This window comes from Nodularia sp. LEGE 04288 (assembly GCF_963896525.1).
Taxonomy (GTDB): domain Bacteria; phylum Cyanobacteriota; class Cyanobacteriia; order Cyanobacteriales; family Nostocaceae; genus Nodularia.
Genome location: NZ_CAWQOY010000149.1, coordinates 1 through 115,343, shown reverse-complemented (window position 1 = coordinate 115,343; position 115,343 = coordinate 1). Strand labels below are relative to the sequence as shown.

Annotated in this window: 95 protein-coding genes, 4 tRNA genes, 1 CRISPR repeat array and 1 other annotated feature (1 of these 101 running past the window's edge); of the genes, 56 read left to right on the top strand and 43 right to left on the bottom strand. The window is 42.4% G+C overall.

All coding sequences use genetic code 11. From position 1 onward, the window contains the following. A protein-coding gene (locus tag AACX33_RS21720; RefSeq protein WP_193997267.1) for an aminopeptidase P family protein crosses the window boundary here: on the top strand, positions 1-1,068 show its 3' portion. The gene continues 300 nt to the left of window position 1, outside the view; 1,068 of the gene's 1,368 nt are visible here — the last part of the coding sequence; the start codon falls outside the window, past its left edge; the stop codon is at positions 1,066-1,068. 54 nt (positions 1,069-1,122) lie between these two features. Here the strand turns inward: AACX33_RS21720 and AACX33_RS21715 are convergent, their stop codons facing one another. Beyond that, positions 1,123-1,554, bottom strand: a complete 432-nt coding sequence (locus AACX33_RS21715; protein ID WP_193997268.1) for a putative toxin-antitoxin system toxin component, PIN family — start codon at positions 1,552-1,554, stop codon at positions 1,123-1,125. Beyond that, on the bottom strand, positions 1,551-1,772 hold the full coding sequence (locus tag AACX33_RS21710; RefSeq protein WP_193997269.1) for an AbrB/MazE/SpoVT family DNA-binding domain-containing protein: 222 nt from the start codon (positions 1,770-1,772) through the stop codon (positions 1,551-1,553). The genes AACX33_RS21715 and AACX33_RS21710 overlap by 4 nt, the downstream gene beginning before the upstream one ends. A 303-nt stretch (positions 1,773-2,075) precedes the next feature. Here AACX33_RS21710 and AACX33_RS21705 point away from each other — a divergent pair, with 303 nt between their 5' ends. Continuing rightward, positions 2,076-2,543 carry a GNAT family N-acetyltransferase gene (locus AACX33_RS21705; protein ID WP_193997270.1) on the top strand — a complete coding sequence of 156 codons (468 nt, stop codon included), beginning with the start codon at positions 2,076-2,078 and terminating at the stop codon, positions 2,541-2,543. 57 nt (positions 2,544-2,600) lie between these two features. Here AACX33_RS21705 and AACX33_RS21700 read toward each other — a convergent pair whose 3' ends face one another. Next, entirely contained in the window at positions 2,601-3,578 is a 978-nt protein-coding gene (locus AACX33_RS21700) for an NAD-dependent epimerase/dehydratase family protein (protein WP_193997271.1), read from the bottom strand. 210 nt (positions 3,579-3,788) lie between these two features. Next, entirely contained in the window at positions 3,789-4,391 is a 603-nt protein-coding gene (locus tag AACX33_RS21695) for a TetR/AcrR family transcriptional regulator (protein ID WP_193997272.1), read from the bottom strand. A gap of 255 nt (positions 4,392-4,646) precedes the next feature. Here AACX33_RS21695 and ffh point away from each other — a divergent pair, with 255 nt between their 5' ends. The 10 genes from ffh to AACX33_RS21645 all read left to right on the top strand — a co-directional run bounded on the left by ffh (position 4,647) and on the right by AACX33_RS21645 (position 13,909). Beyond that, positions 4,647-6,113: a signal recognition particle protein gene (gene ffh / locus AACX33_RS21690; protein WP_193997273.1), complete on the top strand. Its 1,467-nt coding sequence runs from the start codon at positions 4,647-4,649 to the stop codon at positions 6,111-6,113. A 102-nt stretch (positions 6,114-6,215) separates the two neighbouring features. Next, positions 6,216-6,476 (top strand): 30S ribosomal protein S16, encoded by a 261-nt coding sequence (gene rpsP / locus AACX33_RS21685; RefSeq protein WP_063872779.1) that lies wholly within the window; start codon positions 6,216-6,218, stop codon positions 6,474-6,476. Beyond that, positions 6,439-6,897 carry a KH domain-containing protein gene (locus AACX33_RS21680; RefSeq protein WP_193997274.1) on the top strand — a complete coding sequence of 153 codons (459 nt, stop codon included), beginning with the start codon at positions 6,439-6,441 and terminating at the stop codon, positions 6,895-6,897. Before rpsP ends, AACX33_RS21680 begins: the two co-directional genes overlap by 38 nt. 238 nt (positions 6,898-7,135) lie before the next feature. Next, complete coding sequence (locus AACX33_RS21675; RefSeq protein ID WP_193997275.1) at positions 7,136-8,089, top strand: PhoH family protein; 954 nt, start codon at positions 7,136-7,138, stop codon at positions 8,087-8,089. A gap of 112 nt (positions 8,090-8,201) precedes the next feature. Next, positions 8,202-8,609 carry a ChuX/HutX family heme-like substrate-binding protein gene (locus AACX33_RS21670; RefSeq protein ID WP_193997276.1) on the top strand — a complete coding sequence of 136 codons (408 nt, stop codon included), beginning with the start codon at positions 8,202-8,204 and terminating at the stop codon, positions 8,607-8,609. A gap of 356 nt (positions 8,610-8,965) precedes the next feature. Then, a complete protein-coding gene (locus AACX33_RS21665) occupies positions 8,966-9,742 on the top strand; it encodes a DUF6816 family protein (RefSeq protein WP_228048604.1) in 777 nt (258 codons plus the stop codon). Between the two features lie 86 nt (positions 9,743-9,828). Next, positions 9,829-11,649, top strand: coding sequence for an ABC transporter ATP-binding protein (locus tag AACX33_RS21660; RefSeq protein ID WP_193997277.1), 1,821 nt, complete (start codon positions 9,829-9,831; stop codon positions 11,647-11,649). A 178-nt stretch (positions 11,650-11,827) separates the two neighbouring features. Next, positions 11,828-11,913 (top strand) — tRNA-Tyr (locus tag AACX33_RS21655). Positions 11,914-12,000: 87 nt separating this feature from the next. Next, a tRNA-Thr gene (locus AACX33_RS21650) sits at positions 12,001-12,072 on the top strand. A 736-nt stretch (positions 12,073-12,808) separates the two neighbouring features. Continuing rightward, the gene (locus AACX33_RS21645) at positions 12,809-13,909 is read left to right on the top strand and encodes a hypothetical protein (protein WP_193997278.1); all 1,101 of its coding nucleotides are present in this window, start codon (positions 12,809-12,811) and stop codon (positions 13,907-13,909) included. Between the two features lie 171 nt (positions 13,910-14,080). Here AACX33_RS21645 and AACX33_RS21640 read toward each other — a convergent pair. Further along, a tRNA-Arg gene (locus AACX33_RS21640) sits at positions 14,081-14,153 on the bottom strand. 362 nt (positions 14,154-14,515) lie between these two features. On the opposite strand from AACX33_RS21640, the gene AACX33_RS21635 reads away from it, so the two are divergent. The 4 genes from AACX33_RS21635 to cutA all read left to right on the top strand — a co-directional run bounded on the left by AACX33_RS21635 (position 14,516) and on the right by cutA (position 17,519). Then, positions 14,516-15,175: an Npun_F0813 family protein gene (locus AACX33_RS21635; protein ID WP_193997279.1), complete on the top strand. Its 660-nt coding sequence runs from the start codon at positions 14,516-14,518 to the stop codon at positions 15,173-15,175. A 138-nt stretch (positions 15,176-15,313) separates the two neighbouring features. After that, positions 15,314-16,165 carry a hypothetical protein gene (locus AACX33_RS21630; protein WP_193997280.1) on the top strand — a complete coding sequence of 284 codons (852 nt, stop codon included), beginning with the start codon at positions 15,314-15,316 and terminating at the stop codon, positions 16,163-16,165. 17 nt (positions 16,166-16,182) lie between these two features. Continuing rightward, positions 16,183-17,187 (top strand): transposase, encoded by a 1,005-nt coding sequence (locus AACX33_RS21625; RefSeq protein WP_193997536.1) that lies wholly within the window; start codon positions 16,183-16,185, stop codon positions 17,185-17,187. Positions 17,188-17,192: 5 nt separating this feature from the next. After that, positions 17,193-17,519, top strand: coding sequence for a divalent-cation tolerance protein CutA (gene cutA, locus AACX33_RS21620; protein ID WP_193997281.1), 327 nt, complete (start codon positions 17,193-17,195; stop codon positions 17,517-17,519). Between the two features lie 230 nt (positions 17,520-17,749). On the opposite strand, the gene AACX33_RS21615 is transcribed toward cutA, so the two are convergent. Then, entirely contained in the window at positions 17,750-18,697 is a 948-nt protein-coding gene (locus tag AACX33_RS21615; protein ID WP_193997282.1) for an ADP-ribosylglycohydrolase family protein, read from the bottom strand. Between the two features lie 482 nt (positions 18,698-19,179). Between AACX33_RS21615 and AACX33_RS21610 the strand changes: the two genes are divergently transcribed. The 4 genes from AACX33_RS21610 (at position 19,180) to AACX33_RS21595 (ending at position 24,090) form a co-directional block, all read left to right on the top strand. Then, on the top strand, positions 19,180-19,716 hold the full coding sequence (locus tag AACX33_RS21610; protein ID WP_193997283.1) for a hypothetical protein: 537 nt from the start codon (positions 19,180-19,182) through the stop codon (positions 19,714-19,716). Between the two features lie 538 nt (positions 19,717-20,254). Beyond that, entirely contained in the window at positions 20,255-22,174 is a 1,920-nt protein-coding gene (gene sir, locus AACX33_RS21605) for a sulfite reductase, ferredoxin dependent (protein ID WP_193997284.1), read from the top strand. A 110-nt stretch (positions 22,175-22,284) separates the two neighbouring features. After that, positions 22,285-23,376, top strand: coding sequence for a TIGR00341 family protein (locus AACX33_RS21600; RefSeq protein WP_227788810.1), 1,092 nt, complete (start codon positions 22,285-22,287; stop codon positions 23,374-23,376). A gap of 6 nt (positions 23,377-23,382) precedes the next feature. Then, positions 23,383-24,090, top strand: a complete 708-nt coding sequence (locus AACX33_RS21595; protein ID WP_193997285.1) for a 16S rRNA (uracil(1498)-N(3))-methyltransferase — start codon at positions 23,383-23,385, stop codon at positions 24,088-24,090. A gap of 15 nt (positions 24,091-24,105) precedes the next feature. On the opposite strand, the gene AACX33_RS21590 is transcribed toward AACX33_RS21595, so the two are convergent. After that, positions 24,106-25,407: an RNA-guided endonuclease InsQ/TnpB family protein gene (locus tag AACX33_RS21590; RefSeq protein WP_193997538.1), complete on the bottom strand. Its 1,302-nt coding sequence runs from the start codon at positions 25,405-25,407 to the stop codon at positions 24,106-24,108. Positions 25,408-25,485: 78 nt separating this feature from the next. Between AACX33_RS21590 and AACX33_RS21585 the strand changes: the two genes are divergently transcribed. Together AACX33_RS21585 and AACX33_RS21580 are read left to right on the top strand one after the other, a co-directional pair. After that, on the top strand, positions 25,486-25,668 hold the full coding sequence (locus tag AACX33_RS21585) for a hypothetical protein (protein ID WP_193997286.1): 183 nt from the start codon (positions 25,486-25,488) through the stop codon (positions 25,666-25,668). Positions 25,669-25,735: 67 nt separating this feature from the next. Beyond that, positions 25,736-26,830 carry a tetratricopeptide repeat protein gene (locus tag AACX33_RS21580; RefSeq protein WP_193997287.1) on the top strand — a complete coding sequence of 365 codons (1,095 nt, stop codon included), beginning with the start codon at positions 25,736-25,738 and terminating at the stop codon, positions 26,828-26,830. 253 nt (positions 26,831-27,083) lie between these two features. Here AACX33_RS21580 and AACX33_RS21575 read toward each other — a convergent pair whose 3' ends face one another. Then, positions 27,084-27,566 carry a hypothetical protein gene (locus tag AACX33_RS21575; RefSeq protein WP_193997288.1) on the bottom strand — a complete coding sequence of 161 codons (483 nt, stop codon included), beginning with the start codon at positions 27,564-27,566 and terminating at the stop codon, positions 27,084-27,086. 483 nt (positions 27,567-28,049) lie between these two features. Between AACX33_RS21575 and AACX33_RS21570 the strand changes: the two genes are divergently transcribed. After that, entirely contained in the window at positions 28,050-28,718 is a 669-nt protein-coding gene (locus AACX33_RS21570; protein WP_193997289.1) for an esterase/lipase family protein, read from the top strand. Here AACX33_RS21570 and AACX33_RS21565 read toward each other — a convergent pair. Next, positions 28,648-29,079 (bottom strand): VOC family protein, encoded by a 432-nt coding sequence (locus tag AACX33_RS21565; RefSeq protein WP_193997290.1) that lies wholly within the window; start codon positions 29,077-29,079, stop codon positions 28,648-28,650. The genes AACX33_RS21570 and AACX33_RS21565 overlap by 71 nt on opposite strands. Before the next feature lie 508 nt (positions 29,080-29,587). On the opposite strand from AACX33_RS21565, the gene AACX33_RS21560 reads away from it, so the two are divergent. The 4 genes from AACX33_RS21560 (at position 29,588) to AACX33_RS21545 (ending at position 36,197) form a co-directional block, all read left to right on the top strand. Next, positions 29,588-30,418, top strand: a complete 831-nt coding sequence (locus tag AACX33_RS21560; RefSeq protein WP_193997291.1) for a TIGR00297 family protein — start codon at positions 29,588-29,590, stop codon at positions 30,416-30,418. 160 nt (positions 30,419-30,578) lie between these two features. Beyond that, the gene (locus AACX33_RS21555) at positions 30,579-31,337 is read left to right on the top strand and encodes a peptidylprolyl isomerase (RefSeq protein ID WP_193997292.1); all 759 of its coding nucleotides are present in this window, start codon (positions 30,579-30,581) and stop codon (positions 31,335-31,337) included. Beyond that, positions 31,286-33,943: a peptidase domain-containing ABC transporter gene (locus tag AACX33_RS21550; protein ID WP_193997293.1), complete on the top strand. Its 2,658-nt coding sequence runs from the start codon at positions 31,286-31,288 to the stop codon at positions 33,941-33,943. The genes AACX33_RS21555 and AACX33_RS21550 overlap by 52 nt, the downstream gene beginning before the upstream one ends. Before the next feature lie 787 nt (positions 33,944-34,730). Further along, complete coding sequence (locus tag AACX33_RS21545; RefSeq protein ID WP_193997294.1) at positions 34,731-36,197, top strand: S8 family peptidase; 1,467 nt, start codon at positions 34,731-34,733, stop codon at positions 36,195-36,197. A gap of 37 nt (positions 36,198-36,234) precedes the next feature. On the opposite strand, the gene AACX33_RS21540 is transcribed toward AACX33_RS21545, so the two are convergent. From AACX33_RS21540 to xth, 3 genes are all read right to left on the bottom strand, one after another. Further along, positions 36,235-37,731 carry an HlyD family efflux transporter periplasmic adaptor subunit gene (locus AACX33_RS21540; protein WP_193997295.1) on the bottom strand — a complete coding sequence of 499 codons (1,497 nt, stop codon included), beginning with the start codon at positions 37,729-37,731 and terminating at the stop codon, positions 36,235-36,237. Between the two features lie 128 nt (positions 37,732-37,859). Beyond that, entirely contained in the window at positions 37,860-38,735 is an 876-nt protein-coding gene (locus tag AACX33_RS21535; protein ID WP_193997296.1) for an SDR family oxidoreductase, read from the bottom strand. 37 nt (positions 38,736-38,772) lie between these two features. Next, positions 38,773-39,555: an exodeoxyribonuclease III gene (gene xth / locus AACX33_RS21530; protein WP_193997297.1), complete on the bottom strand. Its 783-nt coding sequence runs from the start codon at positions 39,553-39,555 to the stop codon at positions 38,773-38,775. A gap of 443 nt (positions 39,556-39,998) precedes the next feature. Between xth and AACX33_RS21525 the strand changes: the two genes are divergently transcribed. The 3 genes from AACX33_RS21525 (at position 39,999) to AACX33_RS21515 (ending at position 42,407) form a co-directional block, all read left to right on the top strand. Further along, complete coding sequence (locus tag AACX33_RS21525; protein WP_193997298.1) at positions 39,999-41,066, top strand: glycosyltransferase family 4 protein; 1,068 nt, start codon at positions 39,999-40,001, stop codon at positions 41,064-41,066. A gap of 54 nt (positions 41,067-41,120) precedes the next feature. After that, positions 41,121-41,312 (top strand): hypothetical protein, encoded by a 192-nt coding sequence (locus AACX33_RS21520; RefSeq protein ID WP_193997299.1) that lies wholly within the window; start codon positions 41,121-41,123, stop codon positions 41,310-41,312. A 72-nt stretch (positions 41,313-41,384) separates the two neighbouring features. Continuing rightward, a complete protein-coding gene (locus AACX33_RS21515) occupies positions 41,385-42,407 on the top strand; it encodes an alcohol dehydrogenase catalytic domain-containing protein (protein ID WP_193997300.1) in 1,023 nt (340 codons plus the stop codon). Here AACX33_RS21515 and AACX33_RS21510 read toward each other — a convergent pair. The 4 genes from AACX33_RS21510 to AACX33_RS21495 form a co-directional block, all read right to left on the bottom strand. Continuing rightward, complete coding sequence (locus AACX33_RS21510; RefSeq protein WP_193997301.1) at positions 42,404-42,838, bottom strand: hypothetical protein; 435 nt, start codon at positions 42,836-42,838, stop codon at positions 42,404-42,406. The two genes, AACX33_RS21515 and AACX33_RS21510, sit on opposite strands and share 4 nt — an antisense overlap. After that, on the bottom strand, positions 42,822-43,187 hold the full coding sequence (locus AACX33_RS21505; protein WP_322744514.1) for a Panacea domain-containing protein: 366 nt from the start codon (positions 43,185-43,187) through the stop codon (positions 42,822-42,824). The genes AACX33_RS21510 and AACX33_RS21505 overlap by 17 nt, the downstream gene beginning before the upstream one ends. A 244-nt stretch (positions 43,188-43,431) precedes the next feature. After that, positions 43,432-43,713, bottom strand: coding sequence for a hypothetical protein (locus AACX33_RS21500; RefSeq protein WP_193997303.1), 282 nt, complete (start codon positions 43,711-43,713; stop codon positions 43,432-43,434). A gap of 171 nt (positions 43,714-43,884) precedes the next feature. Next, complete coding sequence (locus tag AACX33_RS21495) at positions 43,885-44,892, bottom strand: class I SAM-dependent methyltransferase (RefSeq protein WP_193997304.1); 1,008 nt, start codon at positions 44,890-44,892, stop codon at positions 43,885-43,887. 386 nt (positions 44,893-45,278) lie between these two features. Here AACX33_RS21495 and AACX33_RS21490 point away from each other — a divergent pair, with 386 nt between their 5' ends. Beyond that, on the top strand, positions 45,279-45,890 hold the full coding sequence (locus AACX33_RS21490) for a hypothetical protein (RefSeq protein WP_193997305.1): 612 nt from the start codon (positions 45,279-45,281) through the stop codon (positions 45,888-45,890). A 52-nt stretch (positions 45,891-45,942) separates the two neighbouring features. Here AACX33_RS21490 and AACX33_RS21485 read toward each other — a convergent pair whose 3' ends face one another. From AACX33_RS21485 to AACX33_RS21450, 8 genes are all read right to left on the bottom strand, one after another. Further along, a complete protein-coding gene (locus AACX33_RS21485; RefSeq protein ID WP_193997306.1) occupies positions 45,943-46,311 on the bottom strand; it encodes a Dethiobiotin synthetase in 369 nt (122 codons plus the stop codon). 359 nt (positions 46,312-46,670) lie between these two features. Then, on the bottom strand, positions 46,671-48,197 hold the full coding sequence (crtD, locus tag AACX33_RS21480) for a C-3',4' desaturase CrtD (RefSeq protein ID WP_193997307.1): 1,527 nt from the start codon (positions 48,195-48,197) through the stop codon (positions 46,671-46,673). Positions 48,198-48,257: 60 nt separating this feature from the next. Further along, on the bottom strand, positions 48,258-48,998 hold the full coding sequence (locus AACX33_RS21475; RefSeq protein ID WP_193997308.1) for a class I SAM-dependent methyltransferase: 741 nt from the start codon (positions 48,996-48,998) through the stop codon (positions 48,258-48,260). Between the two features lie 13 nt (positions 48,999-49,011). Further along, complete coding sequence (locus AACX33_RS21470) at positions 49,012-49,848, bottom strand: class I SAM-dependent methyltransferase (protein ID WP_193997309.1); 837 nt, start codon at positions 49,846-49,848, stop codon at positions 49,012-49,014. Between the two features lie 36 nt (positions 49,849-49,884). Then, positions 49,885-51,171 (bottom strand): glycosyltransferase family 2 protein, encoded by a 1,287-nt coding sequence (locus AACX33_RS21465; protein WP_193997310.1) that lies wholly within the window; start codon positions 51,169-51,171, stop codon positions 49,885-49,887. 8 nt (positions 51,172-51,179) lie between these two features. Further along, a complete protein-coding gene (locus tag AACX33_RS21460; protein WP_193997311.1) occupies positions 51,180-52,391 on the bottom strand; it encodes a glycosyltransferase family 2 protein in 1,212 nt (403 codons plus the stop codon). A 6-nt stretch (positions 52,392-52,397) separates the two neighbouring features. After that, positions 52,398-54,203, bottom strand: a complete 1,806-nt coding sequence (locus AACX33_RS21455; protein WP_193997312.1) for an ABC transporter ATP-binding protein — start codon at positions 54,201-54,203, stop codon at positions 52,398-52,400. Positions 54,204-54,279: 76 nt separating this feature from the next. Further along, on the bottom strand, positions 54,280-55,344 hold the full coding sequence (locus tag AACX33_RS21450) for a glycosyltransferase family 2 protein (RefSeq protein ID WP_193997313.1): 1,065 nt from the start codon (positions 55,342-55,344) through the stop codon (positions 54,280-54,282). Positions 55,345-55,875: 531 nt separating this feature from the next. Between AACX33_RS21450 and AACX33_RS21445 the strand changes: the two genes are divergently transcribed. Continuing rightward, positions 55,876-57,147, top strand: coding sequence for a M16 family metallopeptidase (locus tag AACX33_RS21445; RefSeq protein ID WP_193997314.1), 1,272 nt, complete (start codon positions 55,876-55,878; stop codon positions 57,145-57,147). A gap of 75 nt (positions 57,148-57,222) precedes the next feature. Continuing rightward, positions 57,223-58,086 carry a fructosamine kinase family protein gene (locus AACX33_RS21440; protein WP_193997315.1) on the top strand — a complete coding sequence of 288 codons (864 nt, stop codon included), beginning with the start codon at positions 57,223-57,225 and terminating at the stop codon, positions 58,084-58,086. Between the two features lie 34 nt (positions 58,087-58,120). On the opposite strand, the gene AACX33_RS21435 is transcribed toward AACX33_RS21440, so the two are convergent. Beyond that, the gene (locus AACX33_RS21435; RefSeq protein WP_193997316.1) at positions 58,121-58,987 is read right to left on the bottom strand and encodes a WYL domain-containing protein; all 867 of its coding nucleotides are present in this window, start codon (positions 58,985-58,987) and stop codon (positions 58,121-58,123) included. 96 nt (positions 58,988-59,083) lie between these two features. Between AACX33_RS21435 and cas3 the strand changes: the two genes are divergently transcribed. From cas3 to cas2, 11 genes are all read left to right on the top strand, one after another. Then, entirely contained in the window at positions 59,084-61,261 is a 2,178-nt protein-coding gene (gene cas3, locus AACX33_RS21430; RefSeq protein WP_193997317.1) for a type I-D CRISPR-associated helicase Cas3', read from the top strand. 606 nt (positions 61,262-61,867) lie between these two features. Further along, positions 61,868-62,320, top strand: coding sequence for a type VII toxin-antitoxin system MntA family adenylyltransferase antitoxin (gene mntA / locus AACX33_RS21425; protein WP_193997318.1), 453 nt, complete (start codon positions 61,868-61,870; stop codon positions 62,318-62,320). Beyond that, a complete protein-coding gene (gene hepT / locus AACX33_RS21420) occupies positions 62,317-62,760 on the top strand; it encodes a type VII toxin-antitoxin system HepT family RNase toxin (protein ID WP_193997319.1) in 444 nt (147 codons plus the stop codon). Before mntA ends, hepT begins: the two co-directional genes overlap by 4 nt. Next, positions 62,753-66,082 carry a type I-D CRISPR-associated protein Cas10d/Csc3 gene (cas10d, locus tag AACX33_RS21415; RefSeq protein ID WP_193997320.1) on the top strand — a complete coding sequence of 1,110 codons (3,330 nt, stop codon included), beginning with the start codon at positions 62,753-62,755 and terminating at the stop codon, positions 66,080-66,082. Before hepT ends, cas10d begins: the two co-directional genes overlap by 8 nt. A gap of 48 nt (positions 66,083-66,130) precedes the next feature. Then, entirely contained in the window at positions 66,131-67,141 is a 1,011-nt protein-coding gene (cas7d, locus tag AACX33_RS21410; RefSeq protein WP_193997321.1) for a type I-D CRISPR-associated protein Cas7/Csc2, read from the top strand. Between the two features lie 5 nt (positions 67,142-67,146). After that, the gene (gene cas5d / locus AACX33_RS21405) at positions 67,147-67,854 is read left to right on the top strand and encodes a type I-D CRISPR-associated protein Cas5/Csc1 (protein WP_193997322.1); all 708 of its coding nucleotides are present in this window, start codon (positions 67,147-67,149) and stop codon (positions 67,852-67,854) included. A gap of 276 nt (positions 67,855-68,130) precedes the next feature. Then, a complete protein-coding gene (locus tag AACX33_RS21400; RefSeq protein WP_193997323.1) occupies positions 68,131-68,742 on the top strand; it encodes a 2OG-Fe(II) oxygenase in 612 nt (203 codons plus the stop codon). A 73-nt stretch (positions 68,743-68,815) separates the two neighbouring features. After that, the gene (gene cas6, locus AACX33_RS21395) at positions 68,816-69,646 is read left to right on the top strand and encodes a CRISPR-associated endoribonuclease Cas6 (RefSeq protein ID WP_193997324.1); all 831 of its coding nucleotides are present in this window, start codon (positions 68,816-68,818) and stop codon (positions 69,644-69,646) included. A 33-nt stretch (positions 69,647-69,679) separates the two neighbouring features. Continuing rightward, entirely contained in the window at positions 69,680-70,270 is a 591-nt protein-coding gene (cas4, locus tag AACX33_RS21390) for a CRISPR-associated protein Cas4 (RefSeq protein WP_193997325.1), read from the top strand. A gap of 131 nt (positions 70,271-70,401) precedes the next feature. After that, entirely contained in the window at positions 70,402-71,403 is a 1,002-nt protein-coding gene (cas1d, locus tag AACX33_RS21385) for a type I-D CRISPR-associated endonuclease Cas1d (RefSeq protein WP_193997326.1), read from the top strand. 11 nt (positions 71,404-71,414) lie between these two features. After that, positions 71,415-71,687: a CRISPR-associated endonuclease Cas2 gene (gene cas2, locus AACX33_RS21380; protein ID WP_193997327.1), complete on the top strand. Its 273-nt coding sequence runs from the start codon at positions 71,415-71,417 to the stop codon at positions 71,685-71,687. 254 nt (positions 71,688-71,941) lie between these two features. Continuing rightward, positions 71,942-72,623: a CRISPR direct-repeat array (repeat unit 37 nt; unit sequence GTTCCAATTACTAATAATCCCTATCAGGGATTGAAAC). 267 nt (positions 72,624-72,890) lie between these two features. Here the strand turns inward: cas2 and AACX33_RS21375 are convergent. Beyond that, a complete protein-coding gene (locus AACX33_RS21375; RefSeq protein ID WP_193997328.1) occupies positions 72,891-74,957 on the bottom strand; it encodes a chromosome segregation ATPase in 2,067 nt (688 codons plus the stop codon). Between the two features lie 154 nt (positions 74,958-75,111). Next, positions 75,112-76,017: an Hsp33 family molecular chaperone HslO gene (hslO, locus tag AACX33_RS21370; RefSeq protein WP_193997329.1), complete on the bottom strand. Its 906-nt coding sequence runs from the start codon at positions 76,015-76,017 to the stop codon at positions 75,112-75,114. Positions 76,018-76,167: 150 nt separating this feature from the next. Between hslO and AACX33_RS21365 the strand changes: the two genes are divergently transcribed. Then, positions 76,168-76,551, top strand: a complete 384-nt coding sequence (locus AACX33_RS21365) for a hypothetical protein (RefSeq protein ID WP_193997330.1) — start codon at positions 76,168-76,170, stop codon at positions 76,549-76,551. Between the two features lie 42 nt (positions 76,552-76,593). On the opposite strand, the gene AACX33_RS21360 is transcribed toward AACX33_RS21365, so the two are convergent. Continuing rightward, positions 76,594-77,019: a universal stress protein gene (locus tag AACX33_RS21360; RefSeq protein ID WP_193997331.1), complete on the bottom strand. Its 426-nt coding sequence runs from the start codon at positions 77,017-77,019 to the stop codon at positions 76,594-76,596. A gap of 185 nt (positions 77,020-77,204) precedes the next feature. Further along, positions 77,205-78,506, bottom strand: a complete 1,302-nt coding sequence (gene hisD, locus AACX33_RS21355; RefSeq protein ID WP_193997332.1) for a histidinol dehydrogenase — start codon at positions 78,504-78,506, stop codon at positions 77,205-77,207. 720 nt (positions 78,507-79,226) lie between these two features. Between hisD and rpsT the strand changes: the two genes are divergently transcribed. From rpsT to AACX33_RS21320, 7 genes are all read left to right on the top strand, one after another. After that, positions 79,227-79,526, top strand: coding sequence for a 30S ribosomal protein S20 (gene rpsT / locus AACX33_RS21350; RefSeq protein WP_193997333.1), 300 nt, complete (start codon positions 79,227-79,229; stop codon positions 79,524-79,526). Positions 79,527-79,655: 129 nt separating this feature from the next. Continuing rightward, positions 79,656-80,441 (top strand): TatD family hydrolase, encoded by a 786-nt coding sequence (locus tag AACX33_RS21345; protein WP_193997334.1) that lies wholly within the window; start codon positions 79,656-79,658, stop codon positions 80,439-80,441. A 758-nt stretch (positions 80,442-81,199) separates the two neighbouring features. Beyond that, positions 81,200-84,502, top strand: a complete 3,303-nt coding sequence (rpoB, locus tag AACX33_RS21340) for a DNA-directed RNA polymerase subunit beta (RefSeq protein ID WP_193997335.1) — start codon at positions 81,200-81,202, stop codon at positions 84,500-84,502. Between the two features lie 162 nt (positions 84,503-84,664). Next, positions 84,665-86,542, top strand: coding sequence for a DNA-directed RNA polymerase subunit gamma (locus AACX33_RS21335; protein WP_193997336.1), 1,878 nt, complete (start codon positions 84,665-84,667; stop codon positions 86,540-86,542). Positions 86,543-86,640: 98 nt separating this feature from the next. After that, on the top strand, positions 86,641-90,747 hold the full coding sequence (locus tag AACX33_RS21330; protein WP_193997337.1) for a DNA-directed RNA polymerase subunit beta'': 4,107 nt from the start codon (positions 86,641-86,643) through the stop codon (positions 90,745-90,747). A 372-nt stretch (positions 90,748-91,119) separates the two neighbouring features. Next, a complete protein-coding gene (locus AACX33_RS21325; protein WP_193997338.1) occupies positions 91,120-91,443 on the top strand; it encodes a hypothetical protein in 324 nt (107 codons plus the stop codon). A 47-nt stretch (positions 91,444-91,490) separates the two neighbouring features. Then, on the top strand, positions 91,491-92,036 hold the full coding sequence (locus AACX33_RS21320) for a GIY-YIG nuclease family protein (RefSeq protein ID WP_193997339.1): 546 nt from the start codon (positions 91,491-91,493) through the stop codon (positions 92,034-92,036). A 133-nt stretch (positions 92,037-92,169) separates the two neighbouring features. Here the strand turns inward: AACX33_RS21320 and AACX33_RS21315 are convergent, their stop codons facing one another. Then, positions 92,170-93,414 (bottom strand): RNA-guided endonuclease InsQ/TnpB family protein, encoded by a 1,245-nt coding sequence (locus AACX33_RS21315; RefSeq protein ID WP_193997340.1) that lies wholly within the window; start codon positions 93,412-93,414, stop codon positions 92,170-92,172. A gap of 159 nt (positions 93,415-93,573) precedes the next feature. Between AACX33_RS21315 and AACX33_RS21310 the strand changes: the two genes are divergently transcribed. Further along, the gene (locus tag AACX33_RS21310; protein WP_193997341.1) at positions 93,574-94,980 is read left to right on the top strand and encodes a protein kinase domain-containing protein; all 1,407 of its coding nucleotides are present in this window, start codon (positions 93,574-93,576) and stop codon (positions 94,978-94,980) included. Between the two features lie 214 nt (positions 94,981-95,194). After that, a complete protein-coding gene (locus tag AACX33_RS21305; protein ID WP_193997342.1) occupies positions 95,195-97,003 on the top strand; it encodes a serine/threonine-protein kinase in 1,809 nt (602 codons plus the stop codon). A 69-nt stretch (positions 97,004-97,072) separates the two neighbouring features. On the opposite strand, the gene rplL is transcribed toward AACX33_RS21305, so the two are convergent. The 8 genes from rplL to rplS all read right to left on the bottom strand — a co-directional run bounded on the left by rplL (position 97,073) and on the right by rplS (position 101,572). Next, a complete protein-coding gene (gene rplL, locus AACX33_RS21300; RefSeq protein WP_193997343.1) occupies positions 97,073-97,462 on the bottom strand; it encodes a 50S ribosomal protein L7/L12 in 390 nt (129 codons plus the stop codon). Between the two features lie 98 nt (positions 97,463-97,560). Continuing rightward, on the bottom strand, positions 97,561-98,139 hold the full coding sequence (gene rplJ, locus AACX33_RS21295) for a 50S ribosomal protein L10 (RefSeq protein WP_193997344.1): 579 nt from the start codon (positions 98,137-98,139) through the stop codon (positions 97,561-97,563). Between the two features lie 182 nt (positions 98,140-98,321). Beyond that, positions 98,322-98,493, bottom strand: a sequence feature (ribosomal protein L10 leader region). Between the two features lie 96 nt (positions 98,494-98,589). Further along, positions 98,590-99,306, bottom strand: a complete 717-nt coding sequence (gene rplA / locus AACX33_RS21290) for a 50S ribosomal protein L1 (protein ID WP_193997345.1) — start codon at positions 99,304-99,306, stop codon at positions 98,590-98,592. Positions 99,307-99,510: 204 nt separating this feature from the next. Continuing rightward, positions 99,511-99,936 carry a 50S ribosomal protein L11 gene (gene rplK / locus AACX33_RS21285; protein ID WP_193997346.1) on the bottom strand — a complete coding sequence of 142 codons (426 nt, stop codon included), beginning with the start codon at positions 99,934-99,936 and terminating at the stop codon, positions 99,511-99,513. Between the two features lie 4 nt (positions 99,937-99,940). Beyond that, complete coding sequence (nusG, locus tag AACX33_RS21280) at positions 99,941-100,573, bottom strand: transcription termination/antitermination protein NusG (protein WP_193997347.1); 633 nt, start codon at positions 100,571-100,573, stop codon at positions 99,941-99,943. Then, positions 100,573-100,794 (bottom strand): preprotein translocase subunit SecE, encoded by a 222-nt coding sequence (gene secE / locus AACX33_RS21275; RefSeq protein WP_089093961.1) that lies wholly within the window; start codon positions 100,792-100,794, stop codon positions 100,573-100,575. Before secE ends, nusG begins: the two co-directional genes overlap by 1 nt. Positions 100,795-100,988: 194 nt before the next feature. Next, positions 100,989-101,061: transfer RNA gene (locus AACX33_RS21270), tRNA-Trp, on the bottom strand. 148 nt (positions 101,062-101,209) lie between these two features. Continuing rightward, entirely contained in the window at positions 101,210-101,572 is a 363-nt protein-coding gene (rplS, locus tag AACX33_RS21265) for a 50S ribosomal protein L19 (RefSeq protein ID WP_193997348.1), read from the bottom strand. A gap of 563 nt (positions 101,573-102,135) precedes the next feature. Here rplS and AACX33_RS21260 point away from each other — a divergent pair. Then, on the top strand, positions 102,136-102,891 hold the full coding sequence (locus tag AACX33_RS21260; RefSeq protein WP_193997349.1) for an FkbM family methyltransferase: 756 nt from the start codon (positions 102,136-102,138) through the stop codon (positions 102,889-102,891). A gap of 193 nt (positions 102,892-103,084) precedes the next feature. Here AACX33_RS21260 and AACX33_RS21255 read toward each other — a convergent pair whose 3' ends face one another. The 3 genes from AACX33_RS21255 to AACX33_RS21245 all read right to left on the bottom strand — a co-directional run bounded on the left by AACX33_RS21255 (position 103,085) and on the right by AACX33_RS21245 (position 110,165). Beyond that, complete coding sequence (locus AACX33_RS21255; protein WP_193997350.1) at positions 103,085-105,205, bottom strand: ATP-binding protein; 2,121 nt, start codon at positions 105,203-105,205, stop codon at positions 103,085-103,087. A 222-nt stretch (positions 105,206-105,427) separates the two neighbouring features. Then, on the bottom strand, positions 105,428-108,673 hold the full coding sequence (locus AACX33_RS21250; protein ID WP_193997351.1) for an efflux RND transporter permease subunit: 3,246 nt from the start codon (positions 108,671-108,673) through the stop codon (positions 105,428-105,430). Between the two features lie 61 nt (positions 108,674-108,734). Beyond that, positions 108,735-110,165, bottom strand: coding sequence for an efflux RND transporter periplasmic adaptor subunit (locus AACX33_RS21245; protein WP_193997352.1), 1,431 nt, complete (start codon positions 110,163-110,165; stop codon positions 108,735-108,737). A gap of 524 nt (positions 110,166-110,689) precedes the next feature. On the opposite strand from AACX33_RS21245, the gene AACX33_RS21240 reads away from it, so the two are divergent. Further along, positions 110,690-111,232, top strand: a complete 543-nt coding sequence (locus tag AACX33_RS21240) for a phycobiliprotein lyase (protein ID WP_193997353.1) — start codon at positions 110,690-110,692, stop codon at positions 111,230-111,232. Between the two features lie 228 nt (positions 111,233-111,460). On the opposite strand, the gene AACX33_RS21235 is transcribed toward AACX33_RS21240, so the two are convergent. Further along, complete coding sequence (locus tag AACX33_RS21235) at positions 111,461-113,068, bottom strand: choice-of-anchor I family protein (RefSeq protein WP_227788807.1); 1,608 nt, start codon at positions 113,066-113,068, stop codon at positions 111,461-111,463. A 467-nt stretch (positions 113,069-113,535) separates the two neighbouring features. Further along, positions 113,536-115,248, bottom strand: coding sequence for a diflavin flavoprotein (locus AACX33_RS21230; RefSeq protein WP_193997355.1), 1,713 nt, complete (start codon positions 115,246-115,248; stop codon positions 113,536-113,538). Positions 115,249-115,343 lie beyond the last annotated feature (95 nt).

The following is a 115,343-nucleotide window of genomic DNA, read 5'->3' as shown; positions in this document are numbered from 1 at the left end:
CCAATGGCAGAATTAGAATCATGTCTAGAAAATGCAGCCACAATTCCCGTACAGAATGCAGCTACTTGGACACAGCAAACACAGTTATTAAATAGATGGGTATTACCACAACAACCGCCCCAAGGAATTGACTTAGAATTAGCCAAAGCGATAATTTCCCTCCGCCTCACCCATGACGCAGACGCATTAATTGAATTGCGAAAAGCAGCTGCTGTAACTGTTGCAGCACACAAAGCCGGGATAGCCGCGACATCAACAGCCAAACGAGAAGCCGAAGTCCGGGCGGCGATGGAAGCGGTGATTATCGGTGAGAATATGACCACTTCTTACAACAGTATTGTCACCGTCCACGGCGAAGTTTTGCATAATGAACATTATCACCATCCACTGCAACCAGGTGATTTAATTCTGGCTGATGTGGGTGCAGAAACCGCAATGGGTTGGGCTGCTGATGTCACCCGGACTTGGCCTGTGTCTGGTAAGTTTTCATCTACCCAAAGAGATATTTATGATGTAGTGTTGGCGGCTCATGATGCTTGCATTGCCAAAATTAGCCCTGGTGTGGAGTATGGAGACATTCATTTATTAGCCGCTACAGTCATCGCTGAAGGTTTGGTTAATTTAGGCATTTTACAAGGAAATCCCCCAGATTTAGTTGAAATGGATGCCCATGCGTTGTTTTTCCCTCATGGAATTGGTCATCTATTGGGTTTAGATGTCCATGATATGGAAGATTTAGGCGATTTAGCTGGATATGAAGAAGGAAGAAATAGAAGCGATCGCTTTGGCTTGGGCTACCTGCGGTTAAATCGTCCTTTACGCCCAGGAATGTTAGTCACAATTGAACCAGGATTTTATCAAGTCCCAGCAATTTTAAATGATCATAACCTGCGCTCAAAATATGAAAATGTCGTGAATTGGCAGCGTTTAGCTGAATTTGCCGATGTGCGGGGAATACGGATAGAAGATGATGTTTTAGTTACAGAATCAGGCAGCGAAGTTTTGACAGATGCTTTACCAAATCAGGCGATCGCCATTGAAGATTTACAGCACCTTGCAAGTAAATAATCCAAACCATCAACACCCAAATCAAAAAACTCAAATAACTCCGCACCGAAAAAATTAGGATGACCGACCATCAATAACATTTAAAAAATCTTCAGCAGTGATAATCGGCCTAGAAAAATTATCTTTTAGGCTGAGTAAATCGCGATCGCCTGTCACCAGATAATCCGCCTCACCGACAACAGCCAGAAGTAAAAAAGGCACATCAAACGGGTCACGACATTCAGGAATTATAGGCAACACATTAGGTATCGCCACAGCCTCACAAAACAGTATGTAATCTGATAGTAAATCTTCTTGCTCAATTGGCGTGAGCTGAAACTTTGGATAAGCCAGCACTCGGATTAACTCAGTTGTTGTCGCTTTAGAAACCAGAGGAGTGAAGCGATTATCCTGCCATGCGAAACGAATCCTAGATATTCTGCCCCCAAAAATCAGCGCAGAGACTATGATATTTGTATCAATTACAACCCGTAAACCAACCCTCATGAATGACGCGCCCAAGCCACTGCATCAGCCACATCCTGCTCACTCACCCCCAAATCCGCCAGTTTCGCCCGCACCGCATCCGCCCGTTGAATTTTTACAGGAGTCAGAATAATTTGCCCATTCTCCACCTTTACCTCAAAATACTCAGCCTCCCCGATTTCACGGGTAATACTTTTAGGCAACGTTAGTTGATTCTTAGAAGTTAACTTGGCGAGCATGAAAAGCCTCCTAGCCTTTGCCAGACAATGTAAGGATTCCTTACTTTATTATATACGTCTTCCCTGACAAACAATGAGCGAACTGCACCTGCAAGATAAGTTTCTCATCCCATTTTTTCGCCAAGAATTAGACTCCCAAGAAGTCAAAGCCAACACCATACTCTACAAGAGGTTTCTATCCATGCTGAGGAGGTCTTTTTTTGTTGCTGTGTTAGCTTTAATCGATAGGTGTCAATCTGGAAGAAATTCGCAAAATCACTGTATGAGAGTGAGTTTAAATTTCACGCATGGAGAATAAAGCTGATGCTGATCCGCTCTGCCATCCTAGATGATGTCCCCGCAGTTTTAGTCATGTTAGCCAAAACTTGTGCTTTACATGAGACTTGGGATGCTGCTAAATATGGTTTGCGATCGCATCCAGAACAGTATTATGAAAAATGGTTAACCCGTCTACTGCATAAAGAGCGCAGCGTATTTTTGGTAGCTGAAGATGAAGACAAGCTGGTAGCATTTTTAGTAGCAACAGTAGAACCAGAAATATCAATTTACAGTTTACAAGAATTTGCCTTTATTCATGACCTCTGGGTGGAACCTGAATATCGAAGAAAAGGGATTGCACCACAGATAATCAAGCTGACTGTTGAACGCTTCCAACAAATGGGAGTTAAGCAAATTCGATTAGATACAGTAGCCGCTAATGACAGCGCAAGAGAGTTATTTAAATCCTGTGGTTTTCGGGTAAGCACTATAGAGATGCTCAGGGAAATATAAAACTGTGCTTTATCTCCCCTCTCCTTACTAAGGTTGGGGGTGAGGTGACAATATGTATTAAAAAGTGCGACTATGGCTGAGTTCTGTTAACCCTTGTTCACGAGTGATAATTGGTACATAGCCCAACTGATCACGGGCTTTGCGATCGCTAAAAGTAAAACCTCTCCCAATTAACCTCACCATACTTTGAGTTATCGGTGGGACATCACGCCGTTTTTGAATTTTCCAAATAAATTCCAGCAAACCTGCAACACTCCAAGCAAAGATATAAGGAATACTGCTATTTCGCGGATTTACCCCTTCTATTTGCAATAACGTTGTTACCCAATCACGAAACGTCACAACTCCATCATCTCCCAGGAAGTAAGCTTCACCTCCCGGACTGTGCTGGGCTGCTAAAATAGTTCCGTGACAAACGTTAGTTACATGAGTTGTCACATAAAGATAATTACCGTGATTAATCCACAGAAATTGATTTTGGCGCACTGCTTTGACAATATTGGGAATTGCATGATCACCTTGACCCCAAATCCATGAAGGACGAATTACTGATGTCGTAAATCCTGGTGCATTGGCTGCAATCACTCGCTGCTCTGCAAGACTTTTAGTAGCTATATAAGGTGAAAAGGATGGTGTTTGTAAAGGTAAAGTTTCATCAGCATCAAAAATTGGCTGTTTATTCATGACAACGGCTGAAGCACCTACCTGAACAAAGCGCGAAACACCCGCCGCTTTAGCCGCAGAGAGCGATCGCTCAGTACCAATCACATTCGCTTCATAAAATGCTGCATATCTCCCCCAGTCGCTGAGATACCCCGCAACGTGAAACACCACCTCACACCCCTGCATTCCCCGCATCATCGCTGACTCGTTGAGTAAATCACCTTCAACAACTTTTGCTCCTAATGCTGCTACTTGCTGGGCGGCTCGTGGCGATCGCGCCAGTGCTTTCACTTCATAGCCTCGCTCTTGCAGTAACCTAATCAGATGTCCACCCACAAACCCAGAACCACCAGTCACAAATGCTTGGGTCATAATTCTTGTAACAACTTACAAAAAATGAAATTAGTCATTGAATAACTAAATGAATCCTATCTCACATCAGTCATAATGACAATTTACAATATTTGAAATTTGTTATCGTATAGAAAATTTATTTTGTTAACTTGAACAACATCTAGTTTGCATATTTAAATTAAATTAAACTCTTGTGGGGTGGGCATCTTGCCCGCTCATGTGATCTGTCTATACGCATCCAGCAGCGAAGGAAGTTGTTAAAAGTTTAACCACTGTACCTATCTGCTCTTCTGTATTTTCATGTAGATATTCCTTGACCATTAGCGGGTGATGGAACTTGAGAGTTGCCGCAGTAACAGCCACAGTTGCTTGCTCAATATTTGTAATTTTGAATTCTCCGCGCTGCACTCCGCCCATCAAAATTTCTTGGAGAAGAGAATTTAATATATACGTATGCCGTTCTACTACTTGCCGATCTGCCTTCGCAACAGCAATGAGAGCCTCAAACAGTTCCAGATCATTTGAGAGTTTTTCACGTTTGATCCGATGTAGTTCCAGAACATAAGTATAGAGTTGTTCAGATGCCGAATTTTGCTGATTGGCGATCGCCTCTAAAGCCTGTTCAATTCCAGTCAGCCATCGGGAAATCACAGCATCAATAATCTCAGCTTTATTACCGAAAAAGCGATACACGTTAGCGTGAGACATTTTGCAACTGCGGGCAATTTCGCTGACAGTAGTTCGTGCATAGCCATAACGCCGCAAATGTGCTTCTGCGGTTGCCAAAATTAATTCACGAGTTTCTGGGGCTGGATGCTCGGCTTGCGCCATCGTTATTTGTCTAACTTAGTAGATATAACAATTAACATATTTTTGAGACTTGTCAGCCATAAAAGTCAGTATTAATCAACAAAAGACCGCTTACCACCTGAATAAAGGTCGGTATCTGCTTACTCAAATCGCCATGAAAACTACTAAGCTGGTAAATAGCACCGGAAAACTTTACCGAAATTTCTGAATCGCCCCAGAAACTTTTAACCTGAGCGGTTCAGGCTGACTTATTGGCGAACTACCTGTAATTACATTATGTTTGATGCTTTATCTGATCGTTTAGAAAGTGCCTGGAAGAAACTACGGGGACAGGACAAAATATCTCCATCCAATATTCAAGACGCTTTGCGGGAAGTGCGCCGCGCCTTATTGGAAGCCGATGTCAATCTCCAGGTAGTTAAAGATTTTATTAGCGAAGTCGAAACCAAAGCACAAGGAGCCGATGTGGTTGCTGGTGTGCGACCTGACCAACAGTTCATCAAAATTGTTCACGATGAATTGGTGCGGGTGATGGGGGCGGAAAATATTCCCTTGGCGGAAGCAGAGGAACAGCCCACAATCGTCTTAATGGCTGGGTTGCAAGGTACTGGTAAAACCACAGCCACAGCGAAATTAGCCTTACATTTACGGAAATTAGACCGTAGCTGTTTGTTAGTCGCGACAGACGTATATCGCCCAGCCGCTATTGACCAACTGGTAACGTTAGGTAAGCAAATCAACGTGCCAGTTTTTGACCTGGGAAGCGATGCCGACCCTGTAGAAATTGCCCGCCAAGGTGTAGAACGAGCCAAAGCAGAAGGTTTTAATACGGTAATTATCGACACAGCTGGTCGTCTGCAAATTGACGAAGACATGATGGGGGAATTAGCCCGGATTAAAGCTACTGTCCAACCTCATGAAACCTTGCTAGTCGTGGACTCGATGACTGGTCAAGAGGCAGCAAATCTGACTCGCACCTTTCACGAAAAAATCGGGATTACTGGGGCGATTCTGACCAAATTAGATGGTGATAGCCGTGGTGGTGCGGCGCTGTCAGTCAGACAGATTTCGGGAGCGCCAATTAAGTTTGTGGGTGTAGGCGAGAAAGTCGAGGCACTGCAACCTTTTTATCCCGACCGCATGGCATCCCGGATTCTGGGAATGGGTGATGTTCTGTCCCTGGTAGAAAAAGCTCAGGAAGAATTTGATCTGGCAGATGCTGAGAAAATGCAGGATAAAATCCTGTCAGCCAAGTTTGACTTTAATGATTTTGTCAAACAACTGCGGATGCTGAAAAATATGGGTTCACTGGGAGGCATCATGAAGATGATTCCCGGAATGAACAAGATTTCCGATGAGCAATTGAAGCAGGGAGAAACTCAGCTCAAGCGCTGCGAGTCCATGATTAACTCCATGACTCGCCTAGAACGCCAAGACCCCGATTTATTGGCCAGTTCTCCCAGTCGGCGGCGGCGAATTGCTAAGGGTTCTGGTTACAGAGAGCCGGATGTGAGTAAGCTAGTTGCTGATTTCCAAAAAATGCGAACTCTCATGCAGCAAATGGGTCAAGGTCAAATGCCGGCGGGAATGCCCGGAATGTTTGGCGGCGGCGGTATGGGTAATCCTTTTGGCGGGGATAGTAATCGTCCCTCTGCCCCTGGATGGCGGGGTTATAATAGCGGTGCTACCGCCAAAAAGAAAAAGACCAAAGAGAAAAAGAAGAAGGGCTTCGGCAATCTGTAGAGTTTGTTAACTGTTAACTGTTAATGATTCATAGCAGCTAATGCTAGCAAGTGCTAAAATTGTCATTTCAGTACCAACAAATCGGAGAATCAGTCCTCAACCATGATTAAATTGCGCTTGAAGCGATTTGGCAAAAAACGGGAACCAAGTTACCGCATTATCGCCATTAATAGCCTTGCTCGCCGAGATGGCCGTCCCCTGGAAGAACTGGGATTCTACAACCCCAGAACTGATGAAGTGCGACTAGATGTTCCCGGTATCGTCAAGCGACTACAACAAGGCGCTCAACCGACTGAGACCGTCCGTAGCATTTTAGTAAAAGCCAATGTTTTTGAACAGGTCAGTGCCACAACCGCATCTTAATACCGCCATCGTATCCCCAAAAGCTAGTCCCAATTATGTTGGGCTAGTTAAGTTTTTGATGCAGCCATTTTTAGAATCACCAGAGACTTTAAGTATCGATTGTGAAATTTCTCACACGCTTAAAAGAGTTTGGATTCGCATCGCCTTTGAAAGCAAAGATAAGGGGAAAGTGTTTGGTCGAGGGGGACGCAATATTCAGGCCATTAGAACGGTAATTGCCGCCGCCGCAGAAGTTGCCGGACAAACAGTATACCTGGATATGTACGGTAGCAATGCTTTGGGAAAAGAGGGAATATCTTCTGACGACGATCAGCAAGAGCGATCGCCTTCAGCAATGAGCAAAGCGCCATCGCCAGAACCCAAAACGCGAGACAGAACTGCAAATATACCCAGACCTGTTGTCAAACCTCGAACTAGCTAGTCAACCAAGAGAAAGTCTGAGCGGTGGATACTGATCTACGCCGAAGTGCTGTGGTTACTTCCGCTCAGATATTTCAGTCAAACAATTTTAGATTTTAGATTTTAGATTTTGGATTGACTCCAAAGATAAATCTGGGGGACTGTACCATTAAGGAACTATCGGTCAGTTGTGAAAACTTAAACATCGGATAAATTTTGTTGTCAAAAACTGCACTTGAAAAATTAAACAATAAATACTTATGGCAGATGCCTTGATCATTCAGCTGCCTAATATTCCCAGTGCGATCGCTCTCGCCGGTGATAGAGAAGAAAATCTCAAACTCTTATCCCGACAAACAGGAGCTACCTTGGTGTTGCGCGGTCAAGAACTACACATTGGTGGTACAGAAGCGCAAATAGACCTGGCGGCTCAATTAGTGCGATCGCTAGAAGCCATCTGGATGAAAGGCAACACTCTCTCCAGTGCCGACATTTTAACAGCCCGCCAAGCCCTGGATAGCGATCGCCAAGACGAACTTCAGGAATTACAGCGAGATGTCTTGGCGAAAACCCGTCGCGGGGAAGAAATTCGTGCCAAAACTTTTCGGCAAAAAGAATACATTAAGGATATCCGTAGGCGTGACCTCACATTCTGCATTGGGCCAGCGGGAACAGGTAAAACATATCTCGCCGTTGTCGTCGCTGTGCAAGCACTCCTGAATAACCAAGTAGAAAAGCTGATTTTAACCCGTCCAGCTGTAGAAGCTGGGGAAAAACTGGGCTTTCTACCCGGAGATTTACAGCAGAAAATTAATCCCTATCTCCGTCCACTTTACGATGCTATCTATGAATTTATTGACCCAGAAAAAGTCCCCAGTTTAATGGAGCGTGGTGTAATTGAAGTGGCTCCACTTGCCTATATGCGAGGACGCACCCTCAATCATGCTTTTGTGATTGTTGATGAAGCCCAAAATACTACACCCGCCCAGATGAAAATGGTCTTGACTCGTTTGGGTTTTCGTTCTCGGATGGTAATTACAGGAGACACCACACAAACAGATTTACCCCTGAGCCAAAAATCAGGACTAGCAGTAGCCTTACAAGTTCTCCAGAATGTTGAAGGCATTGGTTTTTGCGAATTTACGCAAAAAGATGTTGTGCGCCATGCTCTAGTTCAGCGCATTGTCGCCGCTTACGAAAGATATGAAAGATAATTAAATAGTCCTTTGTTGTTCTATTCGGGACTTGAAGAAACAAGGAAGCACAAATAAACACTGATAAATCGGTACTATATCAGTCTTATAAATAAACAAAGGAAAAATAATTATGAATAAAAATTTGAGAACCTTTTTAGAAGCTTGTGAAAACTTAGGAACTTTACGCATTATTGTTACCAGCAGCGCTGCTGTATTAGAAGCTCGCGGCAAAATAGAAAAGCTATTTTATGCCGAATTGCTCAAAGGTAAATATGCAAATATGCACACTGAAGGCTTTGAGTTTCACTTTAATATGGATAAAATTACTCAAGTAAAATTTGAAACAGGTGAAGCAAAACGAGGTAACTTTACCACCTATGCAATTCGGTTTTTAGACGAACAAGAAGAAGTGGCTTTAAGCTTATTTTTGCAATGGGGTAAACCGGGAGAATATGAACCCGGACAAGTAGAAGCTTGGCAAAGTTTACAGCAACAATATGGGTCAGTTTGGCAACCCGTACCCATTGAAACCCTATAAAGAAATTATAGGACTCCTATCTGATTTTTGCACAATCTCGGCATAACACAAAAAGGTTATTCCCCACTCCCTACTCCCCAGCTATAAAAGGCGATTAGCTGACACTTCTTATGTCTTGACTAATGACTACTTAATCAAACAAGTCAATATCTTGATTTATCGACGGTTAATTATTCTTACCTGAACTATAGGACTACTATTTGATATTTGAACAGACACGTAGGGTGTGTTAGCGGTAGCGTAACGCACCAAAACCTTAATAATGGTGCGTTACGGACTTCATCCTAACGCACCCTACAATACTTAATTGTTTCATAAATCAAACCGGATTCCTATATATTGATTTAATCCTAATTATGAAGTTGATTTGGAGTTTTTGCTTAATTATTTTCTGCTTACTGGAATGGAGTGGGACAGCAATAGCCGGAGAATTAGCAGAACGCCTAGCAAATTTTCCCCAGTGGGAACAACTCACTTCAGTGCAACGGGCTGAGGGCGACTTGGTTTATCCTGACTGGTTTGCTGGTTCATGGGAGGTTACAAGTACATTAGTAGATTTAGTTGCGCCTTTAGCACCGGATATCGTCACCCCTGGATTTGAATCGAATCGCCAACAACTGAATCAGCCTGTGAGTTTTTTAGTGCGTTTTATTCAAAAAAAGCCCCCGATTACTGGCTTAAAACTCATCCCCAAAATAGATAAATCATCAATTTTAGTAGCAGATAGAGTTTTTAATAGCTTGAATTTAGCCAGAGCTTATTTAGGTGATGAAGCTGTATTATCAATCAAACTAGATCCAGATTCACCTAATCGGCAAATTACCCTTTTGCGTGGCGAACGTCAATTAGTTTCTATCATCACTGGACGCGCTACTGAAACTACTTCAAATAACACATTTATCACTTCAGAGGTATTTCAACAACTATTTAAAGGTGCTTCCCGTCCCTATTTAAATGCAGTAGAATCTACTACCGCATACCATAAACTTTCTACATCTAATCCGGCAATTGAGGCAGATCAAGTAACTGCTGTTTATCTTTCACCTCAAGATCCAGATTACTTTGACGCAGCTTCTCGTCCAGTAGCCCTTTATCGTTATCGCTTGGAGTTTTCACCTAGTCCTAAAGACTGATTTAGTTGGCAGGACTTGACTAGTTTGTAGTATAAATGTAACATAAATATTCCAAGTTAAGTTTACGCTCTTGGATAGTGTGCATCATGGCCAAATTTCGAGATATTATCCATTACTTTCATTCAGACTGGAAACTGAGTGTTTTAACTATTGCCGCATCCAGCGTTTACGAAATTATTGATTTGGTTGTTCCTTATGCGATTGGGCAGATTTTAAATGTTTTGTCTAATCAACCTTTGGATAGACCATTACAAAGTGCGATCGCCAATATTGCCGAATTTATCAATTACCCAGTTAATCAAACACTATCTTTGGCTGTATTACTGGGGTTAATTTTTTTAGTCACCGTAGTCAAAGCGCCCACACAGCCTTGGCTTACCGTTTGGTTCCACTGGGATATACCCTTAAGGGCGCGTCGCCATCAGACTGAAACAGCCATAGCCAAAATTCTGACTCTCCCATTGGAGTTTTATGATGAAAATAACCCCGGACGCATATCTGGGCGAGTAGCTAGAGGGCTGGCTAACCATACTTGGACATATCCTGAAATTGCTGGACAGTTAATTCCTAAACTGTTTCGTGTGCTGGGAATTTTTGGATTTATCTTATTGATTGAATGGCGAATTGCGGTTTTATATTTAATTTCCTTTGTATTTATCCTCACCTTTAGTTTAAAGGCTTTGCGACGACTAATTGGGCATGAAAGTCGCCTCGATAAATATATGGAAGGTACGGAAAGCCGCACGTCCGAATTGATTACTAATATCAAAACAGTCAAAGCATTTGCCACAGAATCCCAGGAATTAAAGCGACAAAAGCAACGTTTGGATCGTGAATTAACGGTTGTCGATCATCGTATCCATAAAGGTTATGTCAGGCTGCTGACTTTGCAAAAGGCTGTAATTCAGTTTTGCGTGTTCGTAATTTTAGGTTTAACCTTAGCCGCAACAGTAGATGGGAGAATTACGCTCGGTCACTTTGTCATGACTTTAACTCTTTCTAGCATGGCTTATGCTGAATTGGAACCTATTAGCACACTGGCAGAACTTTTCGCGCGTCGCTATTCTTCGATGTTACGCTTTCACGAGTTTTTGCAAGCACCAATGGCATCTGATTCAGTTGGTCTTTTAGAAGAGAGAAACCAAGGCGGAACACCTTATAAATTCACGGGAAAAATTGAGCTCTCGCACATTACTTTTGGATATGATCACAGCCGTCAAGTTTTGCAAGATATCAACTTGTTGATTGAACCATATCAAACAGTGGCGTTAGTTGGGCGTTCTGGTTCTGGTAAGTCTACTTTAGTGAAACTGCTGCTGCGGTATTTTGAACCTCAAGAAGGTGAAATTTCCATTGATGGTCAAGATATTCGCACCTTGGATGTAGGTAAGTATAGGCGCAGGCTAGCGATCGTTCACCAAGAAGTGGACGTTTTCAACGGTACTATCTTGGATAATCTCACCTACGGCAGACCAAATGCGACTCTGGCAGAGGTCAAGGAAGCCTGTAGAATTGCCAGAGTTGATGAAGTGATGGAACACCTTCCCCAGGGTTATTACACCGTTGTGGGGGAACGTGGTGTCAGGTTATCTGGAGGACAAAGACAGCGCTTAGGAATTGCTAGGGCGTTGCTAGTGGAACCAGATGTGCTGATTTTTGACGAAGCCACCTCTAGCTTAGATTACGAGTCTGAGCGTTCGATTCAATTAGCCATGCGTTCCATTCAGGGGACTTGCACCACAATTGTGATTGCCCACCGTCTGAGTACAGTCCGGGAAGCCGATAAAATAGTGGTTCTAGATCAAGGGAAGATTGCCGAAGTAGGTAGCCATGATGAATTGTTGCGTCACGAGGGTATTTACCGCCGCTTGCACTCCCTGCAAGAAACCGGAGAATTGCTCAGTTAGTGGTCAAAGAAGACGAAAAGGGTTTAAGCAGAATGAATAAGTGCAAACTAGTTTCAAACCTCCCGCCTCCCCTGCTTTTTTCCGTCAGGTGGTGAAATAAATCGGTTCTAAAATCTTTTTGAGAAAACCCTTGCAATTTCTAAAACTTGGTGATACTGTTAGTAATCGTGAGACGAATGGGTCGGTGTCCGAGTGGTTAATGGAGACGGACTGTAAATCCGTTGGCTAGCGCCTACGCTGGTTCAAATCCAGCCCGGCCCACCACTTTTAAAGTAATGAGCTATAATTGCTAAGTGATTGGTAAATTCACAGCTTTATAGCTCATCACTCAAAAACTCAAGTTTCTTTTTCGCCCGTGTGGCTCAGTGGTAGAGCACACCCTTGGTAAGGGTGAGGTCACGAGTTCAATCCTCGTCACGGGCTTATTTATTTGAAACCTTGCAAATAACAATTTACAGGTGATGCCATCAAAGGTAAATAATGATGTTGCATCTGGTTAACTTTGCAAATATAAAATTTTTCTACCTTTGAGTGATTTTTAAAGGATTAGCAAATTTTTGCTTTACTAGAATTTATTTGCAATAACTTTTACATAAATAATTGCTGAAACGTTTATGAAGTAATAATATTAGTCTTTGCGATGCGAACAAATGGCGCATAATTTCTTGAGAATGGGCGAAAATATTCTTGGGTAGTGCTGCACAACAGCTTTAATTATGAAACTCTAACCATCAAAGACTTTTAAGCCTGTTTCCTGCTAGAGAATTTTGCATTTTTTCATTATCCTAAGTTAGTACTATAGCTGCTAATGCTCTCACCTTTATTGAGATGCGTTCCCCCCTAGCTACATTGCGGGACATACTGTTGCAAAGTATCGTTAATTAATGTTTGGTAATCTTGCCACAAGAATTAACTTATTTAAATATTGATCAAGAAGATTTAAGTATTTCTTGAAGCATATTCTATCAATGCTTTAATATTGATACAGCAAATTTTATCTAAATGAGGTACACCCGTAGCGGGCAAGATACGCGCACCACAAGAGTTTTATTATTTATGTCTGTACTCTGTATAAGCGCAATCTGCTGTATCAATTTTCAAATGTAATCAATTAATAGTTTACTCTACATACAATTAATCATAATCAGGAGTATTTTTTATGATGTCACTTGTTTTAGGCACTGTTGCTCTAATTAGTGCTTCTTTAGGCTCACTTGCTGGTGCTATATCAATTAGCAATATATATGAAATAAAATATAGCACTAAAATCATGCTAAATATTTATGAACAAGCGTTAATAAATTTTCAAAATGATTTGATTTTTACTCAAAATGAAGCCAAAAAATATAGCATTCTTCAAGAGGAAATAGTTCCTAAAATTAACAATTTTATGGAAATAATTGCACAGGATGAAAATCAAGAGCAAAAATCTTTAGAGGAAATACAAGAATTATCACCAATAGATAAAAATGATAATTTGGAAATCTTAAAAAACCATCATAGCATTGGTGATATTGCTGATATTGCACAAAAAATAGTGAATAATATCTTGTCTGAAGATTTAGAGATTCAAGAAAATGTCAATAGATTAAGTAAATGGTTGCCGATAATTGGTAGTTCTAATATTATTATTGCTTCTCTCATGGTGATGGGCAATATTATACTTAGTCCTGTCATACTAATTAGTGGTTTAATTATTTATTATCAAGTTAATAAAGCTTTAACAAAATTTAAAGCATGGGAATCAGAAATGGGGACTGCAATTGCGAAAATTAATTTAGAGAAAGGTTTAATGCAAGAAAGAAGAAAAGAAATTTCTGAATTAATTCGACAACTAAATGATTTCAAAAAATTCCTCAATAACTTTGAATCTAAATATAAAGCTGCTAAAGTTGCTGGACAAGTAGTAAGTGGTGTAGATATTGCATTTCGTATAATGAACATTTTTAATAAGGAAATTAATAATTTTAAACCAATCATACGTATAGTAAAATTATTAATTTCAAAAACTTTAAATCCAGACAATATAGCAAATAATTTGCGCGAAAATATTACAAAACAATATAATAATATTTTTGTTTTGCAATTAGACAAAATTGCTGAAATTAAGTTTGAGCGACAATTATTATATAAATCTTCTTTGGAATTGGGTTTAAAATTTGATATTTTATTGACTGTATCTTCAACAATTCGTCAATTACGACAAGTGTTAGAAAATAAAAATATGTTGTTTCTAAAGTTACTGAGAAAATCTCAGTAATATGATTATGAGAGTATGGTTGAAAATTTATGATGAATTGATCCAACATTTTTACCCTTCCTGAACCCTATCGTGGTAAAGGGGAGGGAACTAGATTTTCTTGTGATCATCAAACAAATTCCGGGGAATTTTGTAATTTCCGAATCAAAAACTATATTTAAAGATTTCAAACGGGTGCGGCAGGGATCGAACCTGCGACCAACGGATTAGAAATCCGTGGCTCTATCCACTGAGCTACGCACCCAAGTTAATATTCTGGCTCTCAACGGAGTCATCTAATCGATTATATCGTTATCTTGTACGAATAAGCAAATAAAAATTGCAGATTGCCCACTACCAAGGCTATGATTCAAGTCGCTAGTTAATTAATTTACAGTAAAAACGCAGTAAATGGTCTATTGATTAGATATATTGTGTTGTCAATAGGTTATTTGTGTCTTGATGTAGATGCCCTCTGGGCGGCTTACTGTAGGGTAGCTTCTGGCGATCGCGAGGCTCAACCCCATGGCACGCTAGGTAAACTCACTCTTGGTGATGTTACCAAATTACGACTATAGAAGATCGCATTATCCACGAAGCCCCTGTGAGGAGTTATTTGCTAGTGCCATGTTTATTCTCAATCGGCAGGATGTTGAAATATCGAGTATTCAGCACCCAAAACGGGATCAGCAAGTGCCGATCCTCAATTATCAGGGGCAAACCTTTCGCTTGATTAGCGTCTTCAAAGCTAGCCAAGAAGAAGAAGCTAAAACCTTGTGGAGAGAATTGACTGATAATCGGGGTAAAGCCTGTGTCTTGCTAGAGGAACCGGATCGCTTTAGCGTTTGGGGCAAAGTCCGCTTAGATCAATTAGATAATGACACAGGTAGCCATAGCCAGAGAGAAATTTACGTTCAAGGCAGTCTTTTTCTGCTGCAAGCAGTTTATCTGGATATTGAGGAGTTATTAGGGACTCGGCAAGCGGCACTCTTTGAGAAAGATATTGCTGAATTGTTACAAAAGCAACATTTTCCTGGGACAGCTTCCCTAGAAGCCGTCAAAAATTTGGTAACCACAAACCCCCTAGATTTAGCCAAACTTCCTCCCTGGAAAGAAAATCATCTGATTAGTTTATTGGAAGAACTGCATAAACTCGGAAAAACATATTTTGGTAATACTAATTTTGCCCATCAAGTCCCTGATACGTTACAAGATATGCCAGAAGCAGAGCGATCGCTATTTATCAGCTGGCTAAATCAATCATCACTGAGTAAACTGTGGCAATAGCATGACAAGTGTGGGAAAAACTGCGGCTACTGAAAGTGATGCTAGTGATTCACTGGTGTATCACTGGATAGATAGACCGTTTCCTACACAGTCCTGCACACCAAAATACTGTTGAGTGCATTTACGTAGCCAATTTCTATGAGTAGCTCTTACGACAAATCCTACCGTTCTCAATCCATTTTCACCAATCGCAACCTGATATTGGCTGGCATTGGCTGGGCTGTGCTGGCACTGTTATACTTTCTATTATTTAGTGCCAAAGTCCCAGGAGCAGATGGTATAGAAACTCGTGCCGATTGGTATGTAATTGGTACAAATATTTTTGAAGGTTTGGCTTACTTGGGTGCCAGTGTTTTATGCTTGAGGAATTGGCGTAGCCCGCAAATTGTCAGTAGCCGAAATATTTGGCTCGCAATTGCTATCGGTATGTTTTCTTATTTCCTGGGAGGGCTATTTTTCGGTTACACAGAAATAATTTTAGACGAAGAACCAGATGTGTCTATTGGCGATATCTTTTTTGTACTGAGTTATGTTTCCCTTGGCGTAGGCATGATTTTAGCTGTAGCTTCCAGACGACTCAATTTAGAAAAATGGCAATTACTGATTGTGTCGGCAATTGCCGTGTTTGGTAGTCTGTTGGCATGGTGGATTTCTATGCAACAGACAGCATCCTCAGAGTTGCTAGTTGTGATCTTGAATTGGTTTTACGTAGTTAGTGATGTAGTTTTGTTAATTATTGCTACCACTCTGCTACTAGCCTTTTGGGGGGGAAGAGTCGCCCAGTCTTGGAGAATGATTGCAGCGGCCGCGTTTTCGCTCTACATTGCAGATATGTGGTTTAAATACGCTCAAGGGCCAAACTATCAAAGTGGGGAGATACTAGAAGTGTTTTGGGTATTTAGTGGAGTTTTATTTGGTATGGGCGCTGTCCTAGAACATGAGGCATCATTGAGCCGAACTCGGCGGGAGCGCGGGCGCAAACGAGCTTAGAAAATTTGGTGTCTACCGTGAGAAAATTAACAGATCCTGACAAACAAGAAATTCTCAAGTTATATCGAGAAACTGCCGAAACAACCTCAACTTTGGCAGAACGCTATGGTGTGAGTAACTCGACAATTAGTCGCCTGCTCAAAAGCACCTTACCAGAAGATGAATACGAATATCTCGTTTCTCTCAAACGTGCTGCCAGGACTCCTGAAGGCAGGGCGCAGGTAAGTTACGAGCAGTTGCCTTTGTTAAGTCAACCAGAAAAAGAGCCAGAAAAGGAGCTGCCAAGCCAGGAAAAAGCAACTCCTCGCTTGAAGTTACCAGAGATTTCGCCGCCGAAGCCAGTTGAAGAAGAACGCCACCTAGATGAAGATGAAGAGGAGGATTTCACCCCTTCTATGAGAAGAGTCCGGCGGCGTTCCTCAGCAGAAGAAAAACCCAAGTTACGCGCTGCAAAGCGATTAGAAATAGTCGAACCCAAGCCGCCGGAAATCGCCAGTATCCCTAGTCCCATCTTGAAGGACGAACATCCTGAAGCCACCGTCATCGCCCAAATGCTGGGAGAAGACTTGCTCGACGAGTCAGAAGATTTGTCAGATTTAGAGGATGATTTGGACGAGGACGATTACGAGGATGATTACGAGGACGAGGAAGAGGACTTAGAGGATTCGACACCTTTAGTTACAAGACGAAGGGCAAGTGAAGCACCAGTTCAAGTCTTGCCATTCTCAGCAGCACAGTTGCCAAAAAGTTGCTATTTGGTAATCGATAGGTCTTCTGAGTTAATTACCCGGCCACTCAAAGATTTTGGTGACTTGGGACAAATTCCTAACCTAGAAACCTTGCAAAAAACTTTGCCAGTGTTTGATAACCATAGAGTTGCCAAGCGCTTCTCTACCAAGCGCGATCGCGTGATTAAAGTTCCCGACAGTAAAGTCCTGCATAAGGCTAGTACTCATCTGCAAGCCAAAGGCATTACGCGACTGTTAATTGACGGTCAGGTCTACTCTCTATCTATGGTCTAAAAGTTATGGAGATCCCTGCTGGTTATGGTGTAGTACTGGTGACAACTGCCAACAAGCAGGAAGCAGAAACAATCGCAAATGCCCTTGTGGAGGCTCAACTAGCTGCTTGTGTGAGTTTGTTGCCCATCCATTCAATTTACGCTTGGCAAGGAGAAATATACAAAGAGTATGAGTGGCAGTTGCTGATTAAAACTGATTTGGCTCTATTTTCTACTTTGGAAGCCAAAATTCGGGAACTCCACTCTTACGAAGTCTCGGAAATCATTGCTTTACCGATTGTTGCGGGTTCGCAAGCCTACTTGCAATGGATTTCTGAACACGTTAAACATTAGCAGTGGTGTGATCCGGTAATTACCTCAGCACCCCTTTTTCTCCCCTCCTCGCTGGCGCTACGGTGTACACACAAGTGATCGAATCGCCCCCTAACCCCCAATTATGGGGGAACAAGAATTTTCCAAGTCCCCCAAATTTGGGGGATTTAGGGGGCAAAACAGGCTCAAACGCAGACAGGCAGGACTTGTGTGAAGACGATAGCCTCGCTTCCGGGGAGGGGTGATTGTCTCTACATCTGAGCGTCCATAGCTTCTGCAAAACGCTCCGCCAAGTTAATAATGTCCTGTTTGCGGGCAATTTTATTCATCCATTCTTGGGGAATATTTTCCACACCGTAGTAAATGCCTGCTAACCCCCCAGTGACGGCAGCAGTAGTATCTGCATCCCCACCCAAGTTGACAGCTTTCAGCACCGTCTCCGAGTAAGACGAGCTATTTAACAAACACCACAGGGATGATTCCAGGGTATCAATCACATAGCCACCAGAATTAATCTCTTCAACTGGTATCTGAGCGATTTCACCACTGAATATTCTGCGAAAATGCGGCTTTTCTAAAATATATTCTCGCTCAGAGTAAACTGATTGGATTCTTTCTAATCCTTGTAAATAAGCTGTTTGCAGGTTAGCGCCTTCTAGTAAGGCGATCGCAATACTAATATAAATACCGCAGGCCATTTGCGATCGCAGATGAGCATGAGTAATGGCAGAAACATCATGCACCCGTGCCATCAATTCCGCGAAAGTTATGCTTTGATGACAATAAGCCATCGGCAAAATTCTCATCAAAGAACCATTACCGTTACTATTTTCTACCTTACCTCCTGCCTGATGAGGTACGATACCCTGCTTCAGGCGCATAATCGCTTCATGGGTATTTTGACCAATATCAAACAAATCGCCACGGGGAGTCCAGTACGCTTGCTTATACCAGCGCCAGAAGGAATTGGCGATCGCTTCCAAGGAATATCCTCTACACAGGCTTTCTGCCAAGCAAAATGTCAAAGAACTGTCATCTGACCAAGTTCCCGGTGGTTGATTCCATGTCCCATAACCGAGCATCATTGTCACCGGAGATTTCACTCTTTCTGCACGGCTAGTAAACTCAACTGGCACACCCAACGCATCACCGACACATAAACCCATCAAACCAGACAATGTTTTTGTAGCGGTTAGCATTATTCACTCTCCATGAGAATTACCAAATCTTAACTTTATAGATTCCCTCTCAAGCTTGTTGCCATAGCTGCTACAGCCTATTATTTTATCCTATGTGAAAAGCCAGAATAACGAGTATTAATTAACTATTTTATCTACCATATATTCTGGAAAATTTATTTTTGTGCTTGTGCCAGTTGATCAAGTGCCTACTCTGAGCAAAAATACCGGAGTGGGAAAAACCAGAGAGAAAATATGAAATTTTTCCTGGGTAAATTTCAGCCAAAAGCTCAATATATAGAGGGTAAACGTCCTAACACGCCATAGGCTTGAGAGATTTATGTCATGGGAAGCTTCTTCTAGATTTACACCGCAGAAGCCTTGAAATGTTTTGCATCAATGGTCACAAGGATTTTCAAATATTTTAAAAATTATCTGGAACATTTTTATACTGTTTTCGACCTTGAATATATAAGCAAAACCTACAAAGTTTTTTCCAGATTATGAAAAATATACTCAAGTCTTTTGTGGCAATCTCTGCATTATCTTCTTTGGTAGTTGCCCCTCTTATTATTAATGCGGGTCAAGCTTCGGCTCTACCAACAAAGGGTACAGATGCCAGTTATGTTGGTGTTGGTCTTACAGGTGGTCTGACTAATGGTGGAGACGAAAACAATGCGGCTGAGTTTGGTGGTAATATCACCGGTCGTGTGAAATTGGGAAATACCCCAGTGTCGGCACGCGGTAATGTGATTTGGAATAATGAGACGACTGCTATTATCCCAGAACTTTCCGTAGACGTGCCAATTGCTAGAGGCACCAACGCCTTTGCCACTGCCGGTTATTCTTTTATAGAAAATAATGGCGTAGCTACTCCCATAGGCAACAAAGATGCTGTAGTGGTGGGTGCTGGGGTAGAATCGGAAGTTGCTAAGAACTTCCTGGTTTATACCAATGCCAAAGTCGGACTCCGCTCCTACGAAAATAGCGGTGGTTCTGCTGTCACCGTTAATGGCGGTGTGGGCTATCGCTTTAAGTAGAAAGGGGTAGAAAGAGGCAGAGGAGCAGGGGGCAGGGTGCAGGGGGGAATAAATTGGACTTGTCGCAAAATCCTCATCCCTTTCTCCTCGCTCCCGTTCTTTCCCTTTTCTCCCTACGGTGTACACACAAGTTATCGAATTTAGCCAAGCCCTTACCCAATCGCCTCCTAGCCCCCAATGATGGTGGAACAAGAATTTTCAAAGTCCCCCAGATTTGGGGGATTTAGGGGGCAAAATAGACTTAAACGCAGACAGATAGGACTTGTATGTACACGCTAGCTTTTCTTCTGAGAACTGGGAATTGGGGAATTAACTACTCAGCACTCAGTATTTCTTTGTAGACTCGATCAATCGCGTCTCGACAAACAACTATATGAAGCCGATTTTTGGAAGTGTTAAATCACGGATAAAGTCGGCTTTTTGCCGTGTTAAAATTAAATGATTCCTCTTATCTCCGACCGGATTACCGGGAATCACGCAGCCGAAAAAATGCTTCGGCGTTGACCGATGCCTTATTGAGAATACTATAACAATTCTGATGGTTAAATCTGCTCCTGCCCCCATTGCCAATCGTAATCAGCCTTCTAAAGTAGAAGGTATCAAGGAAAGAAGTAATTTTTTACGCGAACCTGTAGCTACTCAAATCCTTGAAGATACAACTCATTTTACCGAAGAAGCTGTACAACTTCTCAAATTTCATGGTTCCTACCAGCAAGATAACCGCGATAATCGTGTCAAGGGACAGGAGAAAGATTATCAGTTTATGCTGCGGACAAGAAATCCTGGGGGGTTTGTGCCGCCGCAGTTGTATCTGGCTTTAGATAATTTGTCTGATGAACACGGAAACCACACATTACGAGTGACTACACGTCAAGGCTTTCAGCTGCATGGGATTTTAAAAAAGAATCTCAAGGCGGCGATCGCTACTATAGTACAAAATATGGGTTCCACCTTGGGTGCTTGCGGTGACCTCAACCGTAACGTCATGGCTCCACCCGCCCCCTTTAAGAATCGCCCAGATTACCAGTACGCTTGGGAATATGCCAATAAAATCGCTGATTTGCTGACACCGCAAACCGGGGCATATTACGAAATTTGGTTAGATGGGGAAAAAATAATTAGTGCGGAAGAAAGCGCAGAAGTCAAAGCAGCACGACAGCGTAATGGCACTGGTACTATTATCCATGACAACGAAGAACCGATTTATGGGACTCACTATATGCCCCGTAAATTCAAAATTTGCGTGACTGTACCTGGTGATAATTCCGTAGATTTATATTCCCAAGATTTGACTTTAGTCGTCATTACCAATCCGCAGGGAGAACTAGAAGGATTCAATATTTTTGCCGGTGGCGGTTTTGGCAGGACACATAATAAAGAAGAAACCTTTGCCAGAATTGCAGATGAGATTTGCTATGTGGACAAAGATGATGTCTACGATTTAGTCAAAGCGATTGTCGCCACCCAAAGAGATTATGGCGATCGCACTGACCGTCGTCATGCCAGATTAAAATATTTAATTAACGAATGGGGTGTAGATAAGTTTCGCACCCAAGTTGAGGATTATTTCGGTAAACCAGTCGCACCCTTCAAACCATTACCAGAGTTTAAATATTACGATTTCCTCGGTTGGAATGAACAAGGTGATGGCAAGCTATTTTTAGGCATTTCCGTTGATAATGGTCGAGTGAAAGATGAAGGTTCCTTTCAACTGAAAACTGCCTTGCGGAAAGTTGTCGAGCAATTTAACTTACCCATGCGCTTGACACCCCACCACAACATCATTTTTTACGACATTGCGCCAGAAAATAAGTCAGCTATTCAAGAGATTTTGCATGATTGCGGGATCGTTTCTGATCCCAACACCATCGAGCCTCTAGTCCGTTATGCAATGGCTTGTCCGGCTTTACCCACCTGCGGCTTGGCTATCACCGAATCAGAACGGGCAATTCCTGGAATTTTAGAACGGATTCGCAGCTTATTGGATAAACTAGGTTTACAAAAAGAACATTTTGTGGTAAGGATGACAGGTTGCCCCAACGGCTGCGCTCGTCCCTACATGGCAGAATTAGGTTTTGTGGGTAGCGCTCCCGAATCTTACCAAGTTTGGCTGGGAGGTTCACCGGCTCAGACACGATTGGCTCAACCTTTCATAGAAAAGCTGCATCATAACGACATAGAAAGCTTTTTAGAGCCGATTTTCGTTTACTTCAAGAATTTCCGCGAATATGAGGAAAGCTTTGGGGATTTTTGCGATCGCCTGGGTTTTGATGCCCTACGTGAATTTGCTGCCACTTACCAACCCCAAACTACCACGGCTGCCAGTAAATCTCGTCATCGCATCAGTATTAAGGATGAAGTATATAACCAGCTGAAGGAAGCAGCTAATAGCCAAGATAGACCCATGACGGAGTTAGTCAACGAAGCCCTAGAAGCTTACTTTCAAAATCTGCCGTAAATCAGCACTTTGTACTTAATTACCAACCTACTCTTCATTACTTTTAATAGAGGGTAGGTTGTATTTTATGCTGTTTATTTGAAAATCACAATCGCTGCACTATAGTACAGTTGAAGCTTTTTCTGAATCATCCGGCAATTATCGGTGAGCAAATGTGGTTAATTCATAAAGTTAGTGGTTGGGGTAAACAACGACTCACAGAAATCAAGCAGAGTAACAGTGGCGAATGGCATTGGTTAGCGGAAAAGCCCATGCCCATAGCTGCACTTAACCGCAGCCTGTGGCGGGGAGCCATTTCTTCTAAAAACTTTTACATCCTCTTGTTTTTATCTGGGATTATCTCGACTGTGGGACTGCTGGCAAACAGTGCCGCTACGATTATTGGGGCGATGATAGTTGCGCCTTTGATGGGGCCGATAATTGCGATCGCCTATAGTATGGCAGTCGGAAATCAGCGTTTGTTAAAGCGTTCTAGCTTTACCCTGTTCACTGGAATTGTGTTGACTGTTGTTACCTCAATGATCATTGCCAGAATTGTGGGGATAAAAACTTTTGGCCCAGAAATTTGGGGACGAGTCAGTCCGACTTTACTAGATTTGGCTGTAGCCCTAGCCGCAGGTGCAGCTGGCGCTTATGCTAAATCACGTCGTCATGTTGCTGATGCTTTGCCTGGAGTGGCGATCGCTGTGGCTCTGGTTCCACCTTTGAGCGTGATCGGGATTGGCATTGCTATAGGTTCGCCGTCGGTCACTAATGGTGCTTCTTTACTGTTTTTGACGAATTTAATCGGAATTATTTTTAGCGGCGCACTGGTCTTTCTAGCACAGCGCTACGGTTCCTTAGAAAGAGCGCGTCAAGGTTTAATTTTATCAATTGGGGCGATATTTATTCTGGGATTACCCTTGGGATTCTCTTTAGAAAACTTGCTTCTCAAAGAACGCACACGTCGCAGTATTGAGTATTTGCTCTACCGCAGAACTCTGACATTTTCTAGTCAAGACATTCGCCGGATTCAAGTAGAACGACAGGCAGATTATTCCCTGGTTGTGGAACTAGAAGTTGCGGCTCCCATCGGTTCAATTTCGGAAAACCAGGTAAATATGGTCAGGGATTTTGTGCAGGAAAGCTTAAAACAACCGTTAACTTTAAATGTCCGGGTAATTCCCGTCCAGGAATTTACCGCCCCGGCTCCCAGTAATTAAATTAGTATGGCGCAACTACAACGAATTGCGATCGCACCGTTTCAAATTCAAGCAACTCTGATTACTCTGACAAAAGAGCAACAACATTATCTCGTCCGAGTGTTGCGGTTACGTCCAGGCGATCGCTTCATTGCGATGAATGGTCAAGGAAAATGGTGGTTAGCTCAGTTAGCAGGAGAACAAGCCCAGGTTTTAGAAACACTCACTGTAGAAACAGAATTATCTATAGCCATCACCCTCATGGTAGCCTTACCCAAAGGTAATGGATTTGATGAAATAGTCCGTTATTGTACAGAATTGGGTGTAACTTGTATTGCTCCGGTATTGAGCGATCGCACCTTACTAAATCCCAGTCCGCAAAAACTCGAACGTTGGCGACGCATAGCCACAGAAGCCGCCGAACAATCAGAACGCGCTTTTGTACCCACAATATTAGAACCTGTAGCTTTTAGTGCGGCTATGACTGCGAGTCCAGCAACTCACCGTTATATTTGTGAAGGGCGTGGAGATTATCCGCATTTAAACAACGTCATTAAAACTGATACACCTGAAATCATTATTGCTACTGGCCCGGAAGGGGGATGGACAGACAAAGAAATTGAGAGTGCGATCGCATCAGGATTTCAACCAGTATCCCTTGGTCGTCGGATCTTGCGCGCAGTTACAGCACCAGTAGTAGCATTAACCTTAATTTCCGCAAGTTGTGAAGTATAATTGACACTCTCAGGTTTAAAGACACTGAGATTCTGCGGACATAGTAGATTTAGGTAGTACCCAAAGTCTAACTCTCGCTACGGTCGTCAAACACCGTCTACCCAGTAGGCCCAAGTCTATGCTTAGATTGCTGGCTACTTTTCTGAGAATATTTGCTGCTCCGTTCAAATCAGCATTTACAACTGACCCATTATCTGACCGATACAATCCACGTTCAACACGCTTCCCAGATGCTTTCCACCCGTCAGGTTTAGAACCATATACTGGTAGGGAGTCTCCATCTAAATAGCTTGCTTTTGAGGTGTAAGATTCTTCGGTTTCCTGAAATCTGATTCCGTGCAAATCACACAGTTGTTTTAATCGGTCTTTAAGCTTACCTAAAGGCATCTGAACAAACTTTTGATTGTTTACTCTGCCTATATTGGCATTGGATTTAAAGCCTTCATTCCATCCAATTACTAATGTTCCAAGTCCGGATTTTAAGCAATGGTCAATTATTAGCTTTGCTGATTTATTTATACCATCTTTCATTTGATGGTTACGCTTACGAGTTACTCTATCCAGCCAATTATCCCAGTAACCTTCTGGTTTATTTTCTTTACGGGTCGATACTTTTTTATTCCAGAGTTGATTCATTGCTTTCATCGCACGAGCATCAATCAATAAGGAATTACCGAGAGTATCAACACAAGCAGCTAGGTTATCAGCAGTTCCAAGGTCTATCGATAGAGCCTGATTAATATCTAAATCATGTGTTTGCTTCTCAACTTTGTAAGACATCTCCAGATAGAAAGCACCATTTTTAGGAAGAATTGTCAACTCTTTAACTTGGGAATAATCAATATTTGAAGGCATTGGTAGGAAAAACTCGGAAACACCAAACCATCTTTTAACTGTTAGTCCTAAAGAAAATCTAAGTTGACTTTCGACAAGTGTTGGCTTTTGTCCTCCTGAGTTGGGATAAGCTACTTTGAATAGTTTTGAGCCTGTCAAGTAATTAGGTACTTTAGGCTGGAAATGCAATTGACCTTTGAGAAACAAAGACTTCAGTTCTTTAAAAGACTTAAAACCCTCGGTTACGGACATTAAAGTTTGCTGCATCGGAGTTGATGGCATTGATTGAGCAACCAGTGATTTACTAATAGATTCTTCGTAAATCAAATCAAACTTACTGGTCAGCAATTTTCCAGTTTTAAAAAATGTTTGCCTAGCGAAGTAAACGCCGTTATTGTAAAGTTTCCCTGACTGTTGACAGAGATACTCTAAGATTGATTTTGTTTCGTCGCTAGGCGATAGCAAGACTTGTTGGACTCCCATTGACTTCTTTGCTTTAGACATTGTTTCGACCTGCAATGTGATAATAAGTTAGTATATCAACATATATAGTAAATACAAATGCCATTTCAGAAACATAACAAATTAGGTTTCACGAGTAAGCAACCATTCGATAAAGATCCTGTGTGCTTCAAAGTTTTACCAGGAGTCAAGGCTAAGTTAAAAGCCGTCCCAAACTGGCAAGAACGGTTGCGAGAATTCACTGATAAACTTATAGAAGAAATAAAGGTTGAAGGCGACTAAAGTCGCCCGTTTCGCTTCCCTCTCAGGGAGCCAAGCCACGCTCGTTTCCCGCATACCGTGTATTCCTATGATTAAACAAGTTGCTACAGCCTTTGAGCGTAAAGATTATCACACAGCAGCCAAACTACTCAAACAGCTGTTAAAAGAAGAACCTGAAAATCCTTGGGTGCAATTTTATCTAGGACAGCTGCATGAAGTATCTGGAAAGCGCCAAGAAGCCGAAAAAATTTATCGCCAACTGCTCAGGAATACAACTAATACCAAAATAGTCAACCAAGCCCGCCAAGGTTTGCAGCGACTCCAAGAAATAGTCCAAGAAGAAAGACAACGCGCCATATCCAAAGCCACATCTGAACCCAGTCACGCTGAACCAGGCGTATTAGTCTTAGAACCTTTAGTCACAGAACTGAAAACTATAGCCGCGCCAAAATTTGCTGAAATTATGCAACTAGACTCTTACAGCGCCAGGCTAGTGCTACCGAGTCGCGCCTGGAGATTATATCGGACTGGACAAATAGGAGAACTCAAATATTATGGTCAACAGCTACAGCAAGCTGGAATTCCTTGCTTCTGGAAAACCATAGCCGCAATACAGCAAATTCAAGTTTTTCAGATCCAATATTTTTCCGAATCTGACCCCAAACCTACTGTTGTTTGCCGCAGTCACGAAAATCAACTTGGTTCCCTGACATTTGACTGGTCAGAAGTCACAGCCAAAGTAGTCGGACTATTACCCATTTTTGAGCAAGTTATAGACGTAGACAGCCGCCGCCAATTAGAATGGAAAACCCAAACCCAAGACTATGCCGAATTTTGCGATTTACACATACCTAGTAGAAATTGCATTCTCCGGCTTTATGATCATGGCTATGAATTCCTCAAAGGTGTAGAAATTGCTGATCAAGCGAGCCAAAATACAATCACCATTAATTGGAATAGCTTACTGCAATGGATTTCGCCACATATCCCACAAGTGAAAACTTGGTCAAATTTCACACCCTTCGCAGAAACAGCATTAGATCAAATAGAAATGCTGGGCAACATTCAGTCTCACATTCACCTATTTCGTAGGGAAAAGACCAATTGGGACCCAGCGTTTCATTTATATAGTAGCTTGGTATTTTTGAACGGACTTCAAGATGGTAGGGGAAGTGAAGAATAATATCTCATACCCGAATAGCACTAAGATAACGGCAAATCTATTATTTACAAGGCTTTTGGGTGTGGGGTGTCGGGTGTCGGGTGTCGGGTGTGGGGTGTGGGGAATTAAGAAGATGTTGAACTCTAGAATGTACTAAGATTCAATTTTCTTGAACACTACACCCAACACCCTATCCCCTACCCCCTGCCTTGACGAGGTTTCGGCTTATCTTCGTGCCATTCTCTAATACCCTATTCCCCATACTTTCGCCAACTTAGTTAGAAGTTTTCATTTTACTAGCCATATCTAGGTAAGAACTCATGTTCGCACCTGGACGACGACGACCATTAGAGCTAGAAGCTGAAGGAGCAAGATATTTGGGTGCAAATGTAGTTTCAGCCGGAGGTGTTTTTGTGCCGTTGGATGTTGCTGCTGGGGCTGTAGCGGGTTCAGCTTGAGGAGCTTTGCCATTTTTTGATGACTTTACTTGAGGCGTTTTTTTAGCCGTAGGTGCATTGCTCTTCGCCGCCAGGGCATCTCCTGGAGAATTTACGGCTACTGATGCCGCAGGTTTTGTACCATTAGCTGTTGCGGCTGGGGACACCTCTTTCTGTTTAGGTGTAGCTGCTGGTGCTTTCTCAGATGCAGTTTCATCTAACTGCAAGTAGTAGCCATTGCTTTTTCCTTTTTTACCAGGTAACAACCCAGTGATGAAACCCAGAATACCTGTGATTAACTTTTTGATAAAACCGAACATGAAAATTTCTCCTGTCTTTATATATCTGTAAACTTGACCGTGGTTTAAAAAAGCCGCAGAATATTACATTTTTTTGCGCCAACTATGCCATTAGAGTGACAAAGCTTATAATTATCTACTTAATTAACATTGTAGTAAAACTACAGAGCAAACAGTCTTAACTCTTTAGTGCAAGCACTCGCAACTTGTAGACATCAACGATTAATTATTAAATTTTCCGGTAGCTAAGAGCAAGATTCTGAAAGAATGCTTAATCAAACTTAACATTTTTTGGTTTAGCTCACACAGATTTATTCAAAAAATTAGACAATAGAATTGTTTGGCGATCGCGAAACGCAGCACAGTTACTCAGCAAAACAATCTTGCATACCATTGAATTTCCCCATTTTCCAACCAGTGGGAGAAGTGTCATAACTTATTGACAGCCCATGAAAGTAATCAGTTAAATTTGCTACAGAGTTTTGATACAGGCAAACTAGGGAAATGAACACCAAAAACCAACAGCGTAACTCGGTGTTATTGATACATGGTATTGATGACACGGGAGCCGTTTTTAATAAAATGGTGGATTACTTAAGACAATTGGGTTGGTCTGTGTATACCCTGAATCTCATTCCTAATAATGGTGAAGTTGGACTTGATATTTTGGCACAGCAGATAGCTGACTATGTTGTCAATACCTTTGCTCCAGAAGAATCAATCGATTTAATCGGCTTCAGCATGGGAGGAATTGTCAGCCGTTACTATGTTCAACGGCTAGGAGGAATTAACCGTGTACAGAGGTTTATCACTATTTCCTCACCTCATCATGGAACTGTGACGGCTTATGCTTCTCAACGTCACGGCTGCTTGCAAATGCGCCGCAATAGTGAATTTATCCAGGATTTAAATGCTGATGCTGTGATGTTAGGGCAGCTCAATTTTACATCGATTTGGACACCCTATGATTTGATGATCGTTCCGGCAAAGAGTTCACAAATGCCATTAGGAAAAGAAGTAGTAGTACCAGTTGTACTGCACTCTTGGATGTTGACAGATTATCGGAGTTTGGCAGCCGTAGCATCTGCTTTGTCAGAGCCAATTAAGTCCGGTCACCAATTTGGCTACACTGGGAACTTCCAAAAATCGCCTCTGGGTGGCGGTAATATTTAAATTCCATCAAATTGTAAAAGGGATCTTCTAAAAAGAAGGTGCGATGTTCTAAGGGAGAATCAACAAAGCGACTTTTAGGTGATTCCCGAAAGATTAGATTTTGCTTTTGTGCTTTTTCTAGTAATTCCTCCCAGTCATGTTCCTGAATAAAAATTAGTCCAAAGTGTCTGGGGTATATAGTCCTTTGGGGTGATGGAGTTTCCTTGGTGACGTGCGCTACCAATTGATGACCATAGAGATTCAGAATCAGCGCTTGGGGACTTTCACGCCCTGGGATGCAGCCGAGGGCATCGACATAATATGCTTTAGTTTGGGCAATGTCAGTCACCGGAAAAGCTAGATGAAATAAAGTTTGGCTCATAGCTATTGTTATCCAGACAAATAGTTGGTGCTATATACAAATTTATGCCGTCAAATCCTGATTGTGGTCAAACAATTTTGGATTTTAAATTTGCGATCTTCGTAATGTACGCAGCGAGTGCGAGTATTTTAGATTGATTAGCAGGCAAAGGGGCGGGACTTGAAGCAAAATCCCAAATCCCAAATCCCAAATCCCAAATCCCAAATCTAAAATCTAAAATCTAAAATCTAAAATTGCTACGGTCAATTTGCACACAGTTTTAAATAATTTCAACTTATATCCTTATTAACGATGTTTGCGTGGAGTGGGGTAGAGATGCGGTTAATTGCGTCTGTACAAGTAGGGAAAGATTTTTTGGTTGTTTTCCCTGTTTCTGCTCTCCTTGACCTGTAAGAGGAATAAAACCTCGGCATTGTTTCCATGAGGTAGTGGCAGAAATTCAACATCCCAGTTCTAAAATTGGTTATTCTGTTGATATTCTGGCAAAACTACTCATGATTTATTGCTGATGTTATCTTTTATTGACTCTGCAAATCCCTGGTTAGTAGCAATAGGATTGAACACAATTTTATTGGGTTTAGTATGGATTGCTCCCAAACAGCTACTGACTCCAGCAGGAATATTTCACGCCTGGTTACTGGGAGTCCTCATTTGGGTAACTCTCGGTTGGCAAGGATATCTAGTGGTAGGGTTCTATTTTTTAGTTGGTTCTGGTGTAACACGTATTGGCATGGCACAAAAAGAAGCAGCAGGAATAGCGGAAAAGCGTTCTGGCGCTAGAGGCCCGGAAAATGTCTGGGGTTCTGCTCTGACTGGAGCTTTGTGTGCATTGGGAGTAGGGATTCTCAATTCAGGTTTAGTCCCCAGTACCCAGTCCCTTGTCCCGTTCGGCTTCGCTCACGGCCAGCCTAGTCCCCAGATCCTACTGTTGTTAGGCTATGTGGCGAGTTTTAGTACTAAGCTTTCGGATACCACTGCGAGCGAAGTTGGTAAAGCCTACGGTAAACGCACCTTTTTGATTACTACACTCCAACCCGTATCTCGTGGTACAGAGGGAGCAGTGAGTTTAGAGGGGACTGTAGCCGGGGTGGTGGCTTCGATCGCGATCGCCTGCGTCGGTTGGGCTGTTGGTTTGATAGATTTATTCGGGATAGCTTGGTGCATATTGGCTGCATTTATCGCTACCAATTTAGAAAGTGTCATTGGCGCAACATTGCAATCTAAATATGACTGGCTCACCAATGAAGTAGTAAATATCTTCAATACATTAATCGGTGCGATCGCCGCCATGCTGATCGCCTTATTCTGGACAATGATTATTTCTTCATTCCCTGCCTAATTCTTTTCAAAAAAATCACAAGTAAATTTACATAACACTCTTCGGGTGTAATTTCCGTGTATCTATACGACGGTTTAAATTGGGCATTTTTGGGTTTTCAGGTGGCTAATATATATTTTGTAGAATATAAGACTTTCGCTGTTCTTTATCGGTTTAGTTCATGGAATCTTCATCATTTTTGCTAGTAGATGACCAGCCCATTTTTATAAATCAAGCAGTAAAATATCTGCAAGCCTCTGGAAAATTAGCGCATTTCATTGGCGACATTCTCCGCCAGTATGTAATCGAACAAGAAATCCAAACGCGAGATGACATCCAAATCAACCCCGTTTTAACAGAACAAACAATCATTGATTTCCGCCTCAAAAATCAACTAAATGACCCCCAAACTTTTCAAGAATGGTTACAGACAAATGTTACAGATTACGCTACCTTTTACGAATCAATTGCCTTGGGTTTTAAATTAGAAAAACTAAAAGTTTTGATTACAGAAGCAAAAATCTCAGAATACTTTATTGAACGCAAAATTTTTCTGGATCGAGTGATAGTTTCCCGGATTGTTGTTGACAATCAAGAAATAGCTGAAGAGCTAAAAACCCAAATTGAAGAAGGAGGTAGTTTTGAGCAACTAGCAAGAGAATATTCCTTGTCAGAAGATCGAATGGTCAACGGCATGATGGGGCCAGTCAGCCGAGGCACAATGCCAGATCAATTGAGAGCAGTTATTGATATAGCTAGTCCTGGACAAGTTGTGGGACCAATAGAAATCGAGGGACGTTATGGCTTATTTCGCTTAGAACAATTTTTGCCAGCGTCTTTAGAAGATATGCAACTCCAACAAGCACTACAAAATGAATTATTTGAGAAATGGCTAGTCGAGAAAATTCAAAAGCTGACGGTCAAACTACAAATGAGCTAAAAGTTCTGAATAATCAATCTCTACAAGTAAACGCCCTAGCTTCTATACCTTGGAATCAACCGCCTTTTTCTTGGCTGACTTCTGAACAACAATCCCAATTGCAAAATCAGGCGGAAATCCGTCAGTATCGTCTAGGAGAAAAAATTTGGTCAACCGCAGCAGGTGGTGATCAGTTTTGGATTTTTACTGGTAAAGTCCGCTTGCGGTCAGAAGGAGAGGGTAAGCCATTGTTAGCCCTTCAAGCAGGGGATTGGTTTGGCGATTTATATCAGCTGGCTGTGGATTGTAAAGCCGTAGCTGCGAGCAAAGAAGTGGTAGTTGTGTGTTGGAATACAGCGCTGTGGGCAGAGTTTTCCACTCCCCAAATTGACGAGTTTTGGCTAACTGCGGAGGAAAATCAGGAAACGGGGGAGATTAAAGAAATCAAGCCAGAAATCAAGCAGATACACCAACTCATCCCATCCTCGACAGTAATTACATCTGGTTATCCCTTCGTTTCTAATTGGAATACAGGTGCGGCTTGTTTAACAATGGTGGCGCAACACTTAGAACATCCTGTGAAATTGGAATGGGTGCAGCGCCAACTCCGGGGACAAAGCCCGAAACATCTGGTGGAAGCAGGGGAAAATTTAGGGTTAGTGTTGCGGAGGTTGCAAGTTAATTGGGCTGATTTGCGGCAGTTAACGTTTCCACTGCTACTACAATGGCAATTAGATTCGTCACCACCAGCTTCCTGGGTAGTAGCCTATGGAATGCAAGGATCTAACCTGATTATTGCTAATCCGCTAAATGATGATTATGCTTGCGAGAGTTTACCGCAGTCAGTGGTTGAGTCTGCCTGGGATGGTAGACTCTGGCAAGTTGAACTGGTATCAAATCAAGAAAAATTCAACCTTGGTTGGTTCACTCCAGCAGTTTGGAAATATCGGAAACTGTTAGGAGAAGTATTGCTAGCGTCTTTTACGTTGCAGCTTCTGGGTTTGGGGACACCACTGATTACCCAAGTTGTGATTGACAAGGTGATGGTGCAGCAAAGTTTGCCCACTCTTGATGTTATGGCGATCGCACTCTTAATGATCGCCTTATTTGAATCCATACTGGGTATACTGCGGCTATTTATCTTTACTCATACCGCCAGGCGTTTAGATTTGAGCTTATCGGCGCAACTATTCCGCCATCTCATGCGTTTGCCTTTAGCTTACTTCGAGTCGCGGCGTGTGGGAGACACCATAGCCAGAGTTCAAGAACTAGAACAAATCCGCCAATTTCTCACCGGGACAGCATTAACTGTCATTCTAGACAGTATTTTTGCTGTGGTGTACTTGGTATTGATGTTTTACTACAACGTCCAACTCACCTTTGTGGCCTTGGCGGTGTTGCCGTTATTTGCAGCTTTGACAATTATTTCCACACCAATTCTGCGTAAATGGCTGAATGAAACCTTTAATCGCAGTGCCGACAGTCAATCATTTCTGGTAGAGACAGTTTCAGGGATACACTCAGTTAAAGCCCATGCAGCCGAACCAGTAGCACGCGATCGCTGGGAAGGATTATTTGCCCGTTTTGTCCGTACAGGTTTTAAAGCTTCCACTACTTCTAATATTAGCAGTAATATTGGTAACTTTCTCACCAATTTTTCCTCCTTACTGATTCTCTGGTTTGGAGCCAAATTAGTCATCGAGCAGAACTTAACCATTGGGCAACTTGTCGCCTTTCAAATGCTGTCAGGAAGAGTTACCGGGCCACTCTTGCGTCTAGTGCAACTATGGCAAAATCTGCAACAAGTCCTACTTTCTGTAGACCGGATTGGTGATATTCTCAACATCGCCCCAGAAGCAGAATTAGGCACAGGTTTAGTTTTACCACCCCTAAAAGGTCAAGTCACCTTCGAGCAAATCTTTTTCCGCTACCAACCACATATTGAACCCGTTCTCAAAGGCATCTCCTTTAACGTCGAACCAGGGCAATTTGTGGGGATTGTCGGCCGCAGTGGTTCTGGTAAAAGTACCCTTTCCAAGCTATTACAACGCCTCTATCAAATTGAATCAGGAAGGATTTTGATTGATGGCTTTGATATTAAAAGTGCCGATTTAGCCTCATTGCGGCAACAAATTAGCGTAGTTCTCCAAGAAGACTTTTTATTTAATGGTACTGTCTTGGAAAATATCACTCTCGGTAATCCTGATATTGGTGCAGAAGAAGTAGTAGAAGCTGCCAGACTAGCTGTAGCACATGATTTTATTAGTCAATTACCCTACGGTTACGAAACCAACGTGGGAGAAAGAGGCACAGCTTTATCTGGTGGACAAAGACAACGCATCGCCTTAGCCAGATTATTTCTTTCTCAATCACCAATTTTAGTTTTAGATGAAGCTACCAGCGCTTTGGATAGTGAAACTGAACAGCAAGTTTTGCAAAACTTACAAAAGGTTTCGGCTCACCGAACTGTGTTTTTAATTGCTCACCGTTTCGCTCCTCTCAAACGTGCTGATTTGATTTTAGTCTTAGAACGAGGGGTAATTGCTGAACGCGGTACTCACTTAGATTTGTTACAACAAAAAGGTTTGTACTGGTCATTATATCAACGCCAACAAGCAAATATTTAGATCGGCGTAAATAAAGTTAACTAGCTAGGGTCGTCATTGGTCATTAGCCCTTCGGCTACGCTCAGGGTAAATCATTGGTCATTAGTAAGGGTTTCAGTCCTGTTTACGGGTCTTAACATACTTTGGTTTATTCAGCAAACCCTACTTATTTAACAATACGGTTCAGTTAAGGCTAAAACTCTTGGTCAAGGTCAATCTTTTGAACGAACCACAAAGTACGCAAAGGACACAAAGAGAAGAAAGAAAGAAAGAAAGAAAGGCTTAACTGAACTGTATTGACTTATTTAATCCTTTTGGTGTCTACTGTTCTGCTACCCTAGTTAAGTAGGTCAACATAATTCAACATAAAACCTTGAGGATATAGATCCCCGACTTCTTCGAGAAGTCGGGGATCTGGGTATTACATTTTTTAAGTTTGAGCTACTTATCATGTTAATTTGTTTTTGCACCACTAAGGCATAAAGTAGGGTGTGTTATACATTAGGCTAATGCACCTTGAATTATTTACACTGAGCGCAGCCGAAGTATTAACGGTGCGTTGCGCTGCGCGACAACACTACAATAAAATTATTTATTCCTTGGAAGTTTTGTAAATTCAATAGAAATCACAATAATTTTTAGGAAGATTACACTTTTAACTCTGACTTTTAGTCAAAAAAGTGTCATTTTACTATTTGATTTCATAGTAGTTTTCGTGATGGGGGATAAAGTCACCCTTTAAAACCTTAGCGACAGGTTTTAACAGTTAGTGTTGCCAAAAAATACTCTGTTTGAGGAGAAAATATATATGCCCCTTGATGATATTAATCACAATTTGTTTCTTCATAACGGGCTAAACTCTAACGCTATCTCCTCACTAGATACTTTTCCCACCCAAAATGACTATAGTTTAAGCCTCAGTGGTCGTAGTAGCTTTAATTCCGCAAATGAGATTACTGCAACTTCTGTTCGGACTGCTAACTATAATTTCTCTTCTGGCTATGGCTTGATTAACGCCGCCGCCGCAGTCGCTAGAGCTGCTGGTCAGAATACTTTTGGGAATGTGCCTCGTCTTGGTGGTAATAATTGGGGCGCTGATTTAGTTCAAGCGCCAGCCGCCTGGGCGCAGGGCTACACAGGTAGAGGTATTGTGATTGCTGTGTTAGATACTGGGGTTGACTACAACCACGCAGATTTGAAGAATAATATCTGGACTAATCCCGGAGAAATTCCTGGTAATCGTATAGATGATGATGGTAATGGCTATATTGATGATGCCCAAGGCTGGAGTTTTGCTGACAATAGCAACAATGTTATAGACGTAAATGGTCACGGTAGTCATGTAGCGGGAAGCATTGCTGGGGGGAATAATGGCTTTGGGGTGACGGGTATTGCCTATGATGCCAAAATTATGCCCGTTAAAGTGCTGAATGACGAAGGAGCAGGTAGTACTAATTCTGTCGCCGATGGCATTTACTATGCTGTGAATAATGGCGCTAATGTGATTAATCTCAGTCTGGGTGGTAATTTTCCTAACAGCACGCTGGAAGCTGCAATTCAATACGCTAGTAGTAAAGGTGCTGTGGTGGTGATGGCAGCAGGTAATAATGGTTACCCATTTACCAACTATCCGGCGCGCTATGCCAATAACTGGGGATTGGCAGTGGGGGCAGTTGATAGCAACAATAAGATGGCTAACTTCTCTAACCAAGCGGGGATGAATGCGTTTCCCTATGTGACTGCGCCAGGAGTCGGTATTTATTCGTCGGTTCCGGGGAATCAGTATGCTACATATAGTGGCACATCTATGGCTACTCCCCACGTTGCTGGTGTCGTGGCTTTGATGCTGGGTGCTAATCCCAGTTTGACTGATGCTCAAATTCGGCAAATCATCATCGAAACATCAGGAAATAGTACCCCAGCCGCAACTTCTAATTCTTTCAATATCAGCTCTGGAATTTCTCAGCCGATTGCAGAGATGGTAGGCAATAGTACATCAGCTACTACCATTAATTTTGAATTACAGGTGACAATTTTAACTGACGGTCATACAGCAGTTTCTAATTTGCCTCCCACGTCTTCATTTGTCAGCAGAGGCTCATCTATGAATCTAGGGAACCTGACCTGGTATGACGATCGCACTCTCAACCCTATGAGCAGTATCAATGGCGATGATGATGACCAAAATAACGATGATATGACAGATATCGCCAAAATCCTGAATCAATTGCAGCAACAGCTAGAAGAATTTAGAAGGTTTTTCCCTGGCTTCTGATTTGACAGGGGAGTTCCAAATCCCCCTGCTTCTTCAGTTACCTGACTGAAAAGGCTTCGCTAAATCTACGGGTTACAGGCTCGATGATGAAGGTTAAAACTGACTTTTGACGCGTGACAATTTCACCGTTGGCTGACATTCCGGGAGTAAATTCTACTTCTTCTCCCCGGACATTTACTGAGTGTTGACTTAGCTGTATTCTGGTGGGGAACACTAAACCCAAGTCTTTATCGACTACTGCATTCGGACTAATTTGCACTACTTTACCGTCAATTGTGCCAAATTCTTGAAAGGGAAAGGTGGCCATTTTGACTTTTGCTGTCATCCCTGGACGAATAAATCCAATATCGCGGTTGAGGACTTTCACTTCTAATAAGATTTCTTCCCCTGCTGGCAAAATTGAGAGCAATTCTTCACCGGCTTGTACGGGTCCTTGGGTGGCTTTAATTTTGTAAATTGTCCCTGCAACTGGGGCTTTGATTGTTTCCCCGGCTTGTTGTTTTCTGGCTTGTTCTAGTTGACCGTTAATATTGGTGAGTTCTTCTTGGCGCTGTTTAATCTGGTTTAAAATTTCGCTTTGGCGCTCAGATATTAAACGCTGCGCTTGCTGGCGCACTCCTTGATAGGCTTGTTCGGCTTGGCGAATTTCTTGGGTTTGGGCGGCAATCTCTCTTGTTAAGGATGCTATTTTGTCTTGAGACTCTGTGACTCGATTCTTGGCGTTGATTATTTCATCTTTGGCTCTGGTCATTTCTGTGTTGGCGCGGTTTAATCTTTCTTGCGCTTCTAGGTAATCAATTCTCGGTAATGCACCAGGCGCTATCAAAGTCCGGAGATTTTCTTCTCTTTGTTGCGCGATCGCAATATTTTTTTCAACTTCAACCAGGACACTTTCTGCGTTGACTACATTCGCTTGGGCATTTTTAAAGCTGGTTTGAGCATTGACGAGGTTTTCTTGCAATCGTTGCTGGCGTTGTTTTACCTGAGCAATAATTGCTAGTTGGCGATTGGCTTCGGCTTCCGTTGCGGCTTGACGTGCTTGGTAATCAGAAAGACGCGATGCTAAAAGTTCATCTTGTAGTTTTGTCCCAGCCGTTGTCGTCCCAATGCGTTCTGCTTGCAAACGCCGGAGGTCTTCGCTGATTAATTTGGCAGATTGGGCGAGGCGGGTAACATCTGTTTGTTTCAAATCTGGGTCGCGTTGAATTAAAACTTGGTCTTTCGTGACATGATCGCCTTCTTCTACATTCACCTTCAAAATAGAACCACCGCCCAAGGATGTCACTGGTCGCACTTGTGTAGAGGCGATTAATTCCCCTGGTGCGATCGCAACTTCATCTATTTGAGAGAAATTCGCCCAGGCGATCGCCCCAAATACCACTAAGCTCAGTGTTCCTGCTAAAACTCTCGTATATAGCGGCGGTAATTCCTGTACAGCCTTACCCACTTCATAAGACAGTTGGTCTTCTGGTTTCGCAAATTGTTGTTTTGTTTGACGGGCTTGAGCCGCATTTGCAGCTAAGGAATATTTCATATAATTTTAGATTATTGAGGGAATGGGGAATGGGAACTGGGGAATGAGGAATAAGAAATAGGAATAGGAATGGAATTTAGCAGTTTCTTCCCCCTACTCCCTACTCCCTACTCCCTACTCCCCATAATTCAAACTGCGAGATAGCGCCGCAGAAAATTTTCTAAAGTTTCCAAGTGAAAATTGAAAATCCTTTCTAAGTTGGCTATTTCCTCTTTTCGACAGAAAAATTCATTGGACAGTAATGTTCTATAAGTTCCGAAAGCTTTTTGTGCTTGGGGGTTAAATAAACCCAATGTATTCCTTAACCCATCCACAACAAACAAAGGTGAATTAATTACTACTGCTTCTTTGTTGAAGATGCGACTAAAAATTTCGGGAATATCCTCACGCAATAAAATCTCCGGACCTCCCACTGGTAATATTTGGTTGCGTGCGTCTTCAACTTTGAATGAATTTACAACTATCCTGGCTAAATCATCTGTACTGACAACCGAAGTCCGATTTTTGGGATCACCGATGAGCAAATACAAACCAGTTTCGCGAAACTGTTCTGCTAATGACAGTAAGTTAGATGCTAATCCAGCTGGGCGTAAAATAGTGTAATTCAAGCCACTAGCTGCTAAATATTGTTCTACTGCTCGTTTGGCTTTGAATACAGGCGCATCTTCATAGCCCCGTTCGGCTCCCAGTACAGAAATAAATACAAAATGCTTGACATTATTAGCTTTAGCTTGATCAATGAGTTCAATATTGGCGCGATAGTCCAGCGATAGAGAGTCACCATCAGAACCGTGGGCGCTGATCATATACTCGATACCCCGACAAGCTTTGGCAATATCCTTGTCTCGTCGTAAATCACCGATGAAGATTTCTGCTCCTCGGTGTTCTAACTCGTTATAACTCGAAGTGAGGCGGACAAATGCTCTCACTGACTTTTCCTCTAGACGTAGGAGTCGCACGACTCGGCGACCAATTCCTCCCGTTGCTCCAGTTACCAGAAACATAAGGATTTTCGGTGATGAATTCCATCTACACCCTAATCTAAAATTCGACGATTACTGGGGTATGGTCGCTGGGTTGGGGTAATTTTCTGGGGGTAACGTCAATCATGCAGCTTTTAGCGCGTTCATAGAGCATTGGGCTGAGATAATGATGGTCAATGCGCCAACCCCGATTGCGCCGAAAGGCGGCGGTGCGATAGTCCCACCAACTGTAGTGTCCGCCTTCGGTGGTAAATTTGCGAAAGGCATCAGCAAATCCTAGTTCCAGAATCTCCTGTAAAGACTTGCGCTCTAGTTCGGATGCCATGATGTGATTATCTAGATGCGCTTTGTCGTGAATGTCTTCGGCGGCTAGGGCGATGTTGAAGTCACCACATATACAGATTGCTGGTTCTGAAAGTAGAAGGGTTTGTAAATACTCCCGTAGCACTGTGAGCCAGCCTAGCTTGAATTCGTATTTTTCGCTGCCTATTGCTGAACCATTAGGGACATACAAATTCACAATGCGAATGCCGTCAATTACGCCTGTAATCACTCGTTTTTGGACATCCCATGCTGGATCGATCTTGGGTAAAATCGGCGTGAACCCGACGCTGACATCCATTAGGGGTTGGCGACTAATCAGGGCTACGCCGTTGTAAGCTTTTTGTCCGGAAACATAAACGTGATAGCCCAATTCTTCAAAAGGCGATCGCGGAAAGTCCGCATCTACAACTTTTGTTTCCTGTAAACAGAGGACATCAATGGGATTTTCGCTTAACCAAAAGATCACCTGTTCCAGGCGCATCCGAATTGAGTTGACATTCCAAGTGGCAATTTTCATTGGTAAATTATCTGAATTGAAAATAAATATTAATTTTTAATTAGTAATTCTTTTACAAATATTTAAGATTGACATAGAATAACCATTCTGACTAAGTTAATGTTAATAAAAATTGATACAATCTCATCTTTTTAGTATTGCTAGCTACAAAAACTATAATTTTGTGATTTTAACTACAAAAATCCTGAGTTTTGGATGATCCCCAGGGTAGATGAAACTACTAGCACTTAAGCTATATATTAAAAGTGTAGCTGGTAAGTAGCTTTTGTTGATGTTTTAAAATATATGGGTGGTGGTTGAAGGTACGGTTAACCAAGATTGCCCTCCTAAGAGTCAATAAGGTTAATTTAAACTCAACAAAGTAAGTATAAATCCTCGGTTTACGAATATGATCCCATTACTTACTTTGCAGAATATTTTACCGACTGAACCAAAACAATTTTATGAAGATCGCTCAAGTCGCCCCCTTATGGGAACGAGTTCCGCCTCCTAGTTATGGAGGTATTGAACTGGTAGTGAGTCACTTGACCGATGAACTCGTTCGTCGCGGTCATGAAGTTACTTTGTTCGCTTCTGGTGACTCTCAAACCTTGGCTGATTTAAAAGCAGTTTCTCCACTTGCATTACGCTTAGACAAATATGTCCAAGATTATGCAGGGTATGAAATTTTAGAACTTAGCCAAGTTTACCAACAAGCTGCGGCATTCGATATTATTCATTCTCATGTAGGGATAACGGCTTTACCTTTGGCAAGTTTGGTATCAACTCCCACTGTTCATACTTTGCACAACAGTTTTACTCCAGACAACCAAAAAGTATTTAGCTACCACCACCAGCAACCTTATGTCAGCATTAGCCAAGCGCAGCGTCAAATCACATTAAACTATGTAGCTACGGTTTATAACGGTATAGAACCTACCGATTATCCATTTATAGCCCAACCACAAGAAACCCCATATTTAGCATTCTTAGGGCGTTTTTCTCCTGAGAAGGGGCCACAACAAGCGATCGCCATTGCTAAACAGACTGGTTGGCGCTTGAAAATGGCAGGAAAAGTTGATGTCGGGGATGCTCTGTTTTTTGAACAAGAGATTCTCCCCCAGATTGATCATCAGCAAATTGAATATCTGGGCGAAATCAACCACGCCCAAAAAGCTGAACTTTTAGGAAATGCTGCAATAACTCTGTTTCCCATTAATTGGCAAGAACCTTTTGGCTTGGTGATGATTGAATCAATGGCGACTGGAACACCAGTGATTGCCATAAATTTAGGTTCTGTACAGGAGGTGATTGTTCACGGTGAAACGGGTTTTATCTGCCAAAACTATGAAGAAATGGCCAGTGTGATTCCGGCGGCGTTGGCACTCAATCGTCAAGCCTGTCGAAAACATATAGAAAACAAATTTAGTGTTAACCACATGGTTAATGACTACGAAGCAGTTTACAAACAAATTCTCACGAGCCGCATTGATTTAAATGATTATTTAGATGCGGCTCAAGCCCGGTTTTAATTAACAATTTTTTCCAGATTTTAAACAACAATTTTTTTTAGGGATATATTTGCTATGAATACGAGAGTCAACACCTGTCCGTGTTGCGGTGGTTCCCTCCTGCGTCATGCCCGTCATGGTGAACTGTATTGGTTTTGCCAGTCTTGCAGGCAAGAAGTACCTCTATTAACTGTTATTCGTGTGCCTAATTCTTCTCTGGAAAACCGGAAGAAAGAAGTGCTTCCTCAGACAACATTAAAGGAGTAGGGACAATTTCAATTTCCGCAATTTCCGCAATCTGATAAAATCGGGGGAAGCTGATTAATTAGGTCGAAAGCTGTGTTAGCCGCGTTACTTTACGGTCAGGAAGATTTACGCTTGGAGCAGGTTGTTGACCCCACTCCGGCAGTTGGTGAAGTCGTGATCCAAGTGGGCGCAGCGACAACTTGTGGTACAGATTTGAAGGTTTGGCGGCGTGGTGGTCATGCGAAGATGCTGAAACCACCGACTCTGTTTGGTCATGAGGCCGCAGGGCAAATTGTGGCTGTGGGTGCTGGGGTGACAGATTGGCAGATTGGCGATCGCGTTGTCGCGAATAATTCTGCTCCCTGCATGAAATGCTTCTTTTGTCAACGTCAGGAATATTCTTTGTGTCCCAATATTACCTGGAATAATGGCACTTTTGCGGAATATCTGAAAATCCCGGCGGCAATAGTGCAGCATAATATGTTACGGGTTCCCGATGAGTTACCGTGGCAATTAGCAGCAATGACGGAACCGTTAGCTTGTGTTTTGCATGGTATCGCTCGTTCTCAGATCAAACCTAAAGATAGAGTAGTTGTCTTGGGAGATGGGGCGATTGGTTTGATGTTTGTCGCTGTTTTGGCTGAAACAACGGAAGTGTTGCTGTGGGGAGGTAATGACGCAAGGCTAAAAATTGGTCAAAAACTGGGTGCAGATCAGATTTTTAATTATCATCAAATCCCAGATATTCCCGGTGTGGTGAAAGAATTGACTCAGGGATGGGGTGCTGATGTGGTGATTGAAGCTACTGGTGTACCTAGTGTTTGGGAAACTGCGATCGCTTGCGCTCGTCCTGGTGCTACTGTGAATTTATTCGGTGGTTGTCCACGGGATACGACGATTACTGTGAATACAGAACAGTTACATTACAGTGAACTGACTTTAAAAGGTGTGTTTCATAATACACCGGAATATGTACGTGCGGCGTTGGCGCTGATAGCTAGTGGTAAAATACCTTTTGAGTTATTGATTAGTGAAACGCGATCGCTACAGGATTTAGAACAAGTATTTAATGATATGAAGGCGCGAAAGGTGATTAAAGTCGCGCTGATTCCTTAGTTTTTTGCAGAGTAAAGCAGATGATCTGGGTCTAGCCAAACAATATAAAAAATCTCGTCAATAAAAAACCCATGAACTCTACCATGTTCATTTGAGGACAGGGAAAATTGATAAGGTGTATCAACCAATTGTTCTTCGTTGGGCAAACCAAATCCGCTTTCGCTGGTATCTTCCCATTTTATAGGATGACATCTGAGGCTACTGCTACGATTTATTAACAAATCTTGAGCCGTCAGGCTAGATAAAGCTTTTAACCGATCAAGTAGGGTCAGCCAGTAAATTACCGCTCTTTCGGTACAACAAAATTTTGTATGTCCATTTTGATAATATTTAAACGAAAAGCTGATGCCTTGAGATGACTTCAGCTTCGTTGGTTTAATACCTAATTTGCTATCTTTGGTAATATCAGTCTTCTTAATCTTCTTCGGCACGAGATGCGTAGTACTCCTTCATCCAATCCTTTTTAATGATTTCGTTGGAAGGTGCATCAGATGCTATATCTCCTCTAGCCCACTTCCAGGGTGCCTCATCATGAGTCATCTGCTCAAGTTCATAAGCATCGCAGGCAAAGTATTCTTCTGCAAGTTTATCCAGAAACTCTCGAACCTCATCAGTTAATTCTAGTTCTGGGTTAGCATCCTCTAAAATAGGTTGCCATCCAAAAGGCTTGTACTTCTGGTACAACACAGGTATCACAGGCCCATGTATCCATGCTTCAAAATCTTCTGGGAACAGATGAGTTTCATAGAGTGCAAGATGCCAAGCTTGAGCATAGTACACAAGTTTTTGCAGCTTTAGATTACTGATAAAAGAGCCTGTTTCATTTGCCAGCCAGATAAAGTAATTTGCTACGTTAAAACATGACAACACTATAATCACCTCTTCAGCCTGCTACACAAGAGCTAGCCTTTATCCCTCTCAATACATCAGTTTACAGAGTTATCGCAAGAAAAGCTATGGAGAATTTTCTGCTCTCTTTAGTTTAATTGTACTACTTTAAGGCTCTCTCAGGGCAATTGTCAAACTATAGATCCTTCCAAGCTTCGTCTTCCTCTGAATCCAGCCAAACTTTGTTCAGTGATGACGCACTCAATTCCAAAAAATCTTTGAGTAATATTTGGGAATTATCAACATCGTTAGCTTGCAAATTCTTGACTCTTGTCAGTGATAATCGCGTTAGCTTTGCTATTAGAGCTAAATCAATACCTTCGCGGAGCATATTGAGTGCAACTTGGGTTAACCGTTGCTGCAAACCTTCCTCCCATGCTTCGCGTAAGATTTGAGGTTGAATTACAGAGTCAGGCATGATTGTCAATTTGTTATGCTCTGTTTTAATCATACCTAGAATATAGTAATTCTCTCCATCAGCAATCAATTTTTATTCATCTCTCATTTTCTGGGATGAAAAGCGCCCAATTAAGTCCAGCATCTTAAATAGCTTAAACCTGACAGCTTTAATCGAGGCAGAAGAGAGCTTTTATGCTTCCAAGGGGCGTTCTAAGATTATTTTGTAATATCCGAAGGCTTCTGATTTAGGGCTGACAGTGAAAGGCATTAAAAGACCAGCAATGGAATTTCTGATTAAATATTTAGGTAAGATATAAGCAAGTATTTTGGCTTTCCAAGACAAAGAAAAAAGTGTTAGGGACAATTTTTGTAATTTTGATAAAGTAGGCTGAATTGCCAAGGAAACATCTTCAATCGCTTGAATTTGAAAGCCAATTGATTGTGCGATCGCATTCCAATCATCAATCTGTGAAAATCCCTGCTGCACAGCCATTGAGACTTCTACAAGTAGACTGGCGGTTTTAAGTAACTCAGTCAGTTGTTCAAGCTGGATTTTACGATAGCCATCGAACACAATTAATTTTCCCCCAGGGCGCAACACCCGAAAAATCTCTGCTAGGGGAATTTCTGCTGGAGATGCATGACATAAACATTCAAAAGCAAAAACAATATCACAGGATTGATCTAAAAAGTTTAATTGATTAAAATTGCCTTCTTGAAAAGATAAGTTAGACAATTTATCGGCTTTTTTATTTGCTATTTTAATATGCGACGGAGTTAAATCAATTCCGGTGAAGCTGACTTCTGGATACTGCTCGGCTAAAAAACAGCTATTAAATCCTTTGCCACATCCTAATTCTAAAACAGTCTTGGCATCAAGTTTACTAATTTGTTCGGCAACTACTCGCGGTTGAGCATAATAACCATCTGGATCAAATACACCATCAAAGTTCAACGCCATATGGATAGCATCTTGTCCAGAGTGATAGATTTGATAACCCCACTCGCTTTGGGTGTAGTAAGAGATGGTAAAATCTGCATCGAATTCTTTTAAGATGGATTCGCAACCAAACAGCCAGTCAATTTTGGCGATCGCATCGGCTAATGTTAGTTGACTAGCCAGCGTAGCATAGTCAGGTTCGTCTCCCCAAGTCAGTAATTTAATAATAATATTTTTGAATGATTTATTCGCTGCCATAAGTGCTGTCAGAAATATGATGAAATTACTATAGCAGTCTGCTCTCAAAAATCTGGTTTATAAAAATCAGCAGGTAGTCATACCAATTTAATATAAAGATGCATAAATAGAATTTAACCAGAAATCCAGTTCCCCTCCTCGCTTGCACCGGAGGGGTTAGGGGTGGGGTCGAAATAATATGCAGCCTCACAAATCAGCAGGTAGTCATACCGTTGATATATTGCCTATACAGGCTAATTGAGTGAATTTTTATCAATAAATGAGATGAATAAGACTTTATAGCAGCTAGAGTACCTACAAATCTCATGAAAGAATCTTTCGCCAAAACGGGAAAACTAAGTTTATCCCCTCTTGGGGGAATTTCCATGTAAGTCCCGAATAGGAAAATGCTGAAAAAATCTCTGCTTAACTTCTTGATTTTGCCCTTTTCTCTGGTTCCCTGGCTGGGGATGGGAATGCTGTTTGATTCCCATGCTGATGCGTTACCAGGGCAAACTACAGAAGAAGTAACTACCTGGATCAAAGCACATCCTACACTTCGCCCTAGACCTGGAGAACGTTTATTTATCCAAAAAAGTGATACAGCAGCCCAGCGATTCACTTTTCAAGCATCGGTGTTACCTCCTGGTAGGGTGAGATTAACCCCAGACAGAGGCCGAATTCGGAGTGAACGCCTAGCCATGTATGATGCCATTAATGGTATGAGTTTCCAGCGTCTCCAGGAATCTCTGCGGGTAATTTATGGGTTAGATATCTATCAAGATTTTAATCGCGCTCAAGTAGTATATGAGTATCCTAACCAGAGTGCGATTAACTCGGCGCGTATGGCTAGAACTCCCATCCGGGAAGCTTTACAGGGAGAATTACGTGTGGGCGATCGCTATGTCTATTGGCTAGAAATTGCCCAACCCCAAGATAGCAAAGCTTTCACAGGTCAGATGACGGTTTTACTCAAAGCTGACCTCGATAAGTTGGAATCTGAATTGCGAAATCGCTAATGGTTGGCGTTTGCTGTGGGTTTGGTTGAACCCAGCCTGCTGCAAGTCGCCCCTATAACCCTCCTAATCCTACAGGAGAGGGGGTTTGCCAAATACCAGAAAATATGCTTTCAGTTGCTAGGGAAATTCTCAGCAAATCTTCCTTCAGCAGAGGCGGCCAATCAACCCCAGCTTTGCGCCCCGCTACAAATATTTGTTGTGCCTTTACACCCAACTGATAAAGGGAAAAGGCTAATTCTCGGTCGAGATTGGGTGCGTCTTTCATAGATTCAAAGACCACTTTCAACGCTAACAAAATCGAGGTGATCTGACCGGGTACTGGTGGTTTTCCTAGCTTCATCCGCATTAACAAAGCATCTGGATATTCATCAGTTGTTAGTGTCTGGGCTACGAGGAGTTTGCGAGCTGTTTCGTAATTCATTTATCCAGCTTATCTTAGTTGATATCACAGCAAGAGTACTTACATACAAATTACTATGAGGATATGATTTTACTAGATATCTTGCTATAGTAACTATTCTTGAGATTTAACCACAGATGCACACAGATATGAGATATAAGGGACTGACAATTAAAAAAATATTCCATTGCTGAGGTAGGCAGGGGAGCAGGCTTGCCGTGAGCGTAGCCGAATGGGAGCAGGGAGCAGGGGGGATAAAGAACAAATATGGTCTGATGAAATGGGGCAATTTATTTTCTGGAAATCCCTAAGAACCCCACCCCAATCCCCTCCCCGCAAGCGAAGAGGGGGCTATAATGTACTTCATTTAAGCCAGAGGTTTAGTATTTGTGCTGAGACTTCGCCTCAATTTGTCTGACAACTGTCAGGGCTGAGTAACTGACTCCAGCTGTACCTTCTCCGGGATGTGTTGAGTCACCGACTAACCATAAGTGGTTGATGGGTGTGCGATTGGCAAATCCAAAGGGGCCAAAAGTGGGTATTCTTTGACCAATACCGCCAACTATACCGCGATCGCGTCCTGTGTAATGGGCAAAAGTGCGGGGTGTGGCGGCTTCTTGATGAATGATGGTTTCTTGTTTGAGGTAGAAGTATTGAGAAAGACGGGCGATCGCATCTTCTGTATACTTCTGTTTAAGTCCTTGATAATTATCGGTTTCCCACCACGGTGCAGGATCAACAAAGGATGAAGCGATAATTGTCGCTTTCCCATCTGGGGCGCGTCCATCTCCGGGATGACTGACGGAAACAAACAAAGAATTATTTTCCCCAATGGGACCATCGACATCATAGAGGAATTGTAAGTGCGGCGGACAATCTGGGGGAATGGCGCTGATATCTACACCTAAATAGACCACAAATGCACCCGACGCTTGGGGTAATTTTTCCACACGATTTTTATAACCAGAGGGTGTTTTTTCTCCCAATAGTTGCACTAAATTCTGTACGGTGACATTAGCAACTACATGGTCTACAAGTTCTGTGCAGATTTCGCCTGTTTGCTGATTTCTGATGACTACAGCCGTAGCTTGATTATTTTCCACCTGGATTTGTTCTACAGTGTGGCGCATTAATAACTTAGCACCATCTCTTTCTAAGGATGCAACTAGGCGATCGCTTAGTACCTGCATACTACCTTGGAGATGAAATAAACCTTGGGGTAATTGGGAGACACTCAACGCCGTAGCTGCATAAAGTAAAGCAGTCTCCTCAGTATCCACCTGAGAATATAGCTTTAATTGCAAATCCAAAAACGTTCTCAAACGATGGTCTTTAGCCAGTCCGTAAAACCTTAAAGCATCGCCCACAGTAAATAAAGTATAGGGTACGGTAATTAATGTACTAGGGCGTACCGCTTGAGTTAACTGCCATAAATCCCACAAACTGCGGGGAGGTAAAACCGGATCACGTCCTTGGAATTGCCAACTAGCTTCAAATAACACCGCCATCATCTGCCAAAAAGCTTCACTCCCAGGAAATTGTTTTTGGCGTTCCTCTCGCCATTTCTGGGGGTCACGCCAGACATTAATCGGTGTACTTTCCCCAGGTAGATACACAGCACAAGCCGGGTCACAAGGTGTCGCTGCTGGTAAATCTATCCCCAATTCTGAGAAAATCCGGTGATGGATTCCCCCTGGTTCTAATCCTGCTACCTGAGTCGCCCCCACATCAAAGGTAAATCCCCGACGTTGAAATGTGGAAGCACAACCCCCCGGAACCAGAGCTTGGTCTAAGACTAAAACGCTGTAACCCCGATGGGCTAATAAAGCCGCCGCCGTCAGTCCGCCTATCCCCGCACCAATGACAGCAACACGGGATTTAGTTTTATGAGTAGAAATATTAGACATTGCTGATTAACTTTAAAATTCTTAATATTACTACTCATAATTTTACCTTAGACTTTTGGACTAATTAACTTGTTGCCAAAGATAAGCCGTTTCTGTACCTTGGGAATTAGGCTGGTGCAAGTAATAACTCAGCCATGTTAGGGGACTCAAAATTTTACACAACACTCGCCGCTGGCGATGGGACAAATGGGAGAACGCCACATCATGACCCAAAACTGTCAGGGGATTGATAAATGTGGCAAACTTCGCACAGGGTAAATCGATTAAAGTCTTCAGTTCAGCCAAAGTATAACCACGCCGGACATGACCCCATTCCGCCATAACTTCGGACTCACTAGGACAGATAGATTGCATAAATTTGTAATAAGGAAATTGCCAATTTTCATTGGGAGTACTAATTAACAAAAACCCACCTGGTTGTAAGACTCGCAAAGCTTCAGATACTGCTTTTTGGTCATCTGGAATATGTTCTAATAAATCGAACATGGTCACAGCATCGAAGGATTGATTTTCAAAGGGTAAATTAGTCGCATCTCCACAAACAAACTTTACCTTTTTTTGTTGGTTGCAGGGAGCTTGAGCATATTGGGAATTTAAATCTATATTGGTAATTTGCGACTGTGGATATAACAAAGCTGTTAAGCCACTTTGACCACCGCCTACTTCTAAAATTTGTGGCAATTCTTGATCTGGTGCAATGTTATGAATAGCACGCATCTTTTCGCGGTAAAAGAATCCTTGAGTGAGTGGTTCTGGGAAAGGATTAGAGGATAAAAAATCTTTTAGGTTTGTTTTATACATCTATTTACAGGAGTTATTTGGTTGATGGGAACAAAAATAATCGTTTTTTTAAGCTATTCCAAAAAACTATTGGTAAAGCTGATAGTAGCTTCTTCAGGGACATATTTTGGGGTTGAAATGCTGCTGTAGATTTTTCATTTTCTTGGATATACCATTCAGCTACTTTCACTTCTTGTAAATATTTTTCAACGACTTCTAAATATTTTTGGGGATGGACTACAGAAACCAGGGAGTTACTACTAACTGTAAATTCTTTTTTAAGTAAATCATATTGGGGTAAGTCCAAGGATTTTTGATCTGCAAAAATCATCATGTTTTGAGCATACCAAACTTCTACTTTTTGATTATTCCAAATTCTTTTTCTAATGCAGTCTATGGGAACATAGTCTCTTTGTTGAAAGTAGCTTACCCAGTAATCTTGCCATTGTTCATTAATATGTTCTACTCCTCCTTGAAAAGGTATAGCGGCAGAAAACAGGACTACTGAACCCAGATTGGTTAGAGATTCTACAAATTTTTCGCCATCCTCTTGGGGCAGATGTTCTGCAACTTCCAATGAGACGACTAAATCAAATTTTCTATCAATAACAAATTGATTTTTTAGGTCAAAGGCTACGAATTTATCAGAGGGAATTTCTAGCTGTTTTTGGTCTATGTAATCACCATCAACACCCAAGATATCTGTTATATTATGCTGTTGAAATTTTGATAGCCATGTGCCAAGACCGCAACCAATATCAATGACTGACTGCGGTTGAATTAATTCAATCACTATGGGAACAATTTCTGCGGCTGACTGTTTAGCTCCTTCTTGAACCAGTCGATAAAACTTTTCTGTATAAGCTGACATCGGGTAATTACTCCTAATCTGACTGAATGTATAAGTTTATGGTAATTTAGTTATCTGGAGATTATTTGTATTTTGCAAATACCATTTAATCCCGGCAAGATAACCCCAAATTCCCATGAAAAATGTAGTTTCTTCAGATTTCAGAATACGCATGAATTCTTTAGGCGATCGCTTAGTATAATACCAGGGTAATGCTATCAACAGACGACGTAATTCACCCCCATGACCATAGTTAGCAAACTGGATTAACAAAGCTACCACATGACCCTGCATATATTGATACATCTGTTGTCCTAATTTGTGCAAATCACCCCGATGATAATGATGAACAACAGCGGTCGGTTCGTAGCAACAAAGCCATCCTTTTGCTAATAGTCGATACCATAATTCGGAATCTTCACTACATCCAGAAGCACCTGCGCCTAAGCGTTCGTCAAAATTACCAACTAACTCAAATGCTTGTCGTCGAATTGCCATATTAGCACCGGCTCCGATTCTCCATACAGGAACGCCCCGCGACTTCATGTCTTCAAAGAATTGGGTATCAAAGGTTTTAGCTCGGTATCCTTGACCAAATCCGCCAAAATCCTTTTCAAACATCAATTGAGCTTCTGTTTTCAGTTCTGCTGGTAAGACTAAACCGGTCACTACCATCACTTCGGGAGAATCAAACTTTTGCTGTAATCGATAAATCCAGTCGGGATTAACCACTACATCGTCATCAGTAAAAGCCACAATGTCCCCAGTACAGTGGCGAATCCCTGTATTACGTGCGATACTCAGTCCCGCTTGTGGTTCTAGAATGTACTGGATATCAGGCATTTGGGCTACTAGCTGCTGTGTAGCTTCAGAATTGGGCGCATTATCAACAACAATAATTTGCTGCGGAGGTGGAGATAAATTTTGTAGCGATCGCAAGCATCTAGCTAACTCCTCTGGTCGATTGCGCGTACAAACTACGATGGACACTGTAGTCTGATCAGATGGAGAATCAGCATCTAGGAGTTGCTGTAAGGGTTGCGCCAATGCCATGAGGGCTTGAAAATCCACAGGCGAATCACGTGCAGGATTGGGGGACACCACTGGTAAAGGTGGTTTGAAACCATGAGCAAAAAGGCGATCGCCTACAGCCGGTGCGATCGCTTGGATAGCCAAATCTGCTAACTGTTGGGCAGACATCGGTAACTGTGCTGAGATAATTTCCTCATCCCCCAGAGGGATACTCTGCCACCAAAACACTGCATAGATAGCTTGATAATCTGGTTCAGCCTCCAGAGAAGGAACACCCAAACTTAAATCAATGTGCAGAACCTTCCAAGGCATAAAGTTACTCACGAAAATTGCCTCCGAATTTGCTCAATACGTTGCAACGAACGGGGATATTCTCCGAAAAATCCCACAATTCCACCCCATAATTCCGCTAAAATCATAGTTGGCGGTAAAACATGACGACCCTGTAAACTATTTTTTAACTGCTTTAATTGGTCTTTGAACCACCACTGAATCAGCCGACGCAGTTGGGAACGTTGGGCAGGATCATTTTGGTAAGATTTAATCACAAAACTCGCGAATCCTAAACCCCATGTCCAATATTGGCGGCGCAGTTTTTCATATTCCCGGCGGTGTTCGTGAAACACCAAATATTCAGGTTCATAAACCAGGGAATAACCAGCTCGAATCACCCGATAAAAAATATCTAAATCTCCACCACCAGGTAAAGGCGCGCCAGTATCTAAAGCTTCATCAAAGCCACCTAATTTTAATAAAACATCACGGCGAAAGGTCATATTACATCCTGCACCAAAAATGCCCGCACCACAGGGATGCAAAGGATTACCCGGTAATATTTGTCCATAGCGAATTTTTTGGAACCCGCGACGAAAACCACCTCTTTTCTCAAACAAAATTTGCGCTGATGTGGCTAACTCATAAGGCAGTACCAGCCCTGTAAAAGCAGCCGCATCAGGATTTTCACTCCATGCGGTCATTAAACCTTTGAGCCATGTTCCATCTACTACGACATCATCATCCAGAAATGCCAATAGTTCCCCCGTTGCGGAATGCAATGCACAATTGCGGGCAAAGTCCAGACCTGGTTTTGGTTCCCGCACATAGCGGACGCGGGGTAATGAAGCTACCAGTTCTTTGGTGCGTTCATCCACAGAGGCATTATCCACAACCAAAATTTCCACTGGGGAAACAGGTAACTGTATATTTAATAAGGATTTTAAACACCGAGCTAAATTTTCTGGACGGTCTTTGGTACAAATTGCGATTGTTAATGAAGGAAAAGAAATTTGCTCATTCGCAACTATTAATTCTTCCCGGATACTTTCTTGAAGGATTTTCAATCCCACCTCCTGGGCAATTAGTTGAGCTAAATCTTCTGGTTTAATTATGCTATTGGCTGGTAATTCTTGCATGAGAAAACCAATCGGCCGACCTTGGCGGCGTAAAATTAGCCCCAGACCTGTATCACTTGCCAAAAGTGAAATAGTGGGCAGAGGCTCGGTGACTTCGATATCAGCGATACGATAGGACATATAATTTTAATTAGTTTTTTCAATGGGAAAGTTGCGATATTGTCTCTGATAAAGCTGGGCAAATAATCCGTTATTTTGCAATAAATCAGCAAAGTTACCTTGTTCCTGCACCCGTCCTTCATTCATCACCAGAATTTGATCAGCTTGTTCAATGGTGGATAGGCGATGAGCAATCACAATCACTGTCCGATCTTGACTCAGGGTGTTGAGGGCTTCTTGGATTAAGTGTTCAGAAATACTATCGAGAGAATTTGTCGCTTCATCTAAAATTAAAATTTCAGGATTGCGGACAATCGCACGGGCTAAGGCTATGCGTTGTCTTTGTCCTCCAGAAAGACGAATTCCGCGATCGCCTACTTTAGTTTCATAGCCAAAGGGTAATTGCTGAATAAATTCATGAGCATGAGCCAGCTTGGCTGCGGCGATAATTTCATTCTCTGTAGCATCTAAACGACCATAGGCAATATTGTCTAAAATGCTGGTACTAAAGACATAAACATCCTGGCTAACAATGGCAATTTGATCACGCCAGTCATTTAAATTCACTGCTTTTAAAGGATGATTATCTACATAGATTTCTCCTGATGTCACGTCATAAAAACGGCAGATTAAGCCAATCAATGTAGATTTACCAGCCCCTGAAGGACCGACTATGGCAGTGGTTTTACCCTTGGGAATGCAAATCGAAACATCTTTGATGGCTGGGCTTTCTCCAGGATGGTAGCAAAAGCTCGCTGATTCAAAATATATACCTTGCTTGAGACTTTTGTAGGAAATATCACCAGAACGAATATAAGGTTTATCTGATTGCTCTAAAAGGTTCATTACTGCATCAACACCACTGGCTAAAGAATTTAAACTTACCCGCGCACTATCTAACTTTTGGACACGCGGCTGTAGACGATAAAGAATAAACAGAAAAGTTAATAAATTAGGTAATGAATTTCGGTCTTGCAGCAAGGCGATTACGAGAATACAGAGTAATATTACCGCCGAAAGAACTTCGGAGATAGGGCTGACAGTATTAGATAAAACATCGACTTTAAAAAAAGTTTTAACTACATTTTTTGAGGCTATGTCAAAACGTTTTTGCTCATAGGATTCTCGGCCAAATTCTCTAATTACTTTCATACCTGCATACCCTTCTAACATTCTGGTCGCCAGATAGGAGTTAGCCTGGACTGCTTGTTCTCCCAAACTTTTTACTTGGCGCGTCACTACCCTGATAATCAAGGAAATCAGGATGATTAATATGGACACGAATAGAGTCATCCGCCAAGAAATCAGCAGCAAAAGTATTGCATAAACTAAAATCATGCAGCTACTAATAATTAAGCTGACTAATGTCGATAAAGCCTGGCTAGTTCGCCATGTTTCTGAAGTTAAGATATTAATTAAGCTGCCGGATTCATTAGCTTCTAAAAAACTATAGCTAACAGTTAGGAGTTGGCTATAAATTCTTGAGCGTAACTGATGGCCAATACGCGAATTAAACCAAGCAAATAAAATCTCATTGGTATAAGCTATACAACTTTTTAAGAAAATACTACCTAAAATACAAAGAGCAATAATTAGAAAGCGGTTATTTGGGGGAATATTGCTGAATATATTATTAAAAGTATCTACTACAAAGCTATTACTAGCATTTGCAGAGTCTGTTTCCATAACGCTTTGCAGTAGCGGAATAAATAGACCAATTCCCAAACCTTCAAATAAAGATGAGATGATCCCCAAAATAATAATTGAAGGAATTGACCAGGGATAAATGTTGAAAAGTGGTAATAACCGTTTAACTAAATTTGTTTCATTCATGGATGTGCTTGAATGTTTAGACAAGTGATTTTCATTTATAACTGGAAAAATAGTAATTCAATTCTGAATGTTTGATTTAAACATCACTCCTGACATTATTATTAGGTATCAGTGATTGATACTTATTAGAAATAATATATCCCTTAATCTTTCTTTTAAAAACAAACCATGATTTGTAGTTTGGCCAAATTAAAGAAGTTAGGGGTTTAGCTATCAGCTTTAAAATGCTCAGTAACAATCCTTTATAATTATAAAGAAATTGGGGTTTGACTTTTATCCCTTTACAAGACCAGATAATGGCATTCCAATGCTGATCAGAAAAATTACATCTATTCGCTAAATAGGCATAGAAATTAGTCCAGGAATCTTTATAACTTGTGGTAGGTATTTCTGGATTTCTACACTGGAAATTGACCAGTGCTAAGTGGCGAGATTTTTCCATTGCGTGAGAGTTACAAGACATACTACCAATTACCTGGCGATAGCCAATTAGTAACTCTGGCACAACTCGAAATTCATATTTCTCGGCAATGCGTAGATACAGATCGAAATCTTCACAGCCTTGAGCATTTTGTTCTCTAAATTGCGTATTGTAACCACCAATGTTTTCTAAACATTCACGACGGATGAGAGTAGCACTTGCATGACCGATAAAATTTATATTTGCAAATTTGAGACAAACTTTTCCTTCTTCTGTTGCGGCTCTGAGCATATTCATGGGTATGTCATTCTCATCAATGTCAATTGACCATGCATATGCTAATCCTACAGATGGAGCTGCTTTTAGCAAGCATTGTAGTTGCTTTTCAATATTCTGGGGATACCAAATATCATCAGCATCAATTGGTGCAATATATTCACCCTGAGAATGTTCAATAGCTAAATTGCGAGCCGCAGCTACTCCACCATTTGATTGTTTCAAAAGAATGATTCGATGATCTTTTTTAGCAAATGATTCGACAATTTCAGAGGTTTTATCTTGGGAACCATCATCGACCACTATGACTTCTATATTTTTATAGGTTTGGGATAAAATAGAATCTAGTGTCCTACTAATAAATATCTCTGCATTATAGGCGGCTATAATTACTGAAACTAATGGCAGATTAGTTTGACTTGGATTGGTTATTTTTCTATTCATAAATTGATTTTAAAAGGGGATATATTCCAGTTTTAGGAAGATAATGAACTCATCTTATGACTATGAAAACAAATGAGGGATATCGATGCTTTTATGTCAATCTTATTTCGAGTCATTAGCATGAATAACTAAAATGACGGGGGCAATTCCTCCCAGCCCTGACTCGCGCAGAGTTTCGCACAGAAGGATTGGTATAAGTCAGAGTTCTTGAGTCAAAAAGTTAGTAAGTATGTAAATTCTTGTCTGATAATTTTCGTATAATATCATATTATAGTAATGAATTTAACTAAGTAATCAGGTTTTTTTCCAAAAAAATTATACAGAAAATATGCTATCCAGTCTATGTAATATAAGGTTTGGTAAAATATTCGTGCAAATATCAAATATATTGTCAAAAAAATTAAATAAATTAATGACTGTCTTTTTTATTACTAAACAACTCTCAGTTGTTGTAGTTAACAAGATCAAGGTGCTGACTTAAATTCGTAGATAAGATAAAAGAGTAAAAAACTTTTCACTCCCCCACTACCCATGACCTCAACTCTGCTAAAATTCCCTCGGATAAATGCCCCAACGCTGCATCAATTGCCCAATGGCTTGACCATAGTTGCAGAGCAAATGCCAGTGGAAGCGGTGAATCTCAGTTTGTGGATCAAAGTTGGCTCGGCGGTAGAATCTGATGCGATTAATGGCATGGCTCATTTTTTAGAGCATATGATTTTCAAAGGAACCGAACGATTAGCCAGCGGTGAGTTTGAACGTCAAATTGAAGAGCGGGGTGCTGTGACTAATGCCGCCACGAGCCAAGACTATACTCATTACTATATAACCACAGCTCCCCAGGATTTTGCCGAGCTAGCCCCACTGCAAATAGATGTAGTCTGTAATGCTAGTATTCCTGATGATGCCTTTGAACGGGAACGTTTGGTGGTTTTGGAAGAAATTCGCCGTTCTGAGGATAACCCCCGGCGCAGGACGTTTAGAAGGTCAATGGAGACGGCTTTTGAACAGTTACCTTATCGCCGTCCAGTGTTGGGGCCAGAAGCGGTAATTTCTCAACTCCAAGCCCAGCAAATGCGCGATTTTCATCGTACTTGGTATCAACCCCAGTCAATTACGGCTGTCGCTGTGGGTAATTTGCCTGTGGAAGAATTAATTGCTACTGTGGCTGAGGGATTTAGCAACAGTCAAGAGTTAACAGTTAACAGTCAACAGTTAGGGGTTAATCCTGAACCTGCGTTTACAGAAATTGTGCGGCGGGAATTTATCGATGACAGTCTTCAGCAAGCGCGTTTAGTTATGGTTTGGCGGGTTCCAGGATTGGGACAACTAAATGATATTTATGGTTTGGATGTTTTAGCTGGAATTTTGGGACACGGACGGACTTCCCGATTTGTCCGGGATTTGCGGGAAGAACGGGGGCTGGTGACTTCTATTGGTGTGAGTAATATGACCAATCAGTTACAAGGGACGTTTTATATTTCTGCTAAATGTGCGGTGGAAAATTTACAGGCTGTTGAGGAGGCGATCGCTCAACATATCCGTATACTACATACAGAGTTGGTTTCAGAAACAGAAATTGCTCGTGTGCGGCGAAAGGTAGCCAATAGATATATATTCGGTAACGAAACACCAAGCGATCGCGCTGGTTTATACGGTTACTATCAATCTATGGTAGGAGATTTAGAACCAGCCTTTAACTACCCAGCCCATATTCAATCCCAAGATGCAACTGACTTAATGCAAGCAGCAAAACAGTATCTTTCCCCAGATGCTTATGGTGTAGTTGTGTTGAAACCCTAAATCAGGGAGTAGGGAGTGGGGAGTGGGGCATGAGAAAATACAGAAAAATCCTCATCCCTATTTCCCAATTTAAATATGTGGACTGAAATTGATACTCATATAAGCCAAGTAACTGGCGAAAAATTTCAAACTCAGCACAAGCGCAGTGTGAGTGGTGGCTGTATTAATCAAGGTTATGCTCTTTCTGATGGTAACTTGACTTACTTTGTCAAGCTCAATCAAGCCTCTCAAGTTGCTATGTTTGAAGCTGAAGCGCTGGGTTTAAAAGAAATGCTGGCTACAAATAGCATTCGTGTTCCCAAACCAATTTGCTGGGGTACGGCTGGAAACTCTAGCTATATAGTCTTGGAATGGCTAGAAATGGGAGGGGGTAATAGCAAATTTTCCCAAGAAATGGGACGTAAGTTAGCACAGATGCACAAAGCTACTAATAGCCAAGGTTTTGGATGGAAAATTAATAATACTATTGGTTCCACACCCCAAATTAACACCTGGACAGCAGACTGGGCAGAATTTTATACTCAACATCGCTTGAGTTATCAATTTCAGTTAGCTAGACGACGGGGTGGGAGTTTTCCCAAACAAGAGCAATTACTTGCAGCTATTCCGGAACTATTGGCAAATCATCAAGTGCAACCATCTTTAGTACATGGTGATTTATGGGGTGGAAATGCTGGGTGTACTGTGTCCGGTGAACCTGTAATATTTGATCCAGCAACTTATTTTGGTGATAGAGAAGTTGATATTGCTATGACAGAATTATTTGGTGAGTTCCCGGCTGGATTTTACCAAGGTTATCACGAAGTTTTTCCTTTAGATGCAGGTTATGAGCAGAGAAAAACCCTGTATAACCTGTATCATATTCTCAATCACTTCAATTTATTTGGCGGTGGTTATGCTTCTCAAGCCAACCGCATGATTGAGCAGATTTTAAGGTAATTAGAGGGCGGGTAAGATACCCACCCCACAAAATTTAACTCATGGTTTCGATATCGTATAAGTGGCATAGGGTGAGCAGTTTTTGTTTTAGGCGATCGCGCACATTTTCTGGCATAATCACTACACAGTCTGGCGCATACTGCATCACTTCACGGTTAAACCAAAAGGTACTGGATACACGCCTAATAACTCGCCGCACTTTGGGTTTATCTGGTAGCCATTCATTAACATTGTCTTCTAGTTTCGCTTTATAGCCAAAAGCCAAGCCACCAAATATGTGCATTTCCACCTCTACTTCATCTAAGTGAGAACGCCACTCCCCAGGAATAGAAATCACCGCCGCATCTGTAATTCTATCTAAACGCAAACACCAGTTGTGAATGAGTTCGGGGATATCAAAGTTTCCTTCTGTCTCTTCACACCAACAATCAAGATATTGCCGCTTTTCGTGGGGTGCAACCTGAGCATAACGGACGGTAAAATTAAATATACGCCCGGCTGGATCTTGATAGGAAAGCTGAAATGGGTGCTGTCGCTGGATGTAGTTATCTATTTGTAAGCGCCAAGGTGGGGGGAGATTTTCTAGGAAACTTTCGATTTCATTTCGCAGTGGGATTGATAGTTCGCTACGTTCGAGAAGCAAGTTGGCAATAATTTGGGCTTGTTCAACTTGTCCAATGTCGGTTAATGCACCAATACATCGGTGTAATGCTCTAATGCGGGCTTCTGTCCAATCATTATTATTACCGATAAGTAGCTGACGTTGAGCGATCGCTTCTACCAGTTTCGAGATATTCGGGCGATCGCCCCACATCATACCAAATTGTAGTGCGATCGCTTCTAGTTCCGCCTTATCGCGTTCTGAAATAGAGAGAGTTATTGACTGACCTTTCCGACTCATATTTATACGGACACTTTACATGGATATATCTTGCCAATCTTTATTTTGCATGGCAATATAAGAAGTAACAACCAGTTACGGACACTATTTAAGTGTATGTCCGAAGAATACAAAATTACTCTCAAGCCTGTTTATTCTCAAACCGTCCCCACACCTGACGGAGTGAAATTACCTGAAAATTGGTCGCTTTCATGGCATCAATTAGCTACTTTAGAAGCACTACGAGATCCAAATATTGAAGTAGTATTCAACACAGCTATGACAGGCGATGGAAAAAGCTTGGCTGCATATTTAGAAGTTCTGCAAGGTGAATTTTCCGCCATTGGACTTTATCCAACTAATGAACTCGCCCGTGACCAAGAAACGCAAATTAGAGGATATATTGAACAATTCCAGCCAGAAGATGAGCCGCGTGTAGTTAGACTAAGCGGGGCTGATTTAGAAAATTACGCCGAAAATGAAGGATTGAAAAAAGGGGCAGCTATTTCTACCCTCACTAGCCAAAGAGAGGTATTACTCACCAATCCTGATATTTTTCACTACTTGCATCGGGGGGCTTATATAATTCATGGCGATAGTCCAGATAAATTATGGGGTAGAATTGATAAAGATTTTGACTTATTTATTTTCGATGAATTTCACGTTTTTTCTGCTCCCCAAATTGCCAGTGTAATTAACACAATGTTGTTAATTCGTTGTACAAATCGCCGCAAAAAATTCCTGTTTCTCTCAGCCACACCAGATCCAAATTTAATTGTTAGATTAGAACAGGCTGGATTTCGTTGTCAAGTTATTAATCCTATTGCTCAAAATAAATATCAATTTCCCGAAACAGAAGAACAAGGACAGCAACTGCAAACACAGGGCTGGCGGCAGGTAGCGCGAACAATTTCGTTAAATTTTATTCCTTTAGAACCTGCTTTTAAAGCTTCGGAAACTTGGTTAAAAGAAAACAGTGATTTAATTTTGGCTCAATTTCAAAATTTTCCAGGTAGTAAAGGAGCTATTATTCTCAATTCAATTGCAGCAGTCAAACGTCTAACAGTATTTTTTCAAGAAATATTTAATCCTTATAAATTAACAGTAGGAGAAAATACCGGACTTTCTGGCAAAGCAATTAAAGAGCAAAGTTTGATGGCTGATTTAGTTATTGGTACTAGCACAATTGATGTGGGTGTTGACTTTAAAATCAATTTTCTGATTTTTGAGTCATCAGATGCAGGTAACTTTATTCAACGTTTGGGGCGATTAGGCAGACATGAAGGCTATGAGAAAAATGGTGAAATAATTAAGTTTGAAAACTTTACAGCTTTTGCCCTTGTACCTAACTTTTTAGTTGAACGTTTATTTCAGGTAGATTCACCACCCTTAGAGGTAAATAGTATTTACGAGCGTCCATGTTTTCACAATACAATTAGTGAAAATTATCGACAAATCAATGATTTTCGCGGTTATTATCGCCGTTGGGGTGCTGTACAATCATTTTGGCTGTATTATCAATTGAGCGATCGCACAATTAAACAACAGTATGCCCAAAGCCGAGAACAGTTTCAAAAAGCCTGTGAGGAAGTCTTTGGAAGCAAGCTGAAGTCCATAGCCGGACGTGTTTCAGGATGGGCGAAAGACTGGAAAGCACTGTCAGGTAAACCAGGAAATCCCATAGCTGACGATGCGGCTAGTTTTCGCGGTTCCAGTCCTTTGCAATGTGGTTTATACGATTTAACCGAAGAAAACGAAGCGGACAGGTTTAAAACCTACGATTTACCAGGTATTTTGGGAAATTTAGAAATTGAAATGTGGACAGAGGCGGGATTTGTACGGACACTTAAAGAAACCGCACAACGCACAAGACAACCCATAGCCAAAGGTAGATTTGCTCATTGTCTAGCATTTATGAAGTTGCGTTCCTACCGAGAGGAACGGCTGAACTGGAAATTTACCTATCCTGGGGACTTACAGCCAATAGCCGACGCTTGGAAAGTTCAGGTTTTAACTGGTGTGGAAATTTGGCAACCTGACAATCAATGGATTGGTGCAATTAACAAACGATTGAAGAAAGAAGGTTTGGTTTGTTATGTGATTCGCCGTCCTGTATCTGAGGTGCGGATGCGGTTACGGCTACCGATGCACTTTCAGATTTATCCCATTAGTGATCAGTATAGCTTTCATGATGTTAGTGCGCCGTATGCGATCGCCTTTGGTCACTCTGCACTGCTGCTAGATACACTCGCTTATACGTTCAAAAGCGCAGGAGATGAGATATGGGTTGTTTGAAAATTTTGTGGGAGGGTTTTAGACCGCAAATAGTAGGTCATATTTCAATCCCTAGTAGGTATTATTACTCAGTATTTAGAGTGTATGGCTTACCCTCCCATTCATACTATACCAGAGTAGGGAGAGAAGTATAAATACTCAATAAGACTTTTTAACTGGTCATGACTAACTAGTTGCTTTATCATGTGAGTATTCCTCGCAAGATAACACACTATGGTCAGCCAAAACACCGAATCGAATCAAATCACTCTGGTAGTTAACGTCAGCATATCGCTATCTATCCGTTCACACAGTGATGTGAATGCACCAACACAGGACAATTCCATACTCGATATCGACACGTTGGAAAGAATATGTACAAAAATTGACTACATAGAGAAGCAATGTAAAAATCTTGAGGCTCAAACTCAGGAGAATACAGAGTCAATAGATACATTGATATGGAGAACTCGTAATTGTGAGCATCTTTCGGATAAATACCAGGAGTTAGAAAATTTTCCAAATCCTTATTCTCTAGATGGAGATGCCTACTGTAATTCTTAAAAACAGTTTACTAACCAGAAAATGTCTGTGATCAATCTATTCACAAAACTGGAGAATGAGCAAATGCAAAGTCATAAACCCACAATTGCAGAACTTCAAGACTTAGCCTTACAACTTCCTGAGAAAATACCTTATTTAAAAATGCTAGTCCTGTTTGGTTCTAGAGCTACTGGTAACACACACGTAAATAGTGACTGGGATTTTGCTGTTTTCTGTGATGAAGAACAGCGTCAGGCTGAAATCAAAGATAATATCGGGCGGTTATTTGAATTACCTATGCTGATTGGCGAGGTATTAAACATCAATGCTGATCATATTGATATTGTAGAACTTAATCATTGCTCTGAATTAATAGCACATTTTGTTGCTCGTGATGGTCAAGTTTTGTATGAGAATGAGGTGAAAGGATTTGAGAAATTTAAACAAAAAGTATTACTGAGTAATTCAGACATAAAAAAAATTGAACATACCAAACGCAAAAATATTGAACAGTTTCTAGCAAGATGGGGTGTATGAAAAATATAGATACTGTAATTATTACAACTCGATTAGAGTTTATTGTTCGTTATCTTGAGAATTTGAAAAGATTCGAGGCGATTAGTTGGGATGATTATGTAAATAGCTTTGATACTCAACTAATTATTGAAAGACTTCTACAATTAATGACTCAAGCGGCGATAGATATCAATGACCATATATTGTCAAAGCTAAATCCTGGAAAATCGCCAACTAACTTTAAGGCTTTTATTGAACTTGGTAAATATGCTGTCATTTCAACTGAATTAGCAGCACAATTAGCACCATCAGCAGGATTAAGGAATCGGCTAGTTCATGAATATGACGATATAGATCCAAAAGAAGTTTTTAAATCAATTAGTTTCGCATTAAGACAATATCCGCTTTACGTGCGAGAAATAAATACTTATTTAATTTCATTGGATGTAGATAATGATTAAAAAAACAAAACCCAGCGAAGAAAATCAACAACTGTCTTTGTTTCAAAATCAGAATGAAGAATTAGAAGACGATTTCTTAAATCAAGACTTTGGCTTTGATGGTGACTCTTCAGACCGTACTATTGAAACTGAAGGCGAATTACTCACACTCAAGTTATTGCGAGAAGCAATTCAGTCTCAAAATCCTGATGATCAAGTAATGGCAGATTTTGCCGAGTATGTTTTACCAAACTTGCTCAAGATAGCCATTGGTGTCACGGCTAAAGGAGGTAAATTTTTTGATGAAATCGACCAACAGCGAGAAGCAGAAGGTAAAACCAAAGTTAGGCGAGATAATGCGGCTGACCAATCGCTAAATACTCACTTACTCAATGGGTTATTTCCCGCTAATTTAATCGAAAAGCGTTTAGAAAAACTCAATACCACAGTGCGGCGAGTGGTGAAAGAACGAGAACGTCGTTTAGTAATTGCTGGGTTTATTTTACATGATTTTGAAAAGTTTCCTGATGCGCCAGAAGACTGTCGCAAGTTACCGTTAACTGAACATCGGCAAATTATTGATCAAAAAGTTCGCCAGTTAGGACTTGATAAGTTTATCAACCCAGATAATTCAGAAGCTTATCGAGAGTATTTAGATGATTTATTGTGCATGGCTTATAATGCTCAACGACGCTGGGATACTAACTGGAATTTTTCGGAATTTGGCTTAAATCCAGTTCTCAAAGACCGCACCCTTCGCAGTCTGTCTGATTTAACTTGTTTAGCTGATTCCCTCGCCTCAATTGTTAAACATCCCCAAGATGCAGAAAATACCAGACTCCAAGAAATTATCCATAATCTGAGTGATGGACAGTTGAAATTTACCTATCACAGCATTGCTGAGAACCGGGGTGTTTTAACTAATGTGGTGAATAATGCTTTAATTAAAGCTCATACTAGTCTTAACACTGATGAAAATATCTATTATGAACCTTTGTTATATCTGCCAACAGGTGTAATTTATTTAGCTTTGCGTAATGCGCCACCTATTGCACAAGCAGACTTATCAGACCGTGTAGTTGATAGTATTAAATCACTTTGTTCAGGTCAATTGACGCTCAGACAAACAGGGTTTGGTAGAGATGGTAAAGGTATGAAATATGCCGAATATTACAATTTATTTTTTAATGATTTAGGTTTAATGCGTGTAGCTCTAGATGCTACATTACGTATATTGAATCCAAATAAACGTTCTGTTGCTCAAAGTCGCAGTGAAAATCTGATTAAATTTCAGCAAAAGAATGTTTTATCTGTTGATTATGATTTCAACTTTGCAGATGATATCCGCATCGACCAAATAGCCGAATTTGGTGATTTAATTAGTCGGAAGATTTGGGAAGAAACAGTTAATCGCATTGATGCTGCTAGGAAGAAAGATAAAAAACTACCAGCAGTGCCAAATTTAGATTTAATTCACAAAGTTGCAGAGTTTTGGAATTTAGCAGAATATTTACCCCCCATTCGGGAAATTCAACGCATTAATGAAAGTCTCAAAGAAAATAAGTTAAAAGGAAATACTGGCGGAGTACCGTATGAATGGTATTACCTCGCAGCGAAATATCTCGAATTTCATCCTGGGATTGAAAATGTCCGCGACACTTGTCAGCAAGTCATTGATTACTTAGCAACTTTAATTTCTCCAATTATTTCTCAGTATAAATTACCTGATGGCTGGGAAGATTTAAGGCTTTGGGTAAATCGCGTTGTGATGTTACCAAATACAAATCAAGAATTATCAACCGAAACTCAAGTTCAGACATTTTTAGAGGAGTTAAGTAACTATAATGCTGCTAAAAAACCAGGACGAGGACGGCAACTTATTTGCTCAATCTCTCACTCAGCTTACAGTGTGACTGAGCAAATGGAATCAGCAGTTTTATTTACGCCGCAAGTTTATACAAATAAGCAAATGTTAGGAGGTTCTAACGCCAAACGGAATATCTCTAGTATTGCTGGTGTGGAGATGATGCTGAGGCAAATATTGATGAATCAAACTCAAGCAGTTGGGAAACGATTTGAAGATGGTAAATATCGCTATCTCTACTTTTACCCGACTTATTACTTCACACCAGAAACTAATAAGTTTTTGCAAAAAGCTTACAACGGCATTGCTCAAACTCGCTTTGATACCAGCGTCCGCAATCATTTTATCAGTAAGGATTTACAAGCCAATTTAGACAGAGAAAATTACCAAAGTGTAGATAGTTTCTTAATTGACGAACATCTACAGGCTGACAAAGACCGCACATTTAAACTTTCTTATCCTGAAGACCAACCTTTAACATTTTACTTCATGGCATTGCCACCAGGAAGAGACGGAACTGATACAGAATCTTGGGTAATGCCAACTTGGTTAGCGTTTGCTTTCCCGATGATTCTAGATGTAAAAACTGTGGTTTCTGAGTCGCCAATTCCACCTTTTAATGATGGTGCTGAATTTGAGGAAAGTGTTTTTTTAGATAGTGCGCCTCATGCTTTCCGGGCTTTGGTAAAAAGAGATAGATTTCGTCTTGACTACATTCTAGAAGGTTGGCAAGAAAACGGTATTCAATACCCTGCACCGTTAAATGTGCTTACAGCCGCTTATGCTATTCATTTAGATGTGAATGCTAGACAAGGTAAAACTGGTTACGATGCGAACTGGGGGAGATTTACAGAACTAGCTAAGGATTTTGAAACGAGTTCTTTGTATGTGTTTGCTTATCTCAATCGTTGGGTGCGTAACCAAGGAGTAGAAACGGCACGCATTGAGAAAATTAGGCTTTATGTCTATCATTTTTACCCTTGTTTTGACCCTTATGTTAAATATGACACGAATATGGAGCAATTAATTGTGGGAGAAGAATCCAGCCTGAATCATCCTAAAAAATTAGCAGATTTATATCGCAAATTTTACCGAGCAAATAAGCGTTATAATCCCAAGTCTAATGCTGTTTTAAAACCAATCGATATCGCAGCCGAAACTATTCTCAAAGCTGAGTCAAGTGTGTTTCAAGGAGAAACATTAGTGGCAGCTGTAGCTGCGGAAGTCTTCAAACTCATGGATCGCGTTCATTCTTCGACTGCTGAAGGACGTTGGGTGATGAGTAAACGTGAGGAAGAACGACAAGCTGTTTTAGAATTTGCTAAATATTTTGTACAGGAGGTATTTGAGAAATCATTTGCAGGCGATCGCGCCCGTTTAGCAGGTCGTCAACTAAACTTAATTCGAGATACCTGTGAATTTCTTTATCGCCTTGAAGATGACAAAGAAAACGCAGAAAAACTTATAGAAACGGAATAAATCTGTTTTTTCGTACACCAATACAAAATCATTCTTTGGAGACTAATTATGTCATTTCTCAAAACTGTTGAATCCAAATTCTTTCAAGCTGAAATACCCTACAAACCAATGGGTAAATATGTCCATTTTGTGACTGTACGCATCACTGAATCTTATCCTCTCTTTCAAACAGATGGAGAATTAAATAAAGCCAGGGTAAGAGCCGGAGTCAAAGATAAAACCACAATTAGCCGTTTGTCAATGTTTAAACGCAAACAATCTACCCCAGAGCGTTTAGTTGGTCGAGAATTGCTGCGTAATTATGGCTTGATGACTGCGGAAGAATGCGAATATAACGTCAATTTTGCAATGGATAATCCTGATTGCATAATTTACGGTTTCGCTATTGGTGATTCTGGTTCAGAAAAATCTAAGGTTGTAGTAGATACCGCATTTTCAATTACTGCTTTTGATCAATCACACGAAACATTTACTCTTAACGCTCCCTACGAAAATGGTACAATGGCTTCTAAGGGTGAAAATGGTTCTAAACCAGGTGAAGTTACCAGTCGAATTAATCAGCAAGACCATATTAGACCACAGGTTTTCTTCCCTAGTATCGTTACCCTCAAAGACCCCACTGAAGCTAGCTTTCTTTACGTTTTTAATAATATCCTCAGAACTCGCCACTATGGAGCGCAGACTACCCGTACAGGTCGCGTGAGAAATGAGTTGATTGGTGTTGTATTTGCAGATGGAGAAATTACCAGTAATCTCCGTTGGACTCAAGCAATATATGATCAAATGAAAGCGCAAAATGCAATTAATCCTCCTGATCCTTTGGATGAAGATGATGTAATTACTGCTGCTAAAAGTGCAATTGAGGCTTTAATGGCTGATGAGTTTATTGTGCATACTGATTTCATTGGTGATGCTTTTTCACCTCTGTTAAATGAAGTTAAGAAGCTTGTGGGTGACGAAACAGGAATTAAGGCAGTTTTACAAAAAGCTGATGCAGAAGCTAAAAATTATGCCAGTACACATATTAGCAAAAAGAAACCTGCGGCTAAGGCTAAGTAACAGCTATGGCTATAATCTATCGATGTCAATTAGAACTACATGACAGCCTCTATTTTGCTACTCGTGAAATTGGGAGACTCTACGAAACCGAGCCAATAATTCACAATTATGCTCTTTGTTATGCACTGGGTTTAGTTGATAGTGAAATCTACTCTACTACCGTGGCTGAAGAACATTCCTATCGCTACTTTTGCCCTGAACAAGTGCCAAAATATGAGGAGCATTTAACACCACTCAATGCACAGGAAATTTACATTACTCCGGCTCGTTCTATCAAACATTCAGCCATTCTCAACACCTGGAAGTATGCTAACAACAACTACCATGTTGAAATGGAGAAAACGCAGAAGAATATCCCTAGTTTTGGGAGAGCAAAGGAAATTGCACCAGAAAGTCAATTTGAGTTTTTCGTGATTTCTAAAAAACAAATCAAATTACCAAAGTGGATTCGTTTGGGTAAATGGATGAGTAAGGCTGAGGTGACGGTTGCAGAGTTGCCTAAATCTAAAAGTTTTTCAGGTGTATTTACTTGTAAATATCCTTTAAATCCTTTAGATGTGATGTTTACTCATCAAGTTATTAGCTATGATGTGGTAAATATGCCTCCTGTTAGTTTGATTCAAAATGTGCAAATGCGCGGTGAATATTATCAGTTTGAGGGTATTTCAGAATTAAAGCTTCCGGCTAAAATGGAATATCGTTTTCAAGGTTAATCATTTGGCTTCTTGCAAAGGTCTTTTTTAGAAAGTTGAAACTGCGGTTTCAGTTAATAAATCAGTGCTTTTGCAGGAGGCGCATTCACAAGGTTGATGCAAAGGAATGAAGTTCTCTTTATTCTATTTGTGTTGTGAAGATGAACGAACCGCCAAGTCGCCAAGTTCGCCAAGGAAAGAAGAAGAAGTTTTTAGGTTCACGCGGAAGTGTGTCTGCAAGATTTATGATTACTGGTAGATATTTATTTTATTCTTCTATCGCTCTCTATATTCACTGTGAAACACTTTCAACAACAACCAAACGTTTTTTCTAGCGAATATCTGAATAATTTATGGGGAGAAATTCAAGCTTGTCGTTATTTTGCTATCAATAATCTCAACCGCGATTTTGTCGGGACGAAGGGATTTTCTGTAGTGTTCAGGCGATCGCACATTTCCACTGTAGAACAAAAGTTTCCCTATTTCAAATTATACCTCGATTTGGCTCTGCAAGCGGGTTGTAATGCATTTTACCTCAATCCGTTACAACTGAAGGAAGGTTCCCGTGTAGACCCGCACATTGACCGCTCGTTGCGTTCTTACTGCAAAACCGTGGAACCCCCAGCCGTTGTCAGCGTTCTTTATGTGCGCTTACCTGAAAATATGGAAGGGGGAGAATTGGTTCTGAAGTCGCATAAACGCCAACTGGGACAAATTAAGCCCCAAGCAAATACTTTAGTTTACTTTCAAGGTGATTTAACTCACTCCGTCAATGCTGTGAAAACACCGGGAAATCGCTTGAGTTTGGTTTGTGAACAGTATAGTTTGAGTGCAGCGGAACTCGCAGAAATACCAGAATTTACTGTTGAGTCTAGAATTGCTCAGTCCACAACAAAAAAACGCAAGTAAATTTCCGACTTTTAAATCCTAACCCACTTCCCAATTACGAATTACGAATTACGAATTACGAATTATTGAAAATATGCCTCATAGCTTAGTTCTCAACCTACTTCCGCAATCGTCTATCCCTTCTCAGTTTCTCACAGGGAGACATCTGCACGCACTATTTTTGACCCTTGTTAGTTCCGTAGATCGCACATTAGGCGATCGCCTACATGATTCTACCGCAGATAAAGCCTTCACCCTCTCACCCCTACAAACTAATTTCCCGTCTCAGGGAACTAGGGGAATATCCAAACTCCAACACTCACATCAACAACCCATATCCGCCGGAACCCCTTGTTGGTGGCGCGTTTCTCTCTTAGATGACACACTATTTAGCCAACTTACCCAACTATGGCTGAATCTTAACCCCAATCATCCTTGGCATCTTGGCCCTGCTGACTTGTATATTACCAGCATTCAAGGCACACCCCAATCTACCCAACCCTGGGCAAATGCCTGTAGCTACACTCAATTATACGAGCAAGCCAGCGATCGCGATCGCTCCATTGACTTTATCTTCTCCACACCTACCGCCTTTCGCCAAGGAAAATTTGATACCACCCTCCCCACCAGAGAATGTGTTTTCAATTCCCTGCTTTCCCGGTGGAATAAATATAGTGGAATTGAATTTTCTCAAAATTCCATTGAGTCAATATTTCCCTCTTTTGTCAACATTCGTACAGAAATATTAGCAGACTCCCGCAGCAAATTTATTGGCATTGTCGGAGAAGTTAATTATCGCATTTTAGGTGAGATTGAACCCATACAAATAAAGCAAATTAACACCTTGGCTAACTTTGCCTTATATACAGGTGTAGGAAGAAAAACACCAATGGGTATGGGTATGATACGACGTTCATATCATTGACAATTACGAATTACGAATTACGAATTACGAATTATGAATTACGAATATATCCAAATTGCAGCGTTGAACCAATACGCCTATTGTTCCCATCGCTGCTGGAGGATGTTTTGTGCTGGCGAATTTACCGATAATCAATACACAATTGAAGGTACAGCTTTACATGACCGAGTTCACACCACAGGCGATATTGACAAAGAAGATACTTGGCAAATTCGAGCGATTTATCTGAAATCAGAAAAATATAAACTCATTGGTAAATCTGACTTAATCGAAGTCGTATCAGGTGAATATTATCCAATCGAATACAAACGCGGACGTAAAGGTGAATGGGATAACGACGAATTGCAAGTTTGCGCCCAAGCATTATGTTTAGAAGAAATGACAGGGCAAAATATCAACATCGGATATATCTATTATGCTCATTCCCATCAACGACAATTAGTCGAGATTAATCAAGAACTTAGAGACAGTGCGATCGCTACCATTGAAGCCGTCACAAATTTACTTGAAACTGGCACAATGCCACCACCATCTTACAGTAAAAGGTGCAAAGGTTGTAGTCTTTATTCGCAATGTTTGCCCAAAGCATCTGACAAGTTAAGAAACTATCAAGAAGCCAATTAACTTTTCAACTTTTGCAACTTCGCAGAAAATACAACCTTGACTACCACATCAAATACACCTCTGCAAATTATAACTCTTGTGGGGTGGGCATCTTGCCCGCCCTAGTATATCAGTCAATATTGGAGAAAATCATGGGAACAATTTACGTCACACAAGAAGAAGCCTATATTGGCAAAGTTGATGAAAGTCTGAATATCAAAGCTGATAAAAAAACAGTTTTAGATGTACCTCTGATTAAAGTTGATGGCTTAGTCATAATGGGGAGAGCTAATATTTCACCGGCGGCTATTTCCGAACTGATGAGCAGAAAAATTCCCATCACTTATCTCAACTTTAATGGGAAATTTATCGCCAGTTTAGAACCAGATATGGGTAAAAATATTTTCGTTCGTAATGCTCAATGGAAAGCCGCCGGCGAATCCGCACAAGCAATCCATGTAACTCAAGGTTTTGTCAGGGGAAAACTCAAGAATTACCGCCAATCTTTATTACTAGCACAACGCCGTTATGACTTAGATTTAAATTCTAATATTACTCAATTATCTAACGCGATCGCATCTCTAGATCAAGCCAAATCAATTAATTCTCTCAGAGGTTATGAAGGTGCTGGAAGTGCAGCCTATTTTGGCTGTTTTAATCAACTAATTCGCGTCGATAACTTTAGCTTTTCAACCCGTAACCGTCGCCCTGCTACAGACTCGGTTAACTCACTTTTGAATTTAGGTTATTCCCTACTGCGTCACGATATCCAAGGCGCTTTAAATATTATTGGTTTTGACCCTTATTTAGGATACCTGCACACAGAGCGATATGGTAGACCTTCATTAGCACTAGATTTAATGGAAGAGTTTCGACCTTTAATAGTAGATGCTGTAGTTTTAGCTGCAATTAATCGCCGGATGCTTGCACCAAAAGACTTTATTACTGAACCTGTTAGTGGTGCTGTTTCACTCACTAAAGAAGGACTACATCTGTTTCTGCGGCTATATCAAGAAAAGAAGCTGAGTAAATTTAAACATCCAGTCATGCAGAAACAATATACCTATCAAGAATCCTTTGAAATTCAAGGCCGTTTCCTCGCTAAATATCTCCTGGGAGAAATTAACCAATATCCCCCATTAGTCATGAGGTAAAGTCAATCACCATGTTTGTAGTAATTTCCTACGATATATCAGAAGACAAGCGCCGCACCAAAATTCATAAAATTCTCAAATCTTACGGACAGTGGATGCAATATTCTGTGTTTGAGTGCGACTTGACCAAGACTCAGTATGCTAAACTGCGATCGCGCTTGTCTAAAATCATCAAACCCAACGAAGACAACATCCGCTTTTATTTCCTCTGTGCTTGCTGTCAGGGAAAAGTTGAGCGTATCGGCGGTGATATGCCAAGAGACACCACAGTATTTTTTGCCTGAATTTTGCGTCAACCAGTAGGTGTTTTTTTGAACATTGAAAATTTTACGCCTGAAATCCTTACTTCATCTGGCTTTGAACCCTCTCACACCTAAATTGAGGTTGACGCAAACCCCCAAAGCCTTGCTATTAAAGCTTTTGAGCTATTTTTAAAATTTCTATCTTGACAACCCAATCGCTGAAAAGCTATATTCACTTTAGGTTGACGAAACAGCACCTTGAAAACCAAATATATCAACGCTTTCAGATGCGGGCGGTTCCAATTACTAATAATCCCTATCAGGGATTGAAACTTTGCGGATCAAGCCCGCGCGATCGCTATTTGGTTCCAATTACTAATAATCCCTATCAGGGATTGAAACACTGGCGTGGATAGCCACTACTTTTAAGGGAATATCGTTCCAATTACTAATAATCCCTATCAGGGATTGAAACCGCGCACGTTTTAAAAGCTGCGCTCTTCCAGATGAGTTCCAATTACTAATAATCCCTATCAGGGATTGAAACCTGAAGGAGGATGTGCAATAGCGCATTCCTGGCAGTTCCAATTACTAATAATCCCTATCAGGGATTGAAACATCCCTCGCGACCCTTACCAGTTCCCAGCTATTCAAGGTTCCAATTACTAATAATCCCTATCAGGGATTGAAACAATTTGATAATGAAGGATGGTAAGAAATCTAGCGTTCCAATTACTAATAATCCCTATCAGGGATTGAAACACGCTCTCACCTGCGCCTCTGTTAGTTCTTTCCTGTTCCAATTACTAATAATCCCTATCAGGGATTGAAACTACCATCACCTAATTTATCAGCTAGAAAATCAGTAGTTCCAATTACTAATAATCCCTATCAGGGATTGAAACCTGGAAGGGTATGTTTTGAGAGGGGTTTTACTACTAGTTCCAATTACTAATAATCCCTATCAGGGATTGAAACGCCTCTGTTATTTTCTATGAAAGTGCAACAGTTTTAGAGGATGTTTGTGCAGAAAAACAAGAATATTGCTCCCTCTCCTTACTAACTACCGTGTACACACAAGTGATCGAATCGCCCCCTAACCCCCAATTCTGGGGGAACAAGAATTTTCAAAGTCCCCCAAACTTGGGGGATTTAGGGGGCTAAACAGGCTCAAACGCAGACAGGCAAGATTTGTGTGTACACCGTAGCTCCTTAGTAAGGAGAGGGTTGGGGTGAGGTTAAAAATCACTGCTCAATAATTGGGACGATAGGCTGCTCACCAATTGGGAGAATAGGCTGAATTTCTACAGGCTCAGGATTGAGAAAAGACTGCCAACTCTGAATTTGCTGTTGCGCCCTACTGTAAACAGAACTACTGCGTGGAATCAACTTAGCAGTCTCAATAGCTCGCAGAATATTAACATCACCCTGAGAACGGGCAATATCGAATAACTGCTGACTCCATTGGTTAATAGCAATATTTACATCCATACGCAACGTGCTACTTCTGGGAACCCGATCCGCTATTCCTATGGCTTGAGACAAAGCTTCTGCTGTACCAGGAACCGCCACCTCCCTGGCTCTATTCCAGTTTTCTCTAGCGCGGATTTGCCCTTGCCAATCCTCAATAGCCTTACTTGCTGCACCAGAAAGCGATCGCCTCGATGATGCAATTGGTTGTACCGTATTAATAGCAGCACTCAAATCACCATTCCGCGCCAGCATTCTTGCCTGATCTAAATATGGCTGATCTTGTATTCGCTGAACAGTAGCCGTCCAGGAGCTAATTTTGTTCTGTGCTTCAGAATACAATGCCCGACCCCGACGGATTTGTCCAGCTTCCGATATTGCTGCTTGCAAAGAATTAATATCATTTAGCCATGCCAATTGTTGGGCGCGTTCCAAAATGGGTCTATCTTCAATAGTCTCCACCTGATTACGCCAACGGTTGATTTCTTTCCTCGCTTCTGAAGCGCGGGGATTATTAGCAGAAATCATCTGAACTTCACTAATAGCTGCTGTTAAATATTCGATAGTGCCTTGGCTAGCAAGAGTCCGGGCTTTTTCTAAACGCGCCACATCTTCAATTTCCATTTGCCAACGAGCAATCAATTGCTGTGCTTCACCATAATTTGATCGCGAAGCATCAACTTGTTGCGCCTGAAAAATAGCTGTTTCTAAACCAGATACCGTACCAATCCATGCACTCCTTTGGGCATCAGTCAAAGCGATAAAATCTGACACTTCTGTCTGTAATCGGGTATTATCTGGGATTTGTCTAGCAATATCTAAGGCTGTATTCGCATCCCGCTTATCCAGACTTGCCTGTGCCAATTCCAGCATTTTTCGGCCAATTTCCGGAATCAATTCCTGTGCTTTTGCATACAGGTAGCTTTCCGTCCTAATCGACTCAGAGAGTTTAATCGCTTCTAGTAAATTATTTACTACTTTGCTATTTGCTAAACTTTCAGCGTTTGCTAACTTATCACCATCTTCCCTGGCGGAAGTAATCAAATTATTTAATTGATCATACTTAACAGTAGACCAGTATTGATTATCTACACGCAGTAATCTAGCCGATAGCATAAACGCTGATTGCCAGCGCCGTTCTTTGAGTTCCCCTTCGGCATTCTGATATATACCTTCTGCCTGAGACCAAATTAACTCCCATTTAGTAATTTGTTCATCGACTAATTCATCAGGCGACAGGTCTTGAGGTATCTTACGCGCAGTTGCGATCGCTTCCTCTAAATTCCCGGCTTGAAAACTCTGGTCTGCTAGCCGCAAAATATCCTGCGACCATTCTTTCAAATAACGGTCAATTTCTCCCCGCAACGGGTGATCATCTGATATGTGACTGACTATGGCGATCGCTTGCAGTAAATCCTTGACATTCTGCTTAGAAGCTGCTATCTGAGCGCAATGTAACTTCACCGAAGCACTCACAAAAGGTCGAGAAATCGCAGGGCAGCTGGGAGCGCTTGGTAGCTTCAGCAGCATTGCCATCGCTAGAAAGCCCACACCGCCCGGAATAAGTGTTAACATTAACCCCCACAAAATCCAGCTTCTCAACCAGCGTGGGTATTTGCCAGAATTTTGACCGGGTAAACTAGTTTCTGCTGACTGATTATTTAAAGGTAATTCGGAACTGTCTTGCTTTTCTCGCTGCACTGACTTAGAGGTAGAACCAGTAGCCCGGACACCAAATGCTTGAGTTTCACCGAATTGTGGCGTTCGGGATAATCTTTTCATATCATCTGGCTCTCCGCCTCTGGATGGGGGCCAACTTTCTGGAATATCCCGCTCTGTCATCTCTCACACCAAAATAGTTGAATAGCGATCTGTTCTAGGCTGATAATTCCGATGCTGCCATAGTAACTTTCTCATCATATAAAAGCTACTTGATTAAATATCTTCTGACCACAGATAACATGAATCTTACCAGCCTTTAGTAGGATTTTATACTTTAACCAGAAACTGAAGATTCCCTTTGCAAATCAACAATGAGTTCAGCCAAGTGATTACTACTTGCCTGATAAACTTCACCGCAAAACTCACAAATTGCCTCAGCACCATTATCTTTAATAATCATGTCTTGCAATTCCTCTTCTCCCAGGATTTTCAATGCCCCTAGCACACGGTCAAAAGAGCAACCACAGTGGAAGCGCAACATTTGACGTTCGGGGAATATTGACAGACCCATGTCTCCTAGTAAGTCATTAAAAATTTCTGGCAACGTCTTAGCAGCTTGTAACAACGGTGTAAATCCAGATAAACTAGACACCCGTGATTCCAATGTTTCCACTAGCGCTTCATCTCTGGCCGCCTTCGGCAAAACTTGCACTAGCAACCCTCCAGCCGCCGTTACACCACTTGCTCCGACAAATACACCTAAAACCAAAGCTGAAGGTGTTTGTTCCGAACTAACCAAATAATGAGCCACATCGTCCCCTATTTCCCCCGATACTAGTTCCACCGTACTAGAGTAAGGGTAGCCATAACCGATATCTCGCACTACGTAGAGGTAACCATCACCCACGGCACGACCAACATCGAGCTTACCTTTAGCATTAGGAGGCAATTCCACAGATGGGTTGGCGACATAGCCGCGGACTGTTCCATCCAAGCCAGCATCTACCAAAATTCCACCCAGAGGACCATCGCCCTTGACCCGGACATTCACCCTAGAACCAGGCCGCTTCATACTAGAAGCCATTAATAAACCCGCCGCCATACTCCGCCCCAATGCCGCAGTTGCCACATAAGACAGTTTGTGACGTTGCCGTGCTTCTTCTGTTAAACGAGTGGTAATCACACCTACGGCACGAATTCCGCCGTCGGCAGCTGTGGCACGAATTAATTGATCAGCCATGAAAAACCTTACATTTCTTAACAAGTCTACATTCTCTATTCTAAATTCTCATCTAGTAGAAAAACGAGGCTGTGATAGGTGATTGTATTTGCAATACTAGAACTACAACGCACCAAAAGTTAGACCAGACCTTTAAACAATTATTAAAAAATGCTGGGTAATTTTCAACAAAGTCAACTACGGATAGAAATCGCCGCCTCCGCAACGACCATTCGGAACAGTTTGCAAAACCCGGAAAATCTAGCCAAATGGCTTGTAGGGCAAAGTTTCGCCCCAGGAATGCCAGACGAACTGCACACTGGACTTCAGTTTACAACCCGGACTGGGCCAATTTCAATTCATCATCAAGTAGAAGTGGCACAACCCAATTGTCTCCGGTTGCTACTGAGTGGAGGGATTGATGGCTTTCATGAATGGTACTGGGGAGAAGGTTGGGTGCAGTCCCGCTTGGAAGGAGTTTCAATTCTACCCCTAAATTTAGGACAAACTCTAAACTTGTTGAGTTTGCGTCATTTTTTGGCGAATCCTCAATAGTAGAGACGCGATTCATCACTCAAAACGGGCTAACAGCACTAATTAAGTGGGTTTTACCACCAACACCGAACAATTAGCCTCTTCCACTACTTGAGTACTCACAGAACCCAAGACAATTCGATTCATGCCAATTAATCCACGACTGCCAATGATAATTAGATCAGCTTTGTAAATATTAGCCAGACGAATAATTTCGACCGCAGGATCGCCAGTGACAAATTCTAATTCACTGTTAAATGATAAGTTTTCTTTATAATTTAACAGTTGTTTTTCTATATGGAAATCAGAAAACTTTGGAGATTCTGGATGAGGGCGATCTGCGGGTAGTTGCATCTCTGACTCTGGCGTGGGAAACACATGACAGAGAATCACTTTGGCATCACTGGCGAACACCAAATCATTTAAAGTTTGTATGACTCGTTCTGCAATTTCCGATCCGTCAAGAGCTACCAAAACATTTTTTAGCACCGCTCATCTCCTAAAAGGTAGACCCCTTTAATATCTTACTTGATACAAGTTGTTGGCAGTGACAGCCTTGGTGACAGCATCTAAATCAGTGGCTGCTTGATTGAGGATACTGCCGTCCCATTTTGTAATTCGCAGCTACTGAGTAGTTTTGACCCATAGTTTAGGCAAAAAATCAACATTCCAAATCACTCTTCCTGCTGAATTCTGCGTCTGACAGAATCTTTATGAGACGGTAAGCCCTCGGCTGTTGCTAGCGCGTCAATTGCTCCAGCCACCTTTTGCAGTGCAGTTTGGGAATATTGAATAATACTGGAATGTTTGAGAAAGGTTTCCACTCCTAAAGGTGAAGCATAACGAGCCGCACCGGAAGTCGGCAAGGTGTGGTTAGGCCCTGCCAAATAGTCACCTACAGCTTCTGGTGTAGAATAGCCCATGAATATAGCGCCGGCGTGACGAATTTGGGGAAGTAATGCCCAAGGATCTTTAACTTCTAACTCTAAATGTTCGGGGGCAAATTCATTGGAAAATTCTGCCGCTGCGGACAAAGACTCCACAACCACAATTAAGCCATAATGAGCGATCGCTTTCTCTGTGTCTATCCGTCGGGGATGATCCACTAACTGTCTTTCCACAGCTACTTGCACGTTTTTGGCTAAAGCAGTATCCGTAGTCAGCAAAATCGCCGCCGCCATTGGATCATGTTCAGCTTGCGCCAACAAGTCCGCCGCCACATTCACCGGATTCGCTGTTTCATCGGCAATAATTAATACTTCACTCGGACCTGCCAAGGAATCAATGCCCACAGTACCGTAAACCAGTTTTTTGGCTAAAGTCACATAAATATTACCAGGGCCAGTAATCACGTTTACTTGGGGAATCGTTTCTGTACCGTAGGCCAAAGCTGCGATCGCTTGCGCCCCCCCAACACGATAAATTTCTTGTATCCCGGCTTCTTGTGCAGCTACCAAAACCGCTGGGTTAATCGCTTTTCTAGCACCAGGAGGTGTTACCATCACCACACGAGGCACACCAGCCACCTTAGCCGGAATAGCATTCATGAGTACAGTACTGGGATAGGTAGCACGACCACCAGGCACATATAACCCTGCACGGTCTACAGGAGTATAGCGTTTACCCACCACCACATCATCATCGCCAAAATGTACCCAACTTTTCGGCACACGCTGTCGATGAAATGCTTCAATTTGTCGCCCAGCCAACTGAATCGCCTGGAGTAGTTCCGGCGACACCTGTTGGTAGGCTGCATCCATTTCCGAGCCGGTAACACGCAACTCCTCTGATTTGAGAGTTTGGTTATCGAATTCAGCTGTATAATGCAAAACAGCTTTGTCGCCTTGGCGCTTGACTGCTTGCAATACTTCGCGCACAGTTGCTTCTTTGTGAAGCACGTGTTCATCGTGAGTACGATTGCAGATACGTTGTAGTTCTGATACAACGTCTGCCTGCTGAGTAATGATTCGCAGCATGGAGTAAGGAGAATGCCAAAATTTAGAATATTCCCGCCAGAGAATCAGTCTTAACTCTTGACCAATGAATTTGTCGAGCTAATTCCAATTCTCCTCTTTAGCTTAACCTGGAATTTTTTGATACTCCCAAGGCGGCCAGCACATGGTTTGCTTGAGAAGGCGACTATCATTGCTCAGTCCGATTTACCTAGTTGGCTCACCCTAGCGGTCAGCTCTTCGGTATCCGGCAGGGAGAAGGTGTGCCAATACCCACTACCCTTACAACCTAGCCTGCACTCCCTATGAGGTTCCTGGTGACATATTTGCACATCCAGTTGCCTGGAACAAGGAGATGGAATAGGGTCTGAGTATATTTTTTACTTATTTTTCTAGTTTAGTAACTAACATTTCATCGAAGTATCTTATTTTAACGCATTTTCTCAATCGATTACACACAAACAGCAAAGTTGTCAAGGATACTTTAATTAGTCATTAGTCATTGGTCATTAGTCATTAGTCATTGGTCATTGGGAAATAACTATCTTCCCCCCTGCACCCTGCACCCTGCACCCCTGCCTCTTATCTTCCCCCCTGCACCCTGCACCCTGCACCCCTGCCTCTTATCTTCCCCCTCTCCCCAAAAAGAAACTTTTTTGATAAATTCTGACATTGGCAGTATGAATGCTATATTAGTAAGTCTGGTAGTGTGTGTACATATTAATAGTATTTTTGGAATTGACTGTGGCGAATACAAAATCAGCTCTCAAACGCGCCCAAATCGGAGAACGCAATCGTTTGCGTAACAAAGCTTACAAGTCAGCAGTAAGAACGCTGATGAAAAAATACTTTAGTGCAGTAGATGTCTATGCAGCTAATCCTAACTCAGAATTAGAAAAAGAAGTACAGGTGCGGCTGTCTGAAGCTGTCAGCAAAATTGACAAAGCTGTAAAACGGGGTGTTCTCCACCCAAATAATGGCGCTCGGAAAAAATCGAGGTTGGCTCGCAAACTCAAGCCACTGGCTCCAGCATCTGCTCAGTAGTTCAATGGTTCAGTAATCAGGAAATATATATGTATATGACTGATTACTGCTCACGAAATCATGAGACTTCGGCTCCGCTCACTTCGGCTTCGCTCAGTGCTAGCAACTGATTCATGACCGATAACTACAATGCAGCTGATTGACACTCACGTCCATATTAACTTTGATACATTTCAGCCGGATTTAGCAGCAGTGCGATCGCGATGGCAAGAAGCCGGTGTAGTACGCCTCGTACACTCCTGCGTCGAACCTTCAGAATTTTCTAGTATTCAAGCTCTAGCGCACCAGTTTCCAGAACTCAGCTTTGCCGTTGGTTTACATCCTTTGGATATTGAGAAATGGCACAGCGAAACAGCCGCCGAAATCAAATCTTTGGCTAGTTCCGAAGCGAAAGTGGTAGCGATTGGGGAAATGGGTATGGATCTTTACAAAGCAGATAACTATGCAGATCAACGCATGGTCTTTGAAGCTCAACTAGCGATCGCCTGTGAACTCAATTTACCAGTGATTATCCATTGTCGTGATGCAGCCCCCCAAGTTAGGGAAATACTGCAAAAATGGCAGGAGAACACCGGACAAACCCCTAGAGGTGTCATGCATTGTTGGGGTGGAACACCAGAAGAAACCCAATGGTTTCTGGACTTAGGTTTCTACATTAGTTTTAGCGGCACAGTTACATTCAAAAACGCTAAAGCTATCCAAGCCTCAGCCGCAATGGTGAGATGCGATCGCCTTTTAGTGGAAACAGACTGCCCTTTTCTGTCTCCAGTACCCAAACGGGGTGAAAAACGCAATGAGCCAGCCTATGTTCGTTATGTAGCCGAACAGGTAGCTCATTTACGTGGAGAGACATTAGAGGCGATCGCCGCTCAAACCACCCAGAATGCTTGTGAGTTATTTGGATTAGCACTATAAACTCTGCTCATCTATGTCGCAGGTAGTGCTGAAAAAATTAAACTCCAGGAGGACAAAATTATGCTAAGATTAATCCCTCCAAAACAATTTGAATACGCCATAATAAAAAAGGAAGGAATTGAAAACTTTTAAGCTTGATTTTGCACTATTATCAACTTGATCATCCACCTCATCTCTACAAGCGGATGTTCTGAATTTATGACTGGTGTCAGGATTCGACAGTCACCGAGACTTTGGCAAAAAAGCACCTGTGCTGTACTTAACCTATAGAAAATTGTTAAACGTAAATTACCTTGTGAGCAAAACCCACCAAAATCAAGTTCAAAGTTACAAATCAGAGCCGACAAAATACGCGGCTCTTTCACTGTGTCTGAGGAGACTACCGTAAGTATAGACGGTGCATTAATGACACATAAAGTCTAGAAGTGTCTAGGCAAATTCATGAAGCTCATGGAGGTGAAGTGACGAAAGCACCACAAATTCATCAATATTTCAGGCAACTACTGTGGAAAAATCGACTTATTATCTCGATTTTAGCGCACCTTGAGAGAAAACAAGGGCGATTACCCCCTTGCCAAAATCTCTCTTTCCAGGTTCAATAGCGGCGTTTGCCTACATCTAGAAATAGCAGATGGCATCAACAGAAGTTCCCAAATAGTTATGGACACAAGGCACTGGCTCAGGGAACAAGCCAAAAAAAAAGAGATTTTTGCAGTGTCCTCAAAAAAAAGTTTAACTCCTTTGACGAAGGTAAAGGCATGACTACAGATACATATAATATGGAATCCGCCTTTTTGTTGCCCGACTTGATTGAAATCCAGCGTTCCAGTTTTCGCTGGTTTTTAGAAGAAGGGCTGATAGAAGAACTCAACTCCTTTAGTCCAATTACAGACTATACAGGCAAATTAGAACTGCACTTTTTAGGACATAACTACAAACTCAAAGAGCCAAAATACAGCGTAGAGGAATCTAAACGGCGAGATAGTACCTATGCTGTACAAATGTATGTTCCTACCCGCCTGTTGAACAAAGAAACAGGGGATATCAAAGAACAAGAAGTATTTATTGGGGATCTGCCTTTAATGACAGACCGAGGCACGTTTATTATTAACGGAGCCGAGCGGGTAATTGTCAACCAGATAGTGCGATCGCCTGGAGTTTACTACAAATCAGAAATCGACAAAAACGGACGGCGGACTTATTCAGCTAGCTTAATCCCTAACCGGGGGGCTTGGCTGAAATTTGAAACAGACCGTAACGATTTGGTGTGGGTACGCATCGACAAAACCCGTAAACTATCAGCGCAGGTACTATTAAAAGCCCTCGGCTTATCAGATAACGAAATCTTTGATGCCCTGCGCCACCCAGAATATTTCCAAAAAACCATCGAAAAAGAAGGGCAGTTTTCTGAAGAAGAAGCCCTGATGGAGTTGTACCGGAAATTACGTCCCGGTGAACCACCCACAGTCTTAGGTGGACAACAGCTATTAGACTCCCGCTTCTTCGACCCCAAACGTTATGACCTCGGTCGCGTTGGTCGTTATAAACTCAACAAAAAATTACGGCTGTCTGTTCCCGACACCATGCGCGTGCTAACAGCTGGGGACATATTGGCAGCAGTAGATTACCTGATTAACCTGGAATACGACATCGGTAATATCGACGATATTGACCACTTAGGTAATCGTCGGGTGAGAAGCGTCGGCGAACTCCTACAAAACCAAGTGCGAGTCGGCTTAAACCGTCTAGAACGGATCATTCGCGAACGAATGACCGTATCAGATGCCGAAGTTTTAACTCCAGCCTCCTTAGTTAACCCCAAACCATTGGTAGCAGCAATCAAAGAATTCTTTGGTTCTAGCCAATTAAGTCAGTTCATGGATCAAACCAATCCCTTAGCAGAACTGACCCACAAACGCCGTCTCAGCGCCCTTGGCCCTGGTGGTTTAACTCGTGAACGTGCCGGATTTGCCGTGCGAGATATTCACCCCTCTCACTACGGTAGAATTTGCCCCATTGAGACCCCAGAAGGCCCCAACGCCGGATTGATTGGTTCCTTAGCCACCCATGCGCGAGTCAACCTCTACGGATTTCTAGAAACCCCCTTTAGACCAGTAGAAAATGGTCGAGTGCGGTTTGACTTACCCCCTGTCTACATGACAGCCGACGAAGAAGACGATTTGCGGACTGCCACCGGTGACATTCCCGTAGATGAAAATGGCTACATTAAAGGGCCACAAGTACCAGTCCGTTATCGCCAAGACTGGGCAACCACAACTCCAGAACAAGTAGACTACGTAGCAGTATCCCCAGTCCAAATCGTGTCTGTAGCGACCAGCATGATTCCCTTTTTGGAACATGACGACGCTAACCGAGCGCTGATGGGTTCCAATATGCAACGGCAAGCAGTACCCCTGCTGAAGCCGGAGCGTCCCTTGGTCGGTACTGGTTTAGAAGCCCAAGGCGCGAGAGACTCCGGAATGGTGGTTGTCTCCCGTACCGATGGCGATGTCACCTATGTGGATGCCACAGAAATTCGTGTCCGTCCCAAAGGCGGTAACTCAGAAATTAGGTATCGGCTTTCTAAATACCAGAGATCCAACCAAGATACTTGTTTAAATCAAAAACCCCTGGTTCGGATTGGTGAGCGCGTAGTTGCTGGTCAAGTGTTGGCTGATGGTTCAGCTACCGAAGGTGGTGAATTAGCCTTGGGTCAAAATATTGTCCTCGCCTATATGCCTTGGGAAGGGTATAACTACGAAGACGCAATTTTGATTTCCGAAAGATTGGTACAGGATGATGTCTACACCTCAATTCACATTGAAAAATATGAAATTGAAGCCAGACAAACCAAACTCGGCCCAGAAGAAATCACCAGAGAAATTCCCAACGTCGGGGAAGATGCTCTGCGTCAGTTAGATGAACAGGGAATCATCCGCATCGGTGCTTGGGTAGAAGCTGGAGATATTCTGGTAGGAAAAGTCACACCTAAAGGTGAATCTGACCAACCACCAGAAGAAAAACTCTTGCGCGCCATCTTTGGTGAAAAAGCGCGGGATGTGCGGGATAACTCTCTGCGAGTTCCCAACGGTGAAAAAGGACGCGTCGTTGACGTGCGTTTATTTACCCGTGAACAAGGCGATGAATTACCACCGGGAGCCAATATGGTCGTCCGGGTGTATGTCGCTCAGAAGCGCAAAATCCAAGTGGGCGACAAAATGGCAGGTCGCCACGGTAATAAAGGGATTATTTCTCGGATATTACCAGTAGAAGATATGCCTTATTTAGCAGATGGTTCCACAGTGGACATCGTGCTAAACCCCTTGGGTGTACCTAGTCGGATGAACGTCGGACAGGTATTTGAGTGTATGTTGGGTTGGGCTGCTCATACTTTGGGAGTCCGGTTTAAAATTACTCCCTTTGACGAAATGTATGGGGAAGAGACATCCCGCAGTATCGTACATGGCAAATTGCAAGAAGCACGGGACGAAACAGGTAAAGACTGGGTATACAACCCAGATAACCCTGGCAAAATCATGGTGTTTGATGGTCGTACAGGCGAACCCTTTGACCGACCGATAACCGTAGGCGTAGCTTATATTCTCAAGCTGGTGCATTTGGTGGACGACAAGATCCACGCTCGTTCCACAGGGCCATACTCGCTGGTAACTCAGCAACCCTTGGGTGGTAAAGCACAACAAGGTGGTCAGCGCTTTGGGGAAATGGAAGTGTGGGCTTTGGAAGCCTTTGGTGCAGCTTACACCTTGCAAGAATTGCTGACAGTCAAATCAGACGATATGCAAGGACGGAATGAAGCGTTAAATGCGATCGTTAAAGGCAAGTCAATTCCTCGGCCAGGAACACCAGAGTCCTTTAAGGTGCTAATGCGAGAACTGCAATCATTAGGATTAGACATTGCCGTACACAAGGTAGAAACCCAAACCGATGGTAGTTCCTTAGATGTGGAAGTCGATTTAATGGCAGATCAATCAGCCCGACGTACACCTCCTCGACCAACCTACGAATCTCTCTCCCGCGAATCCCTAGAAGAGGAAGAGTAGGGAAGAAGAAGCAGGGGAGCAGGGAGCAGGGAGCAGGGGGGAAGACTTTGCGTTTTTAGCACAATCTTTCTACCTGATTCCCAGTTCCCAATCCCTATTGTTAATTACGTTCGCGCAGCATTTCCGCAGGAAATATTACGAATTAAGAATTACGTATTAATTATGAGACCAGCCCAAACTAATCAGTTTGACTACGTTAAAATCGGCTTGGCATCACCGGAACGCATCAGGCAGTGGGGTGAGCGCACATTACCTAATGGTCAACTAGTTGGTGAAGTCACCAAGCCGGAGACAATTAATTACCGCACCCTGAAACCAGAGATGGACGGCTTATTTTGCGAGCGCATCTTTGGCCCAGCTAAGGATTGGGAATGCCATTGTGGTAAGTATAAGAGAGTCCGTCACCGTGGCATTGTCTGCGAGCGCTGTGGTGTAGAAGTCACCGAGTCCCGCGTGCGTCGTCACCGCATGGGATACATTAAACTCGCCGCCCCAGTCGCCCACGTTTGGTATCTCAAAGGTATTCCGAGCTACATTTCCATTCTGCTGGATATGCCCCTGCGGGATGTAGAGCAGATAGTCTATTTCAACTCTTATGTTGTCCTGAGTCCCGGTAATGCGGAAACACTAAGTTATAAACAGCTACTCAGTGAAGACCAATGGTTGGAAATTGAAGACCAAATATATAGTGAAGATTCTCTGTTGCAGGGAGTAGAAGTAGGCATTGGCGCAGAAGCGTTACTGCGTTTGCTGGCTGATATTAATTTAGAGGAAGAAGCCGAAAGCCTCAGAGAGGAAATTGGCAACGCCAAGGGACAGAAGCGAGCCAAATTAATTAAACGGCTCCGGGTAATTGACAACTTCATCGCCACCGGTTCCAAACCAGAGTGGATGGTGATGGCTGTGATTCCAGTCATTCCCCCCGACCTGCGCCCAATGGTACAGCTGGATGGTGGACGGTTTGCCACCAGTGATTTGAATGATTTGTATCGCCGGGTAATTAACCGGAATAATCGTTTGGCGCGTCTGCAAGAGATTTTAGCACCAGAAATTATTGTGCGGAACGAAAAGCGGATGCTGCAAGAAGCAGTGGATGCTTTGATTGACAATGGTCGTCGGGGACGCACGGTTGTGGGGGCAAATAACCGCCCGCTGAAATCTTTGTCTGACATTATTGAGGGGAAACAAGGACGTTTCCGCCAAAACTTGTTGGGTAAACGGGTGGACTACTCTGGACGTTCGGTAATTGTGGTGGGACCGAAACTGAAAATTCACCAGTGCGGTTTGCCCAGAGAAATGGCCATTGAGTTATTTCAGCCCTTTGTGATTAATCGCTTGATTCGCAGCGGCATGGTGAATAACATCAAAGCTGCCAAAAAGTTGATTTCTCGCAATGACCCCAGCGTCTGGGATGTGCTGGAAGAGGTGATTGAAGGACACCCTGTGATGCTGAACCGTGCGCCAACTCTGCACCGCTTGGGTATTCAGGCTTTTGAACCTGTTTTGGTGGAAGGACGAGCGATTCAATTACACCCGTTGGTATGTCCAGCTTTTAACGCTGACTTCGACGGTGACCAAATGGCAGTACACGTACCGCTGTCTCTGGAGAGTCAGGCGGAAGCGCGATTGTTGATGCTGGCTTCTAACAATATTTTGTCACCAGCTACAGGTAGACCGATTATTACACCCAGCCAAGACATGGTATTGGGAGCATATTACTTAACAGCAGAAAATCCTGGTGCTACCAAGGGTGTAGGTAAATACTATGCTTCTCTGGATGACGTAATTATGGCTTTCCAGCAAGACCAAGTGGATTTACACGCTTACATCTACGTGCGGTTTGACGGTGAAGTTGAATCAGACCAACCAGATAAGGAGCCGCTGTCAGTCACAGAAAACAGTGATGGGACTCGGACTTTGCTATATAAAACCCGCCGCATCCGAGAAGATGCCCAAGGAAATTTAATTTCTCAGTATGTCCATACTACGCCTGGTCGCGTTATTTACAACAAAGCCATTCAAGAAGCACTAGTAGTTTAATTCGTAATTTCTAATTCGTAGTTCGTAGTTAAAGAATTACGAATTACGAATTACGAATTACGAATTACGAATTACGAATTATTAAGGATTAATCATTAATGACTAAGGAAAACGCAGTTTTTCGCAATCGCGTGGTTGACAAGGGTCAACTGAGAAAGTTAATTTCCTGGGCGTTTACCCATTATGGGACGGCGCGCACGGCGGTGATGGCGGATAAGTTGAAGGAACTGGGATTTCGCTATGCTACCAAAGCTGGGGTTTCGATCAGTGTCGATGACTTGATGATTCCGCCGACGAAGCGATCGCTCTTAGAAGCAGCAGAGGAAGAAATTCTCGCCACGGAAACTCGTTACCAACGTGGTGAAATCACTGAGGTGGAACGTTTCCAAAAGGTAATTGATACTTGGAACGGTACGAGTGAAGCCCTGAAGGATGAGGTGGTGGTTCACTTTAAGAAGACTGACCCCCTGAACTCGGTGTATATGATGGCGTTCTCTGGGGCGCGGGGTAATATCTCCCAAGTGCGGCAGTTGGTGGGGATGCGGGGGCTAATGGCTGACCCCCAAGGGGAAATTATTGACTTACCGATTAAAACCAATTTCCGCGAAGGTCTGACTGTGACGGAATATATTATTTCGTCTTACGGTGCGCGCAAAGGATTGGTAGATACGGCTCTACGGACTGCTGACTCTGGTTATCTCACCCGGCGGCTGGTGGACGTATCCCAGGATGTAATTATTCGGGAATTTGACTGCGGCACTACCAGAGGGATTCCGGTGCGGGCGATGACCGAAGGGGGCAAAATCTTGATTCCCCTGGCGCAACGTTTGCTAGGAAGGGTCGTGGCTGAGGATGTAGTCCATCCCACTACTAAGGAAGTGATTGCCGCCCGGAATACGCCAATTTCTGATGACTTGGCGATCGAAATTCAGCGCTGCGGTGTGACTCAAGTGGTGACGCGATCGCCTCTGACTTGTGAAGCGGCGCGTTCGGTGTGTCAACACTGCTACGGCTGGAGTTTAGCCCATGCCAAAATGGTGGATTTGGGCGAAGCTGTGGGGATTATTGCGGCTCAAAGTATCGGTGAACCGGGTACACAGTTGACCATGCGGACATTCCACACAGGGGGTGTGTTTACTGGGGAAGTGGCGCAGCAAGTCCGTTCCAAGACCGAAGGTACAATCCGTCTCCCCCGGAAATTACGCACCAGAACCTATCGCACCCGCCACGGGGAAGATGCGCTCTATGTGGAAGCTAATGGCATCATCAATTTGGAACCGAAAAAAGACGGTTCTGGGGAGAAGGAGCATCAAGAAATTCATGTGACTCAAGGTTCTACTCTATATGTCCATGAAGGACAGCAGGTGAAAATCGGTCAGTTGCTGGCAGAAGTGGCTCTGGGTGGGCGGACAACTCGGACGAATACAGAAAAAGCTGTCAAGGATGTGGCTTCTAACTTGGCGGGAGAAGTGCAGTTTGCCGATGTTGTGCCGGAACAAAAAACCGACCGTCAGGGGAATACTACAACCACAGCCGCACGGGGTGGTTTGATTTGGGTGCTATCTGGGGAAGTTTATAACTTGCCTCCTGGGGCGGAATTGATTGTCAAAAATGGCGACCAAGTTGCCGAAAATGGCGTGTTGGCAGAAACCAAGTTAACCACGGTGCATGGTGGTGTGGTGCGGTTACCAGAAGCGATCGCAGGTAAGAGTACCAGAGAAATTGAAATTATCACGGCTTCTGTGGTCTTAGACCAAGCCACGGTGACTGTGGAAAGTTCCCAAGGTCGCAACCACTATTTAATCACCACTGGTAATAACCAAGTGTTTAACCTCCGGGCGACTCCAGGGACGAAGGTGCAGAATGGTCAAGTGGTGGCTGAGTTGATTGACGAGCGCTACCGCACCAATACTGGGGGATTCCTGAAATTCGGCGGCGTGGAAGTCCAGAAGAAGGGCAAAGCCAAGCTGGGTTATGAAGTAGTCCAGGGTGGGACTTTGCTGTGGATTCCCGAAGAAACCCACGAAGTGAATAAGGATATCTCTTTGTTGTTGGTGGAAGACGGGCAGTTTGTGGAAGCCGGCACCGAAGTTGTCAAGGATATCTTCTGTCAAAACAGTGGTGTGATTGAAGTTACCCAGAAAAATGACATCCTCCGGGAAGTGGTGGTCAAGCCTGGGGAACTGCTGATGGTGGATGATCCAGAGGCAGTGATGGGACGGGATAACACCTTTGTCCAACCTGGTGAAGAGTTCCTGGGAACTGTGGTCACAGAGTTACGCTACATCCAATATATTGAATCTCCCGAAGGCCCGGCATTGTTGAGCCGTCCTGTGGTGGAATTTGCTGTACCCAATAACCCAGATGTGCCATCAACTACATCTATCAGTCAACAAACTGGACGTTCAATTCAATTGCGGGCAGTACAGCGTCTGCCTTACAAGGATTCGGAACGGGTGAAGTCTGTGGAAGGTGTGGAACTGCTGCGGACTCAGCTAGTATTGGAAATTGAGCAAGATGGCGAACAAGACCATACGGCTTCTCCTCTAGCAGCAGATATTGAATTGGTAGAAGATACGGAAAATGCCGAAGTTCAACGCTTGCAACTGGTGATTTTGGAATCATTGGTAATTCGCCGAGATATTACCGCCGATGCCACCCAAGGCAGTACCCAGACAACTTTGCAAGTGGAGGATGGAGACAGCATCGCCCCTGGGGCTGTGGTTGCTAGTACCCAAATTTTGGGTAAGGAAGGGGGGATCGTCCGGGGTGTGCGAACAGGGACGGAAGCGGTGCGTCGTTGTTTGGTGTTGCGCGATAGCGACAAAATGACCATGACTACTAGCGCTCAACCCCAGGTGAAGAAGGGTGATTTGTTGGTGGAAGGGGCAGAAATTGCTCCGGGAGTCTTCGCTGAGGATTCTGGGCAAGTATTAGAAGTCATTAATAATACTGCTACGGCTCCCCACTCCCCACTCCCTACTCCCGACTCCCCACTCTCCGCTCAACAATATACCATTCATATCCGCGTTGGTCGTCCCTACCGAGTCAGTCCTGGGGCTGTCTTACAGATTGAAGATGGGGATTTGGTACAACGGGGCGACAATTTGGTGTTGTTGGTGTTTGAACGGGCGAAAACCGGAGACATTATCCAAGGTTTGCCCCGGATTGAGGAGTTGCTGGAGGCGCGTAAACCCAAGGAAGCTTGTATTTTAGCCAAGCGCTCTGGTGAGCTGAAGGTGGTTTATGCTGATGGTGGTGATGAAGCGATCGCTGCTAAGGTGATTGAACCCAATGGTGTGGTGACTGATTATCCTCTCGGACCTGGGCAGAATTTGATGATGCCAGATGGCTCGATGATTTCCGCCGGGGAACCCTTGAGCGATGGACCCTCGAATCCCCATGAAATTTTGGAGGTATTCTTTAGCCTGGGGTCTGAGGATGGGGTTTATGCTTGTGCCAGCCATGCTTTGCAAAAGGTGCAGACATTCTTGGTGAATGAAGTGCAGATGGTGTATCAGTCCCAGGGAATTGAGATTTCTGACAAGCACATTGAGGTGATTGTGCGGCAGATGACCAATAAAGTCCGGATTGATGATGGTGGAGACACTACCATGTTGCCTGGGGAGTTGGTGGAACTGCGCCAAGTGGAGCAGGTGAATGAGGCGATGGCCATTACTGGCGGGGCGAGGGCGCAATACACCCCTGTGCTGTTGGGGATTACCAAAGCGTCGTTGAACACTGACAGCTTCATTTCGGCGGCATCGTTCCAAGAGACGACACGGGTACTCACCGAAGCAGCGATTGAAGGTAAATCTGACTGGCTGCGGGGGTTGAAGGAAAACGTGATTATCGGGCGATTGATTCCGGCTGGTACTGGGTACAATACCTATGAAGAACCGGGTGCGATCGATGAATACGCGGCGCTGGAAAGCAATGCCGTATTGGATGAAGTTGATGATCCATTGGATATGGTGCTGGATGACCGCACGGCGCGTACCTACAACTTGGATTCTCCTGGACTGGCGGAAACTGGATTTGGCGCTTCGGCTTCGCTCGATGCTCACAAACGCCGCACGGAAAGACCCATTTTGGATGAGGATGATGAGTTGATTGCTGATGAAGTGAGCGATCTCGTTGAAGAAGATGAGGATGAGGATGATTACGAGGAAGTAGATGAGGATGAGGATGATTACGATAGCTAGTAGCGTGGCGTAGCCATAGATTAAAGCTAAAAGCTAAAACTTCATAGATTAAAGGCAAAAGAAGTGATTCTTTTGCCTTTTTACTTTTAGCTTGTTTAGTGAGCGATAGAGTGGTGTAGTCATAAATCTGGCAGATTTCTCTGCGAGACACTACGCGAACACGATTTTTAATCTCATGCAATTCCTTCCATAGCTGACAGAAGTCCCAAAATCCCATAGGCTGATCTATAGCTCAGATTTCTGCTCCCTCTCCTTAGTAAGGGGTGGGGTGAGGTTTTATAAAGCTCACTAAAAAAGTGCGATGCTTCCCTTGTAAAATATCTGTGTTCTATCTTCATTCAGTCATTCATCAATAAATTACCTATACACACAATGCCTTTTAAAATTATCCAAAATTTTGATAGCAGTTTCACTCTAGAACCACAAGCAGAAGAAAGTCTGTTCAATTTGTTGCAAACTGAATCCTTCATCCAACAAATTTGTCAACAGTCAAAATGTGTAAAAGTGGAATTCACAAAACTACTTTTTCAGCCAGTTCCTTATAGCTTATCTACACCCAAAGGAATGCCAGCCGAATTGGAAAAATATCATGAGTCTGACGAGTATGTGATCATTAATGTACCTCCCAATTTTATGTTCACCGCCAAGATTTTTCAACCTAGTCGCCTTTGTGCAATTTATCAAAAAATTGGTTGATTGTTTCTCAATTTTCAAGGAACCATAGCAAGTTTTAGGTTTTATATATGACTACTGAAATAAATATTCCTTCTTTAGCAAACTTGGAGTATTCTCCTTACATTGACGATCATGGCCAATTACCTCAAACTTATCAGGGCAAAATAGGTGTATATGCCATCTTCGACCGAGCCAAAGTGCTGCAATTTGTAGGATATTCCCGTGATGTTTACCTGAGTCTGAAGCAGCATTTAATCCGTCAGCCTCAAGAATGTTATTGGGTGAAAGTTCAAACTATTGCCCGCCCTAGCCGCACAGTTTTAGAAAATATTGAAAATGCTTGGATTGCCGAAAATGGTAGTGTTCCTTTAGGAAATTCAGATAACAAGGAAACCTGGACACAGCCGATAAATGTGAAACCATTAATGACAGATGAAGAACAGGAAAAATATCACCATCCAGCTAATGATGAATTGGCACAAATAAAAATAATTAAAAATGTGGCTCGGCGAGTAGAAGCCGAAATTTTAGTTGTCTTGAAAGAACGGGGCTTGCAAGAACAATTTCGCTTTAGTCCTAAGCTCAAGGAGGAGGGGTTGTTGGATTTGAAGTGAATTGATGAGGGGAGTTTAAACGCATATGCTGTTGGGCGCGGAGTTTAGCACAGAGGTACGCTGAGGAGAGCAAGAAAAAATTGTAAGATATTTGACATCCTCCCCGCCGTAAACGGTCGGGGATTCCTAAGACTCACGACTTAGGTTTCTGTTTCTTTCCCTTCGGGTTCGCCGGTTGCTCCACTTGGGGAGACCCCAAGACCTCACCGGACTCACCATGACTGGATTTTCGCAACTGCCTTTTAGCCGTATGGTTATCGGGTCTTATGTTCGCTCCACAGACTGAAACTGCGAGTCCCGCAGCCAAAATATTCTTACTTGCATTGATGTCCCGGTCGTGGTGTGCGCCACATTTAGGGCAATCCCACTCTCGGACACTTAATGGTAATTTATCAACAATATGCCCACAGTTTCCACACCTTTTAGAGCTGGGAAACCATCGGTCAATTTTCACTAATTCTCGACCATACCACTGGCACTTGTAACTAAGTTGCCTAATTAATTCTCCCCAGCTAGCGTCGCTAATGCTTTGAGCAAGTAAAGGAAGTTTCACCATATTCTTGACAGCTAAATCCTCAACGACGATGGTTTGGTTTTCACGCACCAGTTGAGTTGTGAGCTTATGTAAAAAATCCTTGCGGCTATCAGCTATTTGAGCATGGACTTTCGCCACCTTGCCTCTGGCAACACATCTATTCTTAGAGCCTTTCTGTTTGCGAGAGAGAGATTTTTGAACTTGTCTTAACTTTTTGCGTAATCGTTTAAAATGTTTTGGGTTAGCAATTTTGTCCCCATCGCTAGTAGCTATCAACGAAGTTATGCCGACATCCAAGCCGATAGATTTATCAACTTTAGAAAGTGGTTTTATTGTTTGATTGTCAACCAACAAACAAACGTGCCACCGTCCACTTGCGTCTAGTTTGACAGTTATGGTAGATGGTTCGCACCCATCAGGCAATTTTCTACTCCAGCGAATAGGCAAGGCTTCAACGCACTTAGCAAGCCAAACTTGTCCATCCTTCCACCGAAAAGCCGCCTTGGTAAACTCAGCAGAGCCACCATGATGCTTCTTTTTAAAGTTGGGATATTTAGCTCGACCTGCCCAAAAATTAGCAAATGCTTTTTGTAAATGCCGTAATCCCTGTTGCAACGGAACACTGCTAACTTCATTTAGAAATTTCAACTCCTCAAGTTGTTTCCATTGAGTTAACAACGAACTTGTTTTCAAGTAGTCAATTCGTTCAAGTCTCTCGTACCAAGCTTCCGTTCTCGCTGCTAGCGCGCGGTTGTAAACCAACCGCGCACATCCCATAGTTTTCCGCAACAAGATTTCTTGTTCAGGACTTGGGTAAAACCGATAGCGAAAAGCTTGTTCCATATACGTTGTAAAGACTTCTTACATTTTACACCAAATACTGTAAAACAGTAAATTAATATAAAGCCGTCCTACAAGGCTTGTACTGAGCTTGCCGAAGTGACGGGGTTTTATACCCCATGTTTTGATAACCATGATTTTTGCATTTATCGGTGTTAATTTATGCAAATGCTGCTGAACAACCGCTATCAAGTTATTCGGACTTTAGGAAGTGGTGGTTTTGGGGAAACTTTTCTGGCGGAAGATACCCAAATGCCTTCTAGCCGGCGCTGTGTGATTAAACAGCTTAGACCAATTCAGAATAATCCCCAGATTTACCAGTTGGTGCAGGAACGGTTTCAAAGAGAAGCGGCAATTTTAGAAGATTTGGGTGGATATACTGACCAAATACCGACGCTATATGCTTATTTTCAGTCAGAAGGGCAATTCTATTTAGTTCAAGAGTTGATTGAAGGTGATACTTTAACGGCAAAACTGCAAAAGCAGGGGTTATTTAGCGAAAGTGCTGTTCGGGAAATTCTGGTAGATTTGTTACCAGTGTTGGAGTATGTCCACTCAAAGCGCATTATCCACCGGGATATTAAGCCGGATAATATTATGCTGCGTCATCGTGACGGTAAGTCAGTGCTAATTGATTTCGGTGCGGTACGGGAATCAATGGGAACGGTGATGAATTCACAAGGGTTACCTACCAGTTCGATTGTGATTGGTACGCCTGGATATATGCCGAGTGAGCAAGCCGCCGGGAGACCAGTTTATTCTAGTGATTTATATAGTTTAGGCCTGACAGCAATTTATTTGCTGACTGGGAAACAGCCACAACAATTAGAGTCAGATTCTCAGACAGGTGAGATTATGTGGCGACAGTATGCTAGCCAGGTTAGCCCCACATTAGCAGGGATCATAGACCAAGCGATCGCCTATCATCCCCGCGATCGCTTTCCCACCGCTACAGCAATGTTAGAAGTGTTACATAGCGGAGTAAATCCGGTACCACCGACACAACCGATTTTTTCCCCCCCGCTAACTGTTCCTGTTCATCAGCAGCCTGTAACTCAAAGTAATAGTCGCCGTAGCATCCTCATGGCTGGTGTAATTGCTGGTGGGTTAATCGGTGCATCTGTAATTATTAGTCAGGTGTTCAGACCCTCTCCTCAACCTGTAGCTAATCAAGAAGTTACACCCACAGTTACAGAAACTCCTGTTGTGTCTTCATCTCCAGTGATAAAGAAAAATATTACATCCCCGGTAATCCCACCACAACCTATATTGCCATCTCCCACAATAAACAGTTATTTCTGGCTGTCGGAAAGATCCGTGACAGATGCTGATTTGGACGACAAAGACGGTTTCGAGTTAGATGTTATGCGAAATTCGATTTATGCTCGTCACGGTCGTCGCTTTGATACTCCTGGCTTACAAGCATATTTTAATAATCAAACTTGGTATAATCCTGTATACTCACCAAAATCATTTCCTCCTAAATTGTTGTCACCATTAGAGCAGCGTAATGCTGAATATATTAGTAAATATCAAGACCGTAATCAAAGAAGATATTTTCCGAAATAATTAGAAATTTTCCAGTCAAGCAGCGCCAAGGGATAATTGATGAATGATCCCTAAATTCTGGGTTGCAGATGTCTTATAAGTTTAACCCTGCATGGGAAAAACCTTACGGACTCAAATATCTTAAATTAAGCTCAAGTTATGGGACATAACCTGTTTTAAACTCGTCTCTTCTATCTGATGTACATTTGAAAAGGGCGATCGCTTGGAAATTTTCATGACAAAAACGCTGCTGAACAATCGCTATCAAGTAATTCAAGTACTCGGCGCAGGTGGATTTGGCGAAACCTTTCTGGCAGAAGACACCCATATGCCTTCTCGCCGGCGCTGTGTAATCAAGCAACTCAAACCGATAGCCAATGACCCAAAAACCTACCAAATGATTCAACAGCGCTTTGAGAGAGAAGCTGCAACTTTGGAGTATCTGGGTGAAAGTAGTGACCAAATTCCCAAGTTATATGCCTACTTCTCGGAGAATGAACTGTTTTACCTGGTTCAAGAATGGATTCAAGGGCCAACTTTGACAAATATTGTCGAGGACAAAGGCTATGAGAGCGAAACTACTGTTCGGGCAATTCTTTTGAGTCTGTTATCAGTGTTAGATTATGTCCACAGTAAAGGTATTATTCACCGGGATATCAAACCAGATAACATTATTCTGCGCGCGACTGATCACAAGCCGTTTTTGATTGATTTTGGCGCAGTCAAGGAAACCATCCGTTCAGTGGTTAGTTCTTCTCATCATCCGACGCGATCGCTGGTAATTGGTACACCTGGGTATATGCCGACTGAACAAGCCATAGGACGACCGGTTTACGCCACTGACATCTATAGCTTAGGCTTGACGGCGATTTATTTACTAACGGGCAAACACCCACCAGAACTACAGATACACCTGCAAACCGGGGAAATTCTCTGGCAAGAGTTCGCCCCCGATGTCTCGCCACATCTAGCAAAGGTAATTAATCAGGCAATTCAGCCTCATGTGAGCGATCGCTATAGTACTGCCAGTAAAATGCTATATGCTTTAAAATCCGCTACAGATATTTCCCCACAGCCTTCTATCACTAGCCCCACAGTCAGCCTCAGTCCTGCTAAAGCAGCATCGACTCAGCAAACTCAGGCAATAATATCTTCTGCGCCAACTGTTCTGACCAGCAACTGGCAAAAGCCCGCTTTAATTATCGGTAGTCTAGTTTTTGGTGGCTTAATTGGTGGGGTAGCAATTTCTAGCATCACTCGTCAACCACAGTCTCAAGAATCTATTTCCACATCATCTACACCCACACCATCTTCCGACTCAAATACCTTAGATCCCACACCTTCACCACAATCCTCACCTGACGAACCTGCCGATCAGCCAGATGCTGTACAACCTCTTCCAGATACAGTAGTACCAGTACCACAGCCACAAGTAACTCCCACATTTGCACCAGATCCGGATCTATTACCGCCATCACAGCCGCCAGTAGATGGAGTCATACCAGAACCGCCACAGCAGCCAGAAACTCCAGAACCACCACCACAGCCGACAGAAACTCCAGAACCACCACCGCAGCCGACAGAAACTCCAGAACCACCACCGCAGCCGCAGAATCAAGATACTGCTCCTAGCAACACCAACACCAACAGTGTACCGGCATTTCCTACAGGAACTTCTCAAGATGCGATCACAACAGCATTAGGTAAGCCCAGTCAAACTTCCAAAGGATTATGGAATACTCGTGCTGTGCTTTATAAATTAGAAGGCAGTGTTGACCTTGGTTACTTATTTGACCAAAAAACCGGAGTCCTCCGCCAAACTGAAGTAGCTTTTGCCCAATCTGTGCCGCCAGAAGTCATGCAAAGAACATTACAGGGAATGCTGGCTGGCAATGCTAATAGTAGTATTAATCAAGGACTTCAAAAAGTACGCGATCGCCAAACTAGGCGATATTCTTTTAATGTTGGCGGATTAAAAGGTGTAATTGAACGCAATCAGCAAGATCGAATTTACATCGGTGTCTGGGACGCTGATTTACATTAAAAAAAAAGCCTGCACAAGCAGGCTTTTTCTGATAGTCCCTAAACTTCAAGTTTTCGGGCGCAATCCTAATTACTTGATAGTTACCTTACCGCCAGCTTCTTCGATGCGCTTCTTAGCATCTTCAGCCGCGTCCTTAGCAATACCTTCCTTAACTGCTTTAGGCGCAGCTTCCACCAAGTCTTTGGCTTCTTTTAGACCTAAACCAGTCAATTCGCGGACAATCTTCAGCACAGCAATCTTCTTGTCAGCTGGAACGGAATCTAGTACCACATCAAACTCAGTTTTTTCTTCAACTGGTTCAGCCGCAGCAGCAGCACCAGGAGCCATCATCATCATCCCACCAGCAGGTGCAGCAGCACTCACGCCGAAAGCTTCTTCAATTTGCTTAACTAATTCAGATGCTTCCAGCAAAGAGAGGGTTTTCAATTGTTCGAGAATTTGATCAGTTGTAGCAGACATTGATATAACTCCTGTAATGTAAATTTTGTTGTTGCCTACCAAAAGCTGCAATTAAGGATAAACTCCAGCAGGCAGACTTGCTTGTAATTTGGCGAATTTTATTCAGCCGCACTTTCGGTACTCGGTTCTGCACTTTCGCTGCTTTCACCTTGCTCTTGATCTTTCTCAGCCACAGCTTGCAAAGCACGAGCCAAAGAACTGGGAACTTCGTTGATACCAACAGCCACTTTGGTAGCCAAGGCGTTGATAGCTCCGGCAATTTGCGCCATAAGTTGTTCCTTGGATGGCAAGTCTCCTAGAGCCTTGACATCGGTATCCTTGAGCAGGCGACCTTCCATAACGCCACCACGAAGTTCTGTCTTCTTGGTAACTTTCTGGAACTCTTGATAAGCCTTAATTGCTGAAGAAAAATCTTCTTTAACCAGCAAAAAAGCCGAAGCACCTTGGAGCAACTCCGAAAGTGGTTGCCAATTCTCGTCACCGTCAATGGCAATGCCCATTAAGGTGTTTTTCGTTACCTTACAGACAGTACCACTCGGACGCAGCTTCTGCCGTAAGTCAGTGATTTGAGCAACTGTTAAACCCTGATAATCAATTACCAGTGCCAAAGTTGACTCGCTCAAACTGTTTTTGAGATCAGCTACAATCTCTTTTTTATTTTCTAGCGTTCTACCCATGCTTAGTTTTACCTCCAAGGGCAAAATCATTATTTTTCATCAAGTAAAACTTTCAGAACATCTACTTATGAGACTAAATTCGGTTTTACTTCGGTGCTTTAACTAAATCTGTCGCTGGGTTTTTGTTTATCGGTGTTAATTCGAGAGCCGATAGATTACCTCAAAGGGTTTTACTATCAGCGACTAAAAACAATTAACCCCAGCTATCCGAGCCGGGGTTTCATAGGAAAACTCATAATACTTCTTTCGTACCCACACCTCAATGGGCGGCACTTCAGGCAATTAGAGCTTTAACCTCGGCAGGATATTTGAGCTTTTGGCTCCTGCTGTCTCCGGCTTGGCTTATTTAGTTTTGGGGCGAGAGTGCTGTCGGTACTGAGCTAGAAAAATTGATCACTTAAAACAATCTTTTCTCGTCTCTAGTCCCTAGCCTTTAGTTCCTCATCCCGATTAAGCTAATTCGGTCAGTTTTAAATCCCGGAGAGCGTTGATATCGACTTTAATTGATGGCCCCATAGTTGAGGTGACATAAATTGTCCGCCAATAACGACCTTTGGCTCCTGAAGGACGGTTTCGATCAATCGTCTCTTGCAACGCCTTCAAGTTTACCAACAAATCTTCAGGCGTGAAAGATGCCTTACCAAACATAACATGGACAATACCAGTCCGATCAGCTCGGAATTCTAATTTACCAGCTTTGAATTCAGCGATCGCACTTGCTACGTCAAATGTCACCGTTCCACCCTTGGGTGATGGCATCAAACCACGGGGACCTAGTAATTTACCCAGTTTCGCCACCTGTGGCATCACATCCGGTGTAGCAATGAGCTTGTCGAAATCCATCATACCTTGTTGAATTTCGTTAATCAGCTCATCAGAGCCAACGATATCAGCACCAGCATTACTGGCTTCGGTAACTTTTTCCCCTCTGGCAATTACTGCCACCCGCACAGTTTGTCCTGTACCTTTGGGTAGTGTTACCGTTGTCCGCAACTGTTGGTCTGTGTACTTTGGGTCAATTCCTAGTCGGATATGCGCTTCTGCGGCTTCAGAAAACTTAGCCGTTGCCGTTTCTTTTAGCAGATTTAAAGCGTCTAGGGGCGCATAGTCCCTATCTTCTACTTTTTCTAGCAGCGCCTGCAAGCGGCGTGATATTTTTTTGCCCATTTTTCTCTCCTGGGGTAATTACGAGACTTTATCTCTCCCCCGATAAATTTTTTCCTTTTGTCCTTCGCCTTTTGTCTTTTGCCAATTGTATTTTGATGTACAAATGACCAATGACTAAAGAATTTTGGGTTTTGGATTGGCGATTTTAGATTGTAGTCTAATCCAAAATTTAAAATCTAAAATCTAAAATTCATTGACCAATGACTAATCCGAGATGGTTACGCCCATATTCTTGGCAGTACCTGCCACAATCTTCATCGCCGCTTCTATATCATTGGCGTTGAGGTCAGGCATTTTGGTTTGAGCAATTTCTTGCAATTGAGCTTTTGTAATTGACCCAACTTTATTTTTGTTGGGTTCACTAGAGCCTCTTTCAATTTTCGCTGCCTTGCGAATCAGTACTGATGCTGGTGGTGTCTTGAGTACAAATGTAAAACTCCGGTCTTCAAACACCGAAATTTCTACAGGAATTACCATTCCAGCTTGGTCTGCTGTTTTGGCATTGTACTCTTTACAGAACATCATAATGTTCACACCGTGTTGACCCAATGCGGGACCCACTGGTGGTGCTGGGTTGGCTTTTCCAGCATTCAGGGCCAGTTTAATGACCGCTACTACTTTCTTCGCCATTTTGTTAGCTCTGTTTCTCTACCTGATTAAATTCCAATTCTACTGGTGTATCTCGTCCAAAAATCGAGAGCAAGGCTTTTAATTTGCTGCGCTCTGGACTGACTTCAATCACCTCGCCTTCAAAGTCTTTAAAAGGACCCGAAAGTACAACTATCTTATCACCAGCAGCCATGTCAATTTTGACAATCGGCTCCTGTTCGCTCGTCTGTTTGAATATCCGTTCTACTTCTGATGGACCTAAAGGTACTGGTTTAACGTGACCTCGGCTTTTGCTACCGCCACGTTTTTGTTCCGCTCCCACGAAATTAATTACATGGGAAGTGTTTCGTACCACTTGCCAAGTATCATCTTCCATCACCATTCGTACTAGCACATAACCTGGAAAAACTTTTTCCTCTGTGTGCTGACGACTGCCATCTTTGCGAATTTTCACTGCTGGCGTGTGGGGAATTTCCACTTGGACAATTTTGTCAGATACATCAAACGTTTGGATACGTTGCTCCAAGTTTGTCTTGACGCGTTTCTCACAGCCTGACGCTACTTGTACTGCATACCAGCGTACTTCATTGAGCGCTGTTTCTGCTGTTTCTTCAGAATGCAAAGCTGAGTTATATGGTTCGTCTGTTGCAGAAGTCATCAGAATACCTGTTGTGCTACCCAACCGAACAATCCATCGACCAAATATATCAAAGATGCGGAGAGTGTCACCATTAACAGCACACCTGCTGATTCGCTCACTAGCTGTTTGCGACTTGGCCAAACCACTTTTTCCAGTTCTTCTTTTGTACCCTGAAAGAAGTTGGCTAAACTGAATCCATTGGTGTTTGCTGGCATTTCTGCTTCATTTTTTTTGGCCACTGTCGTTTTACCCCCGTTTCTTAAATAAAGCTATATCCTGCTCATGTTCGTCCAGGTTCACAGCTTTGACTCCATCATACTTACTGGAAGCAAAAAAGCTGTAAATAAAAAATAATTACACCCGAAATAACTAGCGCTCTCTGCTATCTTAGCAGGCGTGCTGTTGTTCCGGGCTGTGTTTTTTTGCTTTCAAGCGCGCCCTGGAGGACTTGAACCCCCGACATCAGGTTTTGGAGACCTGCGTTCTACCAACTGAACTAAGAGCGCAAAAGGTGCGTTGGATTCAGTTATTGCGCTGAACCTTTTTTAGTATAACGCATTTTTACTCTTATTTCACCTTATTTTTGTCGGGGGAACAAATTAGCGGCAAATGCCGCTTGCCAGTAGAAATTTCTCCCATACTTTGAGCCGAAATTTACAAGGCACGATCAAACCGTTGCTTAATCCGGGTAGCTTTACCTACACGTCCGCGTAGGTAATAGAGTTTAGCACGTCTGACTTTACCTCGACGGAGGATTTTAATGTTGTCGATGCGGGGAGAATGTAACAAAAATACCCGCTCCACGCCAATGCCTTGAAACACGCGGCGGACTGTAATAGTTTCGTTAATGCCACCATTGCGTTTGGCAATGACTACGCCTTCGTATGGTTGGATACGAAACTTTTCTCCTTCTTTAATCTTGACACCGACTTTCACTGTATCTCCCACATAGATGATGGGCAGATCCGATTTTAGTTGTTCCGCTTCAATGGAGCGGATAATCTCTTGAGCGCTCATAGTCTTTCTACTTTAAAAACTCACAATCACTAATCATAAATCGATAATCCTATTTCAGTCTACTTATTTAGATCAAAATATCGAGAATTTTGTAGTTTCCAATGGACTGGACATCAAATATAGATTACCCGTAAACCAAAAAGTTTTTTCCCAAAGAGTGAACTCACAAGTCAGATATGAGTCTTGGCACACGCTCCGCGGTAAGCGCAGCTATTTTACGCCATTTCTAAAGTATATGTATTTTATAATACTTCTTAATACTTAATTATTGAACCATCAGACATCGTATAGATTAGGATTTCTTATGTAATTTTGGTTAATCAGAAATTAGAGCAATAGTTCCTTAATCCTACAAGCCCCATGATTGATCTGTGGAATCAATCGAAAATCCGACCCTCGTTCGCCCTTGGTTCTAGCTTCGCTAACCAAAATCTCAACTTGTTTGACACTAACCGTCGTAGAACAATGCTATCTGTGGTGGGGAGATATTTGTGATAAAATTCTTTTCTAAGAATTATGTCAATAATCCGACTTAAATTCCACTTACTTTAATCAAGAATCTTATGCTAAAAAAACAGATTCAAAATTTTTTGAAAGCTTATGGATACACCCTCTATGATACCAAGAGAATGCCTTTTGGATATGATCTCAAAGCAGATATTGCTAGACTATCACCTGATTTGAAGCTGAAGACAATTTTTGATGTGGGAGCTAATAAAGGACAAACTACCCTTGATTATCGTCGCAAATTTCCTGAAGCTCAGATTTTTTCTTTTGAACCAGTTAGTCAAACCTTTGAAGTTTTAAAAGCGAATGTTGGTGTTGATCCTCAAGTTTCTTGCTTCAATTTAGCATTGGGGGAAGAAAACAAGCAGGAGCAGATGTTAGTCCAAGGAACATCTGGTTCTAACTCAATTTCCCATGTTAGTCAGGTTAATTCTCCAGCAGATCAATGTCTGGAGACAGTGAATATAATCACATTAGATCAGTTTATGGAAGAAGACGACCATAAAATTGATCAGATTGATCTGTTGAAAATAGATACGGAAGGCTATGAGTGTCAAGTTTTAAGAGGTGCAGAAGCAACTTTAGGCGCTGAAAAAATTTTCTACATTTACATAGAAGTTACTTTTCGGGAGAAAGATGACCATCACACTCATTTTTGTAAAATCAGTGAGATGCTGGCAGACTATAATTTTAATTTTGTAGGATTATACGACGTATATCCTTTTTGGGGAGGCGGAAATGCTGTTGATTACTGTAATGCTTTATTTAAACGGTGGGAAAAAGGGAAAAATTTAAAACTTTGGGAACAATAGTCATAAAAAGATTCTGTAATGGCGGGAGTTATAGGTTTTTTTCCAGCTAGTAAGTTCGGAGAAGTAATCATCATCTGTGATGGTTGATGAAGTTTTGCAATTACTATTCGTTGGTATATCCTGGGGATGCTGCTAGAGCTTTTAAAGCTTTTTCAGGTTCTACCTGGAAATAAGATTTTCACTGATGCGCTATTCAAATTTCAGGTTTTTCTAACTTGGCTTGCTGTTTTAAGGGAATCTCAATCACAAATTCTGTACCCTGACCTGAAGATGAAATACAATAAAATTTCCCCCCGTGATTTTTGGTAATAATTTGGTAGCTAATAGACATACCCATTCCTGTGCCTTTACCAATTGGTTTTGTGGTAAAGAAAGGGTTAAAAATTAGTTGTTTGATTTTTTCGGGTATACCCATCCCATTATCGCTAATTTTAATCATAATTTGATGCTCGTCGAGCATTTTTGTAGATATACGAATGATGCTAGGAGATGACTTAATTTTCTGGGAAGAACGTTTTTCGTCTCGTTCTTCTAATACATCTATAGCATTAGTTAAAATGTTGATAAATACTTGATTTAATTGCCCTGCATAGCATTCTACAAGGGGCAAATTTCCATATTCTTTGATGACTTCAATGGCGGGATATCCTGGTTTATCTTTGAGGCGACTTTTTAAAATTAGTAAAGAGCTATCAATTCCTTCATGAATATCAACTGCTTTGTATTCAGCTTCATCTAGGCGGGAAAAATTTCGGAGAGAGAGAACAATTTGGCGAATGCGTTCTGCTCCCATTTTCATCGATGAGAGCAATTTAGGTAAATCTTGGATCAAAAATGCTAAGTCTATTCTCTCAATTTCTTCCTGAATAATAGGCATTGGTTGGAGATAGTGTTCTTGATATAAGCTAATCAGTTTAAGTAAGTCTTGAATATAATCATTTGCCGGACTAATATTACCATAAATAAAATTCACTGGGTTGTTAATTTCGTGGGCTACTCCCGCGACTAATTGACCAAGAGAAGACATTTTTTCACTCTGGATCATTTGACTTTGAGTCCGTTGTAATTCCCCTAGTGCCTTCTTCAGTGTTTGAGCTTGTTGGCGGAATTGAACTTCTGATTGCCGTAAAGCTTTTTCAGCAGTTTTGCGATCGCTAACATTACTCATTGTCCCCGCTATGCAGCTAGTTCCTGTGATCTGATTCACTAAAAATTTGCCGCGATCTTCTACATAGATATAGTAACCATCTTTTTTCTGGAGGCGATATTCAATTTGATACTGACTTTTGTTCTGTATCGCCGATGCCAATATAAACATCACCCTTGGGCGATCATCAGGGTGAATGTGTGCTTCCCAAGTAGCTAGGTCAAATGTTTGCCATTGATCAGCAGTGTATCCGGTAATTTCCTCAATTGCTCCTGCCCAGTGAATCTGACTTTCAGCCAGATCATAAATATAAATCAATTGTCCGGTTTGCTCAACAACTAAACGAAACTGATTTTTGCTGATAGCTAGAGCCGCTTCTACAGATTTGCGATCGCTAGATTCAATGACTAGTCGGACAAATTCAGTAATCGAACTGATAAAGTTTTCTTCTTCTAAAGTCCACTGTCTCTGAGTACCCAAATGTTCACAACACACTACACCAATCACCTTTCCCCTCGACCAAATCCGCACATCGAGCATCGAGGTAATGCCTAGTGGTAGTGTATAATTTGCAGAAAATTCTGAAGTGCGAGTATCTTGATGAACATCAACAACTGCAATAACTTGTTCTTCTTTCAAAGCTTGAAAATAGCTCGGATAGTCACAGACTGACAATTCCCAAGCAGAACTGTGGGAATTACTTGGACGTTCATATAAATCAGCGCATTGAATTTTGGTATAATCTTCGGTGTACAACCAAACACTCACACGATCTACATCCAGACCAAGGCTAGCTACTTCTGTGACATATTTTATGGCAGTGGGAAAGTCATCGTATTGCAGTGACTCACTTTGTACAAGTTTCTGTAGAGCCGTGTTGTGTCTGCGAAAACTCTGTTCAGTTTCCTGTTTTGCGGCTTCAGCTTGCTTGTATTCATTAATTTCTTGTTTCAACTGATCAACTCTGCTATTTAACAGTGCTGTTCGTGCTTGTATTTCTTGCTCTAATTTTTCACTGATTTGCTGTAAAAATATTTCTAATTCCTGCTCTTTATTTATATAAATATTATCTGAAATTTTGTCCAGAATATGCCGCAGAAATACTTGTAAATCTGGTTGTAAATTTTCTTGATTCTTAGAAGTAGAAACCTGGTTAAAAAATTCCATCTTCCTTTCGCCTGCAAGGGATTAAATTTATATAATTCTGGCATATTTTCCTAAATACTTGGGAATGGGTAAATCAAAAATTTGTATTAACATCCCAGGAAGCCATAATTGCAGAGATTAATTTGGCTGCAATAAATAATTATAGGGGCGCAAAATCTTGCACCCCTAAGAAAAAGTTATATTCTATACAATAGAAAACGGCTTCAGGGTACTAAATCAGAGTTATTTAGTAAAACTTTTCTTCCATCCACCCAAATGGCTTAAAATTGGCTTTGCCCAACGCCAATGTAATAAATCGTGCAGCATCGTATAAAAACAGGGGATGATAAACAGCGTCAGCAATGTGGCTAAAGACAAACCCGAAAATACGACCACACCCAAGGGTTGCAGAAATTCTGAACCTTCCCCAATTCCCAAAGCGAGGGGAAACATACCTAAAACTGTGGTAATGGTGGTCATTAATATGGGACGTAACCGTTGAGGAGCAGCTTGCAAAATGGCAGTTTTTCTATCAACTTTGTCTCGTTCAATGATTTGATTTGCTAGTTCTACCATGATGATGGCATTGTTGACCACAATACCCACTAATAACACTGCCCCGACTATCACAGTGGCACCAATGGCGGTGTTAGTAATGTAAAGCCCAAAGATTCCCCCAGCTAAAGCTAGAGGAATGGTCAACATAATTACTAAGGGGTCAATCAGTGAATTGTACTGCACTGCCATGACTACAAAAACTAGAAAACTGGCTAATCCACCTAATAGTTTCAGGGAGTTTTGCAGTTCCTGATTGGATGCAGCTGCCGAACTGGGTAAAACACTTACACCTTCAGGTAAATTTAAACTAGCTAAGATTGTATCTACCTCTGTAAAAGCATCACTAAGGTTAGCTCCCTCAATCAAATTACCTGCAAGTATGACTACCTGACGCTGATTAATCCGCTGAATTTCCCCAGGTGCTTGTCCTTCAATAATTGTCGCTACATCGCTCAAGCGTACTTGGCGATTATTGTCAACGAACAAAGGTAATCTCTCTAATTGAGAAACTTCTTGCAGTGATGATTGATTCAACTGCACTCTGACATCAACTAAACGGTTACTGCGTTGTAGTCGGGTGGGTACACTACCTTGTATAGCTGTTTGGATTGTGTCGCCAATATCTCTGGTACTTAAGCCAAAATTCGCTACTCTGTCCCAGTCAGGTTGAATCTGAAGTTCCGGTTGACGCTCATCAGCATCAGGACGGAATCTGACTAGGGTGGCGCGGTCTTCCAAGGCAGTTAGGACTTCTCGACCAGCTTGTTCTAAGTTTTCTGTATCATTCCCCTGAAGGATAATATCAACATCAGCACCACGGACTGGAGAGTTGCTGAGAATTAAACCGCGCACTTGACCAGGAGAAAGACGCAGGCGTATTCCTACTAAATTAAGCTGGTTAAACTCTTCGGTGACTCGTTCTACATAAGCTTCGGTATTAGTCCCTGGTTTGAGGGTAATAGTGCTAGTACCTCGGAGGGGATTAGCATTGACATTTGTGCCAAAAAGCGCGCCGCCGGCTGTAGTGAAGACATATTCTGTTTCTGGTTGCTTGCGGAGGATGTCATCTACCATCGCCATAACTTTGCGGTTGGTTTCTAGGGGCGTACCAGGTGGAAACTGAGCATTTAATGTAGCTTGTCCGGTACTAATTCGCGGTAGGATTTCTTGGGGAATTTGGGGAGCCATCCACAAACTACCGCCACCTAATAGGAGAATAGCGATCGCCACTGTTAAAAATCGCCAGCGTAATATATCACTCAAAAACCGCCTATATCTATTTATTGCTGTATCAAAGCGGCTGTTAAATTCTTCTAGCAGCCAAAACTTACTCAACCCACTCGAAAATTTCCACGACAAGGTGCGGGAGGCCAGCATGGGTATAATTGTCACCGCAATCAAAATGGAAGCGGCTACAGAAAAGGTGATGGTGAGAATTAACTCATTAAACAGCAGTGAAATAAAGCCACCAATGAGCAAAAATGGCATTACGGCTACTAAGTTTGTACTGGTAGAAGCAATTAAAGCTGACTCTACTTCCTGACTACTTCGTTCCGCCTGTTGAATCAGTTCCTTGGCATTCAGGCGAGTTTTGGTATCCTTACCGGGTGTCATACCTGCACCCTCGGCAATGTTCTCCAACATGACGATGGAGTTATCCACAACGATACCCACGCCTAAAGCTAAACCACCCAAGCTGAATACGTTCAGGGATAAGCCAAATATTCCCATTAAGATGATGGCGGCTAAACTGGCTAAAGGAATGGCGATGACAATAATAAAAGTTTGTCGCAGGGAACCAAGGAAGAGTAAAACCGCAAAAGCAGCTAGTGCAGTACCAATTAAACCGGAAGTAGCAACATTAGAAATGGAATCGCGGATAAACTTTGATTCATCCAAGGTTGCTGTGAGTATTGTTCCTTCAGGAACTACACCGGATGCTTGGAGTTCTGCTAAACGAATTTTTACACCATCAACAACATTAATAGTGTTGGCATCAGGCTGCTTTTGAATGCTGACTTTAACAGATGGTTCCCCGTTGAGTAAAACGTAGATGCGCTGTTGTTCTGAGCCATCTATAACTTCGGCAAAGTCTCGCAAATAAACGCGGCGATTCAGAACTGGGGTGGGGAAATTAGGATCTGAGGACGCAGGCGCAGAGGACACCTCAAAGGTCAAATTTTTAATTTCATCAGAACTTTGGAAACGTCCCACAGTCCGAGTTAATGGCTCAGAATTTTGTCCTAACAGCCGACCACCAGAAACATCTTGATTGCGGTCTCTGAGTTCATCCAGGACATCAGTCAAACCCACTCCCAAAGCTTGCAAACGATCTAAATCTAAATTGACTCTAACTTCTTCTTTGACTCCTCCCGATACGTTTACCCCTGCAACTCCAGGGACAACGCCTAGTTCGCGCACCAGTTCTTCTTCGGCAAAAACCCGCAAGTCACGGCCTGCTAAGGAGGGCGAAGTTAAGGCAAATTCGTAAACTGGTAACTGGGAAGGATCGACTTTGAATAAGCGTGGTGTTTCAATGGTGTCTGGTAAGGTTCCTCTAGCTCGATTAAAGGAAGCTGTAGCATCGTTTAATGCTTGATCAATATCTCCACCTGGTTGAAAATACAGATCCAAACTTACTTGTCCTTCACGAGTTTGGGAAAAAATCTGTAGTACCCCTTCAGTGGCAGAAAAAGCTGATTCCAAAGGTCTTGTGACTTCATCAATGGCTACTTCTGGAGAAATTCCCGGTGCGTCTATTCGCACACCAATTCGGGGATAGGTAATTGATGGTAGTAAATCTACTGGTAATTTGATAATAAAGAATACACCCATGACCAATACTGCCAGAGCCAGCATGAGTGTGCCGATGTGTTGACGGATGGAAATAGTACTGATACTAAATCCGCCGCCCTTTTGTATTTCCTGCATCTATTGCTAATCTCCAAATTAAAGCCGCTCAATGAAAAGCTCAAAAAGTCATGTTTAATTTTTACTCTGCGGTTTCTGACAAAACTGAAAGAACTACAGCCTCACCATCTTTTAAAGGTCTACCACTACGAGCCACATAGCGTTCCCCGGCTTGCAAGCCAGATAAAATTTCTACGTTGCCATCAGCTTTGTTGCCTAAAGTAACAGCACGCGCCGTCACTTTGTTTTTACCTTCTGTGTCTGTAACTACGAAGACTTTACCACTGCGTTTCTCTGATTCGCTCTTAGCTGTTGTGGAGTCAGCAGAATTATTATTTTCGGCTTGTTTTTGAATTGCTGCTTGGGACACCACGACTCGCTGTGATGTCTGGGTTTCAAATTTGACTCTTGCTAACAGTCCACTGCCAATCTTGTTGTCGTTATTGGGAATTACTACCTCTACTGGGATTAAGCGAGCTGTGGCATCGGCAACTGGAGAGATGCGTGTAACTCTGCCCATTAATGACTCATTGGGGAAAGCATCTAAGCCGACTTGCACTGATTGTCCAACTTGAATTTCCGACAATTCTAATTCCGAAACTTGCACTACGACCTTGACACGGCTAAAGTCGGCAATTTGCAAGACTTCATTGCCTGGTTGGAGAAGATTACCTGGTTCTGTGACTCTTTGGGTAATTACACCAGTGATGGGGGAGATTAAGCGGGCGTAGGAGCGGCGCTCTTTAAATTGAGCGACTACGGATTGTTGAGCAATTACTCTACCTTGAGCGGCGGCGACGGCTTGCTGTTCTGTACGCACGCGATCTTCTGATGCTCGTAGTGATTGGGCGGCTGTTTTGGCTGCGGTGCGTGCTTGTTCGGCAGTTTGTTGGGATATCGCACCGGATCGGAAGAGTTCCTGTTGTCGTTTGGAGTCGGCCTGGGCTTGCACTAATTCTAATCGCGCTCTTTCTACTTCTGCACGGGCATTACTGACTTGAGTTTCTGCCCTGGCGACTTCTGATCTCAGGGCGGCTAGTTCGGCTTCTGACTGTTTTAATGATGTTAACAGCAGGGTATCATCTAACAGTCCAACGTTCTGCCCTTGGTTAACTCGATCGCCTACGTCTAAGTTCAAAGCCAATAGTCTGGCTTCTACTTGCGATCGCAATGATACGGTACGAAATGGCGTGGTATTCCCTGTATAACTTGCTTGTACCTGCAATACGCCTGTGCGAGCGATCGCTACATCCACAGGTGTTGCTCTGTCACCACCTTGCCCCCCGTTAGATTGCTGAGATTGGGCCTTAGCTGTCTCCTTTGGTAAAGATCCACAACTTGTAGCTAGTAGACCTATCCCCAGTGAACCAATAATTAACCAAATAGAGTAAACTGGCGGATAATATCTAACCCTTTTTTTTTCGGTTTCTATATCACCTTTTGCCTTTATAGTGGCAGGATTTGAGTGCTTATTGCTTGCTTGGTTATTGGCTGTTTCAGTTTGCTGTTTCATCTATTTTTTGGGTTGTTGTCTGTTCAAAATTATTAATTTTTGGGATTTTGACAATATCCTGTGACTATAACAGCCTTTGATTACCAAGGGTTTCATCTATAAAAACTATTTCGAGACAAACTTTCAAAATAATTATTTGATTAAACCTATTTTGTTCAATCAATTATTCTATTTCAGTAGATTTTATTCGTCTATTTACCTAAAGGAATATTTTTTCATTAATAGCTTACATCCCACTTATTTGTGATTTTTTGGAATTAGTTCCGGGAATAAAGTCATTGGCAAAATAAATTAATAATTTTAGTTTAGCTTTCATTTTAAAATTTGTCAGTACTAATTGATTGAGGATAGTTAGCTTTACTAAATATATAACACATGGTAGCAAAAAGTTCACTTAGGTAACTGGTATTTATCGGTAGTTATCCAGATATATTAAAAAATTTAAAGAGTATTTGCTATTTTTCTTCATGTAGTATATACATATGACCAATTTTTATTCAACTACTAGGTGAGGATAGTTAAGAGTGACATCAGCGCTAAAACTTGCACAAACTGCTGACGAATCCCAGATTGCAGAGTTTTTCCAAGAATCAGTCGGCCAGTGGCGTTCTGAAAGACGCTACTACACTTTGCCAGAGGGTGAAACCAAGGAAATGGAAAGCTTGATTACCATCCGGTTTTTAGAACCAGGATGTGATGAATTGCAAAATCTGGGTCAGATGCACGATTTGCTGAATTCCGTAAGTTTAATCTGTGGTGCGGAAGTCACTTGGGACAGTACAGATGTGCTAAAGGCCAAAAAGGAGTCTCAAGGTTCCACATTATTTGGAGTGTTGGGAAATACTTTATATCGCGATCGCGGTTTTGCCACATCCAAACCAGTCACCGCCAAATATTATTTCCCCAACACTAAAACATTATGTTTGCGAACTGAGTACAACGGCTCAGTATTTGAGGAGGAATTAAAACTTATTGGTAGCAAATACCGCACCAGACAGACAATTATCTCTCGTGCTGGTGAGCAATTGATGATTGGTCAATATTTGGAAAAAAGAATCGAAAGTTAGTCTAATCAATTCCCCTCCTCATGGCGAAGCTACGGTGTACACATAAGTGATCGAATCGCCCCCTAACCCCCAATTATGGGGGAACAAGAATTTTCACTCGTCCCCCAAACTTGGGAAATTTAGGGGGCAAAACAGGTTCAAACGCAGACAGGCAGGACTTGTGTGTACACCGTAACGCAGTGAAGGGAGGAGGGGCTAAGTGAAAGAAACGTTGCGATATCAGTCGCTCTAGCGCTGACGCTTAAATTTCAGAAGACCCATAGAACCAATTGCCACTAAGCCAAAGATAGCTCCCGGCTCAGGAACAGATTGGGACTGAATAGAGAAAAGTGTTGTTGTGCCACTAACTTCATTCGCTGCAACCAATAATGGCTGACCATTGGGGCTATCGGCGGCGGAAATGAAGAGTAAACCTTCTGCACCTAAGTCTCCAGCAGCTGGGTTAGTCATCCCATTCAAGGTTGTCTCCGCCATGAAGTCGCGGTTGTTAATGTAGTTTACAAAGACAGGATTCACAGGATCAGTGACATCGTAGGTCATGACACCCCCGACCCGCTCTAATGCGATGAAAGCATAAAAACGACCGTTAATTTCGGCAATCTTTACGTCTTCTGGTTCGGGGCCTTTATCATCACTACGGGTATCAAAGCTGTTTTCTACATGGTTGGAGTTGAAGAAATCAGGGAAGCGTTGAGCAATGATCTGCTCAAAATTATCAGCACTGTCGTAGACTTGGTTAAGTGTTCCAGCAGCTTCATCCCACTCCCAAATAGAGAAGGAACGCCCACCAAAGGCATATATTTGCTCAAATAGACCATCGCCATTGGAATCACCCAGAGTATTAGTTACCGTCAGACGACCTAAATTCTCCGGTAGTTTTAATTCATCGGCATTGGGAAACACGTTGGGGTCTAGCTGATAACTGTTATTACCCAATCGCACCTCTTCGCTAAAACCATCGTAATCACGAGTATCGCCTTCGTTGGCTGTGACAATGTAGGTTTTACCATTGACTGTGTAGGAAGTAATCCCATCTGGTTGGTATATACCCAAAACAGGCCAGTTAGTAATGTTAATAGCGTCATCGCGATCGCTAGCATCAAATCCCTTTCCTGGCAGGCTATAATCCTTAAAGCCCAAAGGAAGAATGTCGGTAAATTGATTGTTAATTAGATCCAGTACTGCGATCGCGTTATTCTCCTGCAACGCTACCCAAGCCGTATTAGAATCTGGAGAAACTGTGATGTACTCAGGCTCGAAATCCTGTGCAACAGTAGCATTCGGCCCAAAAACTCGGACTCCGGCATTCCGTAACTGATCAATTTGGCTATTAAACTGGGCAAAGCCAGCATTAATTACACTAAAATCTGCCAGATTTATAATACTGACTGAGCCTTCGGGGTCAATTGTATAGTCATTATTCGGTTCCCCTTCGTTTGCCACTATCACGCGAGTCCCATCTGGTGTGAAGGTAAGCATATCAGGCAAAGCTCCCACGGTGACAGCATTGAGAAAATTACCACCAGCGTCAAAAAATACTGCCTGTCCCGGATCTTGGGTAACGAATGCTTCTACTGCTACTGCTAGTAAGCCATTCTTAAAAGCGACACTGTTAGCAATACCACCGAAGTCCGCAAGATTTATATTAGAAAATAATGATGGATTGGTCGGGTCGCTAATGCCTATGATATCGATAGTGTTGGCTTGAGCATTCACCACAAACAGCCGTTGACTTACCGGGTCATAAGTCGGAATTTCAGCAGCACTAGCATCGAAAATTCCTGTGCTATAAGTACCGATAGGCGTGAGCGAAATTGCCTCTGCTGGATTCGCCATTATTCCCAACAAAAAAGCGGATGGAGCAATGAAGGCAATAAGCTTTTGGATGATCATGATCTCAACAAATAATTGAATGCTTGGCTTTAAGAAACTCGTTCAAACGCGGTGTACCCCTAAGCGCAAATTGAACGCACGAAAAACTTCCCACTTAGCTGCATAGCAGCCATGCGGGGTATTAGGATATTTTTGTGAAAAAATTACATCTATCGGCAGTTATTACGCAGGATAGAGAATTTCAACAAATATTAGGTATATTTGCAACCTATCTGTTAAAGGTTAAGTGAAATCAAAGTTTAGGTTAACTAAAGGTAAAAAAAGCCTATTTTCCCGAACATACAGCGTTTTGCTGGTTGAGGTAAGTAAGTCAGGACTTTTGACAGTAAGTAGGTCAACATAATTAAACATAAAACCTTGAGGATATAGATCCCCGACTTCTTCGAGAAGTCGGGGATCTGGGTATTAGTTTAATAATGACTTCCCGTTTTTCTTTGATGGACTGCTGTCACACCATCTTTATTTAATACTTTGCCATGATCTACCGTGGCATAAACTAGCCAATGGTCTGCCGATTCCAACCGACCTTTTACGGAACATTCCAAATATGCTAAAGCATCAGTGAGGATGGGCGAACCACTTTCGCTGTCCTGGGTAGCAACATCACCAAATCGGTCTTGTGCTGGGCCAAAAGGTTTGAGGAAGTGTTTCATCAAGCCGAGATGCTTGCCTTCTGGGAGAATATTCAGGACAAATTTATTTCCTGAGTGCATCAGCGTTTCTAAAGCCCGGTCTTTAGCTACAGCTATGGTTAAACCAGGAGGATTAAAGCTGGCTTGAGACACCCAAGAAGCTAACATGGCGCTGGATATATCCCCTTCTTTGGCTGTGACGACGCAAAGAGAACCCACGATGCGCCCAACTGCTTGTTCGACATTTGTGGCTGGTTGGCTGGGAACACGCACTTTTTTGGCTTTTTTCAGGGCTTGGGCAAAGTCGGTTCCGGCTTCTTCACACAATTGTAAGGTGACATCATCGGGTTTGAATTTGACGCGAATGGCATCGAAACCGAATCTGTAGCCAGCGTCTTTGAGTTTGTTTTCAATTAAATCAACAGCTTCACCACTCCAGCCAAAGGAACCAAAAACACCAGCAAGTTTATTGTTTGTCGCGGTGGAGAGGACAATTCCTAATGCTGTTTGGACTGGTGTGGGTGCGTGACCGCCCAGGGTAGGTGAACCGATGACGAAACCAGCAGATTTTTCCACAGCAGCGCGGATTTCTTCGGGTTCTGTAAATTCACAGTTAATTGATTCCACTGCTACGCCAGCTTTAGTAATACCACGCGCGATCGCCTGTGCTAATGTAGCTGTATTTCCATAAGCTGAAGCATAAATCAATGCTACTGTCAAGTCAGCCGAGGCTTGCTGTTGAATCCATTGCCGATAAGCTTTAGTTAGTTCGATTAAGCCATAACGGACTATGGGGCCATGTCCAGTTGCGTACATTCTGGTAGGTAAATCAGCCAGTTTATCTAATGCTGTTTCTACTTGACGCGCGTGGGGAGCCATCAGACAATCAAAATAATAGCGTCGGTCTTCGTTGATTGTTTCCCAGCCTTCATCAAATACCTGATCACCACAAATATGCGCCCCAAATAGTTTATCTGAGTAGAGAATTTCTGTTTGTGGGTCATAGGTGCAAAGCTGGTCTGCATAGCGGGGGTTAGGGGTAGGAATGAATTGTAAATCATGTCCTTTACCTAAATTCAGGGTTTCTTCCCCCCGCATGACGATAATTGGTAAATCCTCATTTTCTAAAGCACCGCGTAAATTTTTAGCCCCAGGATTAGAACAGACAAAGGTAATCTGCGGTGCTAGTTCTAATAAAGCTTTGATAGTGGCGGCGCGGTTGGGATTAATATGACCCAGAATGACATAATCAATGGTGGTGACATCCATCCGTTGCTGCAATGCTTCCAGGTGAATGTCGGTGAATGTTTCTCCTGGAGGGTCAATGAGAGCGATTTTATCACCCTGAATTAGATAAGAATTAGCAGTTGTACCTTTAGCTAGAGCATATTCAATTTCAAATCTCAGCCTTGACCAACTGCGCGATCGCATTATTGTTGTATCTGTCCCAATGGGCAGAACTTGAACATCACGGGGTTTATTTTCTGACATAGCTTTTGTTTCTTATTTCTCATAACTCTTGTCCCCCTCTTCATTCTTGTCCCCCTCCTCGCTTGCGGGGAGGGGCTAGGGGTGGGGTCTTATTC

Excerpts from the sequence above, each read along its gene's own strand:
- AACX33_RS21715 (WP_193997268.1), bottom strand. The coding sequence starts at position 1,554 with ATGAGGGTTGGTTTACGGGTTGTAATTGATACAAATATCATAGTCTCT.
- AACX33_RS21710 (WP_193997269.1), bottom strand. The coding sequence starts at position 1,772 with ATGCTCGCCAAGTTAACTTCTAAGAATCAACTAACGTTGCCTAAAAGT.
- AACX33_RS21705 (WP_193997270.1), top strand. The coding sequence starts at position 2,076 with ATGCTGATCCGCTCTGCCATCCTAGATGATGTCCCCGCAGTTTTAGTC.
- AACX33_RS21700 (WP_193997271.1), bottom strand. The coding sequence starts at position 3,578 with ATGACCCAAGCATTTGTGACTGGTGGTTCTGGGTTTGTGGGTGGACAT.
- AACX33_RS21695 (WP_193997272.1), bottom strand. The coding sequence starts at position 4,391 with ATGGCGCAAGCCGAGCATCCAGCCCCAGAAACTCGTGAATTAATTTTG.
- ffh (WP_193997273.1), top strand. The coding sequence starts at position 4,647 with ATGTTTGATGCTTTATCTGATCGTTTAGAAAGTGCCTGGAAGAAACTA.
- rpsP (WP_063872779.1), top strand. The coding sequence starts at position 6,216 with ATGATTAAATTGCGCTTGAAGCGATTTGGCAAAAAACGGGAACCAAGT.
- AACX33_RS21680 (WP_193997274.1), top strand. The coding sequence starts at position 6,439 with ATGTTTTTGAACAGGTCAGTGCCACAACCGCATCTTAATACCGCCATC.
- AACX33_RS21675 (WP_193997275.1), top strand. The coding sequence starts at position 7,136 with ATGGCAGATGCCTTGATCATTCAGCTGCCTAATATTCCCAGTGCGATC.
- AACX33_RS21670 (WP_193997276.1), top strand. The coding sequence starts at position 8,202 with ATGAATAAAAATTTGAGAACCTTTTTAGAAGCTTGTGAAAACTTAGGA.
- AACX33_RS21665 (WP_228048604.1), top strand. The coding sequence starts at position 8,966 with ATGAAGTTGATTTGGAGTTTTTGCTTAATTATTTTCTGCTTACTGGAA.
- AACX33_RS21660 (WP_193997277.1), top strand. The coding sequence starts at position 9,829 with ATGGCCAAATTTCGAGATATTATCCATTACTTTCATTCAGACTGGAAA.
- AACX33_RS21645 (WP_193997278.1), top strand. The coding sequence starts at position 12,809 with ATGATGTCACTTGTTTTAGGCACTGTTGCTCTAATTAGTGCTTCTTTA.
- AACX33_RS21635 (WP_193997279.1), top strand. The coding sequence starts at position 14,516 with ATGTTTATTCTCAATCGGCAGGATGTTGAAATATCGAGTATTCAGCAC.
- AACX33_RS21630 (WP_193997280.1), top strand. The coding sequence starts at position 15,314 with ATGAGTAGCTCTTACGACAAATCCTACCGTTCTCAATCCATTTTCACC.
- cutA (WP_193997281.1), top strand. The coding sequence starts at position 17,193 with ATGGAGATCCCTGCTGGTTATGGTGTAGTACTGGTGACAACTGCCAAC.
- AACX33_RS21615 (WP_193997282.1), bottom strand. The coding sequence starts at position 18,697 with ATGCTAACCGCTACAAAAACATTGTCTGGTTTGATGGGTTTATGTGTC.
- AACX33_RS21610 (WP_193997283.1), top strand. The coding sequence starts at position 19,180 with ATGAAAAATATACTCAAGTCTTTTGTGGCAATCTCTGCATTATCTTCT.
- sir (WP_193997284.1), top strand. The coding sequence starts at position 20,255 with ATGGTTAAATCTGCTCCTGCCCCCATTGCCAATCGTAATCAGCCTTCT.
- AACX33_RS21595 (WP_193997285.1), top strand. The coding sequence starts at position 23,383 with ATGGCGCAACTACAACGAATTGCGATCGCACCGTTTCAAATTCAAGCA.
- AACX33_RS21590 (WP_193997538.1), bottom strand. The coding sequence starts at position 25,407 with ATGGGAGTCCAACAAGTCTTGCTATCGCCTAGCGACGAAACAAAATCA.
- AACX33_RS21585 (WP_193997286.1), top strand. The coding sequence starts at position 25,486 with ATGCCATTTCAGAAACATAACAAATTAGGTTTCACGAGTAAGCAACCA.
- AACX33_RS21580 (WP_193997287.1), top strand. The coding sequence starts at position 25,736 with ATGATTAAACAAGTTGCTACAGCCTTTGAGCGTAAAGATTATCACACA.
- AACX33_RS21575 (WP_193997288.1), bottom strand. The coding sequence starts at position 27,566 with ATGTTCGGTTTTATCAAAAAGTTAATCACAGGTATTCTGGGTTTCATC.
- AACX33_RS21570 (WP_193997289.1), top strand. The coding sequence starts at position 28,050 with ATGAACACCAAAAACCAACAGCGTAACTCGGTGTTATTGATACATGGT.
- AACX33_RS21565 (WP_193997290.1), bottom strand. The coding sequence starts at position 29,079 with ATGAGCCAAACTTTATTTCATCTAGCTTTTCCGGTGACTGACATTGCC.
- AACX33_RS21560 (WP_193997291.1), top strand. The coding sequence starts at position 29,588 with ATGTTATCTTTTATTGACTCTGCAAATCCCTGGTTAGTAGCAATAGGA.
- AACX33_RS21555 (WP_193997292.1), top strand. The coding sequence starts at position 30,579 with ATGGAATCTTCATCATTTTTGCTAGTAGATGACCAGCCCATTTTTATA.
- AACX33_RS21550 (WP_193997293.1), top strand. The coding sequence starts at position 31,286 with ATGGCTAGTCGAGAAAATTCAAAAGCTGACGGTCAAACTACAAATGAG.
- AACX33_RS21545 (WP_193997294.1), top strand. The coding sequence starts at position 34,731 with ATGCCCCTTGATGATATTAATCACAATTTGTTTCTTCATAACGGGCTA.
- AACX33_RS21540 (WP_193997295.1), bottom strand. The coding sequence starts at position 37,731 with ATGAAATATTCCTTAGCTGCAAATGCGGCTCAAGCCCGTCAAACAAAA.
- AACX33_RS21535 (WP_193997296.1), bottom strand. The coding sequence starts at position 38,735 with ATGTTTCTGGTAACTGGAGCAACGGGAGGAATTGGTCGCCGAGTCGTG.
- xth (WP_193997297.1), bottom strand. The coding sequence starts at position 39,555 with ATGAAAATTGCCACTTGGAATGTCAACTCAATTCGGATGCGCCTGGAA.
- AACX33_RS21525 (WP_193997298.1), top strand. The coding sequence starts at position 39,999 with ATGAAGATCGCTCAAGTCGCCCCCTTATGGGAACGAGTTCCGCCTCCT.
- AACX33_RS21520 (WP_193997299.1), top strand. The coding sequence starts at position 41,121 with ATGAATACGAGAGTCAACACCTGTCCGTGTTGCGGTGGTTCCCTCCTG.
- AACX33_RS21500 (WP_193997303.1), bottom strand. The coding sequence starts at position 43,713 with ATGCCTGACTCTGTAATTCAACCTCAAATCTTACGCGAAGCATGGGAG.
- AACX33_RS21495 (WP_193997304.1), bottom strand. The coding sequence starts at position 44,892 with ATGGCAGCGAATAAATCATTCAAAAATATTATTATTAAATTACTGACT.
- AACX33_RS21490 (WP_193997305.1), top strand. The coding sequence starts at position 45,279 with ATGCTGAAAAAATCTCTGCTTAACTTCTTGATTTTGCCCTTTTCTCTG.
- AACX33_RS21485 (WP_193997306.1), bottom strand. The coding sequence starts at position 46,311 with ATGAATTACGAAACAGCTCGCAAACTCCTCGTAGCCCAGACACTAACA.
- crtD (WP_193997307.1), bottom strand. The coding sequence starts at position 48,197 with ATGTCTAATATTTCTACTCATAAAACTAAATCCCGTGTTGCTGTCATT.
- AACX33_RS21475 (WP_193997308.1), bottom strand. The coding sequence starts at position 48,998 with ATGTATAAAACAAACCTAAAAGATTTTTTATCCTCTAATCCTTTCCCA.
- AACX33_RS21470 (WP_193997309.1), bottom strand. The coding sequence starts at position 49,848 with ATGTCAGCTTATACAGAAAAGTTTTATCGACTGGTTCAAGAAGGAGCT.
- AACX33_RS21465 (WP_193997310.1), bottom strand. The coding sequence starts at position 51,171 with ATGCCTTGGAAGGTTCTGCACATTGATTTAAGTTTGGGTGTTCCTTCT.
- AACX33_RS21460 (WP_193997311.1), bottom strand. The coding sequence starts at position 52,391 with ATGTCCTATCGTATCGCTGATATCGAAGTCACCGAGCCTCTGCCCACT.
- AACX33_RS21455 (WP_193997312.1), bottom strand. The coding sequence starts at position 54,203 with ATGAATGAAACAAATTTAGTTAAACGGTTATTACCACTTTTCAACATT.
- AACX33_RS21450 (WP_193997313.1), bottom strand. The coding sequence starts at position 55,344 with ATGAATAGAAAAATAACCAATCCAAGTCAAACTAATCTGCCATTAGTT.
- AACX33_RS21445 (WP_193997314.1), top strand. The coding sequence starts at position 55,876 with ATGACCTCAACTCTGCTAAAATTCCCTCGGATAAATGCCCCAACGCTG.
- AACX33_RS21440 (WP_193997315.1), top strand. The coding sequence starts at position 57,223 with ATGTGGACTGAAATTGATACTCATATAAGCCAAGTAACTGGCGAAAAA.
- AACX33_RS21435 (WP_193997316.1), bottom strand. The coding sequence starts at position 58,987 with ATGAGTCGGAAAGGTCAGTCAATAACTCTCTCTATTTCAGAACGCGAT.
- cas3 (WP_193997317.1), top strand. The coding sequence starts at position 59,084 with ATGTCCGAAGAATACAAAATTACTCTCAAGCCTGTTTATTCTCAAACC.
- mntA (WP_193997318.1), top strand. The coding sequence starts at position 61,868 with ATGCAAAGTCATAAACCCACAATTGCAGAACTTCAAGACTTAGCCTTA.
- hepT (WP_193997319.1), top strand. The coding sequence starts at position 62,317 with ATGAAAAATATAGATACTGTAATTATTACAACTCGATTAGAGTTTATT.
- cas10d (WP_193997320.1), top strand. The coding sequence starts at position 62,753 with ATGATTAAAAAAACAAAACCCAGCGAAGAAAATCAACAACTGTCTTTG.
- cas7d (WP_193997321.1), top strand. The coding sequence starts at position 66,131 with ATGTCATTTCTCAAAACTGTTGAATCCAAATTCTTTCAAGCTGAAATA.
- cas5d (WP_193997322.1), top strand. The coding sequence starts at position 67,147 with ATGGCTATAATCTATCGATGTCAATTAGAACTACATGACAGCCTCTAT.
- cas6 (WP_193997324.1), top strand. The coding sequence starts at position 68,816 with ATGCCTCATAGCTTAGTTCTCAACCTACTTCCGCAATCGTCTATCCCT.
- cas4 (WP_193997325.1), top strand. The coding sequence starts at position 69,680 with ATGAATTACGAATATATCCAAATTGCAGCGTTGAACCAATACGCCTAT.
- cas1d (WP_193997326.1), top strand. The coding sequence starts at position 70,402 with ATGGGAACAATTTACGTCACACAAGAAGAAGCCTATATTGGCAAAGTT.
- cas2 (WP_193997327.1), top strand. The coding sequence starts at position 71,415 with ATGTTTGTAGTAATTTCCTACGATATATCAGAAGACAAGCGCCGCACC.
- AACX33_RS21375 (WP_193997328.1), bottom strand. The coding sequence starts at position 74,957 with ATGACAGAGCGGGATATTCCAGAAAGTTGGCCCCCATCCAGAGGCGGA.
- hslO (WP_193997329.1), bottom strand. The coding sequence starts at position 76,017 with ATGGCTGATCAATTAATTCGTGCCACAGCTGCCGACGGCGGAATTCGT.
- AACX33_RS21365 (WP_193997330.1), top strand. The coding sequence starts at position 76,168 with ATGCTGGGTAATTTTCAACAAAGTCAACTACGGATAGAAATCGCCGCC.
- hisD (WP_193997332.1), bottom strand. The coding sequence starts at position 78,506 with ATGCTGCGAATCATTACTCAGCAGGCAGACGTTGTATCAGAACTACAA.
- AACX33_RS21345 (WP_193997334.1), top strand. The coding sequence starts at position 79,656 with ATGCAGCTGATTGACACTCACGTCCATATTAACTTTGATACATTTCAG.
- rpoB (WP_193997335.1), top strand. The coding sequence starts at position 81,200 with ATGACTACAGATACATATAATATGGAATCCGCCTTTTTGTTGCCCGAC.
- AACX33_RS21335 (WP_193997336.1), top strand. The coding sequence starts at position 84,665 with ATGAGACCAGCCCAAACTAATCAGTTTGACTACGTTAAAATCGGCTTG.
- AACX33_RS21330 (WP_193997337.1), top strand. The coding sequence starts at position 86,641 with ATGACTAAGGAAAACGCAGTTTTTCGCAATCGCGTGGTTGACAAGGGT.
- AACX33_RS21325 (WP_193997338.1), top strand. The coding sequence starts at position 91,120 with ATGCCTTTTAAAATTATCCAAAATTTTGATAGCAGTTTCACTCTAGAA.
- AACX33_RS21320 (WP_193997339.1), top strand. The coding sequence starts at position 91,491 with ATGACTACTGAAATAAATATTCCTTCTTTAGCAAACTTGGAGTATTCT.
- AACX33_RS21315 (WP_193997340.1), bottom strand. The coding sequence starts at position 93,414 with ATGGAACAAGCTTTTCGCTATCGGTTTTACCCAAGTCCTGAACAAGAA.
- AACX33_RS21310 (WP_193997341.1), top strand. The coding sequence starts at position 93,574 with ATGCAAATGCTGCTGAACAACCGCTATCAAGTTATTCGGACTTTAGGA.
- AACX33_RS21305 (WP_193997342.1), top strand. The coding sequence starts at position 95,195 with ATGACAAAAACGCTGCTGAACAATCGCTATCAAGTAATTCAAGTACTC.
- rplL (WP_193997343.1), bottom strand. The coding sequence starts at position 97,462 with ATGTCTGCTACAACTGATCAAATTCTCGAACAATTGAAAACCCTCTCT.
- rplJ (WP_193997344.1), bottom strand. The coding sequence starts at position 98,139 with ATGGGTAGAACGCTAGAAAATAAAAAAGAGATTGTAGCTGATCTCAAA.
- rplA (WP_193997345.1), bottom strand. The coding sequence starts at position 99,306 with ATGGGCAAAAAAATATCACGCCGCTTGCAGGCGCTGCTAGAAAAAGTA.
- rplK (WP_193997346.1), bottom strand. The coding sequence starts at position 99,936 with ATGGCGAAGAAAGTAGTAGCGGTCATTAAACTGGCCCTGAATGCTGGA.
- nusG (WP_193997347.1), bottom strand. The coding sequence starts at position 100,573 with ATGACTTCTGCAACAGACGAACCATATAACTCAGCTTTGCATTCTGAA.
- rplS (WP_193997348.1), bottom strand. The coding sequence starts at position 101,572 with ATGAGCGCTCAAGAGATTATCCGCTCCATTGAAGCGGAACAACTAAAA.
- AACX33_RS21260 (WP_193997349.1), top strand. The coding sequence starts at position 102,136 with ATGCTAAAAAAACAGATTCAAAATTTTTTGAAAGCTTATGGATACACC.
- AACX33_RS21255 (WP_193997350.1), bottom strand. The coding sequence starts at position 105,205 with ATGGAATTTTTTAACCAGGTTTCTACTTCTAAGAATCAAGAAAATTTA.
- AACX33_RS21250 (WP_193997351.1), bottom strand. The coding sequence starts at position 108,673 with ATGCAGGAAATACAAAAGGGCGGCGGATTTAGTATCAGTACTATTTCC.
- AACX33_RS21245 (WP_193997352.1), bottom strand. The coding sequence starts at position 110,165 with ATGAAACAGCAAACTGAAACAGCCAATAACCAAGCAAGCAATAAGCAC.
- AACX33_RS21235 (WP_227788807.1), bottom strand. The coding sequence starts at position 113,068 with ATGGCGAATCCAGCAGAGGCAATTTCGCTCACGCCTATCGGTACTTAT.
- AACX33_RS21230 (WP_193997355.1), bottom strand. The coding sequence starts at position 115,248 with ATGTCAGAAAATAAACCCCGTGATGTTCAAGTTCTGCCCATTGGGACA.